Consider the following 107,064-nt stretch of genomic DNA (forward strand, 5'->3'; position numbering starts at 1 on the left):
TGGCCGGTTCATCGGCAATACCGACGATCCGCAGCGGTACGGGATACTTCTGCGCTACCACCTCGGCGACAGCCGCTCCCAGGCCCCCGTAGATACTATGCTCCTCAATGGTAATAATCCGTCCTGTGTCCCGGGCGGCCTGCAAAATAGCCGCCTCGTCCAGGGGTTTAATCGTATGCATGTTTAATACCCGGCACGTAATACCCAGGCGGCGCAATTCTACCGCGCTCTCGAGCGCCACCCGCACCGTCTCTCCGGTTCCAATCAGGGTAATATCCTTGCCGTCGGCGAGGCAAACCGCTTTGCCGATGGCAAAACCGTAATCCTCTGATTCATATACATCCGGTACAGGATTGCGGCCGATTCGCAAATAAGCGCCGCCCGGATAATCAGCCAGTGCCCGGATGGCCTTCCCGGTTTCAAACCGGTCGGCCGGCAGCAGGATAACCATTCCCGGTATAGCCCGCATTACGGCAAGGTCCTGCAGCGAATGATGGGACATGCCCAGGGCGCCGTAGCTGACGCCGCCGCTTATGCCAATCAGCTTTACATTGGTCCGGGAATAAGCAATATCTACTTTTACTTGTTCAATGCTTCGCATCGACAGAAAACACGCCGGGGAAGCCACAAAGGGGATTTTGCCGGCAGCGGCCAGCCCTGCGGCGATGCCAACCAGATTTTGCTCGGCAATTCCCGCCTCGATAAACTGAGCCGGCAGTTCCCGGGCGAAATTGGTCATCGAAGCCGAACCCCGTGAATCGCTGGTCAGCACCACAATCTCTTCATTGCGTTTTCCCAGTTCAATCAAGGTATCACACACAACCTGCCTATTTGCAATCTTATTCATACCCGCATTCCTCCACTGCTGCCGCTAATTCAGCCATGCCCCGGTTATACTCCTCTGCCGTGGGCACGCCATGATGCCAGTGCGGAACATTTTCCATAAACGATACCCCTTTGCCCTTGGTCGTATGGGCCATGACCAGCGTAGGCTTGCCGGGCATAAACGGCACCGCCGCCAACACCTTTTGCAATTGAGCGAGGTCATGTCCATCGGCCTCAACAACTTTCCAGCCGAAACTTCGCCATTTTTCGTTCAACGGTTCCAGGCTCATTACAGTTTCCGTTTTACCGGTAATTTGCAGCCCGTTGCGGTCAATAATAGCAATCAGATTATCCAGCTTATAATGCGAGGCCGCCATGGCTCCTTCCCATACCGAACCCTCGGCTTGTTCCCCGTCTCCCATCAGCGTAAAAACCCGGTATGCCTGCCCGTTCATTTTAGCCGCCAACGCCATGCCTACCGCTACGGGCAGACCATGTCCCAGTGCGCCCGTATTCATCTCCACACCGGGTACTTTATTGTTGGGATGCCCGATCAGACGGGTTCCGAACTGACAGAATGTTTTGAGTTCCGCGCGCGGAAAAAATCCCTTATCCGCCAGAATTGCGTAATACGATTCTACGGCATGGCCCTTACTTAATATAAAACGGTCCCGGTCCTCCCAGTCCGGTTTTTGCGGATTGGTTTTCAGCACACTGTAATACAGCACCGTTAATAGATCCGTATTCGACAGCGACGAGCCCGTATGGCCGGCTTTGGCCTCATAAATCATAGTAAGTAAATCCCGGCGAATTTGGGCCGCTTTGTTTTTTAAAAAGGCAACATCAACCATGCTGCATTCCTCCCGGTTTAATTGTCTTTCCCCCGTAAGAAAGCTTCAATCTGTTCTTTAGCCGGATCAACCGGATCAGGCGTTAATCCCGGCAGATACCGGCAGGCCTCATAGAGAACCGGGATTACATCCTGGTGAATCCCCACACAGTGATGAACATAAGGACCCGTTACCAGTTTTTCCTCCCACAGCGGCCAGTCGTTGACTTCAACCCAGATATAGGTTCCGCGGGTATAAGGACCTTTAACCCCTTTCGCCTTGCCGAGAAATAAGGAATATTCTCCGTGGTCGCCATCGAAGCGGACAATGGATACCTCGCCGCCTTTGATTTCACTTTCCTGCGTTCCCGGAGCATGAGAATCGAACAAAAAGTGAGTCCGGAAGCGGGGTTTGCAGCCTTCGGCAACCAAAGACAGGGGAAAGTTGCCACAATGGAATAACAGCTCAACATTTTCCCGGTTCACGTCCCGTACCGTTAAATCGGCAAAGAAAGGGGCCATCGTCCCCATGGCCGCCGCCTGCGCCAGGACCGCGCTAATGGCACCGTGGATGTCCGTCTCACATACGGCGGGGATCCCTTCGTCCGTAAGCAGGGCATTCGCCAAACAAGGCATAATGCCGATACTGTTTTGCAGCGCCGTCCAGCATTGAATGGCCAGGGCGGAACAGCCATGTTCCCTTACCATTTGGCTTAACGCGATTTTCAGCGCGGCTACGCGCCTGACGGCACCTTCATCCACTTCGCTGCAATCGAGCTTTTCCTGAATCAGACCCACCGTTGTTTTTAATTCCTTGCTGTTGCCGGCTTCGGCCTGTTCCGTCGCTTCCTTGATATCCTGAAGTGTTACCGGATAGATCTCGATGCCGAATTTCTCCAGGAGTTCCCCTTCATTACAAATCATCGTCCAGAAGCCCGCCGGTCTTGTCGACACCTGTAAAATTCGCAACCTTCTGAATGTTTTGACTACATTGGCGACACCAATAAAATTTTTAAATCCTCTGGTGAAGACCTGGTCTGTCAAATTACTATTTACAATATAAGTGAACGGGACATTAAACCGCCGCAGCACTTTGCCGGTGGCAAAGAGTCCACACTGCGTATCCCGCAGGCGGCTGCCGTCGGGCAGCGGCGCCTCATCCCGCGGTCCCCAGAGCAGCACCGGCTTTCCTACCGCTCTGGCAACCCGGGCAACGGTATCTTCCGTGCCGAAATTGCAATGTGGAAAAAATACCGCATCTACGTCCGCATCCCGGAATCGTTTACTAATCCTTTGGGCGTCCGCATCGTTGTCAAACAGGAGTCCTTCCTCATTGATACCTTCCAGGTCCACAATCTCCACACCAAATCCGGCAATTGTTTCCCGGGTCAGATTTTTAAATTTATGGGCATCTTCCTTGCTGAATACAAAACGCCGCGTAGGGGCAAACCCCAGTTTGATTTTCTCTCCCATATCATCCACCCTTTTTACATTTCACCGCTGTTCAGGTGAGTTTTAAAACACTGTCCCGTAGAATTAATTCTGTATTCACCTCGATTTTTTGGGTAATATTGTCGCTCTTACTGTTTATTTTTTGATGCAGTCTTAATACTGCAGCGCTGCCGATATCCTGCTTAAAAACTTTAATCGTCGTTAACCGCGGACTGGTAATTTCACAAAAGGGCATGTCGTCAAACCCCACAATGGACAAATCCTGCGGAATTTTTAGTCCCTTTTCTTTCAGCGCCCGCATAGCGCCAAAAGCAATAATATCGTTGTCGGCGAAAAACGCCGTAGGCAGATTTACGGAATTTCTCTCCAGAATTGCCTTCATATCCCGGTAGGCCCCTTCCATAGTAGGTTCCAGGCCAAATTCCATCGCCGGGTCGAATTGCAAGTTCGAATCAGCCAGAGCATCCCAAAAACCAATTTTCCGGTAATGAAAGTTGTTGATATATACAGAACTATGCAAATAGCCAATCCGGGTGTGGCCATTTTCCACCAGATACTTAGTGGCTTTGAACGAGCCGTCCATGTTATTAATCAGCACGCAATCAAAATTTTCGCCGCGAAAATAACTGTCCAGCAGCACGACAGGCACGCTCACGTTACGAAACGGAATTAAATCTTCGGGATCCATTTCCGTAGCCAGTACAATCAGGCCATTGGCATACTCCGTATCAACAATATCCACGATTTCCTGCTGGCCGTGCCCGCCGGAATAGACATGGGATATTAAGAGCTCATAGCCCAGATTGCGGCATTCATTTTCAATCCCTTCAATGAGAGAAGCAAAAAAGGGCGTATCCGATACGACAATACCGTGTTTTTTATAAACAACAAAGCGAATGCTCTTCTGCGTATTATTGTTGAAATCTTTATTATAGCCTATTTCCTTGGCAACTTTTAAGATTTTCTGCTTGGTTTCTTCGCTAACTCCTTTTCGTCCATTTAAGGCATTGGAAACCGTCGCGGGCGAAACACCGACGAGATTGGCGATATCAACAATATTATTTTTCATCGTTCTGCTCCTCTTATTTGTCAATTTATACTACATATCTTACCATTCATTCTCTTTGTTCGCCATATTCCCAACATAGTTTCAGACCTTTTTTCTAAAATTTTTACATATTTTTTATATAATCACAAACTTACTTTTAGAATCAGCCTCGCGAAACAATCCCTAGAACTTTTGTATTTCTTGCCAGCAACAGTGCCGAATCCGATTCATTTTTATTCTCAGCCTCATTATACTTCGTTGTTAAATTTTAATCAATAGTTTATATAAATTTTAGTTATTTTTTAGTTATTTTTTATTAAATTTTTATAAAAGGTAAAAAGTTCAATATCTTTATGCCGGTACCATAAGCAAAACCGCCCGCAATTTTTGCAGGCGGCCTTGCCGTCATTTACTTTTCAATTGTTTTGCTGCGCGGCGTATATTGTGTGTGCAGCAGCCGGTGGGAGCGATGTCCCAGAGGATAGCCAAGGAACTCGGCATACAGTTGTTTTACCACCGGGTTTTCATGGGATTTCCGCAGCGGCATTTGCGCATCCGCCGTATAAATGCCGGCCATCCGTTTTTGCCGGGTTTCCGCCGTGTTGGGAAGCGGCTGCCCCCCGCCGCCGAGACAGCCGCCCGGACAACACATAACTTCAATAAAGTGGTATTGAGATGGACCGGTTCGTAATTGGTCCATCAGGATTTTGGCATTGGCCAGCCCGTTGGCGACCGCCACATTCAGACGGGTACCAGCTAAATCCACCGTGGCTTCTTTAATGCCCTGCAGACCGCGGACTGCCTCAAATTCCAGGGTTGGCAGCTCTTGTTCCGTAATAATTTCATAAACCGTGCGCAACGCCGCTTCCATTACGCCGCCGCTGGCGCCGAAGAGGACCCCCGCCCCGCTGGCAATGCCGAAAGGCAGGTCATACTCTTCCTCCGGCAGTTCCGGCAGGTTTATCCCACATTCCTTCAACATGCGACCCAGTTCCCGGGTCGTTAAGACTGCGTCCACATCCCGGCAGCCGCCGGCGGCCATTTCCGGCCGGCCCATTTCAAATTTTTTCGCCGTACAGGGCATTACGGAAACGACGTAAATCTCTTCGGCGGACAGGCCGTATTTTTTGGCATAATAGGTTTTGGCCAAGGCCCCAAACATTTGCTGCGGCGATTTGCAGGTCGACAAATGAGGCAGATATTCGGGATAAAAATGTTCCACATATTTAATCCATCCCGGACTGCAGGAAGTAATCATCGGCAGGACTCCGCCCTTTTGAATCCGGTCAATTAATTCGCTGCCTTCTTCCAGAATAGTAAGATCCGCCGTAAAATCCGTATCAAACACTTTGGCAAAGCCCAGACGGCGAAGGGCTGCCACCAGTTTTCCCGTAGCCACCGTACCTGGTTCCAATCCAAACGGTTCGCCAATAGAAACTCTTACGGCAGGTGCAACCTGAACGACCACATGTTTGCGGCGGTCACTCAGGGCAGTCCACACATCCTGGGTAGAGTCCTTCTCGGTAAGCGCTCCCGTAGGACATACCGTTACGCATTGGCCGCACAGTGTGCAGGCAACATTGCTAAGAGGCTGATGCAGGGCCGGCGCGATGGAGGAATAAAACCCGCGGTCCATAGGCGCGAGAGCCGCTACACCCTGTATTTGCCGGCACACACTCTGGCAGCGCCGGCAAAGAATGCATTTGTTGGCGTCGCGGACAATGGCCGCCGTCGACGTATCGGGCAGAAAACTGGTTTTCGCCCCCTGATAGTGGATTTGCCGCAACCCCAATTCCGCAGCGAGATTCTGCAGCTCGCAGTTTTGGTTGCGCACACAGGTCAGGCAATCTTCCGGGTGGTTCGATAAAATCAATTCCACTACGGTACGGCGGGCATCCCGGACCCGGCTGTTGTTGGTATATACAGCCATATTTTCCGCCACCGGGGTTACACAGGCGGCTTGCAGCGTCTTAGCCCCCGCAACCTCCACGACGCAAACCCGGCAGGCGCCAATCGCGTTAATCTCTTTCAAATAACACAAGGTGGGGATACGGATTCCAATTTGTTGGGCCGCTTCCAGAATTGTCGTCCCCGGGGGGACGGTTACCTTACAGTCATTAATCGTCAGGTGGACAGGCTCCATGCTTCATCCCTCCTTAATCCCGTACGTCGCAGCGCAGACACCTGGCTGCTTCTTTGACGGCCATATCCGCGGTCAGTCCCTGATCAACTTCCGCAAACCCTTTGATGCGTTCGGAACAACTGCAGAAAGTCGGGCGCTGACGCGGCAAACGCTCTTCCAGAACCGGTCCGCTGAGCTTTCTCTCCCGGACCGGGACAAAAGCAGCGCTACTGCCGCCGAGATATTGATCCATGGCGTCGGCGGCTTTATGCCCGGTGGCAATGGCGGCAATGACCGTGTCAGGACCGGTTACACAGTCCCCGCCGGCAAACACGCCGGGGATACCGGTCAGTAGACGGCCGGCGTCAGCCAGCGGAATGGTTCCGTTTACCGCCCGGGCAGCGCTGAATTCTTCGATATTGGACAAATCGGGAGTCTGCCCCACCGCCATAATGACCTGATCAACATCAATGGTATATTTGCTGTCCTCAACCGGTACCGGCGTTTTGCGGCCACTGTGGTCAAACTGGCCAAGCCGCATCCGGATGCATTCCACTTGCGTTAATTTTCCTTCCTGCCCCAGCAACTGCAGCGGCGCCGTCAGTTCGTGAATTCTGACTCCTTCATCTTCCGCCGCCGTAATTTCGGCCGGTTCCGCTCCCAACAGCCTGAGCGGCGCCGTTAATTCATGAATTTTTATGCCTTCTTCTTCCGCCGCCATGATTTCTTCGGTTTCGGCCGGCATATCTTCTTTATGGCGGCGATACAAAAGATGAACCTCCTGCGCCCCGAGACGCAGCGCTGAACGGGCTGCATCGATGGCGACATTGCCGCCGCCGATTACCGCCACTTTCTTACCGATAGCCACCGGTTCGCCTAAGTTGATGGCCCTTAGGAAATCGATCCCCTGCCAAACTCCGGCCAAATCTTCCCCGCTCAGTCCGGCAGTCAAAGACTTATGGGCACCAATGGCCAGAAATACCGCCTTATAGCCTTTCGCAAACAGGTCGGGAAGGGTGAAATCACGGCCCAAAGCGGTGTTTAGCTGGATAGTAACCCCCAGCTTGGTGATGGCGGCAATTTCGGTTTCCAAATAATACGGCGGCAGGCGGTAGTACGGGATCCCAACGGCCAGCATACCGCCGGCCACGGGCAGGGCTTCAAAAATAGTTACCGGATACCCCTGTCTAGCGAGGTAATATGCGGCCGAAAGTCCGGCGGGCCCGGAGCCGATAATTGCTACGCGGGCTTCTTTTGCCGCTGCTTGCGGCTCATCCGCTTCTTCCGGGTGCGCTAACTGATAGTCGGCGGCAAAGCGTTTCAAATCGCGGATGGCAATAGCTTCATCAAGCTGAGCCCGCCGGCACTTGGCCTCGCAGGGGTGATGACAAACCCGGCCGCAGATGGCCGGCAACGGATTTTGTTCTTTGACCACCGCCACGGCCGCTGCAAACTGTTGATTCCGGATATGGTCGATATAGAGTGGCACATCAACCCCCGCCGGACAGGAATTTTTGCAGGGAGCATGAAACAGGGCGGCGCATACTGAGGCCGGACAGCATTTATCCTTAATGTGGGCTTCGTACTCATCCCGGAAATAACGGATAGTGCTTAACACGGCATTAGGAGCCGTTTGCCCCAGGCCGCACAGGGCGGTTTGTTTGATTTGCTCGCCAAGCTGCAGCAAACGGTCGATATCGGCCAGTTCGCCGTTTCCCTGGGTAATCCGTTCCAGAATTTCCAGCATGCGTTTGGTTCCAAGGCGGCATGGCGCACACTTGCCGCAAGACTCCTCCTGGCAAAATTCCAGGAAGTACTTGGCCAGATCAACCATGCAGGTATCTTCGTCCAGGATAATGAACCCGCCCGACCCCATGATCGTGCCAAGCTCCTTCAGCGAGTCATAATCAACGGGAGTGTTCAAATATTCCACGGGGATGCATCCCCCCGACGGCCCACCGGTTTGTACGGCTTTGAACTTTTTGCCGTTGGGAATGCCGCCGCCGATGTCATAAATAATTTCTCCCAAGGGCATGCCCATCGGCACTTCAACAATACCGGTATTCTTAATTTTACCGGCCAAAGCAAACACCTTCGTGCCTTTGCTGGCCTCTGTGCCGATATTACGATACCAGTCGGCGCCTTGCAAAAGAATGGGCGGAATATTGGCAAAGGTTTCTACGTTATTGATCAAGGTAGGCTTCCCCCATAAGCCCGCATTGGCAGGATATGGCGGCCGCGGACGGGGCTCGCCGCGCTTGCCCTCAATGGAGGTAAGCAGGGCGGTTTCTTCCCCGCAGACAAATGCCCCGGCTCCGACGCGAACGGCTATATCAAAACTAAAACCTGTACTGAAAATATTCCGGCCCAAAAGACCGTACCGCCGCGCCTCGCCAATGGCCAGGGTAACTAATTGAATCGCCAGGGGATATTCCGCCCGTACGTAAATATAGCCGGTAGCAGCGCCGGTCGCATAGCCGGCGATGGCCATAGCCTCCAGCACGCTGTGCGGATCTCCTTCCAGCACACTGCGGTCCATAAATGCCCCGGGATCGCCTTCATCCGCATTGCATACCACGTATTTAAGAGCACCGGTCGCTTTCGCGGTCATCGCCCATTTTTGTCCCGTAGGAAATCCGCCGCCGCCCCGGCCGCGCAAACCGGACTTTGTGACCTCGGCAATCACGGCGGCCGGGGTCATTTCGGACAATGCCTTGGCCAGCGCGGCATAACCGTCCCGGGATATATACTCTTCAATGCTTGCCGGATTCATCATGCCCGTATTGCGCAAGGCAATTTTAACCTGCTTGCTGAAAAAAGGAATGTGCCGGTAGGAGCGACTTTGCTCATCGCAACCGGGAGCATCATAAAGCAAACGGGTGACAATATTGCCGGTCAAAAGATGCTGTTCGACGATTTCCGGGACATCGCGGGCCTGAACCTTCCGGTATAAAATTCCCTCCGGGTAGACGATGACTACCGGACCAAGACTGCAGGGACCAATACAGCCGGTGGTAATCACCTTAATTTCCCGGTCTAAGCCCCAGCGCTTAATTTCATTTTTCAAGGCTGCCCCCACTTCTTTACAGCCTGACGACATACAGCCTGTGCCACCACAAACAAGCACATGGGTGCGGTAAAACTCCATACGATCCGACCTCCCTTAGCTAATGGTCATAACCCAGTCGCTCACTACCTGACCGTAGATGACATGGCGGGCAAAAATCACCCGCGCTTTTTCCGGCGTGACATAAGCATACGTGACCCGGGGCTGTCCGGGCTTGACAATGTCAACCAGAGGCTCCGGTTCGCAGAGACCGATACAGCCCGTAGTTTCAATGATTACATCGGCACACTGCCAATTGGCAATTTCTTCTTCCAAAACAGCCAATACATGATGCGCGCCAACAGCCATGCTGCATTTTCCCATGCGGATGATTATGACTGTTTTACCGGCCTTGGCATCGGTCTCGTCCCAGTATCTTTGCAGCGCCGCGCTTTTAATCCGGGCAAATTCATCCATAGGATTCATCCGCCAGCCCCTCCTTTGCCTGCTCTTTTTCCTGGTGTTGCGTGAGAATTTGCGGAATCTCGTCCGGTTTCACCCGGGTATATACATCCTCGTTGACCGTCATGACCGGTCCCAGGCCGCAGGCGCCAATACAGCGAACCACCTCGATCGAATACATCCCGTCGTCGGTCGTGTCGCCGGCTTTGATCCCGAGTTCTGTTTCCAGCCGGCTTAGCACCCGGTCCGTTCCCCGGACATAACAGGCTGTTCCCTTACAAACACAGATGCGTTCCTTTCCTTTCGGTTTCTCCGTAAATAAGGCATAAAAGCTGATAACACTGGAAACCTCACTAATAGGAATCCCTAATTCTGCCGCCACTTTTACCTGAACAGGCGGGGGCAGATACCCGATCAACTGCTGAATTTCATGCAAAACCGTAATTAAGGAGCCGGGAACCTTTTTATGCTTCGCAATAATCTCATCCATGGCTGCCGCATTGGCCGCCAGGAGTTGAGCCTCCACCGAACATTGATTTTGCCCTTCTGCCATAGTAAACACCCCCATTAAACGTTATTAAGCCAGCTGCTTTTCTTTATTGCATGAATCGTGCCGAACCGATATTGGGTATTGGGGTTTGGGGTTGGAGAATAGACGGGAGACGGAAGTCGTAAATTTCCGCAGGGATTTCAAGAAAAAAATATTTAATAAATAAAAAAACACTCACCGCCTTATTGCAGTAAGTGTTCTTGTTTTTTGTATCGTTTTCATTAAGTCAATGCACCGTTGCATTAGCTCACTGGGTAATTGACGCCGTAAGCAGGAAGATTCAACGTTCCGCAGAAAGGACGATGGCGGTACCGGGCGATAAAGCTGCCAGGTAAAATTTAATGCAGCAGCGCATCTTATTCATGCACGTGTGCAGTAAACTTGAGATACTTTTGTATCTTCCGGACGACCGTTGACTGGTTCACTTCCAAAATTTTGGCTAATTTATAGGTATTGGCGCATTGTTGCCAACCCAGGGTAATTAATTGGGACTCTACCTCTTCAATCGCCTGTTTAAGTGGCAGGAGACCGGTAACAAAAATCTTGCAGCGGGATTCCCGGACATTATTTTTCATTGCGTCCGGCAGATGTGCCGGAAGAATTGTCGCTTCATCCACAGTTACAATCAGCCGCTCAATGATATTTTCCAGTTCCCGCACATTTCCCGGCCAATGATATTCGGTCAAAAAATCCTTGGTATCATAGGCAATTTGCTTATTGCAGCCGTAACGGGCGTTAAATGCTGCCAGAAAATGATTAATTAACGGAATAATGTCATCTTTGCGTTCCCTTAGCGGCGGAATCGCCAGCGGTACTACATTCAGCCGGTAAAATAGATCGGCGCGAAAGGTCCCGTCCCGTACCATCCTTTGTAAATTACGGTTAGTAGCCGCGATAAACCGGGCATTAATCCGGTTCGGTTTCGTACCGCCAATGCGTAAAATCTGACGCTCCTGAATCACTTGCAGCAGCTTGACCTGCAAATTGGGCGGCAGCTCGCCGATTTCATCCAAAAACAAGGTGCCGTTGTTGGCCAGTTCAATCAGCCCGGGCTTGCCTTCACGCCGGGCGCCGGTAAACGCGCCGGTTTCATAGCCAAACAATTCCGATTCGATTAAAGTTTCGGGGATGGCGCCGCAATTGATCTGGATAAATGGACCGCTCTGCCGCAGGCTGGATTGATGGACAAAACGGGCTACCACTTCTTTGCCTACGCCGGATTCACCCAAAATGAGCACGGTTGAGTCCACCGCCGCCACTTTGCTTGCAGTCTGAAGCACTTTTCCCATTTCAATACTGTAGGCCACGATATTTCGCGGCGCCGGAACAGCGGTGGAGCTGCTCTGGTAATGAGTTTTCAGCCTCTCCGCTTCTTCGATTTGCAGCCGCAGGCTGCTTAGCTCGGTTAAATCCCGGATATTGGTTACAATCCGGACAATGATACCCTGTTCATTAAAAATCGGTGTTCCGGTGGCAAGAACTTTTTTGCCGCTTTTAGTTTCCTGCATAACCGTGACCGGCCGCTTCTCCCGCAAAACCAACAGGGTTGCCGACGGAAAAATGATCTTTTCTCTTTCCAGCTCTTTACTGTGCACCCCTAAAACATCCCGGTCCTGAAGGCCAACGAGACGCTTATAGGCGGCATTAACCCGCAAAGTAACCCCCTGGCCGTCGGCAACACAGATCCCGTCGTAGGAAGATTCGATAATCCCGTCAAGTTCTTTGTTTAGCTGACATACCGTTTCCAACTCCCCTGCCATTTGTTCTAACAACCGGTTCTTCTGGGTAAATACGTAGGGCAGGCACATTTCGTTTTCGGCAATCCCCTGAAAAACGGCAATGGCCTTTTCCCGGCAGGATGTATAACCGCAGGCACCGCAGTTCAGCTCATCCTCCGGGCTTAATTTACCGGTTTCCTTCAGAATTTGGCGGATCTCTTCCTCACTGGGAACCGGCAGGGGAATTTTTTGATTGTCAAAGTCCCGCTTGAGGTCCAGAAAGAAAAATTTGACCAATTCCGCATTCTGCCGGCCGCCCTCCGTTACTGCCCCTTCAGTGAAATGATTTACAACGGCCTGCCGGCGTTCGAGAAGCGTTAAATCCCCCGTGAGTTCCGGCCCGTCAATACAGCCACGACAAAACAGGGCATCAACCAGCCGGGGCCGGCATTGCCCGGTAGCAATGGACTTCAGGGTTTCCAGACAGGAGGCGGCGCCTTCGGCAGTCACAATCGCATTGCCGCTGCATACATCGCGGGGCATATGTAAAAGTTCCGCCAAAGCGCCCGCCAGAGGAAAGAGACGTCCCTGCCGGGGCTGCACACCATCAAAACCGGCGGGCGGCAGCTTCTCCGGCTCAATTTCGTATTGTTGAAATAAAGACTGCAGTTCCCGGAAGGTTAACACTTCGTCCACCAGCCCGTGGTTGGCTGCTTCCCGGGCTTCCGCCTTCTTGGCGATGCAGGGGCCGATAAATACCACTTTGACCGAATCGCCGTATTCCGCTTTGACAATCCTGGCCGTGGCCAGCATGGGAGACACAATCGGTGCCAGCTGCGGCAACAGTTCAGGATAATGTTTGGTCACAACGCCCACCAGAGCCGGACAATTGCTGGAAATAACCGGCTGGGACGGTAGATTAAGCATTAATTTGGCGTATTCCCGTACAACTAGCTCGGCGCCGGCAGCTACCGCCCAAACTTCGGAAAAACCCAGCCTTTTTATGCCGCTAACAACTTGTTGCCAGGGGATGGCAGGAAAAACAGCAACGAAAGAAGGTGCCAAACAGGCAATTACTTTATCTGGTGCCTGCAGCAGGTTTTTGACGCCGGCCAGGCCGCTGAGAACCAGTTTGGCTTCCTGGGCGCATACCTTTTCACAGTTGCCGCAGCCGATACAGCGCTCCTCCATGATTGCAGCCTGCCCGCGGGTAATTTTCACCGCTTTCACGGGGCAGTTCCGCACACAGGCGTAACATTGCTTACAGCGGTCTTTTATCGTTGTGATCACACCGCTCATGGCGTACCACCTCACCAGTATTTTCCACATTCACCACCAGCATATCATATTTAAACCCAGGCGTTAATATAAAAGAAGTCCTAAAGCTTTTAACTTTAGGACCGGTCATACGTTTAATTAGCTTCGGCTTCCTGCTTGATTTTGAGCGGCGTTTCCAGATAAACGCTGGTACTGGGAAAGGCAAACGAGATTCCTTCTTCCTCCATAATCTTCATAATCCCAAAATTGATGTCCTGCTTCGTATTGAGATAGTCCGCCCATACAATAGTCTTGGTAAAAAAGTAGACAAAAATTTGCAGCGCACTGCCGCCGAATGAATCAAATTTTACGACGACCGAAGTTTCATCAATATTGGAATGGGCCAGCAGCAGCTTTTCGATCCGCTCAATCCCTTTCTGCAATTTATGGCTGGGTGTACTATAGGTAACCTCTAAATTAAAAGTGATCCGACGCGTTGGCCGTTTCGTGAAATTGATAATGGAAGCATTCACCAGATTAAAGTTAGGCACTGTTACCAGCGCTTGGTCAAACATTCTAATTTTAGTGCTCCGGAAATTGATGTCCACCACAGTGCCTTCCACATCGTTGGTTTTAATCCAGTCACCAATGCTAAACGGCTTATCAATAATGATCACAATGCCGGAAAATACATTGGCCAGCAAATCTTTGGCCGCCAGAGCGAAAGCCAAACCGCCAAGACCTAACCCGGCTACAAAGCCGTTTACGTCATATCCCCAGTCACTGGCTATGACAACAAAGGTCAAAGCGACAATGATAAACCGGATCATCTTGGAAAAGAACGGAATCAATATTTTATCGATTTTTCCGTTCAACAGGCGGCCGATTTCCGTTTCATTTTCGGCATAAAATCCGACCAGTTTATAAACCGCATTGGCGAATAAAATAATGACGCCGGAACTAAGGACTTTATTGAGCACATAGTCATAGGAAGACGGCAAATAATTCTTGAAGGCCAGATACAGGCCCAGCAGCACGATCGCATTCTTCAGCGGGTCATGGAATGACGTCAGCAAATATTCATCCGCCATCCCTTTCGTTTTGTCTGTCATCCGCCGCAAAAATTTAAAAATATAGTTGGTAAAAATATTTTTGAACAACACGAAAATCCCCAGAATAACAACCGATACAACCAAATTATATAGGTGCGAATAGCTAAAAGCGTATTTTAAAAACTGATTCAAAACCGGCACGATTTGAAAAAAGTTAACTTGCACGTTTCACTCTCCTTATCACTTTCCTGTATTTTGGGCATCTGTTACTCTTCATTATACAGGATAAACGGCCGGTCTGCCAAATCTTCCGGTATGAACACGTCAGGCAGTATAGATTTCTTGCAATTCGACGGCTGCCGCCGGTGCAAAGGTCCGAATGTTGTCGCCAATCAGGTCCAGGTGCTGTTGGACTGTGCCGGGCCGGATACCGGGCGGAGCATAAACCACAAACAGGGCTTGTTTCGTATTGGCCGTTATTTTCGTACGGAAATCCGGTCCCCCTAAGATACTGGATAGGATGCCTCGGGCATCACGCATAACCATATCCCCCGGCTTAGTTCTCTGTTCCCGGCCGCGAATGCCCGTATACTGTTCATCACCGGCCGCCGCAAGCGTTAAAGGTGCTTCAATAAATTCCAGGTCATGCCCGGCGGTTAACAGGCCTGTTTTCAATTCGGCCATAAACATAGCCTCAACCAGCGCCGCACCGGCCGGAATCTGCTTTCCCTTAAAAATCACCGATTCCATTTGCTGCAATACATGGTAGGTCTTTTTATACTGTTTATAGTAAGCGGTATAGACCGGCAGCGGTCCATAACCATATAATTTCTCTTTTGTCGGAAAGGAAGCTTTGAGAAACACCGTCAATTCTTTCTTTCGTTGTTCAAGCACTGCATCGAATCCGGGATTAGCAAGATCGCCCAAAATCATCAGCCCGATACAGGCTCCGGGATGGGCCGTCTTCCACTCTTCCGTTACAATTAACATTGGTACCACTCCTTTTTTCCTGTTTTTCTGTCTTATTCACTAAAATAACATCAAAACCTGATCAATGGTAGTACCACTTTACAAGCGAATCATCCGGGCCAATTTCTGGCGGCAATATTGATTTTCCCAACAATAAAACACCCCCCCGATTAAGCGGGGGAGTTTTATTCCAGTCACTTCACTTGTCCGGTAGCAGTTTTTTAAAATCCGGCAACATCCTGCCGGTGCTTACATAAAACCGCTTTAATGGTAGCATAGTCGATCTCAGCCGGCAGGGCGTCCTTCAGCAGTTTGAGCCGGCCTGTTTTCAGCTCCTTAATTTTGTCCAGGATCAATGCTTCTTCCCGGGCCGGAATAAGCCGGGACCAGTCAATAGAGTGGCCTTCCCGGCTGCACCGCAGCAAATGGTCCTCTACCGTGACCGGTTTTAAATTCCGCTGCCGCGCAATTTGCGCCGGCTCATAACCGGCGCAAAACAATTGCAGGGTAATTTCATGGCTGGGAATCTCTTTTTCTTTCGTGACCGCCGCGGCCGGGGCGCTAGCAGCCGGCGGCGGCGTCAGCTTATGACTGGCTGTATATTCTTGAATTACCTTTAGAAAAGCGGCGCCGTAGCGTTTTAATTTGATATCCCCTACGCCCGTGACGGAACGCAAAGCAGTCTCATCAACCGGACAAATTTCACTCATCTCTTTCAGGGTGCTGTCGGCAAAAACAACATAAGGCGGCACCTGCTCCCGGGCGGCGATTTCCTTGCGTAAAGCCCGCAACACTTCAAACAGCGAATTCGTATCGGCTGTTCGCTGCGGCCGCCGGGGCACTTTTTGCCATACCTGCGCTTGATTCTTTAATACCGCAACCCCGTTAGGGGTCAGCTTGACAACGGGATATTCACTTTCCGTAAGGCAGAGATATTCCGTGGCAATCAACCGGTTAATCAGGTCTTTTATTTCCTGCAGCGGGTATTCCTGCATGATCCCATAAACCGAAAGTGTATTAAAGCCCCCCTGCAGGACCCGCTTATTTTTAGCTCCTTTCAAAACATCGGCAATCAGCGTGGCGCCATACCGTTCCTTCAGCCGCAAAACACAGGAAAATACCTTCTGCGCTTCCAGAGTGATATCGGCCAGTTCGGCGTCTTCCTTACAATTGCTGCAGTTGCCGCATTCGTCAGCCGCCGCCGTTTCGCCAAAATAGGCCAGAATATAGCGGCGCAGACACTGCGGCGTATGGCAATAATCCACCATAGCCTGCAGTTTGCCGAACTCACTCATCTTCCGTTCAGGATCGGTGACGGTTTGTTCTATAAGAAACTTCTGCAGCATCGTGTCCTGGGCGCCAAACAGCAGGATGCATTCGCTGGGTTCGCCGTCGCGGCCGGCCCGGCCCGCTTCCTGATAATAGGCCTCCATATTTTTCGGCATATTATAATGAATGACATAACGCACATTCGATTTATCAATGCCCATGCCGAAGGCATTGGTGGCAACCATAATCTCGCAGTCGTCCTGGATAAAAGCTTCCTGATTCTGCCGGCGTTCCTCATCCGGTAGTCCGGCGTGATATTTACCGGCGGAATAGCCATTCTTGCGTAGTGCGGCATATAAATTATCCACTTCATTCCGCGTCGCGGCATAGATAATGCCTGACCGGTTCCGGTTGGCCGACACATACTGCCGGATAAAATTTTGTTTATTTTCGCCGCGAATCACAGCGAAGGACAAGTTGGGCCGGTCGAAGCCGGTTACATAGACCGCCGGATTGGCAAGTTCCATGAGCCCGATGATGTCCTGTTTTACATTTTCCGTGGCCGTAGCGGTGAAAGCTCCGATGACCGGCCGGTCAGGCAAAGCCGCAATAAAAGGGCCGACGGCGCGGTAACTGGGACGAAAATCGTGCCCCCACTGTGAAACGCAATGCGCTTCATCAATAGCGACCAAAGATACCTGCATTTCCTTAAACGCAGCCTGAAATGGCTCCGAGGCCAGACGTTCCGGCGCAATATAAAGCAGTTTATATTGATTGCGCCGTGCGGCATTCAGGCGTTCCCTCACTTCAGCCATGGTCAGGGAACTGTTGATAAAGGCAGCCGGAATGCCTACACTGTGGAGCGCATCGACCTGGTCCTTCATCAACGAAATCAGAGGTGAAATCACAACCGTTATCCCCGGCAGCAGCAGGGCCGGCAGTTGAAAACACAGGGATTTGCCGGCTCCGGTCGGCATAACGGCCAGCGTATCCCGGCCTTCCAAGAGACTCGTGATGATTTGACCCTGACCCGGGCGGAAATCGGCATAGCCGTAATATTTTTGTAATAAACTTCGCGCTTTTTCCAACATGGTTGATTCTCCCGCATTCTGTACAAGGTATATTGCTTACTTTCTCATTGTATACCGTCAATTCCTGCTGTCAAGAAAAACCGCTGCGCGATTTTTCGCCTCAAGGCGCAGGGCTCAGGGCGCGGGAAGGGGCTCATTCAGTTTGCCGCTTCTTTGCGCTTCTTCATCATGTCGACATAGACGGCTGCCAGAATGACAACGCCTTTGATAATCAGCTGCCAGAAGGAATTGATATTCAAAAGGTTCAGTCCATTATTGAGAACGCCGATTACCAGCACGCCCAGTAACGTGCCGCCGATTTTGCCCACTCCGCCCATCATGCTGGTACCGCCTAAGACAACCGCGGCAATAGCGTCCAGCTCAAAGCCGTTGCCGACGGTAGGCTGACCGGAGAACATGCGGGCAGCCAGGACAACCCCGGAAAATGCCGCCATAAAACCGGAAAAAGTATATACAAAAATTTCGACCCGCTTGATTTTTATGCCCGTAAACCGGGCGGCCTCTTTATTTCCGCCAATGGCGTAGATATGGCGGCCCAGCTTGGAACTGTTCAAAATGGCCGCGGTAATCAGCAGAAACAGAAAGGAATAGATTACCGGCAGGGGGACCGGTCCCAGATAACCCGCACCGATTGCGTTAAACGCTTCGTTCATTACCCGGATGGGCTGACCGCCCGTGTAAACATACGCGGCGCCGCGGGCGATATTCAGCATCGCCAGAGTCACGATAAACGCCGGAATGCCCGAATAGGCCACCATGACGCCGTTAAAAGCGCCGGCCAGGGTGCCGGCCAGAATTCCGGTAAACACCGCGATGGGAATCGGCACATGGCTGAAGGCGATCAGTCCGCCCGCCACCGTGCCGGAAAGAGCCACTACCGAACCGACGGAAAGGTCAATCCCGCAGATAATGATGACAAGAGTCATTCCCAGGGCCAGGTTGGCGTTGGTAGATACCTGCCGCAATATATTCAGAATGTTTTCTTCCGTCAAAAAGGCCGGTGAAATGATGGACAGGCCGACGCATAACGCAATAAACCCGATTAAGATACCTAAATTTTCTTTAACAAATTCAAAAATCTCCAGCCCTGCCTTATCAAAAAGATTCGGCCGGCGGGCCGTCTCAGCTTTCATCATAGCTACATCCCTCCTGTTGCCAAATGCATTATTTTTTCCTGGGAAAGTTCCTCCCGGTTCAGGATTCCCGCTATCCTGCCGTTGTGCACTACCACAACCCGGTCACTCATATTAATAATCTCCGGCAGCTCGGAAGAAATCATCAGGATTGCCACGCCCTCCCTGGCCAATCGGTTCATAATGGCGTAGATCTCCGCTTTGGCGCCGACATCCACACCCCGGGTCGGCTCATCCAAAATTAGTATTTGGGGACTGCCGGTCAGCCACTTGGCGATGACAACTTTTTGCTGGTTGCCGCCGCTGAGATTGCTGATTAATTGGCGGGGATCCGTTGTTTTTATACCCATCTTTTCAATATAGCTATTTATAATTTCATTTTCCCGGGTTTTATTTACTTTCACCCACTTGATAAATTCATCCAATACCCTAAGGGTCATATTATAGCCTACGCTTCCCTTCAGGATGAGCCCCTCATCCTTCCGGTTTTCCGGCACCAGTGCCAACCCCAGCGCCATGGCATCGGCCGCCGATTTAATTGACGCCTTTTGACCGTATACATAAATTTCGCCGCTATCCACCGGGTCCAGACCGAATATGGCCCGCATAATCTCGGAACGCCCCGCGCCGACCAGTCCGGAAACGCCGACGATTTCTCCCTTGCGGACACTAAAATTAATATTGGAAAAGATCCCCTGCCGGGTGAGTTCCTTGATCTCCAGGGCCGTTTCCCCCAAAGGGTGGGACGTTTTTTCATAATAACTGGTAAGTTCACGTCCCACCATCATGGCAATCAGTTCGTCGACACTGGTATCTTTCGTTACCCTGGTACCGATGTATTGTCCGTCCCGCAGAACCGTAATCCGGTCCGTTATCTGGAAAAGTTCCGACATTCGGTGGGAAATATAGACGATGCCCACCCCTTGCGCTTTCAAATTGGCAATCGTGGCAAAAAGAAAATTTACCTCTTTTTCCGTCAAAGACGAGGTAGGTTCATCCATTACTAAAATCCCCGCCTTAAAGGAAATCGCCCTGACCACTTCCACCATTTGCTGTTGGGCAATATTTAGTTGGACGACTAATTTGCCGGCGTCGATACCCAGATTAAACGAGTCCAGTAATTTTTGCGCCCTTTCCCGCATCGCCGCCTTTTTAATCAATCCGAACCTTCCTGTTGGCTCCCGGCCGGAAAAAATGTTTTCCGCCACCGACAGGTACGGCACCAGGACAAGCTCCTGGTGGATGATGCTGATCCCCGCATTTTGCGCGTCACTTACATCGCGGATTGCCACTTTTCGCTCGTCAATGTAAATCTCGCCTTCATCCACATTATAGATGCCGCCAAGCACCTTCATTAAAGTCGATTTGCCCGCTCCGTTTTCTCCCAGCAAACCGTGGACCTCTCCCGCCTTCAGGTCAAAATGTACGTTCCTCAAGGCATAAACTCCCGGGAAACGTTTATGAATATTTTTCATCTCAAGAACCGTTTTGCTCACCGTTTCACCTGCTATCTTATAAATTAGTAAGAAATAGCGGCTAAGAAATAAAAATGTCAGAAAGTTTTATGCCGTTTTCCCAGATAAAACTTTCTGACCATTTCTCTTTTCTTAAAACCTCGCGCTGTTGGGGAAAGAAAAACAAGCTTTCTTTATTGCCAGTCTTTTACACCGAATTTATCCACATTGTCCGCGTTAATCAATTCTGTTTTTACCGGAACATATTTTTCATATTTCTCGTTTTTAAGAATTTGCATGGCAATCTTATACGATTCCTTGCCGATATTAATCGGTGATTGGGCGCCGGTTGCAGTCATATCGCCGTCTTTAATCGCGGCTTTCGCTTCCGGGGCGCCGTCGACGCCATATACCAGGATTCCTTTCTTATTAGCCGTCTTAAGAGCGGCTATAATTCCCAGGGCCGTCGGATCATTCCCGCCCATGAAAGCCTTAACATCGGGATGGGCCTGCAGAATCGCCTCGGCAATCGGCATGGAAACCTCCAGTTGTCCTTTGCCGTCCTGCTGGGCGACAACCGTAAACTTGTCCTTCTTGTCGCCAAGCCCCGCCATAAAGCCGTCAATCCGGTCAATTACCGACTTCATCGTCGGCGAATCAATGATCGCAATCTTGCCGCCGTCGGGCATTCTCTTAGCCAAATCTTCGCCGCAAACCTTACCGGCATTAAAGTTATCGGATGCTACAATCGAGTTTACCAGGTCCTTGTCAAATACCTGGGCATCAAAGTTTACCACGGGAATTCCCGCTTTTTGGGCCGCGTCCAGGGCCGGCTTGATTCCTTTCCAGTCCACGGGATTTAAGAAAATCAGGTCCACCTTTTGCGCGATCATATCCTCTACCTGGGCAATCTGTTTCTGCGTATCAAGCTGCGGGTCCAGGGTAACCAGGGTACCGCCGTTTTTCTCCACTTCATCGCGAATCGATTTTTCCAGCGTAATAAAGAAAGGATTATTCATGGTCATGCAGGTATAGCCGAATTTCAGTTTTTTAGCTGCCCCATCCGGTTTGGCGGCGGTGTCGCTCGGCTTGGAACCGGCACAGCCTGCAAGCAAACTCACGCTCAACAACACAACAAACAGAATCGATACAATCTTTTTCATACAACTCCCCCCATCTACTCGTTTTGACGACTCACTACCGTTCCGGCCTGCAGTTTTCCCGGGAACCCCCGCTCACACCTCCCGTCAACCTAAACCCGGTTTGCCGCCGGAAGATTACAAACCCATTATAAAATTGCAGTGAAGTAAAATCATATGTATTTTGTCACAATATTCGGTTATATTTGTCACCGGCCAATGACATATATAATTGAATATTATGACTATTGCTTTAACCTAGAATAAGTCGTCTCAATTATTTTTCAGAAACGCATTGATTTCCTTATTAAGGTCTTCCATGGCCTTTTTCGGGTCTTTTTCCATGCTGACGGCCTGAAAAATTTCTTTATCCGCCATAGCGATGGCCGCCTCATATTTTTGGAATTTGGGCGTAACAATCGACTGCTCTATAACCTCGCTCAGCAGAGATTTATTAATAAACGTTTCTTCCGGACTGACGGCGGAAAACACGCGCTCGCCAAATTCCGACTCTGTAATATACCGCAAAACGGGGATGCCGTAAGAATACTTGAGAACATTGGTCTGGGTCCTTTCTTTATATACTAAAAATTTCAGGAATTCCCAGGCTTCCTTCGGATGTTTGGTCCGGGAGCTGATTCCCATCAGCAGGCTGTGCAATTCGGAAACATTGTTTCCCCGGGGTCCTTTCGGCAATTTTATACATTCCCATTCAAACTGGCCATATTTTTTTATCCGGTACGGATATGGCTTATAGGCTTTGTAGGTTGAGAAAAGAAACGGCCGGAAAGCGACTCTGCCGGCGTCAAAATCACTGGCCGTAACTCTCGCATTCCGGTTTAATTGATTTAATTTCATGATAAATTCCAGTGCTTCCACCACGCCGGGGCTGTCAAAGTAGGCGGCGCTGCCGTCCGCTTTAAACAGCTTTTGCCCGTTGGTATACACGGCATCCTTCCATTCAAAGCCGAAGGTGCCGAATTGGTCAATTTGACCGTCGCCGTCCGTATCCTTCGTCACCTTTTCACAAATCCGGTAAAAATCATCCCAGGTCCAATTGCCGTTTGGCATCTTGATTCCTTCCCGGTTAAGAAGCGTCTTGTTGACAAACATCAAAACAGGCGACACTTCGCTCGGCAGAGCATACTGGCGTCCTTGAAACTGCCCCGATTTAACGGCATTTACATACATTTTGCTTTTATCAAACTCCGGGTCTCTCCCAATCATTTCATCCAGATCCTTTAAAATCCCGATTGAAACAAAGGTATTAAAATCGTTGGGCAGAATGCAAAAAACGTCCGGCTCCCCGCCGCGAATAATCTGCTGGGATACCCATTCCGAATAGTTCCGTTTTAAGATGCCGCTGCTGTATTTGACTTTAACCCCCGGGTGCTGTTTTTCAAATTCGGCAATGGCCTCGTCATAGAACGTATCGCTGTTCTGGATCGGAACATCCCAGTAGCTGCCGGCAAAAATCCCCAGTTCCAGAACCACCGGCCGGTTTACGAACTGATATCCCTTAAACGCCGCCAGGATCAAAAACAGGATACAAAGCGAACCGACGGGCACCAGCATAGTCCTTGTATTTTTCCATACCTCGCCGTTCACTTTAGTCACCGACTTTCTTAATGGTTAAGCCCGACTGCACGGCATAGATGGCAATCTGGGTCCGGTCTCTCAAATTCAGCTTGCTCAGAATGTTGCTGATATAATTCCGGATGGTCCCTTCGCTGAATCTCAGTTTTTCCGTTATTTCCTTATTGGACATTCCCATCCCGATAAACTGAATAATTTTCAATTCATTTTTGCTTAAATCCTCCATGGCATTTTTGGTCACATTCACAATATAGTCGGCGTTCGCCATTTGCGAAAAAAACTTAAAGACCTTTACGGCGATATTGGGATTAATTAAAGCGCCTCCGCCGTGGACGATTCGAATGGCTTCCACCAGTTCCTTTACGGAAATTCCCTTTAAAAGATACCCGCTGGCGCCATTTTTCAGGGCATTGAACACATATTCATCGTCATCAAAGGTGGTAAGTACAATAATCTTAATTTGCGGCCAAGCATCCTTAATCATCTCAATGCATTGTACCCCGTCCATTTCCGGCATGCGTATATCCATCAAGATTACGTCGGGCAGGACTTTCTTTACCAGCTTCAGCACCTCTTTGCCGTTCTCCGCCGAACCGACAATATCGATGCCCGGTTTGTTGCTCAGCATAATTTCGAGACTCTGTCTGATAATCTCTTGATCCTCGGCAATCAACAGCTTAATCATTCCACTACCTCCCTCTTACCGGCAATCGGGCCTGCATGGTAAAACCGGCGCCGCTTTGGCTAAAAAACCCGGCGGTTCCATTCAGCATCTCCACCATTTCCCTAAGATGAGTCAGTCCAAATCCCTCCTCAAAGACCGCGCAGCCCACCCCATCATCCTGAATTTCAATTTTTACGGCATTGGGTTCAAACCGGAAATGAATCGTAATTTCCTTTGCCTTGCCGTGCCGCACGGCATTGGTAATTCCCTCCTGAATAAACCGGTAGGCCGTTTCCTCCTCATCAACCCAAAGCTTTCTGACTTCTCCTTCAACCCGGAAATTCACCTTGGTTCGGGTACATTCCGTAATGTCATCGGCCAGTTTCTGCAGGGACGAAATCAGCGATAACCGTTCCGTCGCGTCCGGGCGTAAGGCGCTCACCGATTTCCGGATCTCCAGCAGCCCTTTCTTCGCCAGTTCCGCTATTTTCTGAATCTGGCTCTTCGTTTTCTCAAGGTCCCGGTCGATAATTTCGCTGCACGCCTCCAGTCCCGTGGCAATCCCGGTGAGAGTATGTCCTATGGTGTCATGAATCTCTCTGGCCAGACGGTTTCTTTCCCTGGTTTTGGCCATAGCCTCTACCTTGCGGCTGTATTCCTGCAGCTGGATATTGGCAATCTTTGATTCCTCGGCCGTTTGATAAAGCTTGTCATATAACTCCTTAATTTTCATTTTCTCATTCACCTGATTTTGAATCACGATCATCATAAACAGAATAAACAGCACTTCATTGAGGGAGATCAAAACATTGCGAATTCCAAAGATATACAGACGCTGGGCCGATGTGTAATACTGTATATAATCATTTAGGGAAAACAAATTTAACTTTATCGAAAAAATATCATAATCAAACAGGATATAAACCAGCACCGATAAAATAACCAGCAGATATTTTTTCCGGTCCCGGTCTATATAGACGATAATATTGGCGATGGAAAGCAGGATAACTCCCTTGTAGCTCATGTTCAGGCAATACATGATGGCAATGCAGAATAGGATATCGGCAATAGAAAACAAATAAAGTACCGGCTTGCTATGCCCCCAAAACCGCTCCCGGAAAATAACCGTCAAAATCAACAGGGCCAGCAGCGATAAAGAGAATGCAGGGACTTTCCAGGGAGCAATGGGCGTAAACTTTATCTTTTCCAGAAAGTCCCGGGCCATATAATGATCGCAAATCCGTTCCGTCGCTTCATAAATAATCGATGACATAAATAAAATGATTACGATATTCAATAAAAGCATCAGCATTCTTATTAAATACAGATTTTTCTGATTCATGGCACCACTCCTGCCCAGTCCGGTTTTTAAACAGGAAATATTTTACATTTATAGAATTCCTTATAAACCATAAGAATCCTCTCTTTTCATTACCAAAAAATGACAAATGTAATGGATTCCTTATGACATAATACAGCTGCCGGGCCAGCGGAAAACGCCTACAATAAAAAGAAAAACCGCGGCTGCGGTTTTGGAAATTAAATGTTGGGGATGCGCAGGAACTGGGCGTGTATCGCCGAAAGGAGCCATAAGAATGATCAGTAAGGAAGAATACGAACGCTTGGCGCAAGCCGCCTGCCAATACTATAAGCGGGCCGGCATTGTCCTTACCACCGCCGAAAAAGAACGAATCGAAATCGCCGATTTCGGCTTGCAGGACGTGGAGCATACGGGCTTGCAGCTGATCGTATACGTAAACACCGACCGGGTTTGCGCCAAGGAAATGGTGCTGCTGCCCCATCAGACCTGTCCTGAGCACAAACATCCTTCCACCGGCGCCCTTCCCGGCAAGGAAGAAACCTTCCGGTGCCGCTACGGCAGAGTCTATTTATATGTGGCAGGAGAAAAAACACCGAATCCCCATTGCCGCCCGCCCCACGGTTCAGAAGCATATTATACGGTTTGGCGGGAGATCGAACTGAACCCCGGGGAGCAGTATACCTTATTTCCCGATACGCTGCACTGGTTCCAGGCCGGCAGTTCCGGCACGGTCATTTCCGAGTTTTCCACCCATTCCACCGACGAAACCGATCTGTTTACTGACCCCAGAATTAAAAGGACGCCGGAAATCAGCGAGGGTATATAACCCATCTGTTTTCCGGCGAAACTTCCTAATTAGGTTTCAGTGCTTGCGCCAAGGAACTGGTTGAAAAACATGCGGTAATAAATTCCCCGCCGGTTGATCAGCCCGTCATGGTTGCCTTTTTCCACGATTTCGCCGTGGTCGATGACCGCAATCTCCGTCGCATTGCGGATGGTATTCAGACGGTGGGCGATGATAAAGCTGGTCCGCCCGTTCATAATATTGAACAGTGCGTCCTGGATGCTAAGCTCCGTACGGGTATCGATGCTGCTGGTCGCCTCGTCTAAGATCAGGATGGAAGGCTTTGCCAGGATAATCCGGGCAATTGCCAATAGCTGCCTTTGCCCCTGGCTCAAATTGCCGCCGTTTTCCGCCAGCAGCGAATCATATTGCCGCGGCAGCCGGCGGATAAACGCATCGGCGTTTGCCAGGACGGCAACGGCAACCATATCCCCGTCGCTGGCCCGAGGATTGCCGTATTTTATATTTTCCCGGATTGTGCCGGCAAACAGGTACGTATCCTGCAAGACAATGCCAAAACAGCGGCGCAGGCTATCCCGGCTATATTCCCGGATATCCCGGCCGTCAATCAGAATCCGGCCGCCCGTTACATCATAAAACCGGGTAAGCAGGTTAACAATCGTGGTTTTCCCCGCTCCCGTGGGGCCTACCAGGGCCATGCTGGCGCCCGCCGGGGCGGTAAAACTGATATTTTTCAAAACGGGAACATCAGGCCGGTATCCAAAGGAAACATTTTCAAACACCACCTGACCCTGCGGATTTTCCAGGATAGCGGCATCCGGCAAATCGGCAGGTTCTTCCGGTTCGTCAAGGACCTCAAACACCCGCTCGGCCCCGGCGACACCGGACTGCAGAGTATTGAAAATATTCGCCAGGTCGTTTAACGGCCGGACAAACTGGCGGGAATAACTCAGAAAGCTGGCGATCACGCCGACCGTAATCAGTCCTTTTAGCGCCAGTATGCCGCCAACCGACGCCACCGCGACAAAGCCGATATTATTAATCACATTCATGAGCGGCATGAGAAAGCCCGACCAGATTTGAGCCTTTAGACCGATCTGGTACAAATCCCGGTTAACTCCCTCAAATTCCGCAATCACTTTATGCTCATAATTAAAGGCTTTAATCACCGGAATACCGGAAATCGTTTCTTCCACATAGCCGTTTAACCGGCCCAGCCGGTTCTGCTGTTCTTTAAACAAAACACTGGTTTGGCGGGAAATTATCCGTGTCAGTAAAATGACCAGCGGCACCGTGATGAGACTGGCCAGCGTAAGCAGCGGACTCAGGACAATCATCATAGCCAGGGACCCGGTAATGACAATGGTACCGGACATAAGCTGGGCGGCTGACTGGGAGATAGTATTACTTACATTATCAATATCATTCGTCAACCGGCTCATTAATTCGCCGTGGGGACGGGTATCGAAAAACGCCAGGGGAAGTTTCTGCAGCTTAGCGAACAACGACCGCCGCAAACCCAGCACAACCCGCTGGCCAAGCCCTGCCATAAGCCAGCCCTGCAAAAAGGTAAGCAGCGCATCTGTAATATACACCGCCGCCAGCAAGACCAGCAGCCGCCCCAGGACAGCAAAGTCGGCGGTCTTCCCCACCGGCGGCATGGCGTCAATAGAAACGCCGATTAAATAAGGTCCGGCGAGAGTTACGGCCGAATCGGCCAAAATAAGGCCGAAAATAACGGCAAGCATCTTTCGTTCCTTACCCAGATAAAGCCACAATCTGGCCAGCGTTTTTTTTAAATCGCGGGGTTTAACGACCGGACCGCCGCGGTTTCTGCCGCCGAACCCTCCCCTAAGCCGCAGGGGATTGCCATTTTCTTTTTGCTCCGCCATATTATTCGATCTCCCTGCCCAGCTGTGATTGAAAGATTGCCCGGTAGACCCCGCAATCTTTCATTAGCGCCTCATGGTTGCCGCAGCCAACGATTTCCCCCTTGTCCAGGACAACAATCTTATCGGCATTGATTACCGACGTAATCCGCTGGGTAACAAGGAGGCAGGTAAGCCGGGACGCATATTTTTTTAAAGCTTCCCGAATCCTGGCCTCCGTGACGGCATCCACGGCGCTGGTACAATCATCGAGAATCAAAATGTCCGGCTTTCTCACCAGCGCCCGGGCAATAGCGACCCGCTGCTTCTGGCCACCCGATAAATTGACGCCGCCCTGCTCCAGCTTGGTTTGATACCCTGCGGGAAGTGACAAAATAAAGGCATGGGCCTCGGCCATCCGGGCTGCCGCTTCCACTTCCGTCCGGGTGGCATCCTCTTTGCCCCAGCGAATATTGTCGGCGACAGTGCCGGTAAACAGTACCGTCTTTTGCGGTACCACGGCGATTTTTTTCCGCAGAATCTGCGGCTGTAACCGGGAAACCTCCACCCCGCCCACCTTGATAACGCCGGAAGTTGCCTCATAAAAGCGAGGGATCAAATTTACCAGACTGCTTTTACCGGAGCCGGTGGAACCAATAATCCCCACTGTTTCCCCGGGCAGGCAAGTTAGATTGATATTTTTGAGAATGCGCTCTCCCCCGGTCCCGTCATAGGCCAAACACACATTTTCAAAATCCACTCTTCCTTTTTGCCCGTCGGGAATTTTTGCCGATTCCTCCCAGGTCACCGGATTTTCCTGCCGGAATACTTCCAAAATCCGTCCGGCCGAGGCCCTGGCCCGCACCAGCATATTAAAGACCATAAAGATGATCATCAGGGAAAACAAAATTTGTGTCATATAATTAATAAAGGCAATAATATGTCCCACCTGCAGCCGGCCCTGACTGACCCATAGCCCTCCCAGCCAAAGCACAACTACAATACCGGAATTAACGGTCAGGGAAATTCCGGGACTAAAGGCGGACATGACCCGCATGGCCGCAGTAGAATGAATCTGCAGCATTTCATTGGCCGCATTGAATTTCACTGTCTCATAATCAAACCGGTTAAAAGCCTTGACGACCCGGACGCCAGCTAAATATTCGCGCATAACGCCGTTGACCTTATCCAGAGCGGTTTGGACTTTGACAAAAAACGGCAAGCCGATTTTCATATTCAATACAATGATGATTGCGATCAGCGGCACGACCGCCACCAATACCAGCGCCAGCTGCGGATTGAGATACGTGGCCATAATCAGACTCCCCAGGCACAGCAGCGGCGCCTTTAGAGAAATCCGCATCATCCCGTTTACCAGCAGTTGCACCTGATTCACGTCATTGGTCAGCCGGGTTACCAAAGAGGCCCGGTCCAGGGTGTCAAGATTGCGGAAAGAAAAGGACTGGATTTTTTTATACAAGTCGAACCGCAGTTCCATCCCAAACCGTTGGGAAACCCGGCTTGATATAACGTTTCTGGCCGAAGCCGCTATGGCTCCCACTGCCGTAATGAACAACATCAGACCGCCCAACCGGATTATATAATCCATCTGCCGGGCGGCCACCCCCACGTCGATGATTTTCGCCATAATCGTTGGCTGCAAAAGGTCGCACAGGGCTTCCAGCGTCACCGACAGAACGCCGGCGCCGATAAGCAGCCGCTGTTTTCTGGCATACCGATAGAAGAACCGCATAATAATCCCCTTTGAGAAATTGATGCGCAACATAAACTATTTCAACTTTTCTTCTCCCCTTCCGGGGATATGTCCTTCTTGGGGAAAAAATTTTAGAGGAGCCGCCCGGACTGACCAAGGCGGCTCCTCTATTATATGCTTTTTTTCTAATCGGATTGCGCCAATCAAAAATTTACGGGCAAAGGGTCCCCCTTGCCGGTGTTGAATATTCTTTATAGACTTGGCCCGCAGGCGCGAAAGGAGCGTTTCCATGATTGACTTAGACCTAACGGATGTAAAAATCCTGCAAATCCTTCAAGAAAACGGACGCATGCCCTGGAAAGAGATTGGCGCCGCCGTTCATCTTACCGGCCAGGCTGTGGCGGACCGGGTTCACCGCCTGGAGGACCTGGGAGTCATAAAGGAATATAAAGCCATTCTGGATGACAGTTTGCTGGGAATCGAGCAAGTCGCCTTGCTGACCATCTTCCTAAAATCGGGCCGCCATACGGATTTCCGGGCTTTTATCCATGGTAAAGCAGAGATATGCGAAGCCCACCGGATTAGCGGCGACGGCTGCTATTGGCTGAAAGCCAAGCTGTCTTCACAGATGCAATTAAACCAATTGCTGGATGAGATCATTGAATTCGGCAATTACCGTCTCTGCTTGTCCGTAGACCATTTCAAATAAACTATAAATAGCCAAAGCTCTCCTGCTTAAGCCGTTCCAGAAAATCATTCATCTCGGCAAGCCTCACTGCCGCCATTTCTTTCGCCCTGGGCAGGGTCAGTTTATTCAGCACCCCGTCTCTCCTGGCGACAGCCTGTTTGCAGCACTCTTTCATATCCTTCGGTCCCCTGGCAAATTCCCTGGCAATGCCGATAAAACCGAGAAAATCCAAAAAGTCGGCGTCCCGCAATAAGGCCGCCTCCATAAACTGGCTGCGGTTGTCCGACCGGTAATCATGGTTCTCAATGGCTTCCAAAATGATCTTTTTGCTGCGGTCAGGCAGCTCCATCCCGGCCAGCATGGTCTCCGCCACTTGCCGCGACCTGATTTCATGGCCTAACTCTACCCTGTCCGGGTTAAATTGCGGGAAAGCCCCCCAATCATGAAGATACGCCGCATACCAAACGGCCTCTGCATCGTAATTCATTCCTTCCCCCAGTAACCTGATTAAATTCAGTACCCGCTGAACGTGCTGATACGACCACTGCCCTCCGTACTCGACGGTCAACCTTTTGATTTTCTGCTTATTCATCGCCGGCTCCTCCTCTGGTTAGCTTTAACTTTCTAAAGAAAATTATAAAAGGAACCCGTTTTTTTCACAAAAAGCCATGCAAGCAGACCGCCGCCGGCAATTTCTCCGTTCAAGAAAAGTCAGGGTTGGGCTTGAATTAATCAAATCTTAATCTGTCTAATGATACAGCAGAAAAGAAGAAAGTTAATTTCTCGCAGATCTTACAATCAGCGCTAAAAGATCATCTTGATCTATATGGCAGCAAGCCTTTTAAAAAGCAGCCTTAGCCGGCTGCTTTTTATTTTACCGCTTTCACCCCGGTTCGACCGCCACTTGACTCCGCTATCTTTAGGTATCTTTTCACTATACATCTAATTGGGCCAATTCCCTCAGCACCTGTAAATGATTGTTTCAATTCCTTATAGGTAGGCTATACACAACTCAGCGCGAATCGGCAGCATCCATACTTCGATGTTTCAATTCCTTATAGGTAAGCTATACACCCATTTTCAAGTAAAAAAAGCCAGTAAATTCAAGGGATTATGGGATTTACAGAAAAATGACACTTGCAAACGGCATGATCCTGTCTAGTATACGGCAAAGCACCAATCCTTGTAATATCTGGCCTTTAAGTAAAATATAAACTGTCGTCGATCCCCTCGCTTTTTTGCTTTACCGGTGGTACGACACTCTCTTTTGAATTCTAATGGCAATTTGTGGTGAGAAAAAAAGCACAACCCCCTCCCGATAATTCCATAAAAATTCATAATTTTTATGTTTAACCATAGCGAAAAAAACGAATAGCATACTTCCTTGCTCAAAAAATGACAATCAAATGCAGCAAAGCCTTCCAGGCAAAATGAATTGCCTGAAAGGCTTTGTTTTTCCGTTTCATTAATACTTTGCCGCATTAACAATATCTTCAACAGTTAATTTAAAATGCTTTAGAAGCTCATCCGGGCTTCCTGAACAACCAAAGCGATCCTGAATACCAAGCATTTTGGTTTTTGTCGGCATTTCCTCCGCCAACACTTCACAGACAGCAGACCCCAAGCCCCCAATAACGCTGTGTTCTTCAGCGGTTACTACTTTACCGGTTTCCTGGGCCACCTTGATAATTACTTCTCTATCAAGAGGCTTAATGGTAGGAACATTTACAACCGTTGCCTTTATCCCTTCAGCCTGCAGTTTATCGGCAGCTTCAAGTGCTTTAGAAACCATAATGCCGGTAGCAATAATCGCCACATCTTTGCCTTTACGCAATACTTCGGCCTTTCCAATCTTAAACTTATAATTTGGGTCATGTATTACAGGAGTTGCAATTCTGCTTAGCCGAATATATACTGGTCCATAATATTCAATAGATGCATAAATTGCCTGTTTAGTTTCTATCGCGTCTGCAGGCTGTAATATTACCATGTTCGGAAGACTTCTCATTAATGCAATATCTACTACAGATTGATGGCTGCCGCCATCATAACCTACGGTTATGCCTGCATGAGTTGCCGCAATTTTTACGTTTAACTTCGGGTATGCCACGGAATTTCTTATTTGCTCAAAAGCCCGGCCCGTAGCAAAAACGGCAAAAGTCGTAGCAAAGGGAATTTTACCGCAAATAGCCAACCCTGCGGCTGTCCCAATCATGTCCTGCTCAGCAATTCCCATATCAAGAAAACGTTCCGGGCAAACTTTTTTAAAATTTATTGCTCTTGTAGCTTTGCCTAAGTCGGCATCAAGCACAATGATTCTGGGATCATTATGCAACTCTGTTAAAGCCTGTCCAAATGCATCTCTCATTGTAATACTCATAGATTAAAGAGTCCCCTCCAATTCTGCTATAGCTTGATGCTTCTGTTCTTGATTGGGCGCAACGCCGTGCCAATCCACTTGATTTTCCATAAATGACACACCTTTGCCCTTTACAGTTTTAGCAATAATCGCTGTGGGTTTACCCTTTAACATTTTAGCTTTATCGATTGCCTCACTTATTTCTTGCATAGTATGGCCATCAATTTCCATAACATACCAACCAAAAGCCAACAGCTTTTCCTTAATTGGTTTGATTCCCATAACCCGGTCATTGGGACCATTGATTTGCAAGCCATTATGATCGACAAACATCGTTACATTATCTAGTTTATAATGAGCTGCAGTCATTATGGCTTCCCATATTTGACCTTCCTGAATTTCACCATCTCCAACCATTACGTATACTCTATAGTCTTTTGCATCTAACTTACCGGACAACGCCATTCCATTCGCAACTGACAACCCTTGTCCCAGTGAGCCGCTGGACATGTCTACACCAGGTGTGTTTTTCATATCCGGATGTCCCTGAAGAATGGAGTTGAATTTTCTAAGAGTCATTAACGTCTTCTTGGGGAAAAATCCTCTTTCAGCAAGAACGGCATAGAGTCCGGGTGCCGCGTGGCCCTTTGATAGTATAAACCTGTCCCGCTCCTCCCACTTAGGTTCCTCAACGCGAAGTCTCATTTTATCAAAATACAATACGGTTAATATGTCCACTATGGATAGCGATCCACCCGGATGTCCAGTCCCTGCCGCCGCTACCATTTCAATAATGTTTACTCTAATTTGTTGCGTAATTTTGCGAAACTCTAATAGATCCATTTTACTATCCCCTATATATAAATCTCTCACTAAGCACAGCGGATGGGGCTACCCATCCGCTTGCTTGTTTCCCTATTTCATTAAAGAAAAATAGTCTATGGTTACAGACCAAGAGAAGTTAATGCTGTGACTAGTTTTGCAAAACCAAGCCCTACGGTTGCATAAAATGGATCGCCAAAAGTACTTCCCGTTGTTGCAAGCGCCCCCGTACTCGGAATAAGGTAACCGGTTCCTACCGTAAGAATGATACCTACAATAAATGGCCCAACGATAGCTCCTTTCCATCCTCCAGTGCTATTACCGAATATGCCGGCAGTTCCTCCTGCAAAAAATGCCGGAACAATACCAGGCAATATAATATACAGTGCTCCTAGGCCCATCTGTACAAACATTCCTATTGTCATGCCAACGAACATAGAGATAAATCCAAAAATCAAAGCTGTTGGTGCATACGGAAACAAAACAGGACAATCAATAGCCGGGATTGCTCCGGGAATAAGCTTTTCAGATATTCCCGAAAATGCAGGTATAATTTCTGATAACATCATCCGAACTCCCGCTAGTACCACAGTCACCCCACCGGCAAAAAGCAATCCTTGCATTACAGCAAATATGATAGCATTGGTTCCTTTACTTACATTTGCTTCCACGTATGACATACCTGCCGCCACTACAGCAACTAAGAAAATTATCACCATAGTTACCGCCATACTGGCAGTTGAGTCTCTAAAAAAACTTAAACTTTTAGGGAGCTTAAATTTTTCCGCACTATTTTCCGGATTTCCAACATATTTACCAATCCAGGCAGAAAACCAATAACCTACATCTCCTGTATGCCCAACTGTAAAATTTTCACCGCCAGAGATTTTACTTGTATATGGATTTAGAAGCGCCGGCATTAGGGTAAAATATAACCCCATGGTTATAGACCCTACCACAAATAGCGGGATTCCGCTTAAATGAGCAATTGATACATAAATTGCCGTAACAAAAAGTGAAACATAAAACATTATGTGCCCGGTAAGATAGACGAACTTAAATTTGGTAACTCTGGCTAAAATTATATTGATTATAAACCCACCAACCATAACAAGCGCACCCATGGAACCAAAATTCTTTATGGCGAAGGGTAATACCGCTTCGTTTGTTGGCATTACTCCTTTTATAGAAAACCCGACATTTAATATTTCACCAAGAGGAATAAGAGAACCACTAATAACACCGGCTCCTGCCCCAATGATAACAACCCCTATGGTTGTCTTTAGTGAACCCATAATAATCTGATCAATTGATCTTTTCTGTATAATTAGCCCTATTAATGCCACTAAACCTAATAATATAGCGGGCTGGGATAATAATTGCAAAACGAAGAATTCAATGAACTTCATTAGCATTTTATATTTCCCCCCTATTTTTTTTCAGTTCATTTATTTTTTCTAATAATTTTTCTTCAATGTCATCCTTTTTGAAAAAATTTTTAATAAATATAATTTTGTTAGGATCAACATTTTTAAAAGAATCCTTTAACTCTTCAACCGTTACGATAAAATCGTAACTTTCACCAATAATGGAAGCCAGTCCGGCAGTTTCAACTTGGCCATCAATCTTAAACTTGTCAAGCACGCCTCTAACATTAATTTTCGCAATCATACTGCTGCCTAATCCCTGTGGGCATACTGTAAAAATCTTAATCAATCTGGTTTCCTCCCCCTTTAATAAATTTGATTTTTCTCACTTTCGAAATAACTCTATCACCTCCCTTGAGTTTTCAGCCGCTTTTATTTTTTTTACCTTTTCATCATCACCTAAAATTTTAACAAGCTCAGTCATTGCTGTTAAATGTGTTGAATGATCAATAGCGCAAAGACAAACAACTATCGATACAGGATCATGTTCCTTATTACCAAAGTTAACTGCTTCTTTAAGCGTCAACAAACTGATTCCAATTTTTTTTGCCCCTGCTTCAGGTCTTGCATGCGGCATTGCAATACCCGGAGCAAGAACAATATAGGGTCCTATTTCTTTAACAGAATCTATCATTGCGTCAATGTATCTACTCTCAATAGAATCGTCTTTTTCTAATAACTCGCCTCCTTTTCTTATGGCATCTTCCCAGTCCGTCACTTCTATTTTTACCTTTATTGTTTTCTCAGTTAACCAACTTTTTAGCATAACTCAACACCCCTTGGTAAATTGTTTAAGTATTTCTACTATTATTTATCTGGCCTGTAATAATTTAAGAGAATGACAATCCAAAATTATCATTTATTTTGCGAAATAGCGGTCTAGTAAAGCAAATATTTCCGCCTTATCTTTGCAAGTACGTAATACCTCTACAGCCCGTGAATCGCTCATAATTTCCCACAGTTCGGTAAATATACGAAAATGCGCATCTGCATCGATTACACCAAATGCTAAGACTAAATCGACCGGATCGTATTTAAAATTACCAAAAGAAATTGGGTCACTTAATCGTACCAGACTTAGACATATTCTTTTCACTCCATCTTCCGGACGTGCATGTGGCATTGCTATTCCTGGTGCAACCACAATATATGGACCGATTTGCTTTACACCGTTTATCATTCTATCTATGTAACAAGCTTCCACAGACCCGGTATCCATCAGCAACTTACCAGCCGTCTGAATTGCTTCTTCCCAACTACCAACTCTTGCATCTAAATCCACTGTTTCTGGCAGTAGTACATCTTTCAATGTCAGCATATCTTTTTTCGACCCTGATTTATCAATAGGCACAAACTTCTTATCATAAAAATATTGTATCTGTTTCTCAATTACCTGAATCTCCATATCTGTAAGTATGGGGGGAATATGCAGTATCGCTATATCTTTAATTTCTAAGGGAATTGTGCTAATAACAAGATCAATGTCGCTTAAGTCTTGCTGCTTTAACTCATATACCGACACTACTTTTTTGATGTTTAAATAGGGCATGCGGTTTTTGATTGTAATTGTTAGTAGTTTGACCGTGCCAATACCATTAGCGCAAACTAATATGACATTCAGCCTTTTGGGTAACCCCACTTTTTTTCTCTCAATAGCCGCGCCTAAATGAATAGCGAGATAACCAATTTCATCATCCAAAAGCTCAGTTCCAAGTTCTTGTTCAATCTCTTTAACAGCATTTAATGCAATCATAAATAGTTCCGGATATTTCTCCCTTATTTGCGGCAACATTGGGTTGTTCAGTTTAATCCCATATTTGGCCCGCTGCACTACGGGCTGCAAATGTAAAACTAAACCATTAATCAATTCCTCATCATCAAGATATATATCTCCCAACCATGTCTGACAGTTCTTCACAAAAGTCTCCGTTAAATTTAAAGCCCAAAGCTTCGTCTCGTTTTCTCCATTTCCTCCCAAATCTGAAACAATTGATATTTTACTGTTTAACAGTTGGAAGGTAATAAAAGAAATTTCAAAATCATCCTGAAAATGTTCATTATATGAGGAAAGTTCTACAGCTATCAGAGTTGACAATCTATGAAGTAAATTACTGTTGCAACCAGCAATGTTAATGTTGCTTAAATTGGCTATATACTTTCCATTATTAAGTCTTTTTAACTGCACTATTAAAGAAAGCACCATATAGTTGATGGAAAAGTCATTATATGGCAGGTTATTTTTCTCAATAATGTTAATAAAAGTATTAGCAATTTCTTTTACTGGTAGTTCGCGTGTATATTCGTGAAATAACTCAGTTTCAAAAATATAGTTTTCGCGAATATTCGTAGCCCCAAAACCATAAATGCGGGTGGAAAAAATATCTACCAGAATTTTTCGTATTGATTTCTCGTCTCCTTCACTCCATAATCCTAGACCTCTTTTGGAACAAAGCAACAAGTGGTATTTTTCAAGAAAGCTTCTCACACTGTCCAAATCAGCAACTAAAGTACTGCGACTAACAATAAGTTTATTAGCCAAATACTCTATTGAAACTGGTTCCTGGTTGTCCAGAATATGCACAACAATTGCATTACAGCGTTCTTCTTTTGATAATGCATAATATGAAGATTCTTGTAATTTATTTGGCAATAAATTCTTCACTAAATTGTAATCAACAACTTCTACCCAAATACCTTTATTGGCCTTTCTATGTAACTTAAAACTTTTCTTTTTCAGTTCATCCTCTATAATATCCAAATCATAACGAATAGTACGAGGACCAACGCCCAAAATATTGGCTAACTTTTCAATTGTAATTGGATGATTATGAATGGTTGATTCAAGAAGTTTAATTAGTTCTTGTCTGCGCGCGTTAAGAACCATCTAGTTAACTCCTTATAATAAATATTGTCTAACTTCATTCTACTGTCTTCCTATCTATAGAACAATTACAACAATCGTCAGAATATAGTGGCAATACATTGCACTTGCAGCTTGTTATTTTGCGAAAAGGATTGCTCAGTTAGAATCACAAGAGGCCGTTTACCAACAAATGCAACAAAGCCTTCCAGGCAAAATGAATTGCCTGAAAGGCTTTGTTTTTCCTTGTTAACCCCGACTAGTCCAGCAATCGGATACAAGTCCTTTATTGTAGAAACCATAAGGCAAATAGAAATAGCCCTTGTCTCCCCAGGAACTGCCCCAGGAATTCCGCACAATAAGCATATCTCTTTTATTATCATAACCAACAACAAGGACAGCATGACCGCCAAGGAATTGTTCCTTATCGGTATCCGGAATCGGAACAATCCCCGTCCGGGCCACTTCTTCACTCTCAAACGATTCATAAACATCAATACCGATAACTACCGGCAATCCTTCGGCCAGAGCCGCTTTTAAATGGGCAAGTGAAGTAATACGGTGATACTCGCCAATTTTGTACCTGGCAGCGTCGGCAATATCCTTGTCGGTCGGCGGATTCGTAAAGGTGGAAATATCGTACGGCCAGTCTGCCTCCGGACATACGCCGATTTGTTTTAAAACCTTCATGCCGTCCCTGATTTCTGCTCCGGAGTCTTCGCTGATTGTCCCTTCCAGGCTACGTTCTTCATAATAAAGAAACAACCTGGATAATGTCGTCAAAGACTGTCTGGCTTTTAATTCCAGATATTCCCGCAAACCGGATGCAATGGCATTTGCCGTACAGGAACCGAGTTTTCCCTGATCAACAATCGGGCTGCATTCAGCTCGTAAATCTACCTGGGCCGGTAAATGCTCGGCAAGCTGATATTGGGCTGAACAAAAAATGTAATCTCGTAAATCCAGGGAATCCTTTTTTAATAGATACTTACGCATAGGCATAGTTATCAGTCTCCTCTCCTTTTCGATGCGGATAATGGATTGCACTTTCAAACAGTCTAACTCTTCTTGGGGTATCTTTTTATAGAAGATATTTCTCCTGAGACAAAATGAATACCTATATATGGAAAAATATTTCTTTTTAAAGCTTATACCAAATTTGCAACAAAAAAATGACAGATGCGCTTTCTTAAACAGCCTCTTTTGCAGAAAATAATAAGCCCTCACCTTACGGCAAGGGCTGAATCTGGAGCGGACCAACCTATCCTAATATTTAATGCAAGCTAGTAAAGCCATGTTGCGAGGACGGGTTTCGGTGCCACCAGTTGAATTTTCTGTATTAGTATAGAAATCAGCATGGCCGTCAACTGATGTATCGCCATCATTACCCGTAAGTCTAAATGGTCCACCGTTACCTGTCCCAGCATAATAATCATTGTAATTTGATTCAATTTGATGATAGTGGGTCTTTGTTGCATCACTTTGGGAACTTCCCAGTATTCGATTACTATCAACTCCACGACCATCATCAAAACCACGTATAAACTCACCACGAAGATCCGGTAGGTTGAATGTTGTACTTCCGTCACCTGCCCCAAACATAGTACCCACTGCTGCAAACAAATCAGCATACTGGGTTCTTGAAACAGCCGACCCGTCAGCTTTTAGCCAGCCATCCGGTGCTGTTTCCCTTGCAAAATATTGAATGGCTCCTGCCGCCAAACTATTTGGTATTTGATCAATCGTTGCAATACTTTTCCCGTTCACCTGAGTAATCGTAATATCTGCGGACCCGTCAAAGGATACCCCATTAATAGTTCTTGCCGCAGCCAGTTTTGTCGCGGTCGATGCATTGCCGGAACACTCCGCAGCCGTATCCGCCTCCGCTGCACTTGCAACCTTGCCGTCTACCGCAATTGTGACTTTTTTGTTCGCTCCATCCGCATTCAAAGCAATATTGGTCCCTGCTGCCAATTCGATAGTATCCGTTGCACTGGCCGCTTCAATGGTTGTCCCATTTACCAGTACATTCGAAAAGGCGTTTTCCCCTTTTAATATATCGATCTGCGCCTGCAAGTCTTTGTCGGCACTAGCGCGGGTTGCTGCTTCTGCATCAATATTAGACTGTAAAGCCGTATCGCCATCAGTTCGTGTAGTAACCTCTTTAGTAATTTGAGCCTGCAGATCACTATCTGCACTAGTTCTTGCACTGGCTTCCGCATCCATGTTACTTTGCAGTTTGGCATCCGCATTCGTTCTCGCCAGTGCTTCCGCATCAACATTAGCTTGTAGTTGCTCGTCTGCTTCTTTTCGCGCAGTAACTTCCGCTGTAATCTCAGTTTGCAAATCATCAATTACAGGAATCACGCTTGGATCAAATTTTCCATCATTACCCAGCTCGACTATTTTGCCGATGTCCGCCTTGCCATTTGATATAACTATAACTTCCTCCGGACAAAAAACCGTTCTACTCATCTAAACACAACCTTCCCTCAAAATAATATTTAAACCGAAATAACAAGGACGTAGCATTCCAGTTTTTCCCTGTATATCGGTCTTCACTTATATACATTCGTTTCAGGTTCTTTTTTAAACGGGGTAAACTCAATTTATCTTTAAAAACTAAAAGCCACCCACCCCGGAGGATGAGCGGCATCGAAAGTGTCAGGGAGACAGGGCTTGATACAACCTACGGGAAGAAGTAATAATAAAAGCAGCCAACCCGGCTGCTTTAAAAAATTCAGGGATTTGCTCGGCTCTAATAATTATTTCTCGCCAAGCTCTGTCATAACATCGGCCGTCACGTCAATACCACCGGCAAGAACAAAGGCTTTGTTTATAATCATATCAAAATTTTTATCCTGCCGGACTTTCTCTATTGCCGCCAGAATCTTCTTTTTCGCTGCGGCATAGGCCAAACTGTGACTCTTGTTGGCTTCCAGCACAAGCTTGTAAGCCTGAAACTGTTTGTCTGTTTTGTCTGCGTCACTCAATCCTGGTGCCTGAGCAGCTTTACTCGCGGCCACTGCCTGTGCCATATCGTCTTTATACTTTGCGTTCGCCGCCTGAACATCAGCATTTTTACTCCAAACAGCCAGGTAATCGACATAGCCGCTCTGAGCAAAGGCCAACGCCGGGCTCATGAGGAAAAGAACGGCGAAAAAAAGGGTAGCACATTTTTTGGTTATCTTTGTTTGCATCGGAATCACTTCTTTCACTTTTATTTATAATTAATATTATTTATTACCTAAAATTATGACGTTTGTTCTTTTTCAAGGTATACCGCAACTATACTTTCATCGGCTACCAAACCATATTTCTCTAAAATTGGCCAAATTCCTTCCATACTCCCCTGCTCAAAATTCACCCGTCAATGCAATAAAGCCTTCCAGGCAAAATGAATCGCCAGGAAGGCTTTGTTCTTTCCTTTTTTGCTTACCGGGCGAGTCCCAACTGCTGTCGGATCATCGGTTTGATCCCGCCGCTGGCCAGGATATTCATTACATAGTCCGACATGGGCTGGGCCTGGGCCACGGCGCCGGTGGTTTCATTGGTGACCTTGCCGGTTTCGATGTCGACGCGCAGGACATCCCCTTTGCTCACCAGCTTGCTTATGCCGGGACAGACAATGGCCGGAATTCCCAGATTAATTGCATTCCGGTAGAAAATACGGGCAAACGATTCCGCCAGAATGGCGCCGACACCCACGGCTTTTAAGGTAATCGCCGCGTGCTCCCGGCTGGAGCCGCAGCCAAAATTAGTACTGGCTACAATGATGTCGCCTTTTTTAAATTCCTTGACAAAGCTGGGATCGGCTCCCTCCATGGCATGTTTCGCGACATCTTCCACATCGGTTAACTCTACGAACCGGCCCGGATAAATTTGGTCGGTATCAATATTTTCAGCAAAAACAAAGGCGCTTCCTCTGACTGTCTTTTCCATGGCACAACACTCCTTAGTCAATGTATTGGGAAGGGTCGACGATTTTACCCTCCAGCGCGGCAGCCGCAACGGCCGCCGGCGAGCCGAGAAAAATCTCCCCTTTGGTGTGCCCCATCCGTCCGGGAAAGTTCCGGTTGGTAGAAGTGATACAGGTTTCACCGGCCGCAAGCATTCCCTGATGGGTTCCCAGGCAGGCCGCACAGCCCGGAGTCACAAACGTAGCGCCCGCTTCTACCAGCGTCTGAATATATCCTTTGGCCATGGCTTCCAAAAAAACGGCCTTGGATGCAGGTACCACCACCAAACGGGTCCGGGGATGAATCTTTTTGCCCGCTAAAATCTGCGCCGCCACGGCTAAATCCTGTACCCGGCCGCCCGTACAGGAACCAAGATAGGCTTGGTCAACCGCCCGGCCGATGAATTGGGTAACCGCCGCGACATTATCCACGCTGGAAGGCGCCGCCAACTGCGGTTTTAAATGGGACACGTCAAAGGTATGTTCCGCCGCATAGCGGTATCCCGGGTCGGTCGTAAAAATTTCATACTCCCGGCTTACTTTCTCTTTGACAAAACTCATAGTAATTTCATCGGGCTGAATATAACTGGTTTTGGCCCCCATCTCGGTGCTCATGTTGCATAAAGCCATCCGCTCGGACACGCTTAATTGGCTAATGGTGGAACCGGCGAATTCCACGGCTTTATAGACCGCGTAATCGGCTCCCAGCGCCCCGATAGCATGCAGAATAATGTCTTTGGCATAAACACCCTTGGGCAGTTTACCTTCAAAATTGATGCGGATCACTTCCGGCACCCGGAACCACAACTTGCCCGTAATCAGGATTGTGGCCAAATCCGTTGCGCCGACCCCGGTGCCAAAGGCGCCAAAAGCGCCGTGGGTGGTGGTGTGCGAATCGGTAACCACCAGCAATTCTCCCGGATAGGACAGCCCGTGGTCCGCCAGAACCTGATGGCAAACTCCCTCGTTGATCTCCATGAGCAAATCAATGCCCTGGTTCCGGCAAAATTCCCGGAACTGCCGCTGATTATCCGCCTGGATAATCGTCGAAGCCGGCGCGTAATGGTCCAAAAACATAATCACTTTGTTGGGGTCATGCACTTTGGTACCGCCCATTTCAAAAAAGGAACGCACTGTTTGCAGATATAGATCGTTAATTCCGGCAAGATCCACGGCGCAGTTTACAATTTCACCGGTAACAACCGATTCCCTGCCCGCCTTTTTGGCCAGAATTTTTTCAATGGCATGCATAATACAACGTCTCCCTTCCGTGATTCTTACTTAGATGTTAACCGCGGCACGGTCAAACTGCCCTGCGGCATTAACAGGATGCTGGCCCCGGAACCCAGCTTGGCAAAGGCTAATTGCAGCGCTTCTCCCATATCCTTGGCCGGCGTGAACAACAAGGTCCGGGCCAAAGCCGGGTCCAGGGAAGATACCAGGATAAACTCCGCCCGCTTCATCAGCCGGGTTACGGCATACGCTTTATGCCCGCCGATTTGGAAATCGGCCCGTAAGGCGGCTTCCACTTTTTCCGGCGAATTGTTCTCCTGCATTGTTTTTTCGTATACGGCTGAACCCGAGCCCTCGCGGCACTCGCCCAAAATGATCACTACCCCGCCGTCTTTGACCGCACACCAGGCATTGTCCATCGTCTTCTGCAACTGATAAACGTTAATATCTTTCGGATAGCCGCTGCAGGTAGCAATAACCAGGTCGGCCCGGCTGCCGATTTCCACGCCGTATACGTCATCGACAAATTGGCACGCTTCTTTGTGGGCCGTAACAAAATCGCCGGCGAATACTTTCAAAAACTCTTTTTTCTCATTCAGCACTACGTTGAGCAAGAACGAAGGCCGGCACATCTGCACCCCTTCCACCTGGTCATGATAGACGGGATTGCCTTCGAGCCTGCCGATTACGGCGCCGGGCTCGAACATCATACTGTGGTTCTTGCGAATCGTTTCATAGTAAGCTACCCCGGGTAGCATGGCTTTCCGGCCGCCGCCGAAGCCGGAGAAGAAATGGTGCACCACGCTGCCGGTACAGACAATATGGTCGGCCTCAGCCACCAGCTTGTTAAACCACACCGGCGTACCGCGGGAAGTGGTGCCAAAAAACTGGAACTGGCTCTGATCCCGGGTATCGTTATTATACATCCGGACCCGCGCCGCGACGGCCGGGCCGACTTCTTTGACCATTTCCTCTTTGGTCATCGCCCGGTGAGTTCCTAACGCGAAAATAATAAACATGTCCTCATCCGGAATGCCGGCAGCGTTGAGCTCATCCAAAAGGATGGGCATAAAAACATGACTGTTTGCAACCCGGGTCGGATCGTTGACAATAAAGGCGACCGTTTCCCCGGGTTTTACAATCTCCCGTAAGGGCAGACTGTCAATCGGGTTCCGGATTGCCTGCAGGATGGCCTGCTCCGGTTCTGCCAACACGGGACAGGCTTTAATCTTCAGTTCTCCCGCCACCTGCGCCGAATTCAAACTAAACTTTACTTTTCCGTCGCCATACTTAAAGGCATATTCTTGTTTTGACATCTTCATTTTCTCCTCCATTACCAGAGTCCTGTTTACGTCCATATTACTATACGAAGCAAAAAACGTGCCAACATTAGATTTCCAAGCAATTCAAGCAACTAAATCAGACCAGGGTAACCGCCCGGTTAAATAATGTCTCACTTTGTTCTATTATCATTTCAAAACGTTTCAAACACCGTTACTCTCTATAACTACATTCTTGCAATACTCGCCGCCAGTGTTCTATAATTGAAGCAAAACGTTGCAAATCGTTGCACAGGAGGCCCAAAATGTCGCTTATTACTTTTTTAGCGCCCGATATGAGCATGCTGGCCAGGGCCCAGCAGTTATTTAAGGCCCGGCATACCGATATACACATTGAAAAAGGATTACTCAGCGAAGGGGTTACCGTCGCTTCCTCGCTGGTAGCCCAGGGCACGGAAATTATTATTACCCGTGGCGGAACCGCGTCAGCTATAAGGGCTGCCGGTCTTGAGGCCACGGTGGTCGAAATTTCCATCACCGGGTTTGATATCATCCGTACCGTCGAAAAGGCCAAACAGCACGGATGTTGCATCGGCGCCGTTTCTTTCCCGGCAATCCTGAATGGAATTGATTGTTTGAATGCCATTTTAGGCGTGGACATCCGTTTGTATCCCATTCAGGCCGAATCGGAAGCCGAAAACCAGGTCCTGCAGGCTTTCCGGGACGGTGCCGATGTAGTCGTCGGCGGTTTTATAACGGCCCAAGCCGCGCAAAAACACAATTTACCCTTTGAATTAATCGACAGCGGCGAAGAAGGTATTTTGCAGGCGGCCCAGGAAGCGAAACGGATTGCCCATGCGCGGAATCTGGAAAAAACAAAGACCACCCTGTTCCGGGCGGTCCTTGATTACGCCTATGAAGGAATCATCTCCGTCGATAAAAGCGGCCGCATTACCTTTTTCAATCCCATTGCCGAGCGGATTACCGGAATGAACGGCACAAAAGCCATGGGCCGGAAAATCACCCAGATCTGGCCGGCGCTCAACCTGGAACGGGTCATGCACACCGGCCAGGATGACCTGGGGCATATTCTCAAAATTAACGGGGTTGATGTTCTTTGCAACAAAGTGGTGATTGCCGTAAACGGTCAGGCTGTGGGGGCGGTTGTCACTTTTCAGGACGTAACCCAGATCCAGCAGATGGAGGCCCGGGTACGGCGCCGCATTTATGCTTCCGGCCATGTAGCCAACTTTCATTTTGAGGATATTCTCGGCACCAGTGCGGTATTAAAACAAACCATCGAAAATGCAAAAGAATTCGCCTTAACCCATTTCTCGATTTTAATCCTCGGCGAGACAGGTACGGGCAAAGAGGTGTTTGCCCAAAGCATCCATAACTACAGCGACCGCCGCCAGGGTCCGTTTGTGGCAATTAACTGTGCCGCCCTCCCCAGCCAGATACTGGAAAGCGAACTGTTCGGCTATGTGGGCGGTGCCTTTACCGGCGCTAATCAAAAAGGAAAATCAGGCTTATTTGAATTGGCTCATAACGGAACGATCTTTCTGGACGAGATCAGCGAAATGGAGTATGCCACCCAGGGCAAACTTTTACGCGTGCTGCAGGAAAAAAAAGTCATGCGGTTAGGCAGTGACAGCGTCATTCCGGTTAATGTCCGGATTATTGCCGCTTCCAATAAAAGTTTAAAAACTCTCGTTAAGGAAGGCAAATTCCGTTCCGACTTATACTACCGTCTGAACGTTCTGCAGCTCAGGACGCCGGCCCTGCGGGACCGCCGGGAGGATATCCGGGTTCTGGCGCAGTTCTTTTTAAAGGAACGGGCCGGCATTATAAAACGCCACTTAAAACTGGCCCCTTCCGCCATTCAGGCGCTGGCTCAATACAACTGGCCCGGCAATGTCCGGGAATTGCAAAATATCATCGAACGGGTCATCGCCGTGTACAAGCAGGAAACCATAGATGCCGCCGCGATCGGCCGGATGCTGGAGGACCAGGACGAAACCACGCCGACCGCCGGCATTCTCCCCGACGAAGCGGCCCAAATCCGGCAAGCCCTCGCGTCATGCAAGGGAAAATATGCCAAGGCCGCCGAGTTACTTGGCATAAGCCGCTCGACTCTCTGGCGCAAACTAAAGCGTCTGGGGCTGAAATAAGGAAATCGCTAGCGTTTATTTTGCATTAGCCTGAATACCTTTTCCGGCGTTACCGGCAAGGTTTCCACCCGGACGCCTACTGCGTTGTAAACGGCATGGGCAATGGCCGGCGCCGGTGTATTGATCACAACTTCCCCCAGGGATTTGGCCCCAAACGGACCGGTGGGCTCATAGCTTTCCTCGAACGCCACCCGGATGCGGCCGACATCCTTCCGGCAGGGGATTTTATACTGCATGAAATTATGGGTCTGCATATTACCCCGTTCGTCATACTTAACGTCTTCATATAAAGCCAGCCCAATTCCCTGGACAATACCGCCCTCGACCTGGACCTGCGCCAGCTTCGGATTGATCACGGTACCGCAGTCCACTACCGCCACATAATCCAGGAGTTCGACCTTGCCGGTTTCGGTGTCCACTTCTACTTCGGCAAACCCGGCGATAAAGGGCGGCGGCGATACCGGACTGCCATAGGTGGCAGTGGCGGCCAGCTGTTTTTTCCCCGCCCCCGACGCTAAGATTCCGGCCAGTCTGACCAGACTTACCGTTTTCGTTCCGCCGGGGCCGGCAATTTCTTTTCCGTCGAACACTACCTCGCCGGCGGCCAGGCCCAAAACGGAGGCGCCATACGCCATGATTTGCCGCCGCAAGTCTTCGGCGGCCCGTTTCACGGCCATACCCGTCACATAGGTAGTACTGGAAGCGTAAGACCCCGGGTCATAAGGCGATACGTCCGTATCAGCGGCGTGAACAATAATATCGTCCAGGGAAACTTCCAGAACCTCGGCTGCCATCTGCGCCAGGATCGTGTCGCACCCTGTCCCCATGTCGGTAGCGCCGATCAGCAGGGTAAAATTCCCATCATCGTTCAGACGGATCTCGGCGGAAGCCGTATCCACGCCGGCAATGCCGGAACCTTGCATGGTTACCGCCATTCCCACGGCCTTTATCTTGTTGCCCTCGCATTTACGCGGGTACTTCTCCTGCCAGCCAATCATATCTTTCCCCCGCTCAATGCACCGGTGCAGCGCGGAACTTCCCAGGGGTTTATCCGGATAAGTAAGACAGGTTTCGCCCTCTTTAATCAAGTTTTTCAGCCTGATCTCCACCGGATCCATCCCCAGCTTGGCCGCCAGCCGGTTAACCGCCGACTCCAAAGCAAACGTTCCCTGGGTCGCGCCATAACCCCGCAAGGCCCCGGCAGGCATTTTATTCGTATAGACTACGTCACCCATAAACCGGACGGCTCTCGTTTTGTTATAAAGAGGCAGCGTCTTATCGCCGACCACCGCAAATACCGTCGGCGCATGTTCCCCATAGGCCCCGGTATCCGATAACCCCCGGATATCAATAGCCCGGATGTATCCCTCTTTATCCGCACCCAGTCTCACCGTCAGCCGCATGGCATGACGGCTGGTCGTGCAGTGAAAGGTCTCTTTCCGGTCATAAACCAGTTTGGCCGGTTTGCCCGTCTTTAACGTGACCATCGCCGCAAATACTTCCACCGCGCCGGTCTGTTTCCCGCCGAAACCGCCGCCGATCCGGGGTTTGATAACCCGTATCCTGCCGGACGGCAGTTCAAGTGCACGGGCCAGTTGCCGCCGGACATGAAACGGGATCTGCGTCGAACTGACTACGACCAGCCGCCCCATGTGGTCCAGGTACGTAAACGCGCGATACGTTTCCATCATGGCATGGGCCTGAGCCTGGGTATAATAGGTGGCCTCAACGCTCACGGCACAGTTCTGCAGCTCTTTTTCCACATCGCCAACCTCAACTTTGTGAGAAGAAACAATGTTTAACTCCCGTTGCATGCCGATGTCATAATGGCAATGGACATCCTCTTCCGGATGCACAACCGTCGGATTTCCCGCCGCCGTTTCAAAATCCAAAACAGGCTGGTAAACCTCATACTCGACCTGGATCAACTTTTTCGCCCGTTCCGCCGTTTTTTCATCCACAGCGGCGATCACGGCAACTTCATCACCGACATAGCGGACAATGGGATCTAATATCAGCCGGTCATACGGTGACGGTTCGGGATAAGATTGGCCGGCCAGGGTAAACCGGACCGTAGGAACATCCTTATACGTTAGAATGCATTCTACCCCGGTCAAGGCCGCTGCCGCCACGGTGCTGATTGACTTGATGCGGGCAAACGCATGCGGACTGCGCAATATCCTGACTACCAGGGCGTTCGGCTGCGCCAGGTCTTCCGTATAGACAGGCTTGCCGGTGGCAATAGCCAGCGCATCTGTTTTGGGTACCCCTTTGCCTACTAATTTCATGCCAACGCAACCCCCAAATATTTCTTAACCGCCCGCAACTGCCCCATATAGCCGGTGCAGCGGCACAGATTGCCGGTCAGATAATGTATAATTTCCGCCTCCGTCGGCTGATCCAGTTCCCTTTTCATTGCCAGTACGGTCATGATAAAACCCGGACTGCAAAAGCCGCATTGTTCCGCTCCTTCCGCCGCCAGTACGCGGGCGAATTCTTCCGCCTCCTGCCGCACTCCTTCCATGGTCGTAACGGCTCTGCCGTCAACCCGTATTGACAGGACACTGCAAGACAGGGTCGGCTTTCCGTCCAGCCAAACTGTACAGAGACCGCAACAGGTCGTATCACAGCCTTTTCTCACGCTCAGCAGGCCGTTAGCCCGCAGCGTATCGGCCAAAAACGTGTCCTTTTCCACTTCCCAAATGGCCTCGTTTCCATTAATAACCACCGCGATTTTCATGCAATCACCTCTTCAATGGCCCGTTTTACCAGGACTTGGCACATAGCCCGCCGGTACTCGCCCGTTCCCCGCAGGTTGCTGCCGAAATCGAGTTCCGCCGCCGCGGTTGCCGCGATGCCGTCGATATCAGGGCTGCCGGCGCCCGCTGAAGCCGACAATTGCTCCGAAGCCTGTCCGGCGATTTTCGCCCGCAGCGGTCGCGCCCCGGCAACAACGGTCCAGCGGCCATTCCCGTGCGCCACGGCAACATTCAAAATGGGATAGTCACTGGCCGAATTCCGGAGATGTTGATAGGAAGCCCTTCGGCCATCCTTTTTGATGAAAATCCGCACTAAAATATCTTTGCTGTACGGCCTGTCCAGGAACTCGGCCAGAGGCATTCTGCCTGCTTTATACAGCTCCACGTCCGTATCCAGGGCCAGCAGTGCCGTGATCAGATCGGAAAATCCGTATTTGGCATAAACCGAAGCCCCTACGGTAACAACATTGCGAAACTGGACTCCGATAATATTGCCGACCGCTTTCGGCAAGAGTCCATTAAAATTTTGCCGCAGCCCGGGATGGGTTTCCACCATGCGAAAGGTTGCCATGGCCCCCACCTCGATATAGTCCGCTTGTTCCCGGATGGTATCCAGATTCAATTTTGACAGGTCAATCGCCGTATCAATTTGCTTCGAACCGATTCGTAAAAAGGCGCAGCCGCCCAATACGGTATTGTTCGGCCCGTCAACCAGCAGACGATAGGCGGCATCCATTGTATCCGGCTGAACTAAATCCTTGATTGTGAACATTCTCTTTCTCCTTTTATAGCCTTGCTTAAAGCAAAAATAACCCCCGGCATAGAACTTCGCTGCGAAAAAATGAGCGAAATTTCCGCCAGGGTTTTTATCCCACAGAAACTTCCGGGCCATATTCCCAAAACTATACGAGACGATTCAGTTTACCTGACTATTTTACCAATCCGGATCATTTTTTGTCAATAAAAAACCAAACATTTATCCTAAATTAACAGTTATCGTTCGGCATATTATAAATATAAAGTCATGCAGTCCGGCCTGCATGACTTTATTATTCCTGTAATTATTCACCAATGATCTTGATTAAAACCCGTTTATCCCTTTTGCCGTCAAATTCGCCGTAAAAGATTTGTTCCCAGGTGCCAAAGTCCAGTTTCCCCTCGGTTACGGCCACAACAACTTCCCGTCCCATAACAGTGCGTTTCAAATGCGCATCCGCATTATCTTCAAAGCCATTATGCCGGTACTGGCTATAGGGTTTTTCCGGCGCGAGCTTTTCCAGCCACACTTCAAAATCATGATGCAAGCCGCTTTCATTATCGTTAATAAATACACTCGCTGTAATATTCATGGCATTACATAATACCAATCCTTCCCGGATACCACTTTCCTGCAGGGCAACCTCGACGTAGTGCGTTATATTCAGGAACCCCCGCCGGCTTGGCAGATTAAAAACAAGTTCTTTCCGGTAACTTTTCACACGGATCACCTCCGGTGTATAACTTACCTTATCTATGCCAAAAACTCCTGCAAAATTATAAAAATCTTGCAGGTCTTCCCCCGGGCATGATTTTGTAGAATTCCGCAATACTAGTAAATACAGTAAAAATAAAGGAGAAGCACCAGCTTGGTAAACCCGTCCCTGCTTACTGCAATGAAAGAGATACTTCTTCCGCCCGCAGTCAAATGCCTAAGAACCGTTGCGGCAATGGAGACAGGCTTTGCTTTGCTGTTCCTGCTCATTGGATTATCGGTTGCCGGTGCACTGCTGCGGCCCCATCTTTATCATACCCTCTGGTTTAGTCTGCCGGCCGGCTTGCTCTGCCTGAATCTGGCCCTGAACAGTTGGCGGCAATTCTGCTCGCTGTTCAAGGCGCCTTTCGGGGTTTCCCTTCTTCCCCCCGGTGGAATCGAGTCCTGTCCCGTCTACCGGTGTTTACCGGTCCCAACCGGCGAAAAAAAAACATTATCCCTTGCCGCATCCCGGCTCAAGAGTCAGGGTTTCCGGCTGCAGCCTCTGGCAGAACGGCAGGAAAGCGGCTTCTATGCTGTCAAGGGGTGGCCGGCGCCCTGGGGAACACTTGCCGTCCATATAGCACTGCTGCTCATAATCAGCGGCGCCGCCTACGGCCGCCAGCATGAGTTCACAGTGAATACCTTCCTGCCGGCGGGCGGTATTTACGAACTGAACACCGCCGGCAATACCCGCCTTACCCTCCGGCTGCATAACTTTATTACCCGTTATTACCGGGACGGGACGTTCTCCGATTGGATCAGCGATGTATCGCTGGAACAAAATGGCCATGAGCTGGTGCGGCAAAAAGTCAAAGTGAATGAACCGCTAAACTATAAAGGTCTAAAAATCTATCAAATGTCATACAGCAACCGGATCCGGACGCAGGTGCTGACGAGTTCGGGCGCCGCCGGGCGCGAAGCCCTTCTGAAAGAGGGCGATATCCTGACGGTAGATGAACCGGCCGGTCTGGCGATACAACCCGTAGGCGTTACTCCGCAAGGCCGCATATTCTATTGGGTTTATCATCAGGGGCAGCCGTTTTGCCAGGGAACCATCTCGCCGGAAAAACCGCTCTCCCTGACCAGCAGGGTTTCCGTACGTTTTGGACCAGTCATCCCTTTTTCCGGTTTATACATCAAACGGGATCCAGCCGTACCCTGGCTTGGGATCGGTTTTGTCCTCTTAACCGCCGGCCTTTTCCTCAGCCTTTATTCCCGCCGCGTTTCGCTGTGGCTGACTGTGACCACCAGCCAAGGCACCCTCGTCAGACTGGGCAGTTGGAACGGCGAGGCTGCTGCCATCTTGGACAATCTAAGGCTGGACAGTACGCTCAGCCGGAAACAAGGTGAGTAAATATGGCGGTCTGGGAAGCAATGTTTTTAGCCGGAACACTGACAGCTTACTTTTGCGCCGGCTGCCTTTACCTTTTGAATTGGCTGCGGCCGCGGCCGCTGGCGGGAAAGCTGGCGGCCCTGTCCACGTTCATCGGCTGGAGCGCCAATACGTTAATCCTCGCAGTGCGGACGGTCACGGCCGGGCATGCCCCGCTGACCGGCAGCTACGAGTTTGGCCTTTTGGTTGTCTGGGGCTTGATTGCGCTGCATCTGTACTGGAAATCTTGCTCCCGCCGGGCATTCGGCCAGTTCATTCTGCCGGCGGCTTTTTTGCTGACCGGTGTCGCCGTCTGTTTTTATCGTCAGGCCGGTCCGTTGCTCCCGGCGCTCAAAAGCAACTGGCTGCTGCTTCATGTTATGGCGGCGCTGACCGCCTATGTATCCCTGGTCATTTCCTTTGTCCTGGCCTTAGCTTATCTGTGCCGGCTGCGATGGGAAGAAAAAAACGGCACCATGCCGGCGGCTATCGCCGCTTTGCCGGACCTGGGCACCCTGGATACCCTGGTCGAGCAAGCCATTCGCACCGCCTTGCCTCTTCTGACACTGGCGATTGGCAGCGGTGCGGTATGGGCCGAGAACGTCTGGGGAACCTATTGGAACTGGGACCCCAAGGAAACCTGGTCGCTTATAACCTGGCTGGTATATACGATTTACCTGCACGGCAGGACCGTCTTGCACTGGCGCGGCAAACAAGCCATCCACTGGGTCATAGCGGGCTTCATGGTTTTACTATTTACCTTCATCGGCGTTACCCTTGTTTTACCGGGGCTGCACGGTTATGGTTGACACGCCTGGATTTACCGTCCTCTCTTCTTCCCCAGCCATAATAGCTGACGTAAAATATCACTGATTTTATATAGCAGTTGTTTTTTTCTCTTTTCCTTTTGCACCAGGCATTTTAATAATTCGTGAACGCTGGATGAATTATTATTGCAATGCGCCTTATCCGTATACGCTTTGGTACCCGCCCAGACACTTTTGGCGATGATAAAAAATAACAGAGTACTGCCGGTGACATAGACCATACCACCTAACATTCTGAGGAAAAGATACGGCTGGATCAACTGGTTGGTTGCCCCGATACTCAAGCCGATGACCCGCCAGAAATAAGCTTGAAGCCCACCGGCCAGCAATAAGCCGGTGCCCATAATTAACAAACCCAGATTCAGAGCAATGACAGCCGCCCAGCACCAGCGGTATCCTGCTGAAGTAAGCGTAAATTCAGTAAAAATAATATAAAAGCAAACAGCCAGCGCTAAAAAACCGAACACGCCGAAAAGAGCAAGATGGGAATGAGCCGAGGTAATATAGGTGCCGTGAATATAACGGTTTATGCCCGGATAGGCCATAAAGAAACCTAAAAAACTGGCGCCGAAAATATGGTAAAACAAGCTGCTGCCGACCAGGGCTAACGTAATTTGGTCCCGCTGCTCCAGGTTGGCGAAACCGGAAAAGGTAGCCGTTTGCAAAGCTGCGTAAACCAGTAAAATAGCGGGCAAAATTTGCAGCGCACTGCAAATGCCGCCGACCCAGAGCCAAAATGCCGGCACTCCGACCCAGTAATAATGGTGGCCGGTGGCCAGGATCCCCGCTAACGCCACAAAGGTCATATCCAGGTAAATCGCCGTTTCCGTCGCCTGCCGCTGCGCGCCGGTCACTTGAATTAATAATGCGGCTAATACGCCCGTTCCCATTAACTCTAAAGACATTTCCTCCCAGAGGTGGACAACCCAGAACTTAGCAATTTCATCAACGGTTGGCTGGGCATAGGACATAATATTGGGCACATAAAAAAGAATCAGGGTTATACTGCCCGCCACCATACTGACAAGAGTAGCGCGGCTTTTCGGCGCCTTCGAAGCCAGATACGTACGCAGCAGATTATAACCCAGCAGCAGCGTGGAGGCAGCCGTGGCTAATTTTAACGGCCAAATCGCTTCAAGATATTCCCTTCCTTCGGTAAAACCAAACAGCAGCGATCCTAAAATTAAAAACGTGGAACCCGTCAGCAGCCAAAAATTAATATCGACCAGCTTAGGACTGTAAATTTCCTGCTCCGCTTCCAGGCTGAAAAAAAAATAAACTGCGCCGATTACCCCGATCAAGGGCCAATAGATACTGATATTTAAATGAAAAGCTCTGCCCGCCGCATAGGAAATGGGAAAAACGAGTTCAGGAAAAGCAAGTTCCAAAGCCCCGACCGTAGCCGCAAATCCCTGCATCCAAAATAGCAGGCAGGCAACCAAAGCATATTTACCGCTTAACCGCTGCGCTTGAAACAAATGAATGACTCCTTTATTTTATTTCTTTGCTAAAAACCGGACGGGGCGGCCAACCCAATGTATTAACTGAATTGAGAAATTTAAAATAGGCCGTCACCTCGTCTGCTTCCTCTTCCGTCAGCTTGTCGTGCCGTCTGTACTTGGTCCCGGTTATTAAAGGGGGATGAACAAGATAATCCCGCAAAGCAGCCGGACCAAATTTTCCGTATACCTTAGTAAGATCCCCGCCGCTATAGCCGCCATTGCCAAATATAGTATGGCATTCAATACAGCCTTTCTGTTGAAACACCATCTTCCCCTGTTCGGCTTCAGCCGGGACCGGGGGGAGTCTGCCATGGGCTATTGAAATATAAATCAGCAAAGCAAAGGCCACCAAAGAAGCGGTTATAATCACCAAAAAGCCCTTCAGATAAAGTCCCATGGAACCATTCTCCTTCGCATTCTTCGTCTTATTATCGGTTATCTCGAAGTGTTTCTATACATTAGTACCTTGGAACAAGAATCGACTATTAACGGTTAAACAGCATCAAAGCCTCACATACTATGAAAAACCGCTGGCACGTTTTTCTCCCGCAGATAAAAACTTTAAAAATAAAAAACGGAAGAGGAATACCATGAACATCGTCATAACAAGTTCCGGCTGGCTGCTGCTGTTTTTTTTACTGGTTATTCTCTTGCTGCTGCTGGCGAGGCCCTTTTTTCGCTATATGGTTAAGATTATCAGTAATAATGTATTGTCACTCGTGCTGACCGACAAATACACCCAGAACGTTGCAGAACTGCTGCCATCCTTAAAACGTTTCTCTGTTTTAAACACTCTGGAGCTCAGTTTACGGGCTGAAAAAGGCAAAGTAATCACCCGGCCGTTAGGCTCACCAAAACATTTTCTCGGATTGGAAAACCTGATGTTTTCCCCGCATCAAATGACCAAATTATCCCTACCTGAAAGCAATCCGATTGATATGAGCGTCACGATCGGCCCCAAAGCCGCCAAACCGCTAACCATTAAAATCCCGCTTATGATCAGTGCCATGGCTTACGGGCTGGCTATGAGCGACCAGGCCAAGATTGCCCTGGCCCGGGCGGCAACCGCATTAGAAACCGCTACCTGTTCCGGCGAAGGGCCTCTACTGCCGGAAGAGCAGGAAATCGCAACCAGACATGTGTTGCAAATTGCCCGCTGGTCCTGGGGGGCCAGGACGGACGAACAAATTACGGCCGCCGCGATGCTGGAAGTTCAGATGGGACAAGGCGCCGACATGGGAAGCGTTCTCATCGATGCCAAGGAGCTTGCCGGCCGGGCACGGGTCCTCGGTGGATTAACTACCGGCCAGCCCGCAGTCGCGCTACCTGCCCCGCCGGGAGTGCAAAAACTGGAAGATTGGCCCGCCTTTATGCAAAAACTGCGGCAAAAAGCCGCTGGAATCCCCATTGCCTTAAAGCTGATGGCTACTGATAACCTGGAAGAAGATCTGGCAATCGCGGTTAATTTAGGGTTTGATGCGGTGGTTCTCGACGGTGCCCAAGGCGGCTCTCACGCATCAACGCCAATCAAACAGGATGATTTCGGCATACCGACTTTACATGCCCTGGTCCGGGCCAAACGGTACTTAACGGGTCATCCGGTCAGCTTAATCATTGCCGGTGGTTTTTTTACCCCGGGCCAATGCCTTAAAGCGCTGGCTTTAGGAGCCGATGCCGTTTATCTTGCTACGATTCCCCTTTTTGCGCTGGTCCACGGTCAGATTGAGAAGGTTACCCCCTGGGAACCGCTTACCACGCTGATCTATTATGATTCCCCCTCAAAGACCAAGCTGGATATCGACAAAGCGGCTACTTGTGTGGAAAACGCTTTTAAATCCATGGTACTGGAAATGGAAGAGGCCATGCGGGCTCTGGGAAAAGCATCCTTGACGGAACTGGGGCCGGATGACCTGGTTGCTCTGGACTCTGTTACCGCAGAAGTGACGGGAGTAAAATACGTCTTCCGGCAGCAGGCAGCCCAATCGGCTGTCCCGGCAGCGGCAGCCTTTCCCGGCAGCAGTAATGCAAATCCGCCGGCTAAACAACAGGCTGCCCCGGCGGAACCGCCACCGGCAAAGCCGCTTAAAAACACAGCGGCTAAACCAGTCCCGCAGGATAAGCCGGCCAAAGCGTTCTATCTCAAATCCGTCAAAAAGCCGGTTCAACTGACCCGCAAACTGGGTATGGCCTGGGAAACCCTGACCAGATACCTTCGCAGTAAACCCTAAGAAAAACCACTGACGCGGTTTTTCAGTCCATAGCACAGGGCTCGGGGCGCAGGGAAAGCATTTGGAAATCACTTTAGGTGAACAATCCAGGCAGAAGGATCGTCTTGTCATAAGCGGAGGTTAAGTGGCAACGGCGCAGCGTTGATAAGGCGATTCTTCTGCCGTTAACGACTATCTCTATAGTCCTTAAAACTTATACTTTCTCTCAGGGCTCGGGGCACGAAAGTAAGAAGGGAGACCAGCCAATTTAGCGGTCCCCCTTCATTACTATTTTATTTAAGCACATTCCTTATCTGTTTAAAAAGCCCGGCATTTTCCCGCAACTTTTGTTCACTGCCGAGGACACAAAAATAATCCTGTTTCATAGCCGCCTCAACCAGGCCGGCCAGTTGGCGGATGTCGTCCCGCCGGGTGGCTAAAATCTCATCCCGTTCTCGCTGAAGGTCGGCCCGAGAAATGTGCCGGATGTAGCGGATCGCCGCCTGTTCTCCCTTTTGCGCCGCCGCAAGCGCTGCATCCAGCCGGCTGATCGTGCCGATAATGTATTTGGTCAATTCCCGTTCATCCGCCGGGAATTGACGCAGGTAATCGGCTGTTTCGTCATAAGCGGTCAATGTTTCTTTTAAATTGGGGTCACGGTACGAGCTAAAAACCAGATTGCCGTTCGATTCGAAACCGGCAAAACCGCCATAGGCTCCCCCCTGAACCCGTACGCGGGTCCATAAATAATCATAACTCAGAATCGTTTCTGCCACTTTCAAACAACCGTGGTAAGAATAACCTAACCGGCGGAAATTGGCCGCCTTAACGACATATTGAACTTTTCCCGCCGTCATAAAGCCTTCATTGCCCCGCGCCGGTTCAAACGGACAAGACTCGTCCTGCCCCTGCGACGCCGGCAGACAGGAGTAAAAGCCGGAAAAATCTCTCTGGAATGCGGCATAAGCGGCCTCATCCGCCGTTACACTGACCAGCAGGTTGGACCGGGTAAAAATGGCCTGCGTTACCTTCGCCAGGTTCTCCATAATTTCTGCCGCCCCTGTGGCATAATCTCTTTCCAGACCGGCAATGAAATCATAAAATGCCAGCATGCCGTTCTCACTATATTGGGCACTGGCGGAAAAATACGACAGGACCCGGTTCACGGCCAGGACCCGGCCGCGGCTGAACAGGTTCGCATCCCAGCGCGACTTGACTTCCTGCACCAGTTCCCCGATCCGCTTGGCTTGATCAAAACGGCTGTGGGCAATTATTTGTTTTAGCAGTCCGGCGAGTTCGGGCAGCTTGGTCACGAAGGCTTTTGATTTGATAATAAATTTGGGATAATAGGTTTCCGTATTGTCTTTTTCCGTATATACAGCCACCTCGTTGGTAATGCCGCCGGTATGAATGTTGACTTCATTCGATAGTTCCGTATAATCATATTTTTCCGTCGAAATCTTACCCAGCATTTCCGCCAGTAAATAAACATAGGACAAATACTGAGCCGGCACATGCCGGGTATCGAAATAAAGATTTACATAAGCAATTCCATTCGTGGGAAGGGAATGAAATAAAACCGGAATCTCCTGCTCTTTCTTTTCGTTGAGCGGCAGTGCGGCTGCCCGGGGTTCAATATCCTTTAGCGTCAGCAGGGGAATGGAAGCCAGAGCTGCCGGCGAATCCGGCGTTTGCTGCCGCAATTTTAGCCGGGCCGTATTGGCAATCAGTTCATCAATGGCTGCCGGTGATAAGGATGCTTTATACCGGGCCAACTCCTCCCGGACGGCCTGGTCTTTTGCCGCTGCCATCCCCGGCTGGGGACGCAAAATAACCAGGGCCTGATGATTGTTGTCCAGTAAATAACGTTGGATCAACTGTTCAAAATAATCGGTGGTTAACGCCCTTTTTATTTTTTCCAGACTGGACATATATTCCAGATGAAGGACCGGACTTTCGTCATATAACCAACTGTCCAAACACATGGCGTTATAAACAAGGCCTTTCGGGCGAATCCCGTAGTTAGCCTCCCGCAGACGAAACTCAAACAGATTAATGCAGGCTTCAATCAGCTTCTTGTCAATGCCTTCCGCTACCAGTCTCTTCAGCTCCCGGTCCACTGTCCGGACAAACTTCTCTTTTTCGCTTTCATTAGTCCCGCTCACGATAATACTAAACAGCGGCTGTAACATGCATCTTACAAAACTGCCTTTAACATCCTTGCCCACGCCGGCTTCCAGCAGGGCTTTTTTCAGCGGCGCCGCCGGCGTTTCCAACAGCAGATACTCTAAAATTTCCCCGGCCAGAGCCAGCTCGGCATCCTTGGTTTGCCCCACCACAAAGTTCATGCTCATGAAGGTTTTGTCGGCCGCCTGCTCATTCATCCCGATGGAATACTCGAAAACCTTCTCTACTTTGCGCGAAAACGCCGGCTGCAACTTAATTGTGGAATCAATCTGGGTCTTGTTAAAATGACGGAGATAGGATTCATCAAGAAATTGCAATTGTTCAAGAAGATCCATGTCACCATATAAATAAATATAGGCGTTGGCAGGATGATAATATTGGCGGTGAAACTGAATAAACTGCGCTTGCGTAAGCTGTGGAATCACTTCCGGGTCGCCGCCGGATTCAAAGCCATAGGCAGTATCCGGGTATAGCGCAGCCAGCGTGTGGCTCTCCAGGATTGCGTCCGGCGCCGAAAGCGCCCCTTTCATTTCGTTATAAACGACCCCTTTATAGGTGATCTCTCCCTGCGGGTCCTCCAATTCATAATGCCAGCCTTCCTGCATTAACGTTTCCGGACAATCGTACAGATTCGGATAAAATACGGCATCTAAATAAACATCCATTAAATTGCGAAAATCCTTTGGATTGCGGCTGGCAATCGGATACATCGTTTTATCCGGATACGTCATGGCATTTAAATACGTATTTAAGGAGCCCTTCGCCAACTCCACAAACGGCTCCCGCAGCGGAAACTTACGGGAACCGCACAGTACGGAATGTTCCATTATATGCGGCAGACCGGTGCTGTCCGCCGGCGGGGTGCGAAAAGTAATCGAAAACACTTTATTGTCATCGTCATTTTCCAAAAAAAACAGCCGGGCGCCGCTTTGCTCATGATAAAATATCTTGGCTAACGACCGGATATCCTCAATCTGTTTCTCCGCTTCCAAACGAAATCCATGATAGATATTACCCTTTTTCCATTCCATGCTGTTACCTCTTTCTCTTTAATCTATCGGCATGCATACACTACTAATCTATTCCCCGAAATGGCTGCCGTTTCCTTTTTTCGGCAGTCCGTCGGTTTCTTCCCGTTCCTTTAAATGAATTATCTTATCCGCCCTGCTGCGGGTTTGTAAAATCAGTTCCGCATTGGGCTTATCGGTAGAGTCGATCTTGCGCAGCGCCTCTTCCCGGCTACGGCCGGAAAGCGCATGCCGTTGTAAAAGACGTTCCCGGGAAACAGCGGACGAAACATCAATGAACCAGAATTCATCGATCAAAGCCGTCAGTTCCTGCCAGGGTGGAGCCTCCAGCAGCAAATAATTTCCTTCCACAATTATAATCTTATGTCCGGGTTCAACGCATATTGCCGCTGTCACCGGATTATGGAGGCCCCGGTCATAGGCGGGACAGAAAATTTTTTCCCTGCCGGCAGTCCTGATTTTCCTTATCAGCCCTACAAACCCGGCGTCGTCGAAAGTAGCCGGGATTCCTTTCAAGGCCAGCAGGCCTTCTTGCGCCAATCGTTCATTGGAATAGTGAAATCCATCCATGGGAATCATGATTGCGGCCTCTTCCCTTAAGACCTGATTGACCTGCCGCATCAAGCCGCCGGCCAGGGTGCTTTTGCCCGCAGCGGGAATGCCGGTGATTCCGAGTAAAAACCGTTCCCGTTTACTACTTTCATAAGCTTGTATTACCATCCTGGTCAGCACGGTTAAATCGGCGTTATAAACCACTTCCATCCATCCCGCTTTCCGCAGTACTCTGCCACTCGACGATACTTCTCCCCGCGCCGGAATCAGCCGGAACGCTTCCGGGCGGAACGGATTCGCCCAGCCGGCTTTTCCCCTGACCGGGAATGTCCTGATGATGCTCCCTTGCCTCCCGTCTTGGATTTATAAGGACGTCCGGATTTTGCTCCCCCCGGTTTATTAACCGGCCGCTCCGCACGCTCCGAACGGGAAGAGGCTGCCGGTTCAGGTACTTCCGTCACATCATCAAGGGAGGAAAGATCCGTTCCTTTTTTCAGTTTTTGTTTTTTGATGGAAGAACGGATCCCCTGCTCAATCTTGCGCAAATATTTCATTTCCTGAGGAATAACGAAGGTTACGGCCGTTCCGGTCTCACCGGCCCGTCCGGTTCGTCCGATCCGGTGAATGTAGCTTTCCACATCATGCGGTATATCGTAGTTAAAAATATGGGTAACGCCTTCAATATCCAGGCCCCGGGCCGCAATGTCCGTAACCACTAAGATTTGTATCTTGGCATCCCGGAACCGTTGCATGACCCGTTCCCGTTTATTCTGCGACAAATTTCCATGAACTTCATCTACTTCATAACCGCGCTGCGCCAGCGCCAGCGCAACCGCGCCGACCCGCTCTTTGGTATGGCAGAAAACCATGGCCAAATAAGGACGAAATTCATCGATTAGCGCAGAAAGTTTATCCAGTTTTTCCTCCTGCGTGGTTTCCACCACGATCTGCCTAATTTCATCCAGGGTTACATTTTGCGTCTGCAGGCGAATATCGGCGGGCTTTTTCATATAACGCGCCGCCAGCCGGCGGATTTGAGGCGGTATGGTAGCGGAAAACAGCATTGTCTGGCGATTATCCGGCGTTTGCCGGATAATTGTCTCCACCTCGTCCAGGAATCCCATATGCAGCATTTGATCCGCTTCGTCCAGTACCAGTCTTGACACCCCCGCAATAATCAGAGTTTTGCGCCGCAGGTGATCTAAAAGCCGGCCCGGCGTGCCAATTACCAACTGCGGCTTTTCCTTCAGCCGATTAATCTGCGGTTGTAAAGCATGACCGCCATATACCGCCAAGACGGTGATCCCCAGGATATCGGCCAGTTTTTTGGCTTCTTTGGCAATCTGTAGCGCCAGTTCCCGAGTAGGAGTCAGAATCAGCGCCTGAACATAGTGTTTCTTTACATCGATCGCTTCCACAACCGGCAGTAAAAAGGCAAACGTTTTTCCTGTACCGGTTTGCGCCTCAGCGACCAAATCCTTACCCGCCATCAGCACCGGAATCGCCCGCTCCTGAATGGGTGTCGGCTTCGTGATTCCTGATTCCCGCAAATAGTTATTCAATTCCTGCCGGATACCCAGCGTCAAAAAATCATTAATCATGCATGCTCCCTCTTCTTTCTATTCATTGCTGTCCTAGTATCAGTTTGTACCGGGGGTTGCGGCGCTATGCCTTTAAAAAACTCCCCCGCTATTAGCAGAGGAGTATAAACTTCCTTCAACCGGCTCCACCGTCAAATTTGGCTCAGCCACTGTTTAACCCATTTGGCCTTTTCAATCAGCGATGTATAGTTTAACCGCAGATAAAAGTCATAAAAAGACCATCTTGATTTGAATATCGGGACCCGTTCCAACGCATAAACCTTGCTAGCCTGAGTAACCCTGCCAAAATCCACGCTAAACGCCGCCTTGTACCCCGCCTGCCGGACTAATTGGCATACTTGGGCATCATAGGCTCCGGTCGGATAAGCTAAATAGTTGACCGGCACCCCTAATCGCCATTCAATGCCTTCCTTGGATTTTTGCAATTGAAACAATACCTCTGCCGGCGGAACACCCACCAGGGGAATATGATTCAATGTATGGGAACCGAATACAATTCCCGCCCGCTGCATTTCCCTGACCTGCTGCCAGTTCAAATACCAGTCATCATTACCAACGAAATCGGTAATTAAGAAGATTGTTGCGGTGAAACCGTACTTTTTCAGGACCGGGAAAGCATTGGTATAATTGTCGCGGTAGCCGTCATCAAAGGTTATCAGCACGGATTTAGCGGGCAACTGCCGGCCCTGCCCGATATAGGCAAGCAGTTCATCGGGGGTAATGGCCTTATAACCGTTCCGGTGCAAATAGGCCATTTGCTCATCAAATTCTTTTACGCTCAGAGCTAATGGATTGTCCTCGTCATTTTTTACTACTTCGTGATAATTTAATACCGGAATTCCCTCAGGTCGAATCCCAATTAACAAGAATAGGCTGATCGCTGCAATGATTACGACGGCTGCCAGCAGTATAAGGATAAAATGTTGCTTCGTTTTCATGATATCGCCTTCATTCCAGGAATTGAAATTGGCTAAAATATAAAATTGCCTGACCAACTTTATATTTTAGCCAAAAACCCACATTTCACACCCCTGAACTTATACGACAATATTTCTCCCATTTATAACCACAAAGTAAATAATGAAATCTTGTCGAATGATAGAGGAATGCGAAAAATGGGATAATAAGAAATTTCCTATTTAGATTATATAAAAAAAACGATAAAGTCAAGAAATTTATGGAAGAGGATTTTTCTAGGTTTAATTTAGCAATGAATGCTCTTTTTGGATCGTGCTGCATAAGCGGGAAAACGTCCAAAATACATTATACGGTGTTACCACAGCCTTACAGCGGATTTTTTCAATACCATTCTCCTCGAATTTCAGCAGCATTTCATCCATCCGCTTCTTGCTGATACCCTGCATCAGCAGCACTTCCTGGTCAAACGGCTCAACCGGCTCCGGGCTTACGGTCGCGGCAAAGCCTGGCAAACCTGCCAGATACCCTACTTTTTGCGAGATCATTTCCCCGGAAATATTTTTGCATTTTATCTTCATACGCTGTAGAACCGCTTTGATTTTTTCTTCTTTCTCAACCTCGGTAAAATGATATAAAAGCACCAATTCTTCCGGTTTTTTCATATTCCTGCACCTCTTAGCAATTTAATTCACGTTATGCCGCTCCGAACGGTATGTATTGAGTGCCGATTAATTTTGCCTGCTATGATAGACTGAATCTAATAGTATACCTTTATCCATATGTTGCCGATTTTCCTGTTTAAGTAAATCAACCTTTTAAGCTATTTGCCCGCAGCTCTATATTCAAAAAGCCCAGGAAATTTTAAATATCTCCTGGGCTTTTATCCCTCCGTGTACACAGTAACCGTGTGGTTTCTCCCGGACCTGCCAGTTACAACTGCGGAATCCTAGAAAACTTAAATATACGACAAAATTTGGCGGAAATAAAAAGCTCCGCTCGCGATGACAGCTTGTTTTTCCTGTCATTTTTGTCTTATCCCTGATTGCCACTTGTATCAACGGCAGTATTTTTTTGAACTACCCCGTCGTTCCCTGATCCTGTCAAAGCAGGCAGTGGCGGAAGTCTCGGTTCATTACCATTCTTGCTGCCATCCGGGCTCGGCTTAGTAGTTAGGGGCGCTGTCTTATTCGTTGCGACCGGAGTTTTCTTAGTATTTGCCGGCTCAGTGGCAGTCGTTTTGGTAGTTGCCGGTACGGAATGTTTATCCGGATGTTCCGGTTTTGATTCCGCAACAGTTGGCGCCTCTGTCAACTTTGCCTGGAAAAGGGAAGTTTCATACTCCCTCGCCAGGCTTTGCGCCGCCGCTAAATATTGAGCATCCATAACGGTTCCCTGGATCTGTGCCACCTGCTTGCGCATCGCCACGATGTCGGGTATCCAGTAACTAATGTTATCAATATATACCGGTTTACCCTGCACCATCTCCGTTTTCAGCCCCTGTTTATAGGCATCGTTGAGTATTTTGGCCAAACTTAGCATTTCGCCTACGGGCATATCCGTTTTAAAAGCCCTATTAACCTCCCGGATCGCCCCCGGTACCTTGGTAATTACAGAGGGAGTCACTACATCCGCCAATAATGCCTTGATAAACTTTTGCTGCCGTTCAATCCGGCCTATATCGCCCATTTCATCATGGCGGAACCGGACATATTCAAGGGCCGTATTTCCATCCATATGCTGCAACCCCGGGTGAATGTCGATAAGACCGTTGTTATCAACTTCTCCTTCATCATAAGGATCGTAGTAATACATGCGCTTATCCACATTGATGTCAACCCCGCCCAATGCGTCAATTACTTTCTTAAAGCCATCCATATTGACTTCGAAGTAGTAATGGATAGGAATGCCAAGCAAGTTAGCCACGGTTTGCTCCGCCAAGGCTGGTCCGCCATACGCATAGGCATGGCCAATCTTATTCCAGCCATTTCCCGGTATCTTTACCCGGCTGTCCCGCGGCACCCACAATAACGATACCTTCCGGGTATCAGGATCAACCGTCACCACACAGGTAACATTCGAGCGTCCAATATCATCCCGGCGTTTATCAATCCCTAAAACCAAAATATTAATTTTTTCGTGGGGCGAAGAAAGGCTCATGACCTTTTCATTTTTGTTATCGAAACCAAGGCCATAAAATGCGGCGGCGGCAGCTACCAATATCATAGCTGCTAAAAAACCTGTTATCATGAATACCCGCTTCCGGCGAGTATTTCTTTGCCCCTTTACCCGTTCCTGGATTTGAGACGTCATATCCTTTCCCTCTTTTCCAAAAAGAAAGGCCTCCATAGGGAGACCCCTTCACATGGTATTATATTATATCATGACGGCAACATAATAATCAAGATTTCAAGTCAACATCAGAGACATCCAAATCCAAAAACCACATTATCCCCAAACTATGGCGAAACTTTTTTGGCAAGACAATCTTGTATTTGTTGCCAAACAATGTCTGTTGCCATCGCATCATCTAAATAACCGATTGGAAATAGATAATCAGGAATGACGTCCGTGGGAAGAATAAAGTAAAGCAACAAACTGCCGATTATATACTTTTGTTCAGGATCCGTCGCTTCATCCTGATAAAGCCTGTACAGGGTCTGCAGCTTGTTGATAAATGGCCCGACCCCGCTTACTTGCTCAAGCTTTTTCACAAAGTTTTGCAGGATAATCTCCTGGCCTTCCGCCGTTTGCGCGTAAAGGCGATATTTAGCCAGTTCGGCTAAAATGTGTACCGGCTCCAAGCCTTCTACCAGCGGTAATGTACAAGCGTCAAAATTCAATCCCCTTTGTTTAAATTCCGTTTTGGCTGTTTCTTCTTCCTCTTTTATATAACCGGCTGCCTGCCATAGTTCAATGACAGGTATTTGTAAAACCTGGGCGATCTTTACCAGATGCTCCGGCCGTGGTTTTTGTTTTCCATTTGCCAGACGTGAAATCGTAGCTGGATCATATTGACATTCATGAGCTAGTTTACGAATCGACATGCCTATCCTCTCAAGTTTATTATGTAAATATGTACCAAAAGAAATCGTTGCCTTTTCCTGCATGACATCACCACCAGCTCACTAATTTGCTTCATCAAAAACTGCAGAGTACGATTAAATGCTTCAAGACAACCAGAGTCAGAAAAGTTAAAAACTCACTCCAGTTGCCTTGGTTAGCAGCAAAAAATAACGGCGGCAGTTTAGAAGGATTACATTTTAGTATTATAGTATTAATGAAATATCCTATATATGACAAAATCTCAAAGTTTTTTCAATTACCCGCGATTTCAACCTAAATATATTATAACGCCTTGCAGCAAATGGCGGGCCGCCATAGACCAGCCACTTGCTGCTATTAATTTTGTTCGGCCGCTTCGATATAGACTTGCTCCTTCTGGTTGTCATACTCGAAGATTTCTGCATACCGTCCCCAGTTTAACAATGTTTCCATTTGCTGTGCAGCCGCTTCCATACCCACCGAGCGTCGGATAATGTCCTCAAAAAATTCAATATTCATCCGCTTATTCGATTTGGATTCAATGATATTGAGCATTTGACCCGCAAAAGGGACATTGGCAAGAAGTTGTTCTTTGAATAATTCTTTCCGTTCCGTTACGGACGCACGGGCAAAATCAACGCCGGCGGGAACCAATTCAATGTCCCCCTCGACCACTTTGGCAAATTGAAGCAAAGTTGCCGCCTCGACAACGGGGAAAAAGTCCTCGATATCCATGACAAATCGATCAGCCAGCTTGTAAAGGTCTGTTTTTTCATTGAGGTCTTCTAATAATTCCAGAAAACCGGTTAAAGCCCCTGCCGTTACAGAGGGCAAAGCAACGACCTTTCTATTTTGCCCTCCAGCGTCCTCGGCCCTTCTCATTTCCCTACGCGTCATCAAAGAATAAATTCGGTCAACCATATTGGTAAACTCAAAGGCTTTTTTATCACGCCACCGCGGCATATCAATCGTTATATCCTGCACAATCTTAGCGGGACCAGTGGAAAGAATCACTGCCCTGTCAGCCATATACACTGCTTCTTCAATGCCGTGGGTTACAAGAATGATCGCCTTGGTAGGAATCTTCCTCTCCAGCCACAATTCCAAAAGATCGCGTCGCAAGTTCTCGGCCGTCAACACATCGAGCGCGGAAAACGGCTCATCCATCAGCAGCACATCCGGATCACTGACCAAAGCGCGCCCGATTCCGACCCGCTGGCGCATACCGCCGGACAGCTCTTTGGGATACGCGTTCTCAAAACCGTCAAGGCCGATGATGTCGATGATGCGTAACGCTTTCTCCCGTTTATCCGCCTCGGAAATATGTTTCGCTTCAAGCCCCAGCATGACATTTTCCAGGACGTTCAACCAGGGAAACAACGCAAAGGATTGAAAAACCATTGCCACCCCCGGATTTACCCCGGTAATTGCCTGGCCCAGATAACTGATTGTCCCTGTTGATGCCGGAATCAATCCGGCAATAATGCGTAGCAAGGTAGACTTGCCGGAACCTGAAGGGCCGAGAATCGCCAGAAATTCACCCTCGCGCACGGAAAGGTTGATGTCTTCCAGGACAGTCGCATCGGCTGCGCCTTTAATACCGAAAGTTTTATATACATTCGTAACTTCAATGAGCTTTTTCATTATTCCACTTTCCTCTCAATCCAAATGATATTTGACTTCCGCCAATTGATAAAGCCGCCGCCAAACCAGCCTGTTTATCACTACGACAAACACGCACATCACGGTAATGCCCCAGATAATTCCGGCCCAGTCGCCCTGTGCCGTAACCTGGCTGATATACGCTCCCAGACCGGTAGCCGTAAGCTGTGTTTCATGCCAGCTTACAATTTCGGAAACAATACTGGCGTTCCAGGCGCCACCCGAAGCAGTAATCGCCCCTGTGATCAGATACGGAAAAATGCTGGGAAATATAAGGAATTTCCATTTCTGCCAGCCCGTCAATTTATAAATAGCGGCCGCTTCTAAAAGATCGTTGGGGATAGCCATCGCTCCGGCAATCACGTTAAACAGAATATACCACTGAGTCCCAAGCATCATCAAAGATATGGAACCCCATTCAAAGTTAACCTGATATTTCAGAAATAGTATGGTGATAAAGGGAAACAGCATATTGGCGGGAAAAGAAGCGGCAATCTGTACAATCGGCTGCAGGATTTTGGACAGTCTTGGGCTTAATCCGATGCGTACTCCAACGGGAATGGTCCATAGCGCGCCAAGGCAAATGCAAATTAATACCCGCCCCAGGGTGTAAAACCCCAGTTGGAATACATTGAGTAATTGCGCTTTTTGCATTCCTGCGATTAAGTTAAATGCTTCCTGCGCCGGTCCGCTAATCCAACTGAGAAATAATATCCAACAGCCGATTTTAAATAGCACCGTTAACAGCGATACATTAGAAACTTTTTTTACGCCGATCACTGCAGTTTCCGATAATCCGGCAAACCGGTCGAACAAAGAACCAAACGAGCGGGCGAGCGGATTTAAAAGGTACGCTCTAAAAAAATTTATAACTATAGACCGCTGCAGGATATTATAAACGAAGGAAGATGGCAAATCAGCCGCTTCGGATAACTCCATTTTGAATTTTTGGCTCCATACAACCAGCGGACGCCAGAAGAATTGGTCAACCAGGATAATCATCAATACCATTGTCAAAATCGAGTAAAAGATGGCCCGCATATCTCCGGCCTCTACGGCAAGCGCCAGATAAGATCCTACACCCGGCAGGCGGATGTTTTGGCCTAAAACACTGATCGCTTCACTGGCGGCGAGAAAAAACCATCCTCCCCCGAAAGACATCATGCTGTTCCAGACAAGGCCAATAACCGAAAAAGGCAATTCTAAGTGAATAAACTTTTGCCACCAGTTGAGGCGTAAGACGGCAGCCGCTTCCTCCAAATCTTTGGGAACAATTATAAGGGAGTGATAAAAACTAAAAGTCATATTCCAGGCTTGACCGGTAAATATGGCAAAAATCGAGGCCAGTTCTACTCCCATAAGACTACCGGGTAAAAGAGCCATGAAAGCGGTAATGGTAGCGGAAAGAAAGCCGAGAACAGGTACCGACTGGAGGATGTCAAGCAGGGGAACTAAGACTTTTTCCGCAGCTTTGCTTTTAGCGGCAATATAACCATAGACCAGTGTAAAAAGCAAGGATGCGCCAAAGGCGATGAACATTCGCAGTAAAGACCGCCCGGCATAATATGGAAGCAATGCCGGATCAAGCGAAATATCAATTTGGTCTTTAGGCGAAAAGGGGACGCTCATGCTGGCTCCTAAGTGCAGCACGGCGTAAAGCAAAACAAAAATGAATGCCATTAGAAGTATATCGATTATACCAAAGCGGTGTTTTGAAATATTGGTTGCAAAGACGGACATGGAATTCCCCTCCTTCTGGTAAGAATGAAGTTAAAATAAAAGATGTTTTTTGTAAAACTATACTGTTAATACACGGGCCATTACCATCACAATCCATTCTTACCACCCCCTTCTAATTAAAAAAGACCCTCCACTGGAAGGTCTTAAAGACAAATAGAAATAGACTATAACCTTTCCAGTCGTTCAAGTTTTAGCACTGCACAACGTAGAGTATAAACTCATTACTCAGCCACCTTAAGTAAGACCTTATTTCGATCATACCTGCTCTACCCATTGGCGTCTCTCGACGTTTCCGGGCAGTGGCCTATGTTTATGCAGGAACCTCACCTAACGGAATATTAATTTTTGCGCATCCTTATATTAGCACTGTGTTGTCGGAAAATCAACCCTATTCGGTCAAGAATATATGTTTTTTCACTTGATTTTTACATGAATTTAACATATGCCTTATTTACGCTATAATTGTCATTATAGCTCGTTCTCTCTCTATTTTTTTTGCAATGGTTCAAGTTTTTAAAAGTTATCCCGAATCAACCCGTAATAGCCAGCCTGCCATTCTATTCTGGAATATTTGTATGATTGGGATTGGATTACTAGTACGATTTGAAAAAGCGGCCGATAATGCTTTTTAGCTTATACAGGAAATCTAACTTGTTGTTTGGGTAGTCATTTGTTCAATAATCAAAGGATTCTCCGTTAACGAGCTAACGCTGACTTGATTGATATTCGTTAAAATAAATGCATTCAAGATTTGCTGAAGATCCGGCGGAAATCCATACCCTCCGGGCAGCCAGTTTATATCCGCTATAAGAGCTGCTCTAACAGAAGGGGTTAATAATACCTCGGGATGCGGCGATACCATGGCAGCAAGATTATTATATAAAAATACTTCAACCCTGTCTCTAAGGCCCTTTTTGTGAATTTTGGGGTCTATCCCCGTTTGAAAGGCTTTCGGGTTAACAAATTCTTGCTCTTTGTTCACCAATTATGCCTTCTTTCGCTTTAGCTTAGAGTCTTAATAAGATATTCTCCATCCTTGTAAATATGTGCCAGTCTATTTAAATCAATAAATAAAAAAAGACCCGCTTCTTTTGCAGGTCATAAAAGTCATGTTATTTATCCATTGATTCCTTCTAGTTATGATTTTGAAGCAGTATCGGTAAGACGCGCCACTGCCTCGCTAATAGCATTATAGTATTAATGAGGAATCGGGTCCGGCCCTTTTTGCTCCGTATCCCTTTTAATCTCGACCCATTCATCTTTTGAACCCCCTTCCTAACAAAAAATCCTCAAGTAACATATCGCAAAAAGCTAGTTACTGTCGATTATCGTTTTATTATGTCAAAAGTTTTATTAAAGAAGAATAGTTCTTTTTCTCAATTTAATGTAATCGTTCCTCTTAATCTCATGCACCAGATATTTCAATTAGCCGGAAAATGTATTCCAAAACGTGGCTACCGTCAAACCGGCGAGCAAAGCAACCATTGCCCAGCTCCATACTCTACCCCAAAATGCAGTTCTGTACTCTCCCATCAGTTCCTTATTACTTGTCATCAAGACCATGAAGATTAAGAGGGGTGTCATCAAAATGCCGCCAATTACTTGGGTTACCACCGCGATGAAGTTTAATGGTAGATTGGGGATCAAAATGGCAAGGGCGGCAAGAACTAAACTGCCAATATAGATTGCATAAAATTTAGGGGCTTCGGCCAGTTTATCATTAAGACTTTTGGACCAGCCAAATAATTCGGCAATACTCCAGGAAGAAGATAAAGAAACCGTAATAGCAGCCAGAAAACCGGCATTGAATAGGCCGATTCCAAAGAGAATCGCAGGCCACCGTCCTATAATCCGGTCAATGGAAGTAATAAATTCGGCCGGCCCCGCGTTACTGATATCTTGAACTTGGCCAAATAATGCTGCACCGCAGATAATGATACCTGCTGCGATGATAACTTGCATGATGCAGCCTAATGCAGTGTCGATCCGGCTTAAACGAAGGTCTTGTGACGTAACCCCTTTATCAACTGTACCGCTCCCTTGAAAAAAAACCATCCAGGGCGCAACGGCGTTCCCAATGGTGGCGATCACGTACCAGGTCATACTGTCCCGACTGGCTTCCGGAACATTCCAGGCGACAAAGGCATGACCGATCTCCGCCATACTGGGATGCGTCATCGCTGCTACCACTAGAAAAACAACATTCAGCGCGCCAATAAATAATGCAACCCGCTCTTTCGTCCAGTACCCCGTTAAGAGGACGAAAGCCACTACCAGGCTCAGACAAACTAGGGTGCTAAGCCATAAGGGAACACCTAATAAGATTAACCCCGCCGTCATTCCAATGAATTCTGTAATGAGTGTCAATAGATTTTCAAAAGCAAGGGTCGAAATGTGATAGTATCCCCAGAACCGCCCATAATGTCTGAGAGCAAGCCGGGAAAATCCTTCTTGCGTTACCGCACTAAGGCGCATGCTCATCTCTTGAATGGTAAATGACAGAGGAACAAGGCAAATTACCAGGGGAACAAATAATCCAACGCCAAACTGAGCTCCGGTTACGGCGTAAGAAATGACTCCACCGGCATCGTTGTTAGCCAGCGTGGCAAGCAAACCCGGGCCTAACAAGGCCCAAAAGATCAATAGGAGGCGTTGCCAGCCTGTTTTTTCTTTCTCAATGACCTGATGAAATATGGAATCACCGCCAGTCACAGAATCCCCTGGTGATTGAATTTCATTCATGCTGCTTTCCTCCCGTACTTTTTGCGTTGAATTCAGGTATTACCTACGGTATACTATTCCCGGGTGTTGCAATTATTGCATGTCATGTTGAAAAAATCAATTTATTGACATTCCCATTTGAATGGTATATATTGATTTTGAAATATAGTTCATAATTTTGAAAGGAGTATTATGGTTCGTCCGCATAAAGAACGCCGCGTTGAACAACTGCCGCCGGTTACCCATTACAAACCCGCAGGCATTCCTTTGCGCAGCATAGAAGAAGTTATCTTAACCGTTGAAGAAATGGAAGCCATCCGTCTGGCGGATATGGAACAACTGGACCAGGCGGCAGCCGCCGAACGCATGGAAATCTCCCGTCCCACCTTTCACCGGATTGTCAATGCGGCCCATCAAAAAATAGCGACCGCGTTATGGCAGGGCCAGGCACTGCGGGTAGACGGCGGCAATTTCCGCGTTGCCCACCGCTGCCAAACCGGCCTCCGGGATTTTAGCTGCCAAAGCTGCGGCTACAAATGGTCACTGCCGCGCGGCAACGGACAACGTTGCCGGGATTTATCCTGCCCGGCCTGCCAATCGCCTGCGGTCAGCCGGGATGATGAATAAAAAAGTAAAGAAATAATAACAGATACTAAATTAAAGGAGATGGATTCCAAAATGTCCTGTAACACAACGGACCATGAGTTTGAAGATCAAAGCCAGAAAATCAGCCAGTTTTTACAAAACGTCGGCCACAAAATCGTGGTTATGAGCGGCAAAGGCGGTGTCGGCAAAAGTACGGTCGCCACAAATTTAGCCGTATTTTTAAGCAATCAGGGCTACCAGGTTGGCCTGCTGGACGTGGATGTGCACGGCCCCAGCATCGCCGGGCTGTTAGGACTTACAGGCCTGAAACTGAATGTGATCGGTGACCGCCTTCAGCCTTATCAATATACGGACAACTTGAAAGTAATGTCCATTCAGGGCTTGCTGGATCAGCCCGACGAGCCGCTGATCTGGCGCGGTCCGGTAAAAATCGGCATTATTCGTCAGTTCCTGGCGGACGTAAACTGGGGTCCCCTTGATTTTCTAATCATTGACAGCCCGCCCGGCACGGGAGATGAACCGTTGACGGTAGCTCAAACGATCCCCGGCTGCCAGGCTGTCATCGTCACCACCCCGCAGGAAATCGCTCTGGCGGATGTACGTAAATCCATCCAATTCTGCCAAAAAGTCAATCTACCCGTGTTAGGTCTCATCGAAAACATGAGCGGCTTTGTCTGTCCCGACTGCGGCAGCCTGCATGCCATCTTCAAAAGCGGCGGCGGGGAAAAAACTGCCTCGGAGTGGCATATTCCCTTTTTGGGCCGGCTACCCATTGACCCCGGGGTCGTAACCGCCGGTGATGCCGGTCAGGCTATAAGCAGCTTAACCAACCATACCAAAGAAGAAATGCAGCATATTGTCGACACAATGCTGCAACAGCTTCCGACTAAACAGAAAGGCGCTGATTCCATGAAAATTGCCATTCCCTTAGCCGGTGGAAAACTCTGTTCCCACTTTGGCCACTGTGAACAATTCGCCTTCATTACGGTAACTGACGGCAAAATCACTGAACACAAGACGCTAACCCCGCCGCCCCATGCGCCCGGCGTCATCCCTAAATGGGTAGCCGATCAGGGCTGTACCGACATTTTAGTCGGCGGTATGGGCGAAGCGGCCCAGGCCATTTTACAACAACGCGGCGTAACCGTCTTGTGCGGGGCCCCCTCGGATACGCCGGAAAATCTGGTTACCCTTTATCTGCGCGGTGAACTGGTCAATACCGGCAACTCCTGCGACCATGACCACGAGCACGGCCATAACTGCGGCAGTCACTAACTAAATCGAAAGGCGCACCGGGAAGGACATCACGTCATCCTGAGTGCGCCTTTCCAATAGATTATTTAACATAAGGAGGACTCATAATATGACAATCTTGGCGGAAGCCCAATTGAAACTTCGCCGGCTGGCGGCGGCTCATCAATGGAATGAAAATGAAAAAGTTCATATTGTGTCGGCCCGCGACCTGACTCCGGCCGAGGCCATCGGCCAACCGGACCGGGACGACTATCCCCTCCTGAAAGGAAAAGAAGTAATGATGGAAGCCCGTTGGGGCGGCGGAGTCGGGCAAGCCTTTACCGATCAGCCGGGCCGCTTTGAAGGTACGCTTGGCGAAGTGCTGCAGTTGCCTCTGGATACCAATTTCCGCCGGGCCGTGTTTGTCGCAACCCTGAACGCCGTCCTGCGGAGTTTGAATGAGGTAGAAGCAACAATCCACTGCAAAGATAAGGAGCCCTCCCTTTGCGCTCAGAAACTGCCCGCCTACCTTCAGCAGCATTATGGCCGGCCCAAAATTGTCTTTATCGGCCTGCAGCCCGGTCTTATCCAGGCATTGCAGAATGCCGGCTTCGAACTGCGCGTAACCGACCTGAACCCGGAGAATATCGGTCAAATCCGCTGCGGCGTACGGATTGACAACGCGGCCGTCAATGCCGTATACGTCCGCTGGGCAGACCTTGTCCTAACCACGGGCAGTGTCCTGGTAAATAACACGTACCAGGAATTGCAGCAGGGCAAGCCTGTCATTTATTATGGCGTAACTGCCGCCGGCCTGGCAAAACTGTTTGGCCTGTCCCGGATTTGTTTTTGCGGACACTGAAAAAGTGAACTTATGGTAACCGTAAAATAATCCGCCCCTTCACAAGCAGGGGCGGATTATTTTGGAGTTAACTTTTATTTACTCGCCTCTTCCACGGCTACGGCAACCGCCACGCTGGCTCCGACCATAGGGTTATTGCCCATGCCGATCAAACCCATCATTTCCACGTGAGCCGGAACGGAAGAAGAACCGGCAAACTGAGCATCGGAATGCATCCGTCCCATAGTATCGGTCATACCGTAGGACGCCGGTCCGGCCGCCATATTGTCCGGATGCAGCGTTCTGCCGGTACCGCCGCCGGAGGCAACGGAAAAATACGTTTTTCCTTTTTCGATGCATTCCTTTTTATAAGTTCCCGCCACCGGATGCTGGAAGCGGGTCGGATTGGTGGAATTGCCGGTAATGGAAACATCGACATCTTCCCGGTGCATAATCGCCACGCCTTCCATAACGTCATCGGTGCCGTAGCATCTCACGTTGGCCCGTTCCCCGGCGGAATATTTAATTTCCCTTACAATATTCAAGGTTCCGGTATAGTAATCAAATTCAGTCTGCACATAGGTAAACCCGTTTACACGGGAAATAATCTGCGCAGCGTCTTTGCCCAAACCGTTTAAAATGACCCGCAAAGGGTCTTTACGCACTTTATTGGCCGATCTGACAAGGCCGATGGCGCCTTCGGCAGCGGCAAACGATTCATGGCCGGCGAGAAAAGCAAAACATTTGGTTTCTTCCCGCAACAGCATAGCTGCCAAATTTCCGTGTCCGAGACCTACCTTCCGGCTATCGGCAACGGAGCCGGGAATACAGAAAGCCTGCAGGCCTTCGCCCAGGGATTCGGCAACCTCAGCTGCTTTCCGCTTGCCTTTTTTTATCGCGATCGCTGCTCCCAGCGTATAAGCCCAGCAGGCATTTTCAAAACAAATGGGCTGAATTCCCCGGACAATGCTATGCACATCGATTCCCTTTGCCTCGCAAATTTTCCCGGCTTCTTCCAGCGACCCGATACCATATTGTTTTAGTACGGCGTTAATTCCGTCCGTGCGTCTTTCATAGCCTTCAAACATAACCATAATTTTTTCTCTCCTCTCCGGCTTATTCGTGTCTGGGATTTATGACTTTTGCCGCTTCGTCAAACCGTCCATATTTGCCGGCGGTTTTTTGCAAGGCTTCGTTGGCGTCCATTCCCTTGTGGATCATTTCCATCATTTTACCGAGATGAACAAACTTGTAACCAATGATCTCACTGTTTTCATCCAATCCAATTTCCGTTACATAGCCCTCGGCCAGTTCCAAATACCGGGGCCCTTTGGCCAGCGTACCATACATGGTTCCAATCTGGCTTCTTAATCCTTTGCCCAAATCCTCCAGACCGGCGCCGATGGGCAGGCCGTTTTCGGAAAAAGCCGTTTGGCTCCGGCCATAGGCGATTTGCAGGAAAAGCTCCCGCATGGCCGTATTGATCGCGTCGCAAACCAAATCCGTATTTAAGGCTTCCAAAACGGTTTTGCCGGGAAGAATCTCGGCCGCCATAGCCGCCGAATGCGTCATGCCGGAGCAACCGAGTGTTTCCACCAGCGCTTCCTCAATGATTCCGCCTTTTACATTCAGGGTTAATTTACAGGCGCCCTGCTGCGGCGCGCACCAGCCTATCCCATGTGTTAAACCGCTTACATCCTTGATCTCTTTTACCTTTGTCCATTTTCCTTCCTGCGGGATGGGGGCCGGTCCGTGATTGGGCCCTTTGGCTACTACGCACATTTCCGCTACTTCGCTCGAATACTTCATCCTATCGCTCCTCTCTTAAATAAACAAAAAACTCCCACCAGTACCAATTTAAATTACCAGTAGGAGTCATTACCGGTTGGCCCGGGGTTATGGCGAACTCCATCGCCTATGCTATTCCGGCTCACCAGGTAAATTATAGCAAATCCCGCAGACCGAAGCAATCATTTCATTCATCGGTCATTAGATCAGCCTGGCAATGCCAATACCGACCCAAGTCGCAAAAAAGCCAAGCACTATATTGAAACCAACATTATAAAACGCCATCCATAAATTCGCATCTTCCAACAGGCGGAATGTTTCATAGCTAAAAGAGGAAAATGTAGTCAGGCCACCGATAAATCCCACGGTGACAAGCAACCGCCAGTAGGAACTTACAATCAAACGCTCCGTAGTTAAGGTCATAAATGCCCCGATGATAAAACACCCCGCCACATTGACCAATAATGTTCCCATGGGAAACTCGGCGCCAAACCGCGCCGCCGCCCACGTAGACACAAGATACCGGCTTGCTGCGCCAATTCCTCCTCCAATCGCTACTACGACGATTTCCAGCATATCGTTCACCTCACTTATAACGTCATCCAGCTGTATCTTTCAGCGTTTCGGCGGTTTGTTGCCATATTTGATCACTTCAATATCATCGATGGTGACCATCCCCTCTTGCAACATTTCATCCAGATACGGCAACAATTTGGCGATATATTCCTCACTGTCCACGATTTCGACCAGCATCGGCAGATCGCTGGACAAATCCACCAGCGTAGCCGTATGGATGCGGCTATTGGCCCCATAACCCATGAGACCTCTAAATACGGTAGCCCCCGCCATATCAAGTTCCTTCGCTTTCTCCACAATTGCGTGATACAGCGCCCGCCGCTTCCAACGGTCACTTTCCCCGATATAAATCCGTAACCGTTTGGCCTGACTTGCAATTTTCGGCACCCCAAATTCCCCCTTTTAACTGTCTTAATTACTTATTCCCCGTTACATTCCCCTAAATCCTCTGTTATAAATTAACAAAAGAGCATGTATTACCAATTGCATTATAGCGGTTCCCGCAGCCATAATCAACGCCAAAAAAATCCGCTCGCCCGCAGTTCCGGTTCGTTTCTTACCGATCTTCTCCATAAGCAGCAGCGCCGGATAAATCGATACGGTGTAAAAAAGAGTATTAAATACCAGTTCGCCCAAAATCAACAGCATGATTTGCTCCTTAACTATAGATTTCTACCAGCTATGAGCTCCACTAAACCGGGGTTGCTACCGCCGCCAACAGCAGCACCAGGAGAAAAACCAAAATGTAGGCCAGATATCCGTAAAGGCGGCCATGCTGGATACCGGCGATAACTCCGGATTTTCTCCGGATAAAACGGAGTATATTTTCATAGGGGCGCATGCTTAATATTTGAGTAATGTTTGTTTTTACTTCCAGGGTTACCGGTATTTTCCCCTCGCCTTTTTGCAGCCGGCGTCGAACCTGAAAATTGGTGAACCCGCTGAACAGCATCCGGTAGGTGTTACTATAGGCAGTTGCTGAATACTGACTGTAAGGACCGTAATACGTATTCCCTCCCAGCCATGGCTTCACGCTTCTCATGGCATAGGGGCGGCGCGTTCCGGTTGCTACCAGCCGGGCCAGAACCGCAAACACAATAAACCAAAGAAGAATGTAGGTAGGAGCAATGCTGGCCGCTCCGTCCGCCGCCGGTTGAAGCACAACCCCCGGCACAGGCAGCCAGTTAAACAGTCTGCCGCCAAGCTTTGGCAACAAGTCCCCCGGGGAACCGGTGTGAAAAACAGCCGGTACAATTTGGCCAACCACATGCAATTTGGGGAAATAACTATCCGTGATTGGGGCTAGACAAGCAACCAAGAAGGTGGGAAAAAAGCCAACCAAGGCACAGAAACCCGCCAAGCCAAACAGCGATAATTTTACGGTTAAGGGAAACTTGATTTTTCCGTCATTTTCCGCTTTATTCCTGGCACCCAAACGGCTACGCCCCGTAAAGATATACAGATAAACCCGTAAAAAGGCGGTAAATGCCAGAGCAGACCCCATTGCCACCATAATAATTGCGAAGACAGAAACCATTTTGCCACCCACCGTTAGACCATGATAGGTCTGAAACAGGCTTTGCAATCCCAGCCATTCTGCGGTAAAGCCACTGAAGGGAGCAACGGCGGCCAGTGAAAGGCAGGCAACAAGAAAGGTGACGGCAATGACCGGCATTTGCCGGTAGAGTCCTCCCAGAGAATTCAAATTCGTAGTTCCCATGGCCTTTTCAATTTCTCCCATAGCCAGAAAAGCCAGCGCTTTGGCCAGGCCGTGAGAAACGATAAGCACCAGCAATGCCAGAAAAGCCAGTCCGGCAAAAGAGTTTTGACCATGATTGGTAAAGATACTAATCAGGCCGATATCCAACAGCATGAAACTGATATTCTCGATGCTGCTATAGCCCAAAACCCGTCTCAAATTGCGCAAGGTGGCGGCATATAAGGCTCCCAGAAAAAAGCCGGTACTGCCGATTAGGAGTAAAGCCAGGGCAATTCCGTCCGGTATTGTCCGGAACCAGTCAAAATAAGCGCGCAATATACCGTAGATTCCGAGATTGACCAGGCTGCCGGCCAGCAAAGCGCCCAGATTTCCCGGCACCACGCTGTAGGCACGGGGCAGCCAGAATTGCACCGGCAAAAAACCGCTCTTTACGCCAAACCCTATAAGGGTCAGAATTACCACGGTCATTTGCATCGCCGGACCGGAAAGCTGAAATGCCCGGGCTATACTGGTAAATTCCAGCGATAAACCGGTTCTTCCCAGCAATAAAATAGCAATCACGAGCGCCAGAAAGCCAATTTCACCGGCTACAATGGTAAGATACGCCGCCATTCGGACATGCCGCTTTAAATTGTTGGTCAAAACATAGCAGAAAGCAGTGATAGACATTCCTTCCCAGGCAATCAGCAGCGGAATTGCATTTTGCGCCGTAAGCAATAAGTTGGTGAAAAAATATTGGGCGGCAACCGATACAAAAGCCCACGTACCGGTCCCATAAAGCGCTTCATTGCCGCGTTTTGCCCCCACACTGTAAAGCGCCGTTAAAAACCCGATGGTTCCCAGCAAGGTGAGAAAAAAGGCGCTCAGCTGGTCCAGCTTCCATAACCACAGCCCGGTGGGCCAGATCTGCCCCCAGGCGCCTAATGCCAGACCGTTACCGGCTACCAGCCGGTTGATCCCCAAAAACACATCGAGAAGACAAAATACGGCAAGAAACGACCAACCCATCACTAAATTATTTTTTCTGACGATTGCCCACACCAACCCGATTGTAAAAAAGCCTGCCGTTGTAAACCAGAATAACCCATTCACGGATCACACCGCCCTTCCATTTTGCTTAACCGCTGTCAAAAGCCCGTTAAGCAGCGCATAGGGATTCGGGGGACACCCCGGTATTTTTACATCTACCGGCAAAAAATCCGTGACCGGACCGGCAAACCGTTCGCTGTTTTTAAAAAGACCGCCGCTTAAGGCGCAGACGCCGGTTGCGATTACAATACGCGGCCGTGGCATGGCCTCATAGGCTTCCAGTAAAACCGGCCGCATCGGCAGGGTAACGGCTCCGGTTACCAGTAGAACATCCGCATGCCTGGGGGATGCGGTAAAAAAGATTCCCAACCGGTGAAAGTTGTAGTACGGGTTAGACAACGCCGCGATTTCCGACTCGCAAGCATTGCAAGACCCCGTATCAATGTGGCGCACATGCAATGACCGGTTAAATAGGGGCAGGAGCCCTTTGACCGCTGTCTTTTCGCGCAGGATTTCCTCCACCGGCGCCTTGGCGTTGCCAATATCAGTACGGTCGGCCCGGTCCAACCGGCCGGGGCTCAGCACCCCTTGCGGGCAGACTTCCATACAGACACCACAGCCAATGCAATTGTCAGAGTTGATGTTTATGGTTCCTGTTTCTGCCGTTTTCTCCTGAATCGCTCCGGCAGGGCACACGTCCCGGCAAGTCCGGCACTCACCACACGGCCCGGTACTGACCGGAATCCGCTGCCAGCCGGCATGTTCCCCGGAAATATTCTTTCCTGCCGGGTAGGACACGGTGGACCTACCGCTGGCGATACCGCTTCGCAACCATTTTGCCCACATAACTTTCCGCCTCCCTTTCTATCGGTCGCAACTGGCCACGCTCAGTGCAAAGCTGGCTTCAATAATCGGAAAATCGGTCTGAATATTTTCATTGGCCGTTGCCAGCCCAAAAACCGGCCAATTGCTGCCGGAAGCCGAGCGTATATTCCAGAAAGCAATGTTTCCTTCCCTGTCTATATTAACAATATGGCTGGTCCTTCCACGGGGAGATTCGGCCAAGCCGTGCCCCCATCCCGTCGGACTCGGGCAGGGAGTCCCTGCTCCGCTTTCCCGCCCCCACTCCGGTTCCTCCAAAAGGGAAAGCAAAAACTGAATGAGGTGCAACGATTGGGTCCATTCTTCCACCCGAACTCCAAACCGGCTAAAGGCATCCCCCGTTCCCTGGCGATTCACGGCAATCGACCAGTTGCCCCACTCAGAACCCTTGTGCCGGTAATTGAGCCGGACATCACGCCCAATTCTGTTGCCTCTTGCCACGGGTCCCACTAAATCAAAAGCCCGGGCCCATTCTTTTTTTATGATTCCGGTGCCTTTCAGCCGGTCGACAAAAGTCGGCGTCATTTTTAACAGGGACGTAAATTGTTCAAACCGCCGGGCAATGTCTTGCAGCTTAGTTAGCAGAGAACCTCCCTGCTGCGTCCAATTTACGCCGGAATCTCCATGAATGCGGACAGTGCTCCGTAAATACCGGGATCCGCATAAATCGGCATTCAGCCGCAGCAGTTCCTCTTTAATCCTGGCAAATTGAGCCTGCCCGACGGTCATTCCCGTAGCGCCTGCCAATTGGGCAAGATCACCGGCATGATTGTACAGACGTTCCATTTCGCCGAGCAGCACCCGTTCCTGCTCCTGCCGTATTGTGGCCGGACGGCCCAGGGCCTGTTCGATGGCCCGGGTAAAAGCGACCGCGTGAGCCACGGTGGATGTCCCGGCCACCCGCTCCGCCAGCAATACCCCGTACCCCGGCTTCTTTCCCCTGCCCAGAACCTCTACCTGCCGGTGTTTATAAAAAAGCTGGCTTTCCAGAAACATAATCTGTTCTCCCAAAATATCAAACAAAAATAACAGAGATTCCGTTACATCGCTGCGAACCGGACCAAGCGGCAAATGAAAGGTGCCGGACCCATGGGCAACACCGCGAAGCTCCACCCGTTCCGGATATAACAGCGGACGTAAGTCAGGGTGATTTTCGATAATACCATCCGTTTGGTCGTGAATTTCCCGCTCCGGCCAAAGCAGTGCCGGCCATACGGCAGCCAGGGAATCAATTCGGCCGCCGCCGGGAATGATGGTTTTCAGCCATTCACAGGTCCCCTGCTTTGGCTCTCCGATAACAGCCAGGATACTCCAAGCACCTGGACTCTCTTTTAGAACTGTGTAATGAAACAACTCATATTGACCGCTGCTTCCCTTCCGGGCAAGATTCTCTTGAAATTCTACCGGAGAAAGTTCCTGGTATGGAATCATTGCGCTCATTTTCCATCGCCTCCTCTACTTGCCGAAATACAGCATTTGCTGCAAGAATACCGGCAAAATCGTCCCCATAGTCAGAGAAACAAGCAAATGCACCAGCGGCGGTACTACAGTCCGCCAGTTTTCCTGAACGGTTGCACCATTGCCGGGATTTGCCGACGGACGTCCAAATACCATATTCAGCGCATAGCGCAGGAAGTTGGCAAACAGGATGGCCAAAAAAATCACCAGGGTGATGCCCAGCCAGGTAAATCCACCGTTGAAAGCACCCAGCAAGATCAAGAGTTCACTGATAAATAGGCCGAACGGGGGAGCTCCGGCAATTGCCAGCATCAAAAGAATCAATATAATCCCGGACCATTTCAAAGAATAAAAAACACCCCGTACCTTTTTGATTTCTGTTGTCGCATGATTAATAATCAGATTTCCCGATAAATAAAACAGACCGGGTTTGATTACGGCGTGGTTAATCATTTGCAGCAATGCGCCATAAACGCCAAGCGGCCCTAAAGTATAGCCCAAAAGGATTAAGCCCATATTTTCCGTGCTGGAATAAGCAAAAAGCCGTTTATAGTCCCGTTGTACTCCCGTCATGGCCACCGCTACAATTACGGTCAGGAGTCCGACACTGCGCAATAAGAGCGCCGCAAATTCCTGTTGCCCCGCCGCGGCCATAACATCATAGAATCGTAATATGCCATATAAGGCTACATTAATTTTAATTCCGGACATCATGGCACTGATGGGGGACGGGGCCTGGCTGTGGGCATCCGGCAGCCAGGTATGCAGCGGAACCAGGCCGGCCTTGATCCCGTACCCGACGACAATTAGCGTAAATCCCAGCTTCCGCCATAACACGGGCATGGCGGCCCCGTTATTTAATAAAAGCTCCCAGGTAAGGTGCGGTCCCGCACCTACGATAAAAATCAAGGTTCCCAACAGGGAGGCAGCCCCACCCACTTCCATCATCACAATGTATTTCCAGGTTGCTTCCACCGTTTGCCGGTTGCTCTCAAAATCTACCAGAAACACGGCCGCAAGAGACGTCGCTTCGATCAATACCCATAACCAGATTACATTATGAACCAAAGGAACCCACAACATGGTGGCATAAAACAGCATCAACAGTTTAAAATATTGAGAATGCCGTTGATTGGAAAGGGCGTAGCGGTCAGCAGAAAAATTCAGGTAACCGGTCGAATACAAAATCGCCGTTAAGCCCACGACAGCCACAATACCGGTGATAACAAGACTCAGCCGGTCCAGACCGCCTGCTCCGGCATAAAATCCGGCCGCAGTAAATCCGGGAAATACAATGGAGCCCACCCAAAGAAGCATTACCAATACGGCAGCCGCTACAGCAACCCATTCCCGGGTCCGCTGCCACGGTAAAAACATCAGACCAAACGCGATAGCCGGAATTACGAAGAAGAATCCGGTCAGCATCTTCTCACCCCTTTAAGCTGGTTAATTTATAAATCGAATGTTCTTTGATGCGCCATCCTATAAGATTTACCAGGATGGTTATAGACAGTGCCGCCCACAATACGGCCAGATAAATCGCTGTTTCGGGAAATACGGTGATTCGGTCTAACGCTTCAATTAGTAAAAGATCCGCTGCGGTATCCGCCGATAAAAGGCCGAAAAGCTGTTTACTGGGGTCGTATTTCAGCATGGCTATGCTAATGCCCAGCAGCAACAATCCGAGGGCCCCGCCGACTAGAGTGCTTTGAAATACATAATTTCCTATTACCAAGCCAAGAACTGCTAAGAAAACATAAACTAATACGGCGAACTGGGCACTGAAGCGTTCTCTCATGTTCCGGTCATTCCACCAGTCCTTGCTAAGAATGGCGCGAATCAGGACCGGAATCGCAATGAACCGGATTGCCGCCATGGCAAACCAGCCGGACCAGGCCGCCGCATCGGCCGAGAAATAAATCTTCGCGAAATAGAGAGCCAGCACACACCCCATCTGCAAAACATATCCGGTCAGGGCCAGTCTGGTTTCTCGGACCATGCCGATCCAAATGGTAAATAAAATCAGCATGACTACCATCCAGAGAGAAAATAATTCCATATTTTTACCTCCCCATCTTTAGGCTGTGGCCACGATTTGTAAAATAATAGCGAACAGGGCGATTCCTCCCGCCGCGCCAAGATATTCACTGATCCGCAGCAAACGCAGTTTTCCCATGGAGGATTCAATCCACACAACGCAAGCGTTTAACACTAAAAATTTTAAAAACAGGCTAAGCTCCGCCCCGGCGACAGCCACCCAATTTCCTGCCGCCGCCAGACCCCAGGGTCCGAAAATGACATTCATCAAAATAACTCCCAGTACGAAATATTTCATGGCCCCGCCCCATTCAATCAGGGCAAGGTCCGGTCCGCTATAGTCATAAAGCCGGTTCGCACCAATCATGGAAAATTCATGATGAGAAGAGGGATTGTCTATAGGGATTCGTCCGGTTTCAGCCAGAAATACCATAAAAAAGGCCGCTATAAGCAAAATATGAACCGGGGAAAAAAACATTCCGGCCATAACCTGATTGACTACATAGGGAATGGTAGAATGAGCGGTATAACTGACACAAAGAAGGATAAGCAATAAAACGGGCTCGACATTCATCGATACAAAGCGGGCCCGGGTTGCACCCACCCCGGCGTACGGGCTGCCGCCGGCAGTCGCTCCCAGCAGCAGAAAAAAACCGCCGAGGCCCAGAATAAAGCCGCCTGCCAGCATATCCCCCGCAAAGGCCATATAGAGCGGAAATGCGGTCAATACCGGAATCAGCATGGTTACAATTAAAGGAGCGGCAAAATACACACAGGGAGCTGCGCAATAGATCCACCCTGCTGATTCGGGTCTCACCCTCTCCTTGTGAAATAGCTTCCATAAGTCCCAGTAAACCTGAAAAATACTCGGACCCTTTTTCCCCTGAACAAATTCCTTCCAGCGATTCAGAACTCCCTTAATTAACGGCGAAAGGAACAAAACAGAAAACAATTGAAAAATTTGCAACAGCATTGCTTCCGCAAGTGAATGAACCATGTAATTCATCCTTTCTTAGTTTCATGTTTTGCCAAAATAATAGACTCCTGCCAATGCTATCTGCCATCAGTAGGAGTCATTACCGTGGATACGGACTTTATGGCGAACTCCAACGCCCCGAACCAAATGAAGGTTATTTATCACCCCCCTAAATAAAAACAGACTCCTACCACTTACGTGGTAGGAGTCATTACCGCCTGTGCGGATTTTAAGGCGAACTCCATCGCCATAAATAAAAACAAAATGACCCGTGTAGGCATAACAAAAACGCCTACAGGAGTCATTATCGTCAATGACGTTTTAAGGCGAACTCCATCGCCCCAAGCTCAAATTTTAAACTTATTATACCAGGAAGGTTTGAACGCCGTCAATCAAAATAATCAAAACTGCGGTTCCAGCCCCGTCAATCGGGTTCGTAAGCCGGCTAATTCCCGGCGTCTTTCCAGTATCCGTTCTTCCCCCTGATTTTTTATTTCCATCCCGGCCTGAATGGTTGCCAAAACATCCTGCATGGCTTCCTCCAAACAATTGTCCAGTTCCCGCTTAAACGTCCGGATGCTGTCCGCGGCCCGGCTGCTTAAATCATACCGCAGACGTCCGCAGTTCATACTGACAAGTTCGTGAATTTCATCCAGGCAGGAATTCAAAAAGATCTTACCGGCCAAGGAACGGGGCAGAAAGCGGTATTTCCAGTCACCTAAACTGAAAAGTAACGTATTAGGAATTTGCGGCAAAAAGTACAGGCTGCTTTTCGGACTTAGCGTAGTATGGCTGGCAATGGTTTGACAGGGAACCGCAAACAAACTGGCGGCCAGTTCCTTAATCTGCTGCAGTAAGGCATTGTTTTTCTGTTCAAACCGGCTGATGGTTGCCGCCAACCAAGCTTCCACTTTCTGTTCCTGGGATTGCCGGACCTGGTCAAATTGCTGCAAAATCAGGCGGGAAAGAACCTGCCGGGTTTCCGGCAGCAATTGCTTCAGTTCCCTGTTATTTCTTTCTTGCCAAAATTTCTGCAGTTGCTGCCGGGTTGTTTGGGTTGTGGCGCTTTCAAAATCCTTCATCTCCATAAGTAACCGGTCGTTAAACCGCTCCAATTCTCCCTTCAGCAAATAGGCCAAATCCAGCTTTTCTCTCTGGATGGCGACAAAATGCTCCTGCAGGGCCGCCAACTGACTGGTTACTTCTTTTACCGGCATATCCAGCACCGAATTTTCTAAATCAACTTTTAATACTGCTTCCCGAACCGCCTGCTTAGCGCGAAAAGCTGCCGCATCCAGCAGAGTCCGCTGCCGCTCCGTCCTGACGAAGGTTGCCAACGCCTGTTGAAACTCCGGAAACCGGCTGGCTGTTATCAGACGTTCATCCTGGTGAATCGTCCCCATTAACGCCTGTTTCGCCGAAAGGAGATATACCGTTTCAACCTCAAAACCGGTTTCCCGTTCGATTATGGTTCGAGAAAATTCTATGGATTGCTTTCGTTCTGCTTCATCGGCCAGATCCATTTTGTTGAAGACAAAAAACATCTTTCGCACATGCTGCCGGATCGTTTGCAAAAACCGGCATTCCTCCTGGCTGATTGGCGGCTCGACCGATAAAATAAAGATGCCGGCGTCTACTTGTGACAAAAATTCATGCGTTGTATCGCTATTATTCTGGTATACAGAACCGATTCCCGGTGTGTCGATCAATTGAATTCCCTGTTGTAGCAGGGGTGACGGAACCATGATTTCTACCTGTTTAATCTGTTTTTCGTTGCCCGGGTTGCCGGCTTCAGTAATGTATGGCGAAAGATTGCCAAGGTCGATTTCTTCTTCCCGCCCGTCAATATAAATGGCCCGTCCGGCTGGAACTTCGCCGTAGCCAAGGACGGTAATGATGGATGTCAGGGGAACAACGGCCGAAGGTAAAACTTCTTGTCCCAGCAGGGCATTGACCAGGGTGGTTTTCCCCCGCTTGTACTGGCCTAAAACGGCCAGATTGAACGTATCCCGGCCCAGACGGTTAATCTGTTCCATGATTCCCCGCAATAAAGGCGCCGGCACCCGGAGGTTTCTCAGTATGCCGGCCAGTTCCGCCAACGCTTGGACCATGTCCGTTCCGGTTTGATTCTGCTTGTGGCTTGTTTCCATATCAGTCACCCTTTGCCGCCCGGACTGCCGCATTAAACCGTTCCAAGGCGGTTTGCTGTTCCGGGGAAAACAACAGTTGAAGCTTACCCGCTTGCACGGTGACGCTCCAAACTAATAATCCCGTAGCCGGGTCCGGCTCAACCGCCAAGGAATGAAGCCTGTGCAGCGGGATATACTGCCAGATTCCACCATACTGGCTGCTTTGGCCCTTGAAAAAGAATTTTTTCGCATCCGCCTCTTCATCCTGAATCAGAATCAGTTCCGTATCCGTCAGCATGAGTAAATGGGCACTGGTCAGTCTTTTGTAAAAAAAGATCATAACCTTCTTGCCGATTGCCGGCTGATAGACCGTCTGGAGCATACTTTGTCCCGGCAGCAGGGCAAACCGGGAATAGTTCATATACTTAAAGTCAATCGAAACCAAATAGTTTAGTTTCTTCATTTCCTCCTGATAGTCGGCATGGCCGGGCCGGACCAGCTTTTGCCGGACACTCTGCACAATCGTGTTAAAGAGCAGATCCATGACCGTATTGTATTCCACTTTAAAACCGGCCGTCCGTCCGTCACAAGTTCCCCGGACCGCAATCCAGGAATACAGGAGAACGACCCCCTGTTCGATACAGTCAATGTCTTCTAAGGCGAAACGAACTTGGGTCACACCGGTTTTCGTCTTCTCCAGAAAATAAATCGCGCCGTCTGTTAAGCAGGTTAGTTTCGCATTGGTCCGGTAAGAACCCCAGCTGTCCGGAGGAGAATATACAATATGGGGAAAGGGTTCTAACGCCGGGACAAACTCCCGGAACACCGCCGGTATTTGGTCGGGTGACGTAACCTTCCTGGCCCAAGCATCCGTATCAGAAGGCATATTTTCTCCTCCCCTTATTAATAAATGAGCCTACCGTTGATTATCAGAGATTATCAAGGCAGGCGTCTTACATGCCCCACAACCAATGGAACACGTAAAAAACTCCTACCAGAATTCCGGTAGGAGTCATTACCGCTTTTACGGATTTATGGCGAACTCCATCGCCCATTGCTTATTTTTATTATATTCGCCGCGCTATGCCGGCGTCAACCTATATTTGCCTGTACGTAAATATTGAATTTCCCTGGCCTTCAAAATCAGGATTGACGGCGGCGAAAGCGGGCTGTTATAATGAAACTAACTTACAAGGCGATGGAGTTCGCCTCAACCCGTGCTACGGTAATGACTCCTACTACTCACAATGAGTAGTAGGAGTCTGTTTTTTTAAAGGAGGTGCTTCCCCCTTGGCTTTTCACAGTATCCTGTTTGTTAAAACGGAAGACGGCGTCAGCAGTGAAAGCGTGGAAGAACCCGGCTTTTTCCCCGATTTAAATCTGGATCAAATTATCAGCGCCATCACCTTCGGCAAGGAGGAATACAATTTAAAACCGTTTTTCTATACTTCCCTGCACGATCCCGACGCAGTCAAATACCGGTATGAGATCATGCAAGATCTTGAAAATGCCGTTCTGTTGGAGAATATAAAAGCATTTGCCCGGAGAATGCGCGCCATGCTGCGTCATCTAAACCTAATCAATCAGCTTTCCTACCGCTATAATAAAGAAGGCTGGTTCCTGACGGCGGTGGATACTTATTGCGAAGCCGTTCAATGCCTGGTGCAGGACTTAACCGCAGCAGACCTTGCGTCACACGGGCTACTGGCCTTTCGTGAATATCTAACAGACTACGCCCAATCCGAAGAGTTTACAACGCTTTTTACGGCAACGGAGCAGCTTAAAGCGGATTTGTCCACCGTAAGCTATTGCCTGCTCATCAAGGACAGCCGCATTACGGTCCGTAACTATGCAGCGGAAATTGACTACAGCGCCGTCGTGGACGAAACCTTCGCGAAATTCAAACAAGGCGCGGTGACCGATTACCGGATCAAACTTGCCACCGATACGGGCCTGAATCATGTGGAAGCGCAAGTACTGGACCTGGCAGCCAAGTTGCACCCCGAAATATTTTTAAGGCTAGATGATTATTGCCGGAACTACAGTCATTTTGTGGCTGAAAAGATTAGCCGCTTTGACCGGGAAATCCAATTCTATGTCGCCTACCTGGACTATATAGCAACCTTTAAACGGGCGGGCTTACCGTTTTGTTATCCGCAAATTTCGGACCAGTGCAAAGAAGTCCATAATTATGCAGGATTTGATCTGGCCCTGGCCCATAAACTCCTTGCCGAAAATGCCCGGGTCGTAGGTAATGATTTTCAACTGACAGATAAGGAGCGCATTCTGGTCGTGACCGGTCCGAATCAGGGAGGAAAAACAACTTTCGCCCGCATGTTCGGCCAGCTTCATTATCTGGCCGGTATCGGCTGTCCCGTTCCGGGGCGGGAGGCACAACTGTTTCTCTGCGACAGGCTCTTTACCCATTTTGAAAAAGAGGAAGCGATTGAGAATCTCCGTGGCAAACTGGAGGACGATCTGGTCCGGATTTATCACATTCTCAATCAGGCCACGGCAAGCAGTATCATCATCCTAAATGAAATTTTCACTTCCACCACCCTAAAAGACGCCGCGCTTCTGGGTAGAAAAATCATGCAACGAATCAGTCAATTGGATTTATTATGCGTTTGTGTAACTTTTATCGATGAATTGGCCGCTTGCAGCGAAAAAACCGTAAGCATGGTTAGCACGGTCGCGCCGGAAAATCCGGCCAGCAGGACTTATAAGATAATAAGAAAGCCTGCCGACGGACTTTCTTATGCCATTTTCATTGCCGAAAAATACCGTCTTACTTACGATTGTTTAAAGGAGCGCCTCCAATTATGAAAGCTTTCCTGATGTATAAAGACCAGGATTTCGATCTGCAGCAGGGCTTACCGGCTAATGAGCAAGCATTAACCCAGGACCTCGAATTAAACACGCTGTTCAACGCCATGGCCCTCGGCGACCAGTTCCTCTTCGATGTGGCCAGAAAAGCCATTTTATCCGGATTAAGCGACCTGGACGCAATCCGGTATCGCCAGGCAATTTTGAAGGATTGTCTGAAAAATCCCGCTGTCGTCAGAGAACTCTACGCTATCGCGGTAGAAACCATTGAGAAAAAAAGGCAAAAATATTATTTTGGTATTTTTACCCGTTATCCCGCCGGGATCTTGCATAGTGCGCTGGAGGCACTGCAAATGCTTCTGGATATGCTGAAAAGGCTTAAGCATATCGCCGATACACAGGCTGCCCAATTTGAATCGGAGGGGTTCACCGCGTTTCTTGCGATGCTGAAGCAGGAACTGACTGACGAATATTTCACCGGCGCTCAACAGCATCTCAAAGAACTCAAATTTCGTGACGGAGTTTTGCTTAGCGCCGAATTGGGCAAGGGAAATATAGGCGCCAATTATGTCCTCCGTAAATCGCCGGATAAAAAAGAGAGTTGGCTGCAGCGGTTCCTGGCCAAGAAACCGCCTGCTTATACGATTGAGATTCATGCCCGGGATGAAAGCGGCGCCAGATCCCTGTCGGAATTAAGAGACAGAGGCATTAACCTTGTGGCCAACGCCCTCGCCCAGTCCACCGAACATATTCTCAGTTTTTTTACTCTGTTGCGGACTGAACTGGCCTTCTATGTCGGCTGCTTGAACTTACACGGACAACTTGTTCAACTGGGAGAGCCCATTGCCTTTCCCTTGATAGCGGAGTCCGGCGAGCATAAATTTTCCTGCCGGGAACTGTACGATGTCTGTCTGGCGTTAACCCTGCAGCAAAAAATTGTGGGCAACACGGTGCAGGCGGATCATAAAGACCTTGTTATCATTACCGGCGCCAATCAGGGCGGCAAATCAACCTTTTTGCGCAGTGCCGGCTTATCCCTGTTGATGATGCAATGCGGTATGTTCGTACCGGCCGGCTCCTTCTGTTCCAGTGTCTGCGACAACCTGTTCACACACTACAAACGGGAAGAAGACCCAACCATGACCAGCGGAAAACTGGATGAAGAACTCGGCAGAATGAGCGATATTATTGATAAATTGTCGGCTAATTCCATTGTGCTGTTTAATGAATCGTTCGCCGCGACCAATGAACGGGAAGGCTCGGAGATTGCCAGGCAGATCCTTGGTGCGTTATTGCAAAAACGCATCCGGGTTTTCTGCGTGACCCATTTATATGAATTTGCCCACGGCTTTTATGAGCAAAAAAAGGAAACGGTCCTTTTTTTGCGGGCGGAAAGACAAAATGACGGGAAACGGACTTTTAGGCTGGCCGAAGGCGAACCCCTGCAAACCAGTTTTGGCGAAGATTTGTATATCAATATATTTGGCAGCAGATGATAACTCCTAAGAGGATGGTGCAGCATGACCATAGAACCTACTTCCGAAACTCCTGCCGGGATTGCGGACGGCGCAAACCCGTTAGCTGAAGTCAATCCGGATCTGGAAAAGCTACGGGCCTACACGCAGGCCAAACTGGCGCTGGCGGAGCAACTGCGCATTGTGCGCGAGGCGTTGGCAGCCCTTGGCCGGAACCGCGGCGAAGGGCAGTGCGAAGAACTATTGGTAAAACTGGCCGAAGACCGCTTCACCCTGGCAATGCTTGGGCAATTCAAACGCGGCAAGAGTTCGCTCATGAATGCCATTATCGGGCGCGAACTCCTGCCTACCGGTGTACTGCCTCTTACCTCCGCTATTACGGTGCTTAAATACGGGCCGGCGGAGCGGCTGGCGGTAAATCGTGAAGACTCGATTTTCCCGGATGAATTGCCGGTTTCCGCCCTTGCCGGTTATGTAACGGAAAAAGGAAATCCGGCCAATCGCCTGAAAGTGAAGACTGCCTGTGTGGAATTACCGGTGCCGTTCCTGCGGCGGGGAGTCGAATTCGTGGATACACCGGGCGTTGGCTCGGCAATCACGTCCAACACGTTAACTACCTACGAGTTTCTGCCGGAATGCGATGCCGCACTGTTTGTTACTAGTGTCGATACGCCGATGACCAGTGTGGAATTGGCGTTTCTAAAAGAGATCCGGCAATATATGGACCGAATTTTCTTCGTGGTCAATAAGACCGACCTCGTAACAGATAACGAGCGCGACGAAATTCTTAAATTTATAGCCGAAGCGGTCCGCGAACAAACCGGCCTCAACCCTATAAAGATCTTTCCGGTTTCCGCCCGCCTGGGTCTTGCCGCTAAAACGGAGGGTGATGCTGTGCTTTACGAACAAAGCGGCCTCAAGGTTCTCGAAGAAGCGCTGGCATCCTTTCTGTCCGGGGAAAAGACGGCCGCTTTCCTGGGCGCAGTGGCTCATAAAGCGTTGCAAATTCTGGATGAAGAAACGACACAAGGCACTTTCGGCAAAGCTGCTTTAGAAGCCCGAGCCAGTACGATACAAAAGGAAAAATCCGCCACACTTCCCCGTGACCCCTATACTGCCGCAGCGGCAGTGAAAGAGGCAAGAAAAAAACTGGCGGCATTGCATGCCGGTATCCTTCAAGGCCGCATGACAGAGGCGGAAATACCGGAAGTCCCGCCGTCCAGCACAGCTCAAACGGATCCGGCAGTGGTAACTGCCCAAGATGCGCCAATGCCTGCGGCAGCAAATATTGCGGCGGATTTACAAACAAGAGGCTGTCCGGTTTGCCAATATATCACGGGACAGGCCGCAAAGTTCTTTGCCCATTGGCAGTACCGGCTCAGCACGGAGGAGCAGGCCCAGGCGGAATTTGCCGCAGAACTAGGATTCTGCCCGTTCCATACCTGGCAGTTGCTGGCGGTCTCCTCCCCCCACGGCGCCTCCGTCGGCTATGCGCGGCTGGCTGACGAGGCTGCCCGCCGTCTGAAAGAAATAATCGCCGCCCCCGCAGCCAAAGACGGGATGCGGCGGTTACTGCACGACTCCCGGAGCTGCCGGGTTTGCGGCCTTCTGCAACGGGCTGAGGAGGACTATATCCGGCGTCTCGCCAGATTCATTAGCGAGACCGCAGGCCGGAACGGGTACCGCCATTCAGAAGGAGTCTGCCTGCGTCATCTCGGCATGCTCTTGAGCACCGTTACCGCCGCAGAAACCCGCGAGTTTCTTCTCACCCATGCCGCTCAACGTTTTGAAGAAGACGCGGAAGATATGCGCAGTTATGCCCTAAAGCACGAAGCGGTCCGCCGGGCATTGCAGAATTGCAACGAGAAAGACGCCTACCGGCGGGCCGTTATCCGTATCGCCGGCGGCCGGAATGTATACCTTCCTTGGGAGGAAGACGGAAAAATATAATCCCCCACGACCGTGGGGGATTATATTTCTAAACTTGAAATTTACCGACTGCTTCCCGGAGGTCCATTGCCAGTTTTGCCAGCGCCTGGCTTGATGCAGCGATTTCCTCCATGGAGGCCGATTGTTCTTCTGTTGCCGCCGAGACTGTCTGGGTCTCTCCCGACGCCTTTTTGCTGAGTTCATCAATTCGCTTTACCGACCCGACAATCTGCTGGCTGCCGGCAGCCATCTGCTCAATGGCGGCGGAAATTTCATTGATTTGTCCGGATACCTGCTTTACCAGCGCCGTGATCTCCCGGAAAGCTTGTCCGGAGATGGTTACGACTTCCGTTCCTATTTTTACATCTCGCGTGCCGTCATTCATCGCCGTAACCGCTCTATTGGTATCGCCCTGAATTTCACTAATCAGGTCCGCAATCTGTTTCGCCGCCTCCTGGGACTGTTCAGCCAATTTACGCACTTCATCCGCCACTACGGCAAAACCGCGCCCCTGTTCTCCGGCCCGGGCGGCTTCAATGGCGGCATTCAGAGCTAATAAATTAGTCTGACCGGCAATACCGGCAATGGTATCTACAATCCGGCCTATCTCATTCGACCGTTCGCCGAGTTTGGCTACAATCCCGGCGGAAGCCGTTACAGTCTGCTCGATATGGCTCATTTGGCTTACCGCTTTATCAATCGACCGGTTCCCTTCATTGGCTTTATTCGCTGCTTGCCCTGATTGTTTGGCTACGTCCTGGGCGTTAGCGGCAATTTGCTGAATACTGGCCGACATCTGCTGTATTATAGCGGAAGTATCGTTTACCGCAGCCGACTGATCCGCCATCCCGTGAGCTACATCCGTAATGGAACCCGCCACCTGGCCGGCGGCCTGAGCCGACTGGTCGGCACTGGCCGTTAACTCTTCCGAAGAAGCAGCCACTTGCTCGGTAGAAACATTAATCTGCTTTAGCAGCGCGCGGATACTGTTTCGCATGTCTACCAGCGCATCCGCCACTTGACCAATCTCATCCTTTCGCCTTACCTTGCGCGGTTTATCCCGGAAGTCCCCGGCGGCAAATTCTTTACATGCCGATACCATTGTAGTTAATGGTCTGGTTATGCTTCCCGTAACAAACAATCCGCCCAATCCTAATATTACAAACGCCAGGAAAAAGATGCCTATCATGATGTATTTCGCTTTTTCGAAGGCCGTCTGGTTATCGACATCCATTTTATTGGATAACTCCGTATAATGATTGCTAAGCTCAGTGATCTGATTTATATATTCCCGCTCCACCGGATCTACACTGGCAACATATAGTGCATAAGCTTCCGCATTTTTATTCTGCATTGCCAGATCAATTACTTTGGTCCTGGCCTCCAGATATCTTTGCCTGGATGTTTGCACTTGAGAAAATAATTTTTTCGCCTTGGGATCTAAAGGTAACTTTCCAATTTTGTCAAGATCATCCTTTATTTTCGTCGCCCTGTCCTCAAGAATTTGCTGCAACTCTTGATTTTTACTATCATCTGTTGTAATCATTAATTCCATGATGGCTGCATTTGATTTCTCTACAAAGGTACTTACTTCATTTAAAGTCTTGACAGGAATCAGCCGTTCGGCATACATAGCGTTCATTCGGGTATTAGACTGCTGCAAATAATAATACCCCGTATAACCAATAAAGCCCAAAGCGAGAAACGCGATCAAAGCTAACAGACCCAGTTTTCGGACTACTTTCATGTTGTTTAAAAAATTCAAGAAATAACTGCCCTCCTTTAAAATTTACATAATATGTACATATTATATTCTACATATTTCGATACTTTTTGACAATACGCAACATGCGATTATTGAAAATATTTATAAATAAAAACCCCCACCAAAGTGAGGGTCGGAAATGCTTTGAGTTCGTTTAACCGGATCCAAAGCCTGTTTAAATGAATCGACTTATAGTCCCGGCGGCGGACCATCGGGATCCTGCGGCGGTGGCGGCGCCGGTTTGTGATGATGCCTAGGCGGGTCCGGCGGCGGCTGGGGCGGTGGATCCTGTGGCTCCGGCGGCGGAGAATCATCGCCGATGGTTACTTGCCAGCTTAAATTTGTCAAAGGGTGCTGCCCGGCCTGAGCGCTTACCGTGGATGCAAAGCCCAGAACAAATAAGCAAAGCAGCATTACTACTATTTTTTTACTCATTTACATTACCTCCTTATTTACTTAAATTGTATTGTTCTACTGTTACAAATTTGTTACAAATTTCTAACGAAATTCTAATAAATCGCCAAAAATCCGGCAACCCAACCGGAATCTGCCGGCCCAAAAAGATAAGCCCTCACAGAAATAAGGGCTAAATTGAAGGAGATTGTGTCTGTTTTTTATTATACTGGCATTTTGTGACAAAAATGTGACAAATCCCCCCATTTGTAGTAAAAAATTTTATCAACGAAGATAACGAAAACCTTGCTTATTGGGAAACATCTTCTTCGTGCAAATTCTTCAGTATCTTATAGGCTATATCGGGATAGCTCTTTCTGAATTTCTTAAAATAATGATAAGACAAGACTAATATGTTGGCATCACTAACGGCTACAACACTGGACGGATGGGTGGTCCGATTTTCTAAACCATTGGCCCCGCAAACCTGGCCCGGCCAAATCCTGCCCTGCAAAGATGACTGTGCCATTCCGGACAACAGGATGATCAGTTCCTGGCTGGCATTGCTGCCCATGGTAATATAGTCACCGGCATGACAATGAACAATGATGCCGCAGGAATGCAAAAATAGCTTGGCTTCCGGAACGGATAAATCTTTTAATGGTGCTATGACTTTATTAGGTATATCTCCGAGGTATTGACTAATAATAGACCACAATGTATCTGGCGAGGTAATCTGGCTATTCACGGTGGCTTTAATTTCGGCAGAAAATTCCGAATTAAACCAATCGACGGCTTTGCTATTTTGTGATGCTCTTCTAGAAGCAATTGGAAATAAGGGAGACCCCACTGCCCGTAGATACTGAATATCATCTACCACCATTACGAAATTATTCTGTGGGCCAAGATTAGGGTCTAAACTATTATTATCAAGACGCTGATTCCCAAAATACTCGTACAGTGGAATCAGATGAAAATTGCAATTAATAAAAGCAAACTGTACTTGATAATTGCAATATAATTCATAATGACTTGCCATAAAAAATTTAAGAATCGGTGAGCTGCGATATTCTGAAGCGATCATACCTTTTGAAATTACCGCAAAGTTAGGATCATCCTTTTTATCATAAAATGTTTTAAATTTATCCATTTGATAAATTTGTACTACATCAGGTGGGAAATCTGTTAATTTGCCAATATTCGTTCTTGCTGTGGCAATAAGGGTCGACCCCACCTGAGCATAAAAAAGGATGGCCCATTCGTCCATTTGATCATATAAAAGCTTATTTTTCCGGTCAACTGAAATAAGATTAAAAGCTACTTCATCAGCATAAATGGTATAACGAAAGCGGTAGATTTCTCTTTTTTCTTCGGGTGTCGTGGCAATACCAATTTTTATTGGTTCTTTGTTTTTTGCAAATGAAGCTAGGGTTACAATGCTTTTCATTAACTGCGCTCCTTACAATGATTATAGAAAAAAGTATATTACCTTTTCCACTTACTGATTTGCCGTATCCGGCGAAATAACCGTGGAGTAAGACGACTGAACTTGCCTATTTCTAGGAAAACAAAAGAAAAAAGTAGCTCCCTCGTTTACTTTTCCTGTAATCCAAGCCTTACCACAGTGTCTTTTTAAAATTTTTTGACATACAACAAGTCCTATACCCGTTCCTTCAAACTCATCAACAGAATGAAGTCTCTCGAAAATTTTGAAAAGTTTATAAGAATAACGCATATCAAAGCCTGCCCCATTGTCTTTTACCGAAATAATATAGTCGTTCTCATTTTCAGCCGAATCTACTTCAATAAACGCTCGTTCCCGGTTGCGGGTATATTTTAAAGCATTGGTAAGAATATTGATGACCAATATTTTTATCATAACAGGATCGCCATAGATATCAGGAAGATGCTTTATTGTGAAAACTACCTGTCTTGAAGGCTGAAGTTTCATCAATTCTTCGTAAACCTCGTAAAACAAGGATTCTAAATTAATTAATTCTACATCCATCTCCTTTTGTGACATTCTTGAGAGTTCCAGTAAATGGTCTGTAATATTAATAACATCTGCTGATTTCTTTTGAATATGCCGGAAAAACTCTTTTCCTTTATTGTCAAATTTGTCAGAGTAGTTAAGTTCAATATGTTTAGCAAGCTGATTGATTGACAATAATGGGGATTTTAAATCATGAGCTACGGAATGACAAAAATGATTGAGTTCCTGGTTGCTTTCTTGTAAAGATTTTTTCTCATTAATTAAGTCCGCCCTCGTCTTCTCAAAATATACCAATAACGTGCCCGAAGTAATGATGAAACGTAATATTCCACCTATAAGGCTGATCCGCCAAGGCAGTTCATTGTCATAAGAAAAAAATGGGGTTACGAACGTTAAAATACTCCAAAGAATAAAAGCGCCCCCAGTGATATACCTGCCCAACCCACATGTGTTAATATTAATAAATACTTTACCTACATAAAAAAGCATAACGGTAGCAAAGCAAGACAGCGGAGCTAGTTTATAACCTGCTGATAATTGCATAATGCCGGCTGTCATACTAAAAACAACAGCTGCCACAGCACCATATAACCAGTACTTTTTAAGAGGTTTATTAATAAAGATATTAATAGCATAAATAGTTAGGATAGCCCCGGAAAGATAAAATATTTGATAGGCGATAAAATTGGCTATTGAATTCTTCCAGTTAAAAAATCCAGAATCAAAAAGGGCAATTCGCGAAAAGAAAATAATCCAGCTGATAATCCATAACCCCATATAGCGTTCACGATAAAGAGCATAAAGATAAATATACACAAATAACATCGAAAGTGTCCCTGCAATCGCGCCAAATGTCGATAGCTCAAAATAATCCATATTACTTGGTTCTCCTTCATAAAAGTTCATAAAATTACATTCTGATAGATAAAGGAAAGTCCTCCTAATTTGCAATAATCTGCAATTTAAAATCCAACAAAATACCTTTTTAGACAACATCTATAGAAAAATGGAAATTTTTGTGATACATTAACTAAAAAGACTCCTATCACCTGTATAATCAGTAATGCTAATGCTGTGCTGGAGGTATACGGTATGCATAAAGTTCTGATTGTCGATGATGAACCGTCTATAATCAGTATGCTTAGAGACTTTCTGGACTGGAACTCATACGGTTTTGTTGTTGAAGATGAAGCCCATGACGGAACAGCGGCATTAAAAAAACTAGCTGCAGAACACTTTGATCTGGTAATTACTGACATAAGAATGCCCGGTATGGATGGAATCGAATTTCTAAAAGAAATTAAAAACATGAACTTAGATTGTTGTTTCATGATAATGAGTACGTATACCGACTTTGAGTATGCCCAACAAGGCATACGTCTTGGCGTATTCGACTATATAATTAAACCGATCGATTCAGAAGTCTTAGGTGAAGTTCTGAAACGGGTCAAGAAGCATTTAGATGAAAAAGAGCTGCAAAAGTCCAGGCTTGAAGATCATCTTAATTTTTACTGTTTGAAAAACCAGGAAAAAAAACTTACGAATCTAATATTAGCAGGCAACTATGATGTTCTTGATGAGGCAGTGCGTATCTGCCTGGAATTGGACAAGTTAACGGACCACGACTTATATAAGACAAGCCTGCTGGCGGAAGGGCTCCTTCAGAATCTAAGTGAGGAAATTGACCGGCATTTTCCCTGGCTGGCCAACTTAAAAAAACCGGCTTTCGACGATGCCTTGAATAATGCAAAGTCTCTCAGTGACCTTAAGCTGCGGTTCCTGAGCTGTATAAGCATTATGCTGAATACAATCGTGAAGTTTGAACTGCATCATTCGAACAGTCTGGTAAAAAAGGCTTGCTGCTATGTGATGAACCATGTTGAAGAAAATATTACCCTGGATAACCTGGAAAAAGAAATACACATTAGCAAAAATTATATCGGTAAACTATTCAAACAGAAAACAGGCTGTAATTTCGTTGATTATGTAACAAAAGTAAAAATGGAACACGCCAAATATCTTTTGGGAACCGGCGATTATAAAAATTATGAAATAAGCGAAAAGCTTGGTTATAGCACCCCGGACTACTTTTGCCGCCTGTTTAAAGAATATACGGGCCATACACCGCTCGAATTTCGAAAAATGGGTACATAATCCATAGCAGGGCTCAGGGCGCAAACAAACCAGCCTGAAAACGATCTAAACTGAGCCAAAGCAGTCCGCCATATTACATGGCAGACTTCTCTTTCTTTTGCTCAAGATTGAGGTAAAATAATTGTTTTTTCCGGTTTATTTCCCGGGACGATAAATCTAAAATAAGGAAGTGTAAATATTTAACAGCGAGGAGGTCCAAAGGAAAATACATATGATACTAAGTGATAAAACGATTAATACCCAATTATTTATGCAATGGTTGCAAGTAATGGCGACAGATATGGAGCGGCATCACGGCGATCTCTATTTCGAGGGAGCGGCAAAATCCTATCATCTTACCCTTCAAATCTTGCAATCCGGCTTATTTGATAGAAAAGAAAGCGAGAATGCCTGAGTTACTTTAAGCAGTTTAGTCAAATGTATTCAAGAAAACCCTGTTAACACTTAATTTTTTATTCGGTGTTAACAGGGTTTCAATTTTCCTTACGAGCAATAGGTCTGCTGTTAACGTCTAATACCTGCAAAAAGGAATTTCCGCGCTCAAGAATGAATTATACATTTATCCTTAACAATGGAGATTAAAATGAAGAAGAATATAACTAAAATACTAGTATTCATGCTGCTCTTGCTGTTTCCGTATAACGGTTCGTTGGCTGCGGAACCGGATTGTGGCTGCGATGCCGTTAGCGGCCCCTTATACAAAGGATTTTCCCTCTCACAGGATACAGGCTATTTTGCCAGGGAATTTGATAAAAACGCGGCATCTCCCGGCCTTGATTGGACCGGCGATTCCGCCGAATGGCTTACCAATGCCAGCGCAAACGGCTGGATAATAGAGACATCACCGGAAAAAGCCAAGGCCGGCGCCTTGATACTGGGGCAGGATTCTACCGGGGTATGGGTGGGTATCGTCCGCAATGCCGCCAATTCTACGGTTAGCTACGAAGCCTTCAATGAACAGGATCAACCGGTTCTCTTTGTAAAAGATGTCAGCTCCCTGAGAAAATCGTTATTAGGCTACATTTATCCGGCAAAACAACCACGGTCGGACAAAACCGCCCAGGCCATCCGCGGTAATCCGGCGGCGCCAGTTACGGTCGTCGAGTATGTTGATTTTCAGTGTCCCCATTGCGCCCGGGCAAAGCCGGTTGTGGACCAGGTCCTAAAAAAATATGGCGGCCAGGTCAAACTGGAATTAAAACACAGGCCGCTTGCCGTTCATCCTTTCGCAATACCCGCCGCCCGGACTTTTCAGGCTCTCTACAGCCTGAATACGGCCAAAGCCTGGCAATTTTACGATCTGGCTATGGCCGAACAGCCTGTTTTGAAGACAGGCGCCGCAGGACTGCAAACTTTGGTAAATAAACTTGGCCTGACCCCGGAGGAAAAAATCCGGCTCAGCGTTGATTCCGCCGACACAACGCTTTACGGAGGGATCGCCGCCGATATTGCCGAGGCAGACAGCCTGGGGCTAAAAAAAGTACCCGCTTTTTTCATTAACGGCATCCCGTTGAAGAAGGATAACTCGGTGAATGATTTTTCGCTAGTAATCGATCCTCTGCTACGGCCGGGTCGGAACAACTAAAAAAGTAGTTTTTTGGCTATAACAATAATAAAGCCCTGTGCCTTCATTCCAACTGGCGCAGGGCTTTTAGGTATAAACGTTAAATTTCATCAGTTTTATCGTTCTCAGTAGAATTATTGTCGAATGACGCAGACTGCAAAAAGTGGTATAACAGCCTTTTCGGTCTTTCTAATCCGTTTCCCTTATTTGACGCATAGTTTCTCTCGCCTGCCCAATTGTCAGCGGTAAAGGCAAGGAACCTTTCATCCCGTCTTTCCTTAAAATTTCCGTCAAATGAGCAACACGCGGCAACCGGAGATTATTCTCACGAATTAAGTCAACCTCAGAAAATACTTCCCGGGTCATTCCCGAAAGCGCAATCTTTCCCTGGTTCATGACATAAATCCGGTCGGCCAATAATGGCACCATATCTACATCATGGCTCGAAAAAACTAAAGTTATATGTAAATTATGGTTGATTTCATTCAGTAATGCGATCAATTGGGCAACTCCGCGCGGGTCCAAAGCGGCAGTGGGTTCATCCAAAACCAGTACTTCCGGCCGCATGACCAAAACTGAGGCAAGGGCTACCCTTTTTTTCTCCCCGCCGCTTAAATAGCATGGGTTTTTGTCTTCGTATCCCTCAAGACCAACTACCTGTAATGCCCATTTTACGGATTTCTCAATTGAACCGGCGGGTGCGCCTAAATTAACCAAACCATAGCTTAATTCCTGCTTAACGGTTGGAGAAAAGAGTTGATCATCCGGGTCTTGAAAAACCATTCCCACCATACGGCGTATCGTTTTATAATTTTTCTTTTCTACCGGCAGTCCATTAATTTTAACTTCCCCCGAACTTGGCGTCAGCAAACCGTTAAAAAGTTGAAAAAGAGTTGATTTCCCTGCCCCATTAGCGCCTAAAACGGCCACCCTCTCCCCGGCGGAAACTTGAAAATTAATATTTTCCAATGCTTTATTTCCCCCAGGATATGAAAAGTTAACATTATTTAAAGAAATTGTTTCCACATAAGTTCCTTCTTTTCATCGATTTATTCAATATAGTCAAATAGCAGCAGACTTAATAGGGCAATCCCTAAGCCAAATCCAATCAAAAAATCAGCCAGGTCAACCTTTTGAGAAAAATAATCCGGCGCAGCCGCAGTCTCGTCATAGCCACGGGATAACATCGCTTTATAAATGCGAATACTCCGCTCTAACGCTTTGATCAATACGTTGCCGGCGATAACTCCCGTGTCCTGAATCTGCCGGAACCAGGAACGGTCTCCAACACCGCGGCTTAATTGGGCCCGACGGGTAGCTTCCGCCGTTTCTTTTAGCAGAAATACATAGCGATAAATCATTTCCGCCAAATCAATGATTATACCCGGAATCTTTAGCATACGCAATGTTGCCAGGATCTCCGCCATGGGAGTACTTAATGATAAAATGGTTGCCGTCGATACAGCCGTCAGGATACGTAAAAAAATCAGAAACCCCGTATCTAATCCCTCTTGATAGAGAGGAAAACTCAGATTCAATATGGTAATTACGCCAATTACCTTGTGTCCCTGCGTAAAAAGCAAATCGAGAAAGACTAACCAGGCAATGCCAAAAGGCAATACCATTCTGCGGAAAAGAATGTTCCATGAAAAGGGCATACCCGCATATAGGATGATTGTTACGAATAGCTGGCCGGCCACTAAATACCAGTGCCGCAGTAAAACCGAGACAAAAATAGCCGCCAGCAAAATACAGGTCTTTACTCTTCCATCAATACGGTGAATTGAAGGAGGATTCCCGGCTATATCCAAATTCATATTATTCAATCCTTCTGTTCCGCTTTTTCCGAAAGTTTTCGCCAATTGTAGCCAATTATTAACCCGGCAAAAAGATTGGCAACGGAAAAGGCGCTGACCTCGGAATCGCCTGGCAATTCAATAAACGGATGATGTTCTTGCTGCGTGGTCCGGGAAGCCATGTCATTAACCAGGCCGTCTGTTCCCTCCCCTTTCATTCCCGACAGATTCATATAATAAGCAGAGCCGTAAATGAAAAATAACAGGACAAACATTACGATCAACATATTTCGCGTAAAGCTATCGAACCAAGCGACCTTTTTTTTCGTTTCCATAATCTTCACCTACATTATAATTTTTTCGTATCGCCTTGCTTTATATTCCCGGCGGAAACAAAAGCAGGCAGCAAATCCGGACGCCGAGTGATAATAGCCTTAAGAACCGTGGCGGTAAAGATGGATTCCGCGATCGCTATCGGGACCTGCGTAGGGGCATAGCCGAGGAAAAATATCATCCATTGACTCGTTAACGAATGATTTCCGTGTAGGCTCTGCGCCAATTCAAATGCGGAGACCAGATAGGTAACGAGGTCCCCGACAAAGCCTGCCACACCGGCGGCTAACCAAATCGGCGCATGGCCCGCCCGTAACGCCTTCCAGCAAAAATAGCCGGAGAACGCACCCGCAATCCCCATGGAAACATCGTTGGCGCCAATTGTGGTGATTCCGCCATGACCTAAAAAGATGGCCTGAAAAAACAAGACAATCGCTGAAATTACGGCTGTCGCAAAGGGACCGACGAGAATGGCGGCGAGGGCGGTCCCAGTGGGATGAGAACAAGAACCCGTCACCGGAACCGGAAAATGGAGCGCGGAAATAACAAAAACAGCTACCCCGACCATAGCTAAAAAGGGCTTGTACGCGAGATTCTCCATAACCCGTCTTTTTATCTCTTTTATCCCGGGAATAATAAATACAACCATTACCATATACCAGAATCCCCAGGCCTTGGGCTGTAGAATACCGTCTTCAATATGCATAAATTAGCCTCCAAAATACATTTAAAATTCCATAAAAAAATCTCTACCACTTCGTGATAGAGATTTTATATTGCATCCATACAAAATCCCCTCCCCATCGCTCGTAGGTAAAACGGTGATTATAAAATAGGCAGTTCTTCTGACTTAGGATCATAGCATTCCTGCGCCTTCCCAAAACCATAGTTCCAGTGACATAAATGCAGGTTTACTCCCCTTTACAGCGGCGGGACCGTGTTGGCTTCGCACCAACTTCCCTATTAAGCCCGTAGGCACCTATCCTCACGTTCTTCAATTGTCAATTTTAGTATACTAGCCTGGTTTTAATTGTCAAGCACATTTCAAATCTCGCTATAAGTTTTTATTTAGAAAACGGTGTCATCCTCCACCGCTTCATCATACAATATGGTAAAAGAAACTTACTTTCCATAAAGGGGAGTAGCTAACGGGGGTTTCTCCCGTAAGTAGAATCGACATACTGGCGAAAGCCCGGTTCTACTGGCAGCCGTTCTGCTTTAGCGAGACCTTTATTTCCACCTGTTTTTCGGCTGGGAATAGAGGTCTCTTTCGTTATCAAGAAAGACCTTAAGGGTCTTTGCTGTCCCACAAAAAAATTTCGCAAGCTCTGTCGATAGACTGTTACTATCTAAGACCTTGCGAAACTACAAATGAAAAGGAATGATCAGGCTTGCCCGGTAAAAGTCAGGTACAACAAAACTACATTCAGCGCCACAATTATGCCCACGATCCCCCAACCGAACCAATTCGTCAATCTGCTATTTTTAAATCTTCCCATAATGTCTGCTTTATTCGTCAGAACCATCAATGGGATAATAGCCGCCGGCAGAGCAAAACTTAACATAACCTGACTATAAACCAGCGCTTCCATCGGATCCATACCCGACATCAAAATTGCTAGCGCCGGAACCATCGTCACCAGGCGGCGAATGGTAAGCGGAATGTCAAAACCCAGAAAACCCTTCAGAATCACTTCCCCGGACATTGTTCCCACCGTAGAAGAAGATAAGCCGGACGCCAGCAGCGCCAGCCCAAAGGCTCCCGCTGCCATATTTCCCATCAAGGGTTGCAAGGTCATATAGGCTTTCTCAATGCCATCCACATCGATCCCGTTGCCGTTAAAAACGGCAGCCGAAACCACTACCATGGCGGCGTTGATCACAAAGGCAATATTCATGGCAATAAAAACTTCCCACTTAGCCATTTTGAAATGATGTTTGCAGTCTTCCAGGGATTCGGTCCGTCTTGGCTGAACAAGTTGGGAATGCAGATAAATAACATGGGGCATCACCGTTGCGCCCAACATGCCGACCGCAACCAGAATGCTATTCGAATTAAGCATTGGCACCGCAGTATGATAGACGACTGCACTCCAGTCCGGGTTGGATATAAACATCTCCCAAACGTAGGCAATGCTGATTACCGCCACTAAAACAGTGATAATCCGCTCAACAATTTGCTGTCCGTATTTCTGCATATAACAGATAACAAACGTAATGACCCCTGTTAATGCAGCCGACCACATTAACGGAATCCCGAATAAGAGATTAAATCCCAATACTCCCCCCAGAAACTCGGCAAGGTCGGTAGCCATAGCCGCCACTGTGGCTATCGACCAAAATACCCAGTTCACTGGCCGGGAAAATATCCGGCCGCAATGCTCCGGCAGGTTGACTCCCGTGGCAATTCCCAGTTTTGCCGATAACGTTTGCACGAAGATTGCCATAATATTGCTCCAAAGAATAACCCAAAGAAGATCGTAAGCGAATTGTGATCCACCGGAAATATTGGTGCCAAAGTTCCCCGGGTCCATATAAGCGACACTTACGACAAACGCCGGGCCTAAATACTTTAGCAGCCCCTTTGCCTTTTCTTTGGTTTCACCGGCTTCACCCGGTATTGCCGGCGCCAGCACCGATACATTGGATAAAACTTGTTCTTCTCTCATGTATAGCCACTCCCTTGTGCAATTCTGTGGATGTTAGTCACAGCTAAGATACAATATGTAGAATTTTAAATAATGGTACTTTGTACAAAAAACTTAATTATATGTTGAGACTCATATAGTTATGACAGAATTTTAATCTTAATAGTAAAAGACCACTAAAAAATTTATTTTAGTGGTCTTTTAAATGGTAAGCGGCTATATCTTATCTATAAGTCAGCTAATAAATTAATTTTCCGAACGGTTAATATTTTACATAAGGAGGGGAGAATCTATGTTATCACCCAGTTTAGAAGACTATTTGGAAGAAATTTATCGTTTTCTTTTACAAAAAAGCACGGTGAGGGTTACTGATATAGGCCGCAAGCTTAATGTAGCAGTCCCCTCGGTTACAAGGGCGCTCGGAAAACTGAAAGCTCAAAATTATATCATATATCAACCGTACGAACAAATTAGCCTTACCGAAAAGGGCAAAGAATTAGGCAAATTCTTAGTTAACCGCAATCAGATAATACAGGATTTCTTAACGCTGCTTGGAGTCGCCTGCAACGTAGCGGCGGAAGCAGAAGCAATTGAACATTATCTTTCCGTATCCACGATTGAAACTTTTCATCGTTTGGCAGATTTTTTAAGGGAAAATCCTGACTTGTATATAAAATTGCAAACTTATTTAAAAAAAGAACCGGCTGATAAGCAATAAGAAAAAGAACAACCACCCTTGGAAGGTAAAGTGCCCCCTGTCAAGTAGACAGTAAAAAAACAAAAATTTTTATGATGCCAACTGAATTATGGTTGGCATCATTGTTTATGCAGCTGTACTCAAAAGATACTGTCTGTACTCTAGCGGAGCCATACAGTTCAGTCGCTTTTGATAACGATGGTTATTGTAGTACGATATGTATTCACTGATTGCATCTTCCAACTCATCGTATGAACGGAACTTTTTTAGATAATACATCTCTGATTTCATCATTCCCCAGAATGCTTCCATGGGACCGTTGTCTATGCATCTTGAAACCCTGGACATGCTTTGTGTCATCTCTGCATCAACAAGCTTTTTATGAAAAGTCTTACTTGTATAC

The 107,064-nt window shown here is 48.2% G+C and carries 89 protein-coding genes and 9 riboswitches (1 of these 98 cut by a window edge); of the genes, 16 read left to right on the plus strand and 73 right to left on the minus strand.

Annotated features, from left to right (window positions below; translation table 11 throughout):
* The 18 genes from LUCIF_RS24650 to LUCIF_RS24735 form a co-directional block, all read right to left on the minus strand.
* A protein-coding gene (locus LUCIF_RS24650) for a transketolase family protein (RefSeq protein ID WP_122630475.1) crosses the window boundary here: on the minus strand, positions 1-847 show its 5' portion. It extends 95 nt beyond the left edge of the window; the window shows 847 of its 942 coding nt (coding positions 1-847); the start codon lies at positions 845-847; its stop codon lies off the left edge, out of view.
* Positions 840-1,676, minus strand: coding sequence for a transketolase (locus LUCIF_RS24655; protein ID WP_122630477.1), 837 nt, complete (start codon positions 1,674-1,676; stop codon positions 840-842). The genes LUCIF_RS24650 and LUCIF_RS24655 overlap by 8 nt, the downstream gene beginning before the upstream one ends.
* 17 nt (positions 1,677-1,693) lie before the next feature.
* On the minus strand, positions 1,694-3,127 hold the full coding sequence (locus LUCIF_RS24660; protein WP_122630479.1) for an L-fucose/L-arabinose isomerase family protein: 1,434 nt from the start codon (positions 3,125-3,127) through the stop codon (positions 1,694-1,696).
* A gap of 31 nt (positions 3,128-3,158) precedes the next feature.
* Positions 3,159-4,175 carry a substrate-binding domain-containing protein gene (locus LUCIF_RS24665; RefSeq protein ID WP_122630481.1) on the minus strand — a complete coding sequence of 339 codons (1,017 nt, stop codon included), beginning with the start codon at positions 4,173-4,175 and terminating at the stop codon, positions 3,159-3,161.
* 388 nt (positions 4,176-4,563) lie between these two features.
* The gene (locus LUCIF_RS24670) at positions 4,564-6,297 is read right to left on the minus strand and encodes an NADH-dependent [FeFe] hydrogenase, group A6 (protein ID WP_122630483.1); all 1,734 of its coding nucleotides are present in this window, start codon (positions 6,295-6,297) and stop codon (positions 4,564-4,566) included.
* 13 nt (positions 6,298-6,310) lie between these two features.
* Complete coding sequence (locus tag LUCIF_RS24675; RefSeq protein WP_122630485.1) at positions 6,311-9,424, minus strand: FAD-dependent oxidoreductase; 3,114 nt, start codon at positions 9,422-9,424, stop codon at positions 6,311-6,313.
* A 15-nt stretch (positions 9,425-9,439) separates the two neighbouring features.
* The gene (locus LUCIF_RS24680) at positions 9,440-9,808 is read right to left on the minus strand and encodes a (2Fe-2S) ferredoxin domain-containing protein (protein WP_122630486.1); all 369 of its coding nucleotides are present in this window, start codon (positions 9,806-9,808) and stop codon (positions 9,440-9,442) included.
* Complete coding sequence (locus LUCIF_RS24685; RefSeq protein WP_207858426.1) at positions 9,792-10,337, minus strand: NADH-quinone oxidoreductase subunit NuoE family protein; 546 nt, start codon at positions 10,335-10,337, stop codon at positions 9,792-9,794. Before LUCIF_RS24685 ends, LUCIF_RS24680 begins: the two co-directional genes overlap by 17 nt.
* A 353-nt stretch (positions 10,338-10,690) precedes the next feature.
* Positions 10,691-13,351, minus strand: coding sequence for a sigma 54-interacting transcriptional regulator (locus tag LUCIF_RS24690; protein WP_165866160.1), 2,661 nt, complete (start codon positions 13,349-13,351; stop codon positions 10,691-10,693).
* A gap of 113 nt (positions 13,352-13,464) precedes the next feature.
* The gene (locus LUCIF_RS24695; RefSeq protein ID WP_122630490.1) at positions 13,465-14,586 is read right to left on the minus strand and encodes a mechanosensitive ion channel family protein; all 1,122 of its coding nucleotides are present in this window, start codon (positions 14,584-14,586) and stop codon (positions 13,465-13,467) included.
* Positions 14,587-14,685: 99 nt separating this feature from the next.
* Complete coding sequence (locus LUCIF_RS24700; protein ID WP_122630492.1) at positions 14,686-15,351, minus strand: hypothetical protein; 666 nt, start codon at positions 15,349-15,351, stop codon at positions 14,686-14,688.
* Positions 15,352-15,551: 200 nt separating this feature from the next.
* Complete coding sequence (recQ, locus tag LUCIF_RS24705) at positions 15,552-17,690, minus strand: DNA helicase RecQ (RefSeq protein ID WP_122630494.1); 2,139 nt, start codon at positions 17,688-17,690, stop codon at positions 15,552-15,554.
* Between the two features lie 137 nt (positions 17,691-17,827).
* Positions 17,828-18,826 carry an ABC transporter permease gene (locus LUCIF_RS24710; RefSeq protein ID WP_207858428.1) on the minus strand — a complete coding sequence of 333 codons (999 nt, stop codon included), beginning with the start codon at positions 18,824-18,826 and terminating at the stop codon, positions 17,828-17,830.
* A 2-nt stretch (positions 18,827-18,828) separates the two neighbouring features.
* Positions 18,829-20,319 (minus strand): sugar ABC transporter ATP-binding protein, encoded by a 1,491-nt coding sequence (locus LUCIF_RS24715; RefSeq protein WP_122630496.1) that lies wholly within the window; start codon positions 20,317-20,319, stop codon positions 18,829-18,831.
* A gap of 152 nt (positions 20,320-20,471) precedes the next feature.
* Positions 20,472-21,440 carry a sugar ABC transporter substrate-binding protein gene (locus tag LUCIF_RS24720; RefSeq protein WP_122630498.1) on the minus strand — a complete coding sequence of 323 codons (969 nt, stop codon included), beginning with the start codon at positions 21,438-21,440 and terminating at the stop codon, positions 20,472-20,474.
* A 249-nt stretch (positions 21,441-21,689) separates the two neighbouring features.
* On the minus strand, positions 21,690-23,024 hold the full coding sequence (locus LUCIF_RS24725; protein ID WP_207858431.1) for an ABC transporter substrate-binding protein: 1,335 nt from the start codon (positions 23,022-23,024) through the stop codon (positions 21,690-21,692).
* Between the two features lies 1 nt (position 23,025).
* Positions 23,026-23,697: a response regulator transcription factor gene (locus LUCIF_RS24730; RefSeq protein ID WP_122630500.1), complete on the minus strand. Its 672-nt coding sequence runs from the start codon at positions 23,695-23,697 to the stop codon at positions 23,026-23,028.
* Between the two features lie 4 nt (positions 23,698-23,701).
* Complete coding sequence (locus LUCIF_RS24735; protein WP_122630502.1) at positions 23,702-25,018, minus strand: sensor histidine kinase; 1,317 nt, start codon at positions 25,016-25,018, stop codon at positions 23,702-23,704.
* A 253-nt stretch (positions 25,019-25,271) separates the two neighbouring features.
* On the opposite strand from LUCIF_RS24735, the gene LUCIF_RS24740 reads away from it, so the two are divergent.
* Complete coding sequence (locus LUCIF_RS24740; RefSeq protein WP_207858442.1) at positions 25,272-25,823, plus strand: D-lyxose/D-mannose family sugar isomerase; 552 nt, start codon at positions 25,272-25,274, stop codon at positions 25,821-25,823.
* Between the two features lie 29 nt (positions 25,824-25,852).
* Here LUCIF_RS24740 and LUCIF_RS24745 read toward each other — a convergent pair whose 3' ends face one another.
* Both LUCIF_RS24745 and LUCIF_RS24750 read right to left on the minus strand, forming a co-directional pair.
* Positions 25,853-27,694 carry an ABC transporter ATP-binding protein gene (locus tag LUCIF_RS24745; RefSeq protein ID WP_122630504.1) on the minus strand — a complete coding sequence of 614 codons (1,842 nt, stop codon included), beginning with the start codon at positions 27,692-27,694 and terminating at the stop codon, positions 25,853-25,855.
* 1 nt (position 27,695) lies between these two features.
* Positions 27,696-29,423: an ABC transporter ATP-binding protein gene (locus LUCIF_RS24750; protein ID WP_122630506.1), complete on the minus strand. Its 1,728-nt coding sequence runs from the start codon at positions 29,421-29,423 to the stop codon at positions 27,696-27,698.
* Positions 29,424-29,673: 250 nt separating this feature from the next.
* Between LUCIF_RS24750 and LUCIF_RS24760 the strand changes: the two genes are divergently transcribed.
* Positions 29,674-30,093, plus strand: coding sequence for an Lrp/AsnC family transcriptional regulator (locus tag LUCIF_RS24760; RefSeq protein WP_122630510.1), 420 nt, complete (start codon positions 29,674-29,676; stop codon positions 30,091-30,093).
* Between the two features lies 1 nt (position 30,094).
* On the opposite strand, the gene LUCIF_RS24765 is transcribed toward LUCIF_RS24760, so the two are convergent.
* From LUCIF_RS24765 to LUCIF_RS24825, 13 genes are all read right to left on the minus strand, one after another.
* Positions 30,095-30,664, minus strand: a complete 570-nt coding sequence (locus tag LUCIF_RS24765) for an HD domain-containing protein (protein ID WP_122630511.1) — start codon at positions 30,662-30,664, stop codon at positions 30,095-30,097.
* Positions 30,665-31,537: 873 nt separating this feature from the next.
* Positions 31,538-32,452: a transketolase family protein gene (locus LUCIF_RS24770; protein ID WP_122630513.1), complete on the minus strand. Its 915-nt coding sequence runs from the start codon at positions 32,450-32,452 to the stop codon at positions 31,538-31,540.
* Positions 32,453-32,455: 3 nt separating this feature from the next.
* A complete protein-coding gene (locus LUCIF_RS24775; protein WP_122630514.1) occupies positions 32,456-33,274 on the minus strand; it encodes a transketolase in 819 nt (272 codons plus the stop codon).
* Between the two features lie 101 nt (positions 33,275-33,375).
* Positions 33,376-34,668, minus strand: a complete 1,293-nt coding sequence (ulaA, locus tag LUCIF_RS24780; protein WP_122630516.1) for a PTS ascorbate transporter subunit IIC — start codon at positions 34,666-34,668, stop codon at positions 33,376-33,378.
* A 1-nt stretch (position 34,669) separates the two neighbouring features.
* The gene (locus LUCIF_RS24785; RefSeq protein WP_122630518.1) at positions 34,670-34,969 is read right to left on the minus strand and encodes a PTS sugar transporter subunit IIB; all 300 of its coding nucleotides are present in this window, start codon (positions 34,967-34,969) and stop codon (positions 34,670-34,672) included.
* Between the two features lie 36 nt (positions 34,970-35,005).
* On the minus strand, positions 35,006-35,446 hold the full coding sequence (locus LUCIF_RS24790) for a PTS sugar transporter subunit IIA (RefSeq protein ID WP_122630520.1): 441 nt from the start codon (positions 35,444-35,446) through the stop codon (positions 35,006-35,008).
* A gap of 93 nt (positions 35,447-35,539) precedes the next feature.
* A complete protein-coding gene (locus LUCIF_RS24795; protein WP_122630522.1) occupies positions 35,540-37,564 on the minus strand; it encodes a BglG family transcription antiterminator in 2,025 nt (674 codons plus the stop codon).
* Positions 37,565-37,789: 225 nt separating this feature from the next.
* A complete protein-coding gene (locus tag LUCIF_RS24800; RefSeq protein ID WP_122630524.1) occupies positions 37,790-38,542 on the minus strand; it encodes a C1 family peptidase in 753 nt (250 codons plus the stop codon).
* Between the two features lie 264 nt (positions 38,543-38,806).
* On the minus strand, positions 38,807-40,015 hold the full coding sequence (locus tag LUCIF_RS24805) for a tail fiber protein (protein WP_122630526.1): 1,209 nt from the start codon (positions 40,013-40,015) through the stop codon (positions 38,807-38,809).
* Between the two features lie 290 nt (positions 40,016-40,305).
* Positions 40,306-40,758 carry an OmpH family outer membrane protein gene (locus tag LUCIF_RS24810; protein WP_165866161.1) on the minus strand — a complete coding sequence of 151 codons (453 nt, stop codon included), beginning with the start codon at positions 40,756-40,758 and terminating at the stop codon, positions 40,306-40,308.
* Between the two features lie 217 nt (positions 40,759-40,975).
* Positions 40,976-41,482 carry a 3-isopropylmalate dehydratase small subunit gene (locus LUCIF_RS24815; protein WP_122630529.1) on the minus strand — a complete coding sequence of 169 codons (507 nt, stop codon included), beginning with the start codon at positions 41,480-41,482 and terminating at the stop codon, positions 40,976-40,978.
* A gap of 13 nt (positions 41,483-41,495) precedes the next feature.
* Complete coding sequence (locus LUCIF_RS24820) at positions 41,496-42,749, minus strand: 3-isopropylmalate dehydratase large subunit (protein ID WP_122630531.1); 1,254 nt, start codon at positions 42,747-42,749, stop codon at positions 41,496-41,498.
* 26 nt (positions 42,750-42,775) lie between these two features.
* On the minus strand, positions 42,776-44,047 hold the full coding sequence (locus LUCIF_RS24825; protein WP_122630533.1) for a nickel-dependent lactate racemase family protein: 1,272 nt from the start codon (positions 44,045-44,047) through the stop codon (positions 42,776-42,778).
* A 269-nt stretch (positions 44,048-44,316) separates the two neighbouring features.
* Between LUCIF_RS24825 and LUCIF_RS24830 the strand changes: the two genes are divergently transcribed.
* The gene (locus LUCIF_RS24830) at positions 44,317-46,182 is read left to right on the plus strand and encodes a sigma 54-interacting transcriptional regulator (RefSeq protein ID WP_122630535.1); all 1,866 of its coding nucleotides are present in this window, start codon (positions 44,317-44,319) and stop codon (positions 46,180-46,182) included.
* 8 nt (positions 46,183-46,190) lie between these two features.
* On the opposite strand, the gene LUCIF_RS24835 is transcribed toward LUCIF_RS24830, so the two are convergent.
* From LUCIF_RS24835 to LUCIF_RS24850, 4 genes are all read right to left on the minus strand, one after another.
* The gene (locus LUCIF_RS24835) at positions 46,191-48,470 is read right to left on the minus strand and encodes a xanthine dehydrogenase family protein molybdopterin-binding subunit (protein WP_122630536.1); all 2,280 of its coding nucleotides are present in this window, start codon (positions 48,468-48,470) and stop codon (positions 46,191-46,193) included.
* Positions 48,467-48,922, minus strand: a complete 456-nt coding sequence (locus LUCIF_RS24840) for a (2Fe-2S)-binding protein (protein WP_122630538.1) — start codon at positions 48,920-48,922, stop codon at positions 48,467-48,469. The genes LUCIF_RS24835 and LUCIF_RS24840 overlap by 4 nt, the downstream gene beginning before the upstream one ends.
* Positions 48,919-49,713 (minus strand): FAD binding domain-containing protein, encoded by a 795-nt coding sequence (locus tag LUCIF_RS24845; RefSeq protein WP_122630539.1) that lies wholly within the window; start codon positions 49,711-49,713, stop codon positions 48,919-48,921. Before LUCIF_RS24845 ends, LUCIF_RS24840 begins: the two co-directional genes overlap by 4 nt.
* A gap of 289 nt (positions 49,714-50,002) precedes the next feature.
* On the minus strand, positions 50,003-50,419 hold the full coding sequence (locus tag LUCIF_RS24850) for a secondary thiamine-phosphate synthase enzyme YjbQ (RefSeq protein ID WP_122630541.1): 417 nt from the start codon (positions 50,417-50,419) through the stop codon (positions 50,003-50,005).
* Between the two features lie 174 nt (positions 50,420-50,593).
* Between LUCIF_RS24850 and LUCIF_RS24855 the strand changes: the two genes are divergently transcribed.
* Both LUCIF_RS24855 and ccsB read left to right on the plus strand, forming a co-directional pair.
* Positions 50,594-51,808, plus strand: coding sequence for a cytochrome c biogenesis ResB family protein (locus LUCIF_RS24855; protein WP_165866162.1), 1,215 nt, complete (start codon positions 50,594-50,596; stop codon positions 51,806-51,808).
* 2 nt (positions 51,809-51,810) lie between these two features.
* A complete protein-coding gene (ccsB, locus tag LUCIF_RS24860; protein ID WP_122630544.1) occupies positions 51,811-52,635 on the plus strand; it encodes a c-type cytochrome biogenesis protein CcsB in 825 nt (274 codons plus the stop codon).
* Between the two features lie 11 nt (positions 52,636-52,646).
* On the opposite strand, the gene LUCIF_RS24865 is transcribed toward ccsB, so the two are convergent.
* Together LUCIF_RS24865 and LUCIF_RS24870 are read right to left on the minus strand one after the other, a co-directional pair.
* Positions 52,647-54,131: a cbb3-type cytochrome c oxidase subunit I gene (locus tag LUCIF_RS24865; protein ID WP_122630546.1), complete on the minus strand. Its 1,485-nt coding sequence runs from the start codon at positions 54,129-54,131 to the stop codon at positions 52,647-52,649.
* Positions 54,132-54,144: 13 nt separating this feature from the next.
* Positions 54,145-54,552: a c-type cytochrome gene (locus tag LUCIF_RS24870; RefSeq protein ID WP_122630548.1), complete on the minus strand. Its 408-nt coding sequence runs from the start codon at positions 54,550-54,552 to the stop codon at positions 54,145-54,147.
* A gap of 193 nt (positions 54,553-54,745) precedes the next feature.
* Between LUCIF_RS24870 and LUCIF_RS24875 the strand changes: the two genes are divergently transcribed.
* Positions 54,746-56,383 carry an FMN-binding glutamate synthase family protein gene (locus LUCIF_RS24875; RefSeq protein ID WP_122630550.1) on the plus strand — a complete coding sequence of 546 codons (1,638 nt, stop codon included), beginning with the start codon at positions 54,746-54,748 and terminating at the stop codon, positions 56,381-56,383.
* A gap of 272 nt (positions 56,384-56,655) precedes the next feature.
* Here LUCIF_RS24875 and LUCIF_RS24880 read toward each other — a convergent pair whose 3' ends face one another.
* The 11 genes from LUCIF_RS24880 to LUCIF_RS24930 form a co-directional block, all read right to left on the minus strand.
* A complete protein-coding gene (locus LUCIF_RS24880; protein WP_122630552.1) occupies positions 56,656-59,580 on the minus strand; it encodes an insulinase family protein in 2,925 nt (974 codons plus the stop codon).
* Positions 59,581-59,628: 48 nt separating this feature from the next.
* Positions 59,629-60,339 carry a nucleoside/nucleotide kinase family protein gene (locus LUCIF_RS24885; protein WP_122630553.1) on the minus strand — a complete coding sequence of 237 codons (711 nt, stop codon included), beginning with the start codon at positions 60,337-60,339 and terminating at the stop codon, positions 59,629-59,631.
* Between the two features lie 56 nt (positions 60,340-60,395).
* Positions 60,396-61,730 (minus strand): DEAD/DEAH box helicase, encoded by a 1,335-nt coding sequence (locus tag LUCIF_RS24890; RefSeq protein ID WP_122630555.1) that lies wholly within the window; start codon positions 61,728-61,730, stop codon positions 60,396-60,398.
* A 131-nt stretch (positions 61,731-61,861) separates the two neighbouring features.
* Positions 61,862-62,668 (minus strand): polysaccharide deacetylase family protein, encoded by an 807-nt coding sequence (locus tag LUCIF_RS24895; protein WP_122630634.1) that lies wholly within the window; start codon positions 62,666-62,668, stop codon positions 61,862-61,864.
* A 261-nt stretch (positions 62,669-62,929) separates the two neighbouring features.
* Positions 62,930-63,310, minus strand: a complete 381-nt coding sequence (locus LUCIF_RS24900; protein ID WP_122630557.1) for a DUF3783 domain-containing protein — start codon at positions 63,308-63,310, stop codon at positions 62,930-62,932.
* Between the two features lie 205 nt (positions 63,311-63,515).
* Positions 63,516-63,609, minus strand: a riboswitch (guanidine-I (ykkC/yxkD leader).
* Positions 63,610-63,680: 71 nt separating this feature from the next.
* A complete protein-coding gene (locus LUCIF_RS24905; RefSeq protein ID WP_165866163.1) occupies positions 63,681-64,958 on the minus strand; it encodes an LCP family protein in 1,278 nt (425 codons plus the stop codon).
* Positions 64,959-65,104: 146 nt separating this feature from the next.
* Positions 65,105-65,755 carry a helix-turn-helix domain-containing protein gene (locus LUCIF_RS24910; RefSeq protein WP_122630561.1) on the minus strand — a complete coding sequence of 217 codons (651 nt, stop codon included), beginning with the start codon at positions 65,753-65,755 and terminating at the stop codon, positions 65,105-65,107.
* Between the two features lie 292 nt (positions 65,756-66,047).
* Positions 66,048-67,334, minus strand: coding sequence for an ABC transporter ATP-binding protein (locus LUCIF_RS24915; RefSeq protein WP_122630563.1), 1,287 nt, complete (start codon positions 67,332-67,334; stop codon positions 66,048-66,050).
* A 15-nt stretch (positions 67,335-67,349) separates the two neighbouring features.
* The gene (locus LUCIF_RS24920; RefSeq protein WP_122630565.1) at positions 67,350-69,092 is read right to left on the minus strand and encodes an ABC transporter permease; all 1,743 of its coding nucleotides are present in this window, start codon (positions 69,090-69,092) and stop codon (positions 67,350-67,352) included.
* 167 nt (positions 69,093-69,259) lie between these two features.
* Positions 69,260-69,434, minus strand: a riboswitch (M-box (ykoK) riboswitch).
* 304 nt (positions 69,435-69,738) lie between these two features.
* Positions 69,739-70,074 (minus strand): hypothetical protein, encoded by a 336-nt coding sequence (locus LUCIF_RS24925; RefSeq protein ID WP_122630566.1) that lies wholly within the window; start codon positions 70,072-70,074, stop codon positions 69,739-69,741.
* 443 nt (positions 70,075-70,517) lie between these two features.
* Positions 70,518-71,834: an NRAMP family divalent metal transporter gene (locus tag LUCIF_RS24930; RefSeq protein ID WP_122630567.1), complete on the minus strand. Its 1,317-nt coding sequence runs from the start codon at positions 71,832-71,834 to the stop codon at positions 70,518-70,520.
* A 171-nt stretch (positions 71,835-72,005) separates the two neighbouring features.
* On the opposite strand from LUCIF_RS24930, the gene LUCIF_RS24935 reads away from it, so the two are divergent.
* From LUCIF_RS24935 to LUCIF_RS24945, 3 genes are all read left to right on the plus strand, one after another.
* Positions 72,006-72,440, plus strand: coding sequence for a DUF134 domain-containing protein (locus tag LUCIF_RS24935; RefSeq protein ID WP_122630569.1), 435 nt, complete (start codon positions 72,006-72,008; stop codon positions 72,438-72,440).
* 51 nt (positions 72,441-72,491) lie between these two features.
* Positions 72,492-73,694, plus strand: coding sequence for an iron-sulfur cluster carrier protein MrpORP (locus LUCIF_RS24940; protein WP_122630571.1), 1,203 nt, complete (start codon positions 72,492-72,494; stop codon positions 73,692-73,694).
* A gap of 88 nt (positions 73,695-73,782) precedes the next feature.
* Positions 73,783-74,514 (plus strand): Rossmann-like domain-containing protein, encoded by a 732-nt coding sequence (locus LUCIF_RS24945; RefSeq protein ID WP_122630573.1) that lies wholly within the window; start codon positions 73,783-73,785, stop codon positions 74,512-74,514.
* 74 nt (positions 74,515-74,588) lie between these two features.
* Here LUCIF_RS24945 and LUCIF_RS24950 read toward each other — a convergent pair whose 3' ends face one another.
* The 13 genes from LUCIF_RS24950 to LUCIF_RS25010 form a co-directional block, all read right to left on the minus strand.
* Positions 74,589-75,587 carry a GGGtGRT protein gene (locus tag LUCIF_RS24950; RefSeq protein ID WP_122630574.1) on the minus strand — a complete coding sequence of 333 codons (999 nt, stop codon included), beginning with the start codon at positions 75,585-75,587 and terminating at the stop codon, positions 74,589-74,591.
* 22 nt (positions 75,588-75,609) lie between these two features.
* Positions 75,610-76,302: an iron-sulfur cluster assembly scaffold protein gene (locus tag LUCIF_RS24955; RefSeq protein ID WP_122630576.1), complete on the minus strand. Its 693-nt coding sequence runs from the start codon at positions 76,300-76,302 to the stop codon at positions 75,610-75,612.
* Positions 76,303-76,355: 53 nt separating this feature from the next.
* Positions 76,356-76,418, minus strand: a riboswitch (Fluoride riboswitch).
* Positions 76,419-76,482: 64 nt separating this feature from the next.
* The gene (crcB, locus tag LUCIF_RS24960; protein WP_122630578.1) at positions 76,483-76,857 is read right to left on the minus strand and encodes a fluoride efflux transporter CrcB; all 375 of its coding nucleotides are present in this window, start codon (positions 76,855-76,857) and stop codon (positions 76,483-76,485) included.
* 39 nt (positions 76,858-76,896) lie between these two features.
* A complete protein-coding gene (locus LUCIF_RS24965; protein ID WP_122630580.1) occupies positions 76,897-77,244 on the minus strand; it encodes a DUF190 domain-containing protein in 348 nt (115 codons plus the stop codon).
* A gap of 42 nt (positions 77,245-77,286) precedes the next feature.
* Positions 77,287-77,505 carry a hypothetical protein gene (locus LUCIF_RS24970; protein ID WP_122630581.1) on the minus strand — a complete coding sequence of 73 codons (219 nt, stop codon included), beginning with the start codon at positions 77,503-77,505 and terminating at the stop codon, positions 77,287-77,289.
* A gap of 43 nt (positions 77,506-77,548) precedes the next feature.
* The gene (locus LUCIF_RS24975) at positions 77,549-79,669 is read right to left on the minus strand and encodes a proton-conducting transporter transmembrane domain-containing protein (protein WP_122630583.1); all 2,121 of its coding nucleotides are present in this window, start codon (positions 79,667-79,669) and stop codon (positions 77,549-77,551) included.
* Positions 79,670-79,672: 3 nt separating this feature from the next.
* Complete coding sequence (locus LUCIF_RS24980) at positions 79,673-80,452, minus strand: NADH-quinone oxidoreductase subunit B family protein (protein WP_122630585.1); 780 nt, start codon at positions 80,450-80,452, stop codon at positions 79,673-79,675.
* Positions 80,453-80,470: 18 nt separating this feature from the next.
* The gene (locus LUCIF_RS24985; RefSeq protein ID WP_122630587.1) at positions 80,471-81,928 is read right to left on the minus strand and encodes a hydrogenase large subunit; all 1,458 of its coding nucleotides are present in this window, start codon (positions 81,926-81,928) and stop codon (positions 80,471-80,473) included.
* Positions 81,929-81,943: 15 nt separating this feature from the next.
* Positions 81,944-83,371 carry a proton-conducting transporter transmembrane domain-containing protein gene (locus LUCIF_RS24990; protein ID WP_122630588.1) on the minus strand — a complete coding sequence of 476 codons (1,428 nt, stop codon included), beginning with the start codon at positions 83,369-83,371 and terminating at the stop codon, positions 81,944-81,946.
* Positions 83,372-83,375: 4 nt separating this feature from the next.
* Complete coding sequence (locus LUCIF_RS24995; RefSeq protein ID WP_122630590.1) at positions 83,376-84,005, minus strand: hypothetical protein; 630 nt, start codon at positions 84,003-84,005, stop codon at positions 83,376-83,378.
* Between the two features lie 18 nt (positions 84,006-84,023).
* The gene (locus tag LUCIF_RS25000; protein ID WP_165866165.1) at positions 84,024-84,980 is read right to left on the minus strand and encodes a respiratory chain complex I subunit 1 family protein; all 957 of its coding nucleotides are present in this window, start codon (positions 84,978-84,980) and stop codon (positions 84,024-84,026) included.
* Positions 84,981-85,043: 63 nt separating this feature from the next.
* A riboswitch (Fluoride riboswitch) is annotated at positions 85,044-85,106 on the minus strand.
* Positions 85,107-85,154: 48 nt separating this feature from the next.
* Positions 85,155-85,217, minus strand: a riboswitch (Fluoride riboswitch).
* A 30-nt stretch (positions 85,218-85,247) separates the two neighbouring features.
* A riboswitch (Fluoride riboswitch) is annotated at positions 85,248-85,309 on the minus strand.
* A 51-nt stretch (positions 85,310-85,360) separates the two neighbouring features.
* Positions 85,361-87,109 (minus strand): dynamin family protein, encoded by a 1,749-nt coding sequence (locus LUCIF_RS25005; RefSeq protein WP_165866166.1) that lies wholly within the window; start codon positions 87,107-87,109, stop codon positions 85,361-85,363.
* 1 nt (position 87,110) lies between these two features.
* Positions 87,111-87,974, minus strand: coding sequence for a hypothetical protein (locus LUCIF_RS25010; protein WP_122630595.1), 864 nt, complete (start codon positions 87,972-87,974; stop codon positions 87,111-87,113).
* A 113-nt stretch (positions 87,975-88,087) separates the two neighbouring features.
* A riboswitch (Fluoride riboswitch) is annotated at positions 88,088-88,149 on the minus strand.
* A gap of 124 nt (positions 88,150-88,273) precedes the next feature.
* Positions 88,274-88,333: riboswitch (Fluoride riboswitch) on the plus strand.
* A 45-nt stretch (positions 88,334-88,378) separates the two neighbouring features.
* Here LUCIF_RS25010 and LUCIF_RS25015 point away from each other — a divergent pair.
* The 3 genes from LUCIF_RS25015 to LUCIF_RS25025 are packed head-to-tail and all read left to right on the plus strand — an operon-like array spanning position 88,379 to position 93,339.
* A complete protein-coding gene (locus LUCIF_RS25015) occupies positions 88,379-89,914 on the plus strand; it encodes a MutS-related protein (RefSeq protein ID WP_122630597.1) in 1,536 nt (511 codons plus the stop codon).
* On the plus strand, positions 89,911-91,410 hold the full coding sequence (locus tag LUCIF_RS25020; RefSeq protein WP_122630599.1) for a MutS-related protein: 1,500 nt from the start codon (positions 89,911-89,913) through the stop codon (positions 91,408-91,410). The genes LUCIF_RS25015 and LUCIF_RS25020 overlap by 4 nt, the downstream gene beginning before the upstream one ends.
* A 24-nt stretch (positions 91,411-91,434) precedes the next feature.
* Positions 91,435-93,339, plus strand: a complete 1,905-nt coding sequence (locus tag LUCIF_RS25025) for a DUF6062 family protein (RefSeq protein ID WP_122630601.1) — start codon at positions 91,435-91,437, stop codon at positions 93,337-93,339.
* Between the two features lie 28 nt (positions 93,340-93,367).
* Here LUCIF_RS25025 and LUCIF_RS25030 read toward each other — a convergent pair whose 3' ends face one another.
* The 4 genes from LUCIF_RS25030 to LUCIF_RS25045 all read right to left on the minus strand — a co-directional run bounded on the left by LUCIF_RS25030 (position 93,368) and on the right by LUCIF_RS25045 (position 98,345).
* Positions 93,368-95,065 carry a methyl-accepting chemotaxis protein gene (locus LUCIF_RS25030; RefSeq protein WP_207858444.1) on the minus strand — a complete coding sequence of 566 codons (1,698 nt, stop codon included), beginning with the start codon at positions 95,063-95,065 and terminating at the stop codon, positions 93,368-93,370.
* Between the two features lie 207 nt (positions 95,066-95,272).
* Positions 95,273-95,518 carry a hypothetical protein gene (locus LUCIF_RS25035; protein WP_122630605.1) on the minus strand — a complete coding sequence of 82 codons (246 nt, stop codon included), beginning with the start codon at positions 95,516-95,518 and terminating at the stop codon, positions 95,273-95,275.
* Between the two features lie 268 nt (positions 95,519-95,786).
* A complete protein-coding gene (locus LUCIF_RS25040; protein WP_122630607.1) occupies positions 95,787-96,923 on the minus strand; it encodes a Crp/Fnr family transcriptional regulator in 1,137 nt (378 codons plus the stop codon).
* Between the two features lie 51 nt (positions 96,924-96,974).
* The gene (locus LUCIF_RS25045) at positions 96,975-98,345 is read right to left on the minus strand and encodes an ATP-binding protein (protein ID WP_165866167.1); all 1,371 of its coding nucleotides are present in this window, start codon (positions 98,343-98,345) and stop codon (positions 96,975-96,977) included.
* 216 nt (positions 98,346-98,561) lie between these two features.
* Between LUCIF_RS25045 and LUCIF_RS25050 the strand changes: the two genes are divergently transcribed.
* The 3 genes from LUCIF_RS25050 (at position 98,562) to LUCIF_RS25060 (ending at position 101,208) form a co-directional block, all read left to right on the plus strand.
* Entirely contained in the window at positions 98,562-99,623 is a 1,062-nt protein-coding gene (locus LUCIF_RS25050) for a response regulator transcription factor (protein ID WP_122630611.1), read from the plus strand.
* 211 nt (positions 99,624-99,834) lie between these two features.
* On the plus strand, positions 99,835-100,017 hold the full coding sequence (locus LUCIF_RS25055; RefSeq protein WP_122630613.1) for a hypothetical protein: 183 nt from the start codon (positions 99,835-99,837) through the stop codon (positions 100,015-100,017).
* 177 nt (positions 100,018-100,194) lie between these two features.
* Entirely contained in the window at positions 100,195-101,208 is a 1,014-nt protein-coding gene (locus LUCIF_RS25060; RefSeq protein WP_122630615.1) for a DsbA family protein, read from the plus strand.
* Positions 101,209-101,376: 168 nt separating this feature from the next.
* On the opposite strand, the gene LUCIF_RS25065 is transcribed toward LUCIF_RS25060, so the two are convergent.
* From LUCIF_RS25065 to LUCIF_RS25085, 5 genes are all read right to left on the minus strand, one after another.
* Positions 101,377-102,213 (minus strand): energy-coupling factor ABC transporter ATP-binding protein, encoded by an 837-nt coding sequence (locus LUCIF_RS25065; RefSeq protein ID WP_122630617.1) that lies wholly within the window; start codon positions 102,211-102,213, stop codon positions 101,377-101,379.
* 23 nt (positions 102,214-102,236) lie between these two features.
* A complete protein-coding gene (cbiQ, locus tag LUCIF_RS25070; protein WP_122630619.1) occupies positions 102,237-103,004 on the minus strand; it encodes a cobalt ECF transporter T component CbiQ in 768 nt (255 codons plus the stop codon).
* 5 nt (positions 103,005-103,009) lie between these two features.
* Positions 103,010-103,270: a hypothetical protein gene (locus tag LUCIF_RS25075; RefSeq protein ID WP_207858451.1), complete on the minus strand. Its 261-nt coding sequence runs from the start codon at positions 103,268-103,270 to the stop codon at positions 103,010-103,012.
* A gap of 62 nt (positions 103,271-103,332) precedes the next feature.
* Positions 103,333-104,022: an energy-coupling factor ABC transporter permease gene (locus LUCIF_RS25080; protein ID WP_122630622.1), complete on the minus strand. Its 690-nt coding sequence runs from the start codon at positions 104,020-104,022 to the stop codon at positions 103,333-103,335.
* 112 nt (positions 104,023-104,134) lie between these two features.
* A riboswitch (cobalamin riboswitch) is annotated at positions 104,135-104,314 on the minus strand.
* Between the two features lie 387 nt (positions 104,315-104,701).
* Positions 104,702-105,985, minus strand: a complete 1,284-nt coding sequence (locus LUCIF_RS25085; RefSeq protein ID WP_122630624.1) for an Nramp family divalent metal transporter — start codon at positions 105,983-105,985, stop codon at positions 104,702-104,704.
* Positions 105,986-106,256: 271 nt separating this feature from the next.
* Between LUCIF_RS25085 and LUCIF_RS25090 the strand changes: the two genes are divergently transcribed.
* Positions 106,257-106,682 (plus strand): metal-dependent transcriptional regulator, encoded by a 426-nt coding sequence (locus LUCIF_RS25090; RefSeq protein WP_122630626.1) that lies wholly within the window; start codon positions 106,257-106,259, stop codon positions 106,680-106,682.
* Positions 106,683-106,787: 105 nt separating this feature from the next.
* Here LUCIF_RS25090 and LUCIF_RS25095 read toward each other — a convergent pair.
* A partial coding sequence (locus tag LUCIF_RS25095; RefSeq protein ID WP_165866056.1) for an IS3 family transposase occupies positions 106,788-107,064 on the minus strand: 277 nt, incomplete at its 5' end.

The organism is Allolucifera butyrica (genome assembly GCF_900476375.1).
GTDB lineage: Bacteria > Bacillota > Negativicutes > Sporomusales > UPPP01 > Lucifera > Lucifera butyrica.

Coding starts and splice junctions, on each gene's coding strand:
- LUCIF_RS24815 (WP_122630529.1), bottom strand. CDS start 41,482: ATGGAAAAGACAGTCAGAGGAAGCGCCTTTGTTTTTGCTGAAAATATT.
- LUCIF_RS24730 (WP_122630500.1), bottom strand. CDS start 23,697: ATGATTAAGCTGTTGATTGCCGAGGATCAAGAGATTATCAGACAGAGT.
- LUCIF_RS24935 (WP_122630569.1), top strand. CDS start 72,006: ATGGTTCGTCCGCATAAAGAACGCCGCGTTGAACAACTGCCGCCGGTT.
- LUCIF_RS24890 (WP_122630555.1), bottom strand. CDS start 61,730: ATGATTAATGATTTTTTGACGCTGGGTATCCGGCAGGAATTGAATAAC.
- LUCIF_RS24720 (WP_122630498.1), bottom strand. CDS start 21,440: ATGAAAAAGATTGTATCGATTCTGTTTGTTGTGTTGTTGAGCGTGAGT.
- recQ (WP_122630494.1), bottom strand. CDS start 17,690: ATGTTGGAAAAAGCGCGAAGTTTATTACAAAAATATTACGGCTATGCC.
- LUCIF_RS24750 (WP_122630506.1), bottom strand. CDS start 29,423: ATGCGGTTCTTCTATCGGTATGCCAGAAAACAGCGGCTGCTTATCGGC.
- LUCIF_RS24685 (WP_207858426.1), bottom strand. CDS start 10,337: ATGGCAGAAGGGCAAAATCAATGTTCGGTGGAGGCTCAACTCCTGGCG.
- LUCIF_RS25085 (WP_122630624.1), bottom strand. CDS start 105,985: ATGAGAGAAGAACAAGTTTTATCCAATGTATCGGTGCTGGCGCCGGCA.
- LUCIF_RS24655 (WP_122630477.1), bottom strand. CDS start 1,676: ATGGTTGATGTTGCCTTTTTAAAAAACAAAGCGGCCCAAATTCGCCGG.
- LUCIF_RS24670 (WP_122630483.1), bottom strand. CDS start 6,297: ATGGAGCCTGTCCACCTGACGATTAATGACTGTAAGGTAACCGTCCCC.
- LUCIF_RS24675 (WP_122630485.1), bottom strand. CDS start 9,424: ATGGAGTTTTACCGCACCCATGTGCTTGTTTGTGGTGGCACAGGCTGT.
- LUCIF_RS24950 (WP_122630574.1), bottom strand. CDS start 75,587: ATGGTTATGTTTGAAGGCTATGAAAGACGCACGGACGGAATTAACGCC.
- LUCIF_RS24970 (WP_122630581.1), bottom strand. CDS start 77,505: ATGCTGTTGATTTTGGGCGAACTGGTATTTAATACTCTTTTTTACACC.
- LUCIF_RS24875 (WP_122630550.1), top strand. CDS start 54,746: ATGAACATCGTCATAACAAGTTCCGGCTGGCTGCTGCTGTTTTTTTTA.
- LUCIF_RS25025 (WP_122630601.1), top strand. CDS start 91,435: ATGACCATAGAACCTACTTCCGAAACTCCTGCCGGGATTGCGGACGGC.
- LUCIF_RS24800 (WP_122630524.1), bottom strand. CDS start 38,542: ATGCCTATGCGTAAGTATCTATTAAAAAAGGATTCCCTGGATTTACGA.
- LUCIF_RS24995 (WP_122630590.1), bottom strand. CDS start 84,005: ATGGAATTATTTTCTCTCTGGATGGTAGTCATGCTGATTTTATTTACC.
- LUCIF_RS24770 (WP_122630513.1), bottom strand. CDS start 32,452: ATGAGTATTACAATGAGAGATGCATTTGGACAGGCTTTAACAGAGTTG.
- LUCIF_RS24790 (WP_122630520.1), bottom strand. CDS start 35,446: ATGCTAAAAAGTTGGTTAACTGAGAAAACAATAAAGGTAAAAATAGAA.
- LUCIF_RS25045 (WP_165866167.1), bottom strand. CDS start 98,345: ATGGATTATTTTGAGCTATCGACATTTGGCGCGATTGCAGGGACACTT.
- LUCIF_RS24805 (WP_122630526.1), bottom strand. CDS start 40,015: ATGAGTAGAACGGTTTTTTGTCCGGAGGAAGTTATAGTTATATCAAAT.
- LUCIF_RS24690 (WP_165866160.1), bottom strand. CDS start 13,351: ATGAGCGGTGTGATCACAACGATAAAAGACCGCTGTAAGCAATGTTAC.
- LUCIF_RS24880 (WP_122630552.1), bottom strand. CDS start 59,580: ATGGAATGGAAAAAGGGTAATATCTATCATGGATTTCGTTTGGAAGCG.
- LUCIF_RS24870 (WP_122630548.1), bottom strand. CDS start 54,552: ATGGGACTTTATCTGAAGGGCTTTTTGGTGATTATAACCGCTTCTTTG.
- LUCIF_RS24765 (WP_122630511.1), bottom strand. CDS start 30,664: ATGAATAAGCAGAAAATCAAAAGGTTGACCGTCGAGTACGGAGGGCAG.
- LUCIF_RS24915 (WP_122630563.1), bottom strand. CDS start 67,334: ATGAAAAAGCTCATTGAAGTTACGAATGTATATAAAACTTTCGGTATT.
- LUCIF_RS24760 (WP_122630510.1), top strand. CDS start 29,674: ATGATTGACTTAGACCTAACGGATGTAAAAATCCTGCAAATCCTTCAA.
- LUCIF_RS24775 (WP_122630514.1), bottom strand. CDS start 33,274: ATGGATCTATTAGAGTTTCGCAAAATTACGCAACAAATTAGAGTAAAC.
- LUCIF_RS25010 (WP_122630595.1), bottom strand. CDS start 87,974: ATGCCTTCTGATACGGATGCTTGGGCCAGGAAGGTTACGTCACCCGAC.
- LUCIF_RS24885 (WP_122630553.1), bottom strand. CDS start 60,339: ATGGAAGTGGTTTATAACGCCGATTTAACCGTGCTGACCAGGATGGTA.
- LUCIF_RS25090 (WP_122630626.1), top strand. CDS start 106,257: ATGTTATCACCCAGTTTAGAAGACTATTTGGAAGAAATTTATCGTTTT.
- LUCIF_RS24840 (WP_122630538.1), bottom strand. CDS start 48,922: ATGAAAATCGCGGTGGTTATTAATGGAAACGAGGCCATTTGGGAAGTG.
- LUCIF_RS24795 (WP_122630522.1), bottom strand. CDS start 37,564: ATGGTTCTTAACGCGCGCAGACAAGAACTAATTAAACTTCTTGAATCA.
- LUCIF_RS24660 (WP_122630479.1), bottom strand. CDS start 3,127: ATGGGAGAGAAAATCAAACTGGGGTTTGCCCCTACGCGGCGTTTTGTA.
- LUCIF_RS25050 (WP_122630611.1), top strand. CDS start 98,562: ATGCATAAAGTTCTGATTGTCGATGATGAACCGTCTATAATCAGTATG.
- LUCIF_RS24680 (WP_122630486.1), bottom strand. CDS start 9,808: ATGAATCCTATGGATGAATTTGCCCGGATTAAAAGCGCGGCGCTGCAA.
- LUCIF_RS24920 (WP_122630565.1), bottom strand. CDS start 69,092: ATGTCCGTCTTTGCAACCAATATTTCAAAACACCGCTTTGGTATAATC.
- LUCIF_RS24825 (WP_122630533.1), bottom strand. CDS start 44,047: ATGTCAAAACAAGAATATGCCTTTAAGTATGGCGACGGAAAAGTAAAG.
- LUCIF_RS24740 (WP_207858442.1), top strand. CDS start 25,272: ATGATCAGTAAGGAAGAATACGAACGCTTGGCGCAAGCCGCCTGCCAA.
- LUCIF_RS24855 (WP_165866162.1), top strand. CDS start 50,594: ATGAAAGAGATACTTCTTCCGCCCGCAGTCAAATGCCTAAGAACCGTT.
- LUCIF_RS24710 (WP_207858428.1), bottom strand. CDS start 18,826: ATGATGAAAGCTGAGACGGCCCGCCGGCCGAATCTTTTTGATAAGGCA.
- ccsB (WP_122630544.1), top strand. CDS start 51,811: ATGGCGGTCTGGGAAGCAATGTTTTTAGCCGGAACACTGACAGCTTAC.
- LUCIF_RS25040 (WP_122630607.1), bottom strand. CDS start 96,923: ATGAAAAGCATTGTAACCCTAGCTTCATTTGCAAAAAACAAAGAACCA.
- LUCIF_RS25020 (WP_122630599.1), top strand. CDS start 89,911: ATGAAAGCTTTCCTGATGTATAAAGACCAGGATTTCGATCTGCAGCAG.
- LUCIF_RS24940 (WP_122630571.1), top strand. CDS start 72,492: ATGTCCTGTAACACAACGGACCATGAGTTTGAAGATCAAAGCCAGAAA.
- LUCIF_RS24945 (WP_122630573.1), top strand. CDS start 73,783: ATGACAATCTTGGCGGAAGCCCAATTGAAACTTCGCCGGCTGGCGGCG.
- ulaA (WP_122630516.1), bottom strand. CDS start 34,668: ATGCTAATGAAGTTCATTGAATTCTTCGTTTTGCAATTATTATCCCAG.
- LUCIF_RS25030 (WP_207858444.1), bottom strand. CDS start 95,065: ATGAAAGTAGTCCGAAAACTGGGTCTGTTAGCTTTGATCGCGTTTCTC.
- LUCIF_RS25035 (WP_122630605.1), bottom strand. CDS start 95,518: ATGAGTAAAAAAATAGTAGTAATGCTGCTTTGCTTATTTGTTCTGGGC.
- LUCIF_RS24700 (WP_122630492.1), bottom strand. CDS start 15,351: ATGTTAATTGTAACGGAAGAGTGGAAGACGGCCCATCCCGGAGCCTGT.
- LUCIF_RS24955 (WP_122630576.1), bottom strand. CDS start 76,302: ATGAAGTATTCGAGCGAAGTAGCGGAAATGTGCGTAGTAGCCAAAGGG.
- LUCIF_RS24985 (WP_122630587.1), bottom strand. CDS start 81,928: ATGAGCGCAATGATTCCATACCAGGAACTTTCTCCGGTAGAATTTCAA.
- LUCIF_RS24845 (WP_122630539.1), bottom strand. CDS start 49,713: ATGTTCACAATCAAGGATTTAGTTCAGCCGGATACAATGGATGCCGCC.
- LUCIF_RS25005 (WP_165866166.1), bottom strand. CDS start 87,109: ATGGAAACAAGCCACAAGCAGAATCAAACCGGAACGGACATGGTCCAA.
- LUCIF_RS24990 (WP_122630588.1), bottom strand. CDS start 83,371: ATGCTGACCGGATTCTTCTTCGTAATTCCGGCTATCGCGTTTGGTCTG.
- LUCIF_RS24830 (WP_122630535.1), top strand. CDS start 44,317: ATGTCGCTTATTACTTTTTTAGCGCCCGATATGAGCATGCTGGCCAGG.
- LUCIF_RS24910 (WP_122630561.1), bottom strand. CDS start 65,755: ATGCAGGAAAAGGCAACGATTTCTTTTGGTACATATTTACATAATAAA.
- LUCIF_RS25055 (WP_122630613.1), top strand. CDS start 99,835: ATGATACTAAGTGATAAAACGATTAATACCCAATTATTTATGCAATGG.
- LUCIF_RS25000 (WP_165866165.1), bottom strand. CDS start 84,980: ATGGTTCATTCACTTGCGGAAGCAATGCTGTTGCAAATTTTTCAATTG.
- LUCIF_RS24930 (WP_122630567.1), bottom strand. CDS start 71,834: ATGAATGAAATTCAATCACCAGGGGATTCTGTGACTGGCGGTGATTCC.
- LUCIF_RS24735 (WP_122630502.1), bottom strand. CDS start 25,018: ATGAATCAGAAAAATCTGTATTTAATAAGAATGCTGATGCTTTTATTG.
- LUCIF_RS24980 (WP_122630585.1), bottom strand. CDS start 80,452: ATGTGGGCAAAATGGTTGCGAAGCGGTATCGCCAGCGGTAGGTCCACC.
- LUCIF_RS24745 (WP_122630504.1), bottom strand. CDS start 27,694: ATGGCGGAGCAAAAAGAAAATGGCAATCCCCTGCGGCTTAGGGGAGGG.
- cbiQ (WP_122630619.1), bottom strand. CDS start 103,004: ATGAATTTGGATATAGCCGGGAATCCTCCTTCAATTCACCGTATTGAT.
- LUCIF_RS25060 (WP_122630615.1), top strand. CDS start 100,195: ATGGAGATTAAAATGAAGAAGAATATAACTAAAATACTAGTATTCATG.
- LUCIF_RS25075 (WP_207858451.1), bottom strand. CDS start 103,270: ATGTTGATCGTAATGTTTGTCCTGTTATTTTTCATTTACGGCTCTGCT.
- LUCIF_RS24895 (WP_122630634.1), bottom strand. CDS start 62,668: ATGAAAACGAAGCAACATTTTATCCTTATACTGCTGGCAGCCGTCGTA.
- LUCIF_RS24665 (WP_122630481.1), bottom strand. CDS start 4,175: ATGAAAAATAATATTGTTGATATCGCCAATCTCGTCGGTGTTTCGCCC.
- LUCIF_RS24905 (WP_165866163.1), bottom strand. CDS start 64,958: ATGACGTCTCAAATCCAGGAACGGGTAAAGGGGCAAAGAAATACTCGC.
- LUCIF_RS24820 (WP_122630531.1), bottom strand. CDS start 42,749: ATGCATGCCATTGAAAAAATTCTGGCCAAAAAGGCGGGCAGGGAATCG.
- LUCIF_RS24835 (WP_122630536.1), bottom strand. CDS start 48,470: ATGAAATTAGTAGGCAAAGGGGTACCCAAAACAGATGCGCTGGCTATT.
- crcB (WP_122630578.1), bottom strand. CDS start 76,857: ATGCTGGAAATCGTCGTAGTAGCGATTGGAGGAGGAATTGGCGCAGCA.
- LUCIF_RS25080 (WP_122630622.1), bottom strand. CDS start 104,022: ATGCATATTGAAGACGGTATTCTACAGCCCAAGGCCTGGGGATTCTGG.
- LUCIF_RS24900 (WP_122630557.1), bottom strand. CDS start 63,310: ATGAAAAAACCGGAAGAATTGGTGCTTTTATATCATTTTACCGAGGTT.